Annotated in this window: 107 protein-coding genes, 3 tRNA genes and 1 pseudogene (1 of these 111 only partly in view); 59 read left to right on the top strand and 52 right to left on the bottom strand. The window is 69.1% G+C overall.

Translation table 11 applies throughout. The features are described 5' to 3' along the window. From ACMGFI_RS20370 to ACMGFI_RS20360, 3 genes are all read right to left on the bottom strand, one after another. On the bottom strand, positions 1–74 hold the beginning of the coding sequence (locus ACMGFI_RS20370; RefSeq protein WP_436912129.1) for a GNAT family N-acetyltransferase. It extends 478 nt beyond the left edge of the window; the window shows 74 of its 552 coding nt (coding positions 1–74); its start codon is at positions 72–74; its stop codon lies beyond the left edge, outside the window. Next, the gene (gene glyA, locus ACMGFI_RS20365; protein WP_436912127.1) at positions 71–1,336 is read right to left on the bottom strand and encodes a serine hydroxymethyltransferase; all 1,266 of its coding nucleotides are present in this window, start codon (positions 1,334–1,336) and stop codon (positions 71–73) included. The genes ACMGFI_RS20370 and glyA overlap by 4 nt, the downstream gene beginning before the upstream one ends. A 105-nt stretch (positions 1,337–1,441) precedes the next feature. Next, on the bottom strand, positions 1,442–1,951 hold the full coding sequence (locus tag ACMGFI_RS20360) for a hypothetical protein (RefSeq protein ID WP_436912126.1): 510 nt from the start codon (positions 1,949–1,951) through the stop codon (positions 1,442–1,444). A 224-nt stretch (positions 1,952–2,175) separates the two neighbouring features. On the opposite strand from ACMGFI_RS20360, the gene ACMGFI_RS20355 reads away from it, so the two are divergent. After that, positions 2,176–2,319, top strand: coding sequence for a hypothetical protein (locus ACMGFI_RS20355; protein WP_436912124.1), 144 nt, complete (start codon positions 2,176–2,178; stop codon positions 2,317–2,319). 3 nt (positions 2,320–2,322) lie between these two features. Here the strand turns inward: ACMGFI_RS20355 and ACMGFI_RS20350 are convergent, their stop codons facing one another. Then, positions 2,323–2,484, bottom strand: coding sequence for a hypothetical protein (locus ACMGFI_RS20350; RefSeq protein WP_436912123.1), 162 nt, complete (start codon positions 2,482–2,484; stop codon positions 2,323–2,325). Between the two features lie 122 nt (positions 2,485–2,606). Between ACMGFI_RS20350 and ACMGFI_RS20345 the strand changes: the two genes are divergently transcribed. From ACMGFI_RS20345 to ACMGFI_RS20320, 6 genes are all read left to right on the top strand, one after another. Further along, positions 2,607–3,335, top strand: coding sequence for an HFX_2341 family transcriptional regulator domain-containing protein (locus ACMGFI_RS20345; RefSeq protein ID WP_436912122.1), 729 nt, complete (start codon positions 2,607–2,609; stop codon positions 3,333–3,335). Positions 3,336–3,435: 100 nt separating this feature from the next. After that, a complete protein-coding gene (locus tag ACMGFI_RS20340) occupies positions 3,436–3,987 on the top strand; it encodes a protein-tyrosine phosphatase family protein (RefSeq protein WP_436912121.1) in 552 nt (183 codons plus the stop codon). Positions 3,988–4,109: 122 nt separating this feature from the next. Beyond that, positions 4,110–5,333 (top strand): HD domain-containing protein, encoded by a 1,224-nt coding sequence (locus ACMGFI_RS20335; protein WP_436912119.1) that lies wholly within the window; start codon positions 4,110–4,112, stop codon positions 5,331–5,333. 97 nt (positions 5,334–5,430) lie between these two features. After that, positions 5,431–6,462, top strand: coding sequence for an amidohydrolase family protein (locus ACMGFI_RS20330; protein ID WP_436912118.1), 1,032 nt, complete (start codon positions 5,431–5,433; stop codon positions 6,460–6,462). A 118-nt stretch (positions 6,463–6,580) separates the two neighbouring features. Continuing rightward, positions 6,581–6,937 carry a four-helix bundle copper-binding protein gene (locus tag ACMGFI_RS20325; protein ID WP_436912117.1) on the top strand — a complete coding sequence of 119 codons (357 nt, stop codon included), beginning with the start codon at positions 6,581–6,583 and terminating at the stop codon, positions 6,935–6,937. Between the two features lie 128 nt (positions 6,938–7,065). Next, positions 7,066–7,563, top strand: a complete 498-nt coding sequence (locus tag ACMGFI_RS20320) for a universal stress protein (protein ID WP_436912190.1) — start codon at positions 7,066–7,068, stop codon at positions 7,561–7,563. A gap of 15 nt (positions 7,564–7,578) precedes the next feature. Here ACMGFI_RS20320 and ACMGFI_RS20315 read toward each other — a convergent pair whose 3' ends face one another. The 4 genes from ACMGFI_RS20315 to ACMGFI_RS20300 form a co-directional block, all read right to left on the bottom strand. Next, positions 7,579–8,535 carry a biotin--[acetyl-CoA-carboxylase] ligase gene (locus ACMGFI_RS20315; protein WP_436912116.1) on the bottom strand — a complete coding sequence of 319 codons (957 nt, stop codon included), beginning with the start codon at positions 8,533–8,535 and terminating at the stop codon, positions 7,579–7,581. Between the two features lie 76 nt (positions 8,536–8,611). Beyond that, positions 8,612–9,469: a hypothetical protein gene (locus ACMGFI_RS20310; RefSeq protein ID WP_436912114.1), complete on the bottom strand. Its 858-nt coding sequence runs from the start codon at positions 9,467–9,469 to the stop codon at positions 8,612–8,614. Further along, on the bottom strand, positions 9,466–10,794 hold the full coding sequence (locus tag ACMGFI_RS20305) for an outer membrane protein assembly factor BamB family protein (RefSeq protein WP_436912113.1): 1,329 nt from the start codon (positions 10,792–10,794) through the stop codon (positions 9,466–9,468). Before ACMGFI_RS20305 ends, ACMGFI_RS20310 begins: the two co-directional genes overlap by 4 nt. A 62-nt stretch (positions 10,795–10,856) precedes the next feature. Next, positions 10,857–12,707 (bottom strand): acetyl-CoA carboxylase biotin carboxylase subunit, encoded by a 1,851-nt coding sequence (locus ACMGFI_RS20300; protein ID WP_436912111.1) that lies wholly within the window; start codon positions 12,705–12,707, stop codon positions 10,857–10,859. Between the two features lie 94 nt (positions 12,708–12,801). Here ACMGFI_RS20300 and pdhA point away from each other — a divergent pair, with 94 nt between their 5' ends. The 4 genes from pdhA to ACMGFI_RS20280 all read left to right on the top strand — a co-directional run bounded on the left by pdhA (position 12,802) and on the right by ACMGFI_RS20280 (position 16,011). Continuing rightward, positions 12,802–13,944: a pyruvate dehydrogenase (acetyl-transferring) E1 component subunit alpha gene (gene pdhA / locus ACMGFI_RS20295; protein WP_436912110.1), complete on the top strand. Its 1,143-nt coding sequence runs from the start codon at positions 12,802–12,804 to the stop codon at positions 13,942–13,944. A gap of 112 nt (positions 13,945–14,056) precedes the next feature. Beyond that, positions 14,057–14,215, top strand: coding sequence for a DUF1059 domain-containing protein (locus tag ACMGFI_RS20290; protein WP_436912109.1), 159 nt, complete (start codon positions 14,057–14,059; stop codon positions 14,213–14,215). 120 nt (positions 14,216–14,335) lie between these two features. Next, a complete protein-coding gene (locus ACMGFI_RS20285) occupies positions 14,336–15,007 on the top strand; it encodes a DUF4166 domain-containing protein (protein WP_436912108.1) in 672 nt (223 codons plus the stop codon). Beyond that, positions 15,004–16,011, top strand: a complete 1,008-nt coding sequence (locus ACMGFI_RS20280) for a YndJ family protein (RefSeq protein WP_436912106.1) — start codon at positions 15,004–15,006, stop codon at positions 16,009–16,011. The genes ACMGFI_RS20285 and ACMGFI_RS20280 overlap by 4 nt, the downstream gene beginning before the upstream one ends. Here ACMGFI_RS20280 and ACMGFI_RS20275 read toward each other — a convergent pair. From ACMGFI_RS20275 to ACMGFI_RS20250, 6 genes are all read right to left on the bottom strand, one after another. Then, a complete protein-coding gene (locus tag ACMGFI_RS20275) occupies positions 15,948–16,349 on the bottom strand; it encodes a DUF5615 family PIN-like protein (RefSeq protein WP_436912105.1) in 402 nt (133 codons plus the stop codon). The two genes, ACMGFI_RS20280 and ACMGFI_RS20275, sit on opposite strands and share 64 nt — an antisense overlap. After that, positions 16,346–16,651 (bottom strand): DUF433 domain-containing protein, encoded by a 306-nt coding sequence (locus tag ACMGFI_RS20270; RefSeq protein ID WP_436912104.1) that lies wholly within the window; start codon positions 16,649–16,651, stop codon positions 16,346–16,348. Before ACMGFI_RS20270 ends, ACMGFI_RS20275 begins: the two co-directional genes overlap by 4 nt. 52 nt (positions 16,652–16,703) lie before the next feature. Next, positions 16,704–17,999, bottom strand: a complete 1,296-nt coding sequence (locus ACMGFI_RS20265; protein WP_436912102.1) for a hypothetical protein — start codon at positions 17,997–17,999, stop codon at positions 16,704–16,706. Between the two features lie 119 nt (positions 18,000–18,118). Continuing rightward, positions 18,119–19,669: an acyl-CoA carboxylase subunit beta gene (locus ACMGFI_RS20260; protein ID WP_436912101.1), complete on the bottom strand. Its 1,551-nt coding sequence runs from the start codon at positions 19,667–19,669 to the stop codon at positions 18,119–18,121. A 128-nt stretch (positions 19,670–19,797) separates the two neighbouring features. Next, the gene (locus tag ACMGFI_RS20255) at positions 19,798–20,310 is read right to left on the bottom strand and encodes a PIN domain-containing protein (protein ID WP_436912099.1); all 513 of its coding nucleotides are present in this window, start codon (positions 20,308–20,310) and stop codon (positions 19,798–19,800) included. Next, positions 20,310–20,600 (bottom strand): hypothetical protein, encoded by a 291-nt coding sequence (locus ACMGFI_RS20250; RefSeq protein WP_436912098.1) that lies wholly within the window; start codon positions 20,598–20,600, stop codon positions 20,310–20,312. Before ACMGFI_RS20250 ends, ACMGFI_RS20255 begins: the two co-directional genes overlap by 1 nt. A 166-nt stretch (positions 20,601–20,766) precedes the next feature. Here ACMGFI_RS20250 and ACMGFI_RS20245 point away from each other — a divergent pair, with 166 nt between their 5' ends. Continuing rightward, the gene (locus ACMGFI_RS20245) at positions 20,767–21,393 is read left to right on the top strand and encodes a uracil-DNA glycosylase family protein (protein WP_436912096.1); all 627 of its coding nucleotides are present in this window, start codon (positions 20,767–20,769) and stop codon (positions 21,391–21,393) included. 130 nt (positions 21,394–21,523) lie between these two features. On the opposite strand, the pseudogene ACMGFI_RS20240 reads toward ACMGFI_RS20245, so the two are convergent. Next, a pseudogene (locus tag ACMGFI_RS20240) lies at positions 21,524–21,967 on the bottom strand (sodium-dependent transporter); the annotation flags it as partial. Positions 21,968–22,085: 118 nt separating this feature from the next. Here ACMGFI_RS20240 and ACMGFI_RS20235 point away from each other — a divergent pair. The 7 genes from ACMGFI_RS20235 (at position 22,086) to ACMGFI_RS20205 (ending at position 31,264) form a co-directional block, all read left to right on the top strand. After that, positions 22,086–26,126 (top strand): DNA polymerase domain-containing protein, encoded by a 4,041-nt coding sequence (locus ACMGFI_RS20235; protein ID WP_436912095.1) that lies wholly within the window; start codon positions 22,086–22,088, stop codon positions 26,124–26,126. Positions 26,127–26,271: 145 nt separating this feature from the next. Continuing rightward, a complete protein-coding gene (locus ACMGFI_RS20230; RefSeq protein ID WP_436912093.1) occupies positions 26,272–27,204 on the top strand; it encodes an ABC transporter ATP-binding protein in 933 nt (310 codons plus the stop codon). A gap of 46 nt (positions 27,205–27,250) precedes the next feature. Then, positions 27,251–28,681, top strand: coding sequence for a Fe-S cluster assembly protein SufB (sufB, locus tag ACMGFI_RS20225; RefSeq protein WP_436912091.1), 1,431 nt, complete (start codon positions 27,251–27,253; stop codon positions 28,679–28,681). Between the two features lie 14 nt (positions 28,682–28,695). Then, positions 28,696–29,910, top strand: a complete 1,215-nt coding sequence (gene sufD / locus ACMGFI_RS20220) for a Fe-S cluster assembly protein SufD (RefSeq protein WP_436912089.1) — start codon at positions 28,696–28,698, stop codon at positions 29,908–29,910. 101 nt (positions 29,911–30,011) lie between these two features. Continuing rightward, positions 30,012–30,224, top strand: coding sequence for a hypothetical protein (locus ACMGFI_RS20215; protein WP_436912087.1), 213 nt, complete (start codon positions 30,012–30,014; stop codon positions 30,222–30,224). A 129-nt stretch (positions 30,225–30,353) separates the two neighbouring features. Then, positions 30,354–30,836, top strand: coding sequence for a ferritin-like domain-containing protein (locus ACMGFI_RS20210; RefSeq protein WP_436912085.1), 483 nt, complete (start codon positions 30,354–30,356; stop codon positions 30,834–30,836). Beyond that, a complete protein-coding gene (locus ACMGFI_RS20205; RefSeq protein WP_436912084.1) occupies positions 30,833–31,264 on the top strand; it encodes a metal-dependent transcriptional regulator in 432 nt (143 codons plus the stop codon). The genes ACMGFI_RS20210 and ACMGFI_RS20205 overlap by 4 nt, the downstream gene beginning before the upstream one ends. A 34-nt stretch (positions 31,265–31,298) precedes the next feature. Here the strand turns inward: ACMGFI_RS20205 and ACMGFI_RS20200 are convergent, their stop codons facing one another. Both ACMGFI_RS20200 and ACMGFI_RS20195 read right to left on the bottom strand, forming a co-directional pair. Then, on the bottom strand, positions 31,299–33,233 hold the full coding sequence (locus tag ACMGFI_RS20200) for an ABC transporter ATP-binding protein (protein ID WP_436912082.1): 1,935 nt from the start codon (positions 33,231–33,233) through the stop codon (positions 31,299–31,301). Further along, complete coding sequence (locus tag ACMGFI_RS20195; RefSeq protein ID WP_436912081.1) at positions 33,230–35,110, bottom strand: ABC transporter ATP-binding protein; 1,881 nt, start codon at positions 35,108–35,110, stop codon at positions 33,230–33,232. The genes ACMGFI_RS20200 and ACMGFI_RS20195 overlap by 4 nt, the downstream gene beginning before the upstream one ends. A 256-nt stretch (positions 35,111–35,366) precedes the next feature. Here ACMGFI_RS20195 and ACMGFI_RS20190 point away from each other — a divergent pair, with 256 nt between their 5' ends. The 3 genes from ACMGFI_RS20190 (at position 35,367) to ACMGFI_RS20180 (ending at position 38,600) form a co-directional block, all read left to right on the top strand. Next, a complete protein-coding gene (locus ACMGFI_RS20190; protein ID WP_436912079.1) occupies positions 35,367–35,984 on the top strand; it encodes an HNH endonuclease in 618 nt (205 codons plus the stop codon). A 53-nt stretch (positions 35,985–36,037) separates the two neighbouring features. Then, positions 36,038–36,156 (top strand) — tRNA-Gln (locus tag ACMGFI_RS20185). Between the two features lie 236 nt (positions 36,157–36,392). Further along, entirely contained in the window at positions 36,393–38,600 is a 2,208-nt protein-coding gene (locus ACMGFI_RS20180; protein WP_436912078.1) for a peptidase M6, read from the top strand. A gap of 58 nt (positions 38,601–38,658) precedes the next feature. On the opposite strand, the gene ACMGFI_RS20175 is transcribed toward ACMGFI_RS20180, so the two are convergent. After that, the gene (locus tag ACMGFI_RS20175; protein ID WP_436912076.1) at positions 38,659–39,696 is read right to left on the bottom strand and encodes a DNA-methyltransferase; all 1,038 of its coding nucleotides are present in this window, start codon (positions 39,694–39,696) and stop codon (positions 38,659–38,661) included. A gap of 151 nt (positions 39,697–39,847) precedes the next feature. On the opposite strand from ACMGFI_RS20175, the gene nikR reads away from it, so the two are divergent. The 4 genes from nikR to ACMGFI_RS20155 all read left to right on the top strand — a co-directional run bounded on the left by nikR (position 39,848) and on the right by ACMGFI_RS20155 (position 41,572). After that, entirely contained in the window at positions 39,848–40,267 is a 420-nt protein-coding gene (gene nikR, locus ACMGFI_RS20170) for a nickel-responsive transcriptional regulator NikR (RefSeq protein WP_436912073.1), read from the top strand. A gap of 283 nt (positions 40,268–40,550) precedes the next feature. Continuing rightward, positions 40,551–40,715 carry a hypothetical protein gene (locus ACMGFI_RS20165; protein ID WP_179918330.1) on the top strand — a complete coding sequence of 55 codons (165 nt, stop codon included), beginning with the start codon at positions 40,551–40,553 and terminating at the stop codon, positions 40,713–40,715. Positions 40,716–40,859: 144 nt separating this feature from the next. After that, the gene (locus ACMGFI_RS20160) at positions 40,860–41,453 is read left to right on the top strand and encodes a hypothetical protein (protein WP_436912071.1); all 594 of its coding nucleotides are present in this window, start codon (positions 40,860–40,862) and stop codon (positions 41,451–41,453) included. Further along, the gene (locus tag ACMGFI_RS20155; RefSeq protein ID WP_436912070.1) at positions 41,450–41,572 is read left to right on the top strand and encodes a hypothetical protein; all 123 of its coding nucleotides are present in this window, start codon (positions 41,450–41,452) and stop codon (positions 41,570–41,572) included. Before ACMGFI_RS20160 ends, ACMGFI_RS20155 begins: the two co-directional genes overlap by 4 nt. A gap of 36 nt (positions 41,573–41,608) precedes the next feature. On the opposite strand, the gene carA is transcribed toward ACMGFI_RS20155, so the two are convergent. After that, positions 41,609–42,676, bottom strand: a complete 1,068-nt coding sequence (gene carA / locus ACMGFI_RS20150; protein ID WP_436912068.1) for a glutamine-hydrolyzing carbamoyl-phosphate synthase small subunit — start codon at positions 42,674–42,676, stop codon at positions 41,609–41,611. Positions 42,677–42,779: 103 nt separating this feature from the next. Here carA and ACMGFI_RS20145 point away from each other — a divergent pair, with 103 nt between their 5' ends. After that, complete coding sequence (locus tag ACMGFI_RS20145) at positions 42,780–43,193, top strand: Lrp/AsnC family transcriptional regulator (protein WP_135363625.1); 414 nt, start codon at positions 42,780–42,782, stop codon at positions 43,191–43,193. Between the two features lie 149 nt (positions 43,194–43,342). Continuing rightward, positions 43,343–43,945: an NUDIX hydrolase gene (locus ACMGFI_RS20140; protein WP_436912067.1), complete on the top strand. Its 603-nt coding sequence runs from the start codon at positions 43,343–43,345 to the stop codon at positions 43,943–43,945. Positions 43,946–44,045: 100 nt separating this feature from the next. Here ACMGFI_RS20140 and ACMGFI_RS20135 read toward each other — a convergent pair whose 3' ends face one another. The 3 genes from ACMGFI_RS20135 to ACMGFI_RS20125 all read right to left on the bottom strand — a co-directional run bounded on the left by ACMGFI_RS20135 (position 44,046) and on the right by ACMGFI_RS20125 (position 47,448). After that, on the bottom strand, positions 44,046–45,887 hold the full coding sequence (locus tag ACMGFI_RS20135) for a histidine kinase N-terminal 7TM domain-containing protein (RefSeq protein ID WP_436912064.1): 1,842 nt from the start codon (positions 45,885–45,887) through the stop codon (positions 44,046–44,048). Between the two features lie 123 nt (positions 45,888–46,010). Next, entirely contained in the window at positions 46,011–46,409 is a 399-nt protein-coding gene (locus tag ACMGFI_RS20130; protein WP_436912063.1) for a DUF7977 family protein, read from the bottom strand. Further along, on the bottom strand, positions 46,402–47,448 hold the full coding sequence (locus ACMGFI_RS20125; protein WP_436912062.1) for a zinc-binding dehydrogenase: 1,047 nt from the start codon (positions 47,446–47,448) through the stop codon (positions 46,402–46,404). Before ACMGFI_RS20125 ends, ACMGFI_RS20130 begins: the two co-directional genes overlap by 8 nt. Before the next feature lie 166 nt (positions 47,449–47,614). On the opposite strand from ACMGFI_RS20125, the gene ACMGFI_RS20120 reads away from it, so the two are divergent. From ACMGFI_RS20120 to ACMGFI_RS20105, 4 genes are all read left to right on the top strand, one after another. After that, complete coding sequence (locus ACMGFI_RS20120; RefSeq protein ID WP_436912061.1) at positions 47,615–48,796, top strand: ABC transporter substrate-binding protein; 1,182 nt, start codon at positions 47,615–47,617, stop codon at positions 48,794–48,796. Positions 48,797–48,902: 106 nt separating this feature from the next. Then, a complete protein-coding gene (locus ACMGFI_RS20115; RefSeq protein ID WP_436912058.1) occupies positions 48,903–50,210 on the top strand; it encodes a molybdenum cofactor synthesis domain-containing protein in 1,308 nt (435 codons plus the stop codon). A 313-nt stretch (positions 50,211–50,523) separates the two neighbouring features. Continuing rightward, on the top strand, positions 50,524–51,483 hold the full coding sequence (locus tag ACMGFI_RS20110) for a WD40/YVTN/BNR-like repeat-containing protein (protein ID WP_436912055.1): 960 nt from the start codon (positions 50,524–50,526) through the stop codon (positions 51,481–51,483). Between the two features lie 189 nt (positions 51,484–51,672). Next, positions 51,673–53,868, top strand: a complete 2,196-nt coding sequence (locus tag ACMGFI_RS20105) for a beta-glucosidase (RefSeq protein WP_436912054.1) — start codon at positions 51,673–51,675, stop codon at positions 53,866–53,868. A 22-nt stretch (positions 53,869–53,890) separates the two neighbouring features. On the opposite strand, the gene ACMGFI_RS20100 is transcribed toward ACMGFI_RS20105, so the two are convergent. Continuing rightward, the gene (locus ACMGFI_RS20100; RefSeq protein ID WP_436912052.1) at positions 53,891–54,556 is read right to left on the bottom strand and encodes an HD domain-containing protein; all 666 of its coding nucleotides are present in this window, start codon (positions 54,554–54,556) and stop codon (positions 53,891–53,893) included. Positions 54,557–54,713: 157 nt separating this feature from the next. Between ACMGFI_RS20100 and ACMGFI_RS20095 the strand changes: the two genes are divergently transcribed. Continuing rightward, the gene (locus ACMGFI_RS20095; protein WP_436912050.1) at positions 54,714–55,421 is read left to right on the top strand and encodes an MBL fold metallo-hydrolase; all 708 of its coding nucleotides are present in this window, start codon (positions 54,714–54,716) and stop codon (positions 55,419–55,421) included. A gap of 7 nt (positions 55,422–55,428) precedes the next feature. Here the strand turns inward: ACMGFI_RS20095 and ACMGFI_RS20090 are convergent, their stop codons facing one another. From ACMGFI_RS20090 to ACMGFI_RS20080, 3 genes are all read right to left on the bottom strand, one after another. Next, positions 55,429–56,109: a hypothetical protein gene (locus ACMGFI_RS20090; RefSeq protein ID WP_436912048.1), complete on the bottom strand. Its 681-nt coding sequence runs from the start codon at positions 56,107–56,109 to the stop codon at positions 55,429–55,431. A gap of 81 nt (positions 56,110–56,190) precedes the next feature. Then, the gene (locus ACMGFI_RS20085) at positions 56,191–56,973 is read right to left on the bottom strand and encodes a hypothetical protein (protein ID WP_436912046.1); all 783 of its coding nucleotides are present in this window, start codon (positions 56,971–56,973) and stop codon (positions 56,191–56,193) included. 97 nt (positions 56,974–57,070) lie between these two features. Continuing rightward, the gene (locus ACMGFI_RS20080) at positions 57,071–57,409 is read right to left on the bottom strand and encodes a DUF7126 family protein (RefSeq protein ID WP_436912044.1); all 339 of its coding nucleotides are present in this window, start codon (positions 57,407–57,409) and stop codon (positions 57,071–57,073) included. Between the two features lie 118 nt (positions 57,410–57,527). On the opposite strand from ACMGFI_RS20080, the gene ACMGFI_RS20075 reads away from it, so the two are divergent. After that, on the top strand, positions 57,528–58,862 hold the full coding sequence (locus ACMGFI_RS20075) for a PQQ-binding-like beta-propeller repeat protein (RefSeq protein WP_436912043.1): 1,335 nt from the start codon (positions 57,528–57,530) through the stop codon (positions 58,860–58,862). Positions 58,863–58,898: 36 nt separating this feature from the next. Here ACMGFI_RS20075 and guaA read toward each other — a convergent pair whose 3' ends face one another. The 4 genes from guaA to ACMGFI_RS20055 form a co-directional block, all read right to left on the bottom strand. Continuing rightward, positions 58,899–59,816: a glutamine-hydrolyzing GMP synthase gene (gene guaA / locus ACMGFI_RS20070; protein ID WP_436912041.1), complete on the bottom strand. Its 918-nt coding sequence runs from the start codon at positions 59,814–59,816 to the stop codon at positions 58,899–58,901. Then, complete coding sequence (gene pyrG / locus ACMGFI_RS20065) at positions 59,816–61,513, bottom strand: CTP synthase (protein ID WP_436912039.1); 1,698 nt, start codon at positions 61,511–61,513, stop codon at positions 59,816–59,818. Before pyrG ends, guaA begins: the two co-directional genes overlap by 1 nt. A gap of 124 nt (positions 61,514–61,637) precedes the next feature. Beyond that, positions 61,638–62,300 carry an alpha/beta hydrolase gene (locus tag ACMGFI_RS20060; protein ID WP_436912038.1) on the bottom strand — a complete coding sequence of 221 codons (663 nt, stop codon included), beginning with the start codon at positions 62,298–62,300 and terminating at the stop codon, positions 61,638–61,640. Between the two features lie 114 nt (positions 62,301–62,414). Continuing rightward, positions 62,415–64,508 (bottom strand): sensor histidine kinase, encoded by a 2,094-nt coding sequence (locus ACMGFI_RS20055; protein WP_436912036.1) that lies wholly within the window; start codon positions 64,506–64,508, stop codon positions 62,415–62,417. 226 nt (positions 64,509–64,734) lie between these two features. On the opposite strand from ACMGFI_RS20055, the gene ACMGFI_RS20050 reads away from it, so the two are divergent. Then, complete coding sequence (locus tag ACMGFI_RS20050; RefSeq protein WP_436912035.1) at positions 64,735–65,646, top strand: PspA/IM30 family protein; 912 nt, start codon at positions 64,735–64,737, stop codon at positions 65,644–65,646. A gap of 45 nt (positions 65,647–65,691) precedes the next feature. Here ACMGFI_RS20050 and ACMGFI_RS20045 read toward each other — a convergent pair whose 3' ends face one another. Then, positions 65,692–67,713, bottom strand: coding sequence for an SLC13 family permease (locus tag ACMGFI_RS20045; protein ID WP_436912033.1), 2,022 nt, complete (start codon positions 67,711–67,713; stop codon positions 65,692–65,694). 139 nt (positions 67,714–67,852) lie between these two features. Between ACMGFI_RS20045 and ACMGFI_RS20040 the strand changes: the two genes are divergently transcribed. From ACMGFI_RS20040 to ACMGFI_RS20025, 4 genes are all read left to right on the top strand, one after another. Further along, complete coding sequence (locus ACMGFI_RS20040; RefSeq protein WP_436912031.1) at positions 67,853–69,718, top strand: threonine--tRNA ligase; 1,866 nt, start codon at positions 67,853–67,855, stop codon at positions 69,716–69,718. A gap of 391 nt (positions 69,719–70,109) precedes the next feature. Further along, entirely contained in the window at positions 70,110–71,351 is a 1,242-nt protein-coding gene (locus ACMGFI_RS20035) for an outer membrane protein assembly factor BamB family protein (protein WP_436912030.1), read from the top strand. A gap of 141 nt (positions 71,352–71,492) precedes the next feature. Beyond that, complete coding sequence (locus tag ACMGFI_RS20030) at positions 71,493–71,927, top strand: universal stress protein (RefSeq protein WP_436912029.1); 435 nt, start codon at positions 71,493–71,495, stop codon at positions 71,925–71,927. Between the two features lie 6 nt (positions 71,928–71,933). Further along, a complete protein-coding gene (locus tag ACMGFI_RS20025; protein WP_436912028.1) occupies positions 71,934–72,368 on the top strand; it encodes a CBS domain-containing protein in 435 nt (144 codons plus the stop codon). Positions 72,369–72,407: 39 nt separating this feature from the next. Here ACMGFI_RS20025 and ACMGFI_RS20020 read toward each other — a convergent pair whose 3' ends face one another. Together ACMGFI_RS20020 and aroC are read right to left on the bottom strand one after the other, a co-directional pair. Then, a complete protein-coding gene (locus ACMGFI_RS20020; protein ID WP_436912026.1) occupies positions 72,408–73,067 on the bottom strand; it encodes a uracil-DNA glycosylase in 660 nt (219 codons plus the stop codon). Between the two features lie 31 nt (positions 73,068–73,098). Continuing rightward, the gene (gene aroC, locus ACMGFI_RS20015) at positions 73,099–74,325 is read right to left on the bottom strand and encodes a chorismate synthase (protein WP_436912025.1); all 1,227 of its coding nucleotides are present in this window, start codon (positions 74,323–74,325) and stop codon (positions 73,099–73,101) included. Positions 74,326–74,441: 116 nt separating this feature from the next. Between aroC and msrA the strand changes: the two genes are divergently transcribed. Next, positions 74,442–74,996 (top strand): peptide-methionine (S)-S-oxide reductase MsrA, encoded by a 555-nt coding sequence (gene msrA / locus ACMGFI_RS20010; RefSeq protein WP_436912023.1) that lies wholly within the window; start codon positions 74,442–74,444, stop codon positions 74,994–74,996. Positions 74,997–75,017: 21 nt separating this feature from the next. Here the strand turns inward: msrA and aroA are convergent, their stop codons facing one another. Then, a complete protein-coding gene (gene aroA / locus ACMGFI_RS20005; protein ID WP_436912022.1) occupies positions 75,018–76,307 on the bottom strand; it encodes a 3-phosphoshikimate 1-carboxyvinyltransferase in 1,290 nt (429 codons plus the stop codon). A gap of 111 nt (positions 76,308–76,418) precedes the next feature. Between aroA and ACMGFI_RS20000 the strand changes: the two genes are divergently transcribed. After that, positions 76,419–77,591: a M24 family metallopeptidase gene (locus tag ACMGFI_RS20000; protein ID WP_436912020.1), complete on the top strand. Its 1,173-nt coding sequence runs from the start codon at positions 76,419–76,421 to the stop codon at positions 77,589–77,591. A 25-nt stretch (positions 77,592–77,616) separates the two neighbouring features. On the opposite strand, the gene ACMGFI_RS19995 is transcribed toward ACMGFI_RS20000, so the two are convergent. Further along, positions 77,617–78,042, bottom strand: a complete 426-nt coding sequence (locus tag ACMGFI_RS19995; protein ID WP_436912018.1) for a hypothetical protein — start codon at positions 78,040–78,042, stop codon at positions 77,617–77,619. A gap of 685 nt (positions 78,043–78,727) precedes the next feature. On the opposite strand from ACMGFI_RS19995, the gene ACMGFI_RS19990 reads away from it, so the two are divergent. Beyond that, the gene (locus tag ACMGFI_RS19990) at positions 78,728–78,937 is read left to right on the top strand and encodes a ribbon-helix-helix domain-containing protein (protein WP_179918364.1); all 210 of its coding nucleotides are present in this window, start codon (positions 78,728–78,730) and stop codon (positions 78,935–78,937) included. 30 nt (positions 78,938–78,967) lie between these two features. On the opposite strand, the gene ACMGFI_RS19985 is transcribed toward ACMGFI_RS19990, so the two are convergent. From ACMGFI_RS19985 to ACMGFI_RS19965, 5 genes are all read right to left on the bottom strand, one after another. Next, complete coding sequence (locus ACMGFI_RS19985; protein ID WP_436912015.1) at positions 78,968–79,378, bottom strand: JAB/MPN domain protein-containing protein; 411 nt, start codon at positions 79,376–79,378, stop codon at positions 78,968–78,970. Between the two features lie 92 nt (positions 79,379–79,470). Continuing rightward, positions 79,471–80,148: a hypothetical protein gene (locus ACMGFI_RS19980; RefSeq protein ID WP_436912013.1), complete on the bottom strand. Its 678-nt coding sequence runs from the start codon at positions 80,146–80,148 to the stop codon at positions 79,471–79,473. 84 nt (positions 80,149–80,232) lie between these two features. Next, positions 80,233–80,535: a DUF5779 family protein gene (locus ACMGFI_RS19975; RefSeq protein ID WP_436912010.1), complete on the bottom strand. Its 303-nt coding sequence runs from the start codon at positions 80,533–80,535 to the stop codon at positions 80,233–80,235. Positions 80,536–80,698: 163 nt separating this feature from the next. Further along, positions 80,699–81,184, bottom strand: a complete 486-nt coding sequence (locus ACMGFI_RS19970; RefSeq protein WP_436912009.1) for a PIN domain-containing protein — start codon at positions 81,182–81,184, stop codon at positions 80,699–80,701. Next, positions 81,185–81,487, bottom strand: a complete 303-nt coding sequence (locus tag ACMGFI_RS19965) for a ribbon-helix-helix protein, CopG family (RefSeq protein ID WP_436912007.1) — start codon at positions 81,485–81,487, stop codon at positions 81,185–81,187. It abuts the gene before it with no gap. Positions 81,488–81,620: 133 nt separating this feature from the next. Between ACMGFI_RS19965 and ACMGFI_RS19960 the strand changes: the two genes are divergently transcribed. After that, positions 81,621–82,163: a DUF1684 domain-containing protein gene (locus ACMGFI_RS19960; protein WP_436912005.1), complete on the top strand. Its 543-nt coding sequence runs from the start codon at positions 81,621–81,623 to the stop codon at positions 82,161–82,163. A 72-nt stretch (positions 82,164–82,235) separates the two neighbouring features. Next, positions 82,236–83,204 (top strand): VOC family protein, encoded by a 969-nt coding sequence (locus ACMGFI_RS19955; RefSeq protein WP_436912004.1) that lies wholly within the window; start codon positions 82,236–82,238, stop codon positions 83,202–83,204. Between the two features lie 63 nt (positions 83,205–83,267). Here ACMGFI_RS19955 and ACMGFI_RS19950 read toward each other — a convergent pair whose 3' ends face one another. Next, a complete protein-coding gene (locus ACMGFI_RS19950) occupies positions 83,268–84,209 on the bottom strand; it encodes a VOC family protein (RefSeq protein WP_436912002.1) in 942 nt (313 codons plus the stop codon). Between the two features lie 87 nt (positions 84,210–84,296). Next, positions 84,297–84,962 (bottom strand): alpha/beta hydrolase, encoded by a 666-nt coding sequence (locus ACMGFI_RS19945; protein WP_436912000.1) that lies wholly within the window; start codon positions 84,960–84,962, stop codon positions 84,297–84,299. A gap of 192 nt (positions 84,963–85,154) precedes the next feature. Between ACMGFI_RS19945 and ACMGFI_RS19940 the strand changes: the two genes are divergently transcribed. Continuing rightward, positions 85,155–86,645 carry an aldehyde dehydrogenase family protein gene (locus tag ACMGFI_RS19940; RefSeq protein WP_436911999.1) on the top strand — a complete coding sequence of 497 codons (1,491 nt, stop codon included), beginning with the start codon at positions 85,155–85,157 and terminating at the stop codon, positions 86,643–86,645. Positions 86,646–86,761: 116 nt separating this feature from the next. Next, the gene (locus tag ACMGFI_RS19935; RefSeq protein WP_436911998.1) at positions 86,762–87,697 is read left to right on the top strand and encodes a CPBP family intramembrane glutamic endopeptidase; all 936 of its coding nucleotides are present in this window, start codon (positions 86,762–86,764) and stop codon (positions 87,695–87,697) included. Positions 87,698–87,753: 56 nt separating this feature from the next. Here ACMGFI_RS19935 and ACMGFI_RS19930 read toward each other — a convergent pair whose 3' ends face one another. After that, on the bottom strand, positions 87,754–88,584 hold the full coding sequence (locus ACMGFI_RS19930) for an SDR family NAD(P)-dependent oxidoreductase (RefSeq protein ID WP_436911995.1): 831 nt from the start codon (positions 88,582–88,584) through the stop codon (positions 87,754–87,756). Positions 88,585–88,615: 31 nt separating this feature from the next. On the opposite strand from ACMGFI_RS19930, the gene ACMGFI_RS21220 reads away from it, so the two are divergent. Both ACMGFI_RS21220 and ACMGFI_RS19925 read left to right on the top strand, forming a co-directional pair. Then, positions 88,616–88,885: a PD-(D/E)XK family putative nuclease gene (locus ACMGFI_RS21220; protein ID WP_495849323.1), complete on the top strand. Its 270-nt coding sequence runs from the start codon at positions 88,616–88,618 to the stop codon at positions 88,883–88,885. 68 nt (positions 88,886–88,953) lie between these two features. Beyond that, positions 88,954–89,074: transfer RNA gene (locus ACMGFI_RS19925), tRNA-Ser, on the top strand. Positions 89,075–89,161: 87 nt separating this feature from the next. Here the strand turns inward: ACMGFI_RS19925 and ACMGFI_RS19920 are convergent. Further along, positions 89,162–89,344 carry a helix-hairpin-helix domain-containing protein gene (locus ACMGFI_RS19920; RefSeq protein WP_436911993.1) on the bottom strand — a complete coding sequence of 61 codons (183 nt, stop codon included), beginning with the start codon at positions 89,342–89,344 and terminating at the stop codon, positions 89,162–89,164. Positions 89,345–89,524: 180 nt separating this feature from the next. On the opposite strand from ACMGFI_RS19920, the gene ACMGFI_RS19915 reads away from it, so the two are divergent. From ACMGFI_RS19915 to leuD, 7 genes are all read left to right on the top strand, one after another. Continuing rightward, a complete protein-coding gene (locus ACMGFI_RS19915; protein ID WP_436911992.1) occupies positions 89,525–90,781 on the top strand; it encodes a LeuA family protein in 1,257 nt (418 codons plus the stop codon). Between the two features lie 327 nt (positions 90,782–91,108). Next, positions 91,109–92,941, top strand: coding sequence for a biosynthetic-type acetolactate synthase large subunit (gene ilvB / locus ACMGFI_RS19910; RefSeq protein ID WP_436911989.1), 1,833 nt, complete (start codon positions 91,109–91,111; stop codon positions 92,939–92,941). An 18-nt stretch (positions 92,942–92,959) separates the two neighbouring features. Then, complete coding sequence (ilvN, locus tag ACMGFI_RS19905; protein ID WP_436911988.1) at positions 92,960–93,616, top strand: acetolactate synthase small subunit; 657 nt, start codon at positions 92,960–92,962, stop codon at positions 93,614–93,616. Beyond that, positions 93,609–94,610 carry a ketol-acid reductoisomerase gene (gene ilvC / locus ACMGFI_RS19900; protein ID WP_436911986.1) on the top strand — a complete coding sequence of 334 codons (1,002 nt, stop codon included), beginning with the start codon at positions 93,609–93,611 and terminating at the stop codon, positions 94,608–94,610. Before ilvN ends, ilvC begins: the two co-directional genes overlap by 8 nt. Positions 94,611–94,629: 19 nt before the next feature. Then, on the top strand, positions 94,630–94,935 hold the full coding sequence (locus ACMGFI_RS19895; protein WP_436911984.1) for a DUF7989 family protein: 306 nt from the start codon (positions 94,630–94,632) through the stop codon (positions 94,933–94,935). Beyond that, entirely contained in the window at positions 94,932–96,356 is a 1,425-nt protein-coding gene (leuC, locus tag ACMGFI_RS19890) for a 3-isopropylmalate dehydratase large subunit (RefSeq protein ID WP_436911983.1), read from the top strand. Before ACMGFI_RS19895 ends, leuC begins: the two co-directional genes overlap by 4 nt. After that, positions 96,356–96,976, top strand: coding sequence for a 3-isopropylmalate dehydratase small subunit (gene leuD / locus ACMGFI_RS19885; protein ID WP_436911982.1), 621 nt, complete (start codon positions 96,356–96,358; stop codon positions 96,974–96,976). The genes leuC and leuD overlap by 1 nt, the downstream gene beginning before the upstream one ends. A 71-nt stretch (positions 96,977–97,047) precedes the next feature. On the opposite strand, the gene ACMGFI_RS19880 is transcribed toward leuD, so the two are convergent. Next, positions 97,048–98,445 (bottom strand): MEDS domain-containing protein, encoded by a 1,398-nt coding sequence (locus tag ACMGFI_RS19880; protein ID WP_436911981.1) that lies wholly within the window; start codon positions 98,443–98,445, stop codon positions 97,048–97,050. Positions 98,446–98,522: 77 nt separating this feature from the next. Further along, entirely contained in the window at positions 98,523–101,684 is a 3,162-nt protein-coding gene (locus tag ACMGFI_RS19875) for a methyl-accepting chemotaxis protein (protein WP_436911980.1), read from the bottom strand. Positions 101,685–101,826: 142 nt separating this feature from the next. Here ACMGFI_RS19875 and ACMGFI_RS19870 point away from each other — a divergent pair, with 142 nt between their 5' ends. From ACMGFI_RS19870 to ACMGFI_RS19860, 3 genes are all read left to right on the top strand, one after another. Then, positions 101,827–102,516, top strand: coding sequence for a cyclase family protein (locus tag ACMGFI_RS19870; RefSeq protein ID WP_436911979.1), 690 nt, complete (start codon positions 101,827–101,829; stop codon positions 102,514–102,516). Positions 102,517–102,591: 75 nt separating this feature from the next. Continuing rightward, positions 102,592–103,572, top strand: coding sequence for an isocitrate/isopropylmalate dehydrogenase family protein (locus tag ACMGFI_RS19865; protein ID WP_436911978.1), 981 nt, complete (start codon positions 102,592–102,594; stop codon positions 103,570–103,572). A gap of 101 nt (positions 103,573–103,673) precedes the next feature. Further along, on the top strand, positions 103,674–103,814 hold the full coding sequence (locus tag ACMGFI_RS19860) for a DUF7557 family protein (RefSeq protein WP_167837312.1): 141 nt from the start codon (positions 103,674–103,676) through the stop codon (positions 103,812–103,814). A gap of 51 nt (positions 103,815–103,865) precedes the next feature. On the opposite strand, the gene ACMGFI_RS19855 is transcribed toward ACMGFI_RS19860, so the two are convergent. Next, entirely contained in the window at positions 103,866–104,315 is a 450-nt protein-coding gene (locus ACMGFI_RS19855; protein WP_436911976.1) for a DUF5799 family protein, read from the bottom strand. Positions 104,316–104,383: 68 nt separating this feature from the next. Beyond that, positions 104,384–105,835, bottom strand: a complete 1,452-nt coding sequence (locus tag ACMGFI_RS19850) for a DHH family phosphoesterase (RefSeq protein WP_436911975.1) — start codon at positions 105,833–105,835, stop codon at positions 104,384–104,386. A gap of 102 nt (positions 105,836–105,937) precedes the next feature. On the opposite strand from ACMGFI_RS19850, the gene ACMGFI_RS19845 reads away from it, so the two are divergent. Further along, positions 105,938–106,011 (top strand) — tRNA-Lys (locus ACMGFI_RS19845). Between the two features lie 243 nt (positions 106,012–106,254). Here ACMGFI_RS19845 and ACMGFI_RS19840 read toward each other — a convergent pair. The 4 genes from ACMGFI_RS19840 to ACMGFI_RS19825 form a co-directional block, all read right to left on the bottom strand. Then, a complete protein-coding gene (locus ACMGFI_RS19840; RefSeq protein WP_436911973.1) occupies positions 106,255–106,428 on the bottom strand; it encodes a DUF7556 family protein in 174 nt (57 codons plus the stop codon). Positions 106,429–106,695: 267 nt separating this feature from the next. Then, positions 106,696–107,535, bottom strand: coding sequence for an aldo/keto reductase (locus ACMGFI_RS19835; protein ID WP_436911972.1), 840 nt, complete (start codon positions 107,533–107,535; stop codon positions 106,696–106,698). 459 nt (positions 107,536–107,994) lie between these two features. After that, a complete protein-coding gene (locus ACMGFI_RS19830; RefSeq protein ID WP_436911970.1) occupies positions 107,995–108,597 on the bottom strand; it encodes a hypothetical protein in 603 nt (200 codons plus the stop codon). A gap of 232 nt (positions 108,598–108,829) precedes the next feature. Next, entirely contained in the window at positions 108,830–109,735 is a 906-nt protein-coding gene (locus ACMGFI_RS19825) for a hypothetical protein (RefSeq protein ID WP_436911968.1), read from the bottom strand. Positions 109,736–109,917 lie beyond the last annotated feature (182 nt).

The raw sequence follows: 109,917 nt of genomic DNA, 5'->3' as shown, positions 1-109,917 counted from the left end.
AGCTCGCGGACGCGCTCGCCGTCGCCGGCGCGGTACCGGCGGACCGTCAGGTCGGCGGGCTCGACCATGCTCATGCGGAGGCGACCGCCGCGTCGCCGTAGACGGGGAACCGCTCGCACAGGTCGGCGACCGTCTCGGCGGCGGCGTCGGCGACCGCGTCGTCGTCGGGCGAATCGAGCACGTCGGCGACGGCGTCGGCCAGCCGCTCTGTCGCGGCGGCGTCGAACCCGCGCGTGGTGACCGCCGGCGTGCCGATCCGCAGGCCGCTCCCGACGGTCGCCGGGCGGTCGTCGCCGGGCACGGTCTGTTTGTTCGCGACCAGCCCGACCGATTCGAGCGCTTCTTCGGCGCGCTCGCCGGTCAGGTCGGGGTGGGTCTCCCGCAGGTCGACGAGGACGAAGTGTACGTCGGTCCCGCCGGTGACCAAGTCGAACCCGCGTTCTTGCAGGCGGTCGGCCAGGGCCGCGGCGTTGTCGACCACCTGGCGGGCGTACGCCTCGAACTCGGGGGTCAGCGCCTCGGCGAAGCCCGCGGCCTTGCCGGCGACGTCGTGCATCAGCGGGCCGCCCTGACAGCCGGGCATCACCGCGGTGTCGACCGGACCGGCCAAGTCCTCGCCGCACAGCACCATCCCGCCGCGGCCCGACCGGATCGTCTTGTGGGTCGACCCCGTCACGAGGTCGGCGACGCCCACCGGCGAGGGGTGGACGCCGGCCGCGACGAGGCCCGTGAGGTGTGCGATGTCGGCGACGTGGTAGGAGTCGACGGCCTCGGCGATCCCCTGCATCCGCTCCCAGTCGACCCGCCGCGGGTACGCGGAGAACCCCGAGACGACCAGGTCGGGGTCGACCTCGGCGGCGCGGGCTTCGACGGCGTCGTAGTCCAGCCGACCGGTCGCCTCGTCGACGCCGTAGTGGGCCACCTCGAAGTGCTCGTCGACCATCGTGTACGGCTGGCCGTGACTGAGGTGGCCGCCGTGGCTCATCTCCAGCGAGAGGATCCTGTCGCCGGAGTCCAGCAGCGCCTGGTAGGCGGCGAGGTTGGCCTGCGTGCCCGAGTGGGGCTGTACGTTGGCGTGGTCGGCGCCGAACAGCTTCCGGGCGCGCTCGCGGGCGAGGCGTTCGACTTCGTCGGCGTGCTCGCAACCGGCGTAGTATCGGTCGCCGGGCTCGCCCTCGGCGTACTTGTTCGTCAGGACCGAGCCTTGGGCAGCCAGGACCGCCTCGCTGGCGTAGTTCTCGCTGGCGATCAGCGACAGCGTCTCCCGCTGGCGCGTCCGCTCGGCGGCGAGCGCGTCGGCCAGCCGGTCGTCGACCGGTGAGAGATCCGTCGGCATGGTCGAGTGGTCCACCGGTCCCGGCTTAGCTACTGTGCTGACACGGACCGGTTCGTCGCGACGGCCGACACAGTCGACACAGTCCGGCGGCGGTCGGTCGGCCGCTCACTCCAGGAAGCGCTCGATGTCGTCGACGGCGTCGCCGTGGGCGTGGTAGGCGTCGTCGGGCACCTCGGCGAACCAGTCGAGGTCGAGGTCGGTCCACTCGCCGAACGTCGGGTCGTCGGCGACCGGCTCGCCCGCCACCGGCTCGGTCCCCACGACGGCGTCGTAACTCGTCGCTATCCGCTCGGTGTCGGTCCGCAGTTCGTGCGTGACCGCCGTGACGCGGCGGACTTCGGCCGCGGCGGGGTCGCTCCCTGTCATCGTCGCGGCGATCTCGGCGGCGCGGTCGAGCCAGTCGGCGCCACTCGGCACGTGGCCGTAGGGCAGCCGCCAGCCGTGGGGGCTGTCCATCAGCAACACCGCGCCGACGTCGTTCGTGACGCCGACGGCGACTAACCCCTCTACCTCGGAGAAGTACTCGAAGGCGTCCTCGCCGTCGGTCGTGCTCGTCTCGGAGTACTCGACGGCCGGGTCGTCGCGCAGCGTCGACGGGTCGCGCAGATCGTCCATGCCGCGGCGTTGTCGGCCGGGGTATTTGGGCGTTGGTACCGCCGCCGGACGTCCGAGGGGTGCCCCAGGTTGACCGCGGGCAGGCCCGATCGGTACTGCCGTCCGGATCTAACTGGTAACAACCCACAAGGCCGGCGAGCCCGTACACTCCGACGGACCCAGAAGTATGGCGACACACCGGGAGCCACGAAACGCGAATCGACGCCGAGCTCGGAGCGGTCGCGATGGCTAAGGTGACCGAGCTGACGGGCGAGCGGGGGAAGACCTACGTTTGCCGGACCTGCGAGGTCGAGTTCGTCATCCCGCGGGACGAGACTGCGGTCTGCTGTCCGATCTGCCGGATGAACCGCATCCGGGCGGTCGACTGACCGTTACTCGACTTCGGACAGCGAGTCGAACGCGCTCCAGCACTCGCAGTCGAGGTCCTCGATCGAGTTCACCTCGTCCGGCAGGTCCGAGATCGGCATCCCGTCGTCGAAGCGGTCACAGTCGTCCGTGTGGACAGAGAAGTCGTCGCTCGCCATGACCGGCATACACCGGAGGGAAGCGCCTGCCCGGCAAAAACCCCGTCCAGCATTATCAGCCGGTGTAACCGCCGCCTCTGTGTCAACTGTGTCGGGACAATCGTTTTCAGGGCGGGCCGAGACACCCGGGTATGGAAGTCGCGGAGCGGGTCCACCTCATCCCGGTGGGCTACGAGAACGACCGGATCGTCCTGCCGGCCGTCGAGTTGCGCGCCGACCGCGTCGTCCTCCTGCGCTACGAGGACGAGACCGACCACCCCTCCTACGTCGAGACGGTGCGGGGACGGCTCGACGAGGAGGGTATCGACCACGAGACGGTCCCGTGCAACATCTTCGACTTCTACGACTCCATCGGGACCGTGGCGGAGCTGGCGACCCGCTTTTCCGACCACGAGGTGTACGTCAACCTCGCCTCGGGGTCGAAGGTGACGGCCATCGGCGGGATGATCGCCTGCATGGCCACCGGCGCGACCCCCTACTACGTCCGCGCCCAGCGCTACGCCGCCGAGACCGACGGCGACGTGGCCGAGGGTATCCGCGAGATCACCGAACTCCCGACCTACCCGATGCAGAGCCCCGAGCCCCAGCACGTCGCGGTCATGGACTACCTCGACGCCGAGGGCGGCGCCCGCAAGCGGGACCTCATCGACTTCGGCAAGAGCGAGGGACTTCCGTTCATCGCCGACCGGGACGCCGCCAACCGCAAGAGCGAGTACCGCCTGCTCGACAGCCACGTCCTCGGCCCGCTGGCGGACAACGGCTACGTCGACCTGGAGGAGGTCGGCCGCTCGACCCGCGTCTCGCTGACCGAGAGCGGCCGCAACACGCTCCGGGCGTTCCGGTATCTCGTCGAGGAGTGACGGTGTACGCCCGACCCGTGTCACCGGAGCGCAATTGTCACGGCTGAGAATTGCACCGCGCAACTCAAGAGGGGGCGTCGAGTGGTACGACCACTACCAGATGGCAGACGTTCACGAACGGGAGTCGGGTGCCGACGCCCACCGGCTCGCCCCCGCCGCACCGGACGAGGAGCACGTCTTCGGTGCCTGCAGTCCCGGTTGGCACACCGCGGCCGACCGGAGCGAGGCCCTCGCCGACTGGATCGCCGTCGTGCGCAACAGAGACATCGAACGGGTCTGCTCGCTCCTCCCCGGGGACCAGTCGCCCGCCGACGCCGAGGTCGACGGGTACGTCGACGCGTTCGGCGAGGACAACGTCCTCCACGCGCCGATCCCGGACGGGCACCTCGCCTCTCCCGCCCGCCTGAAACAGGAGGTGTTGCCCTTCCTCGACGAGGCCGTCGAGGCGGACGAGCGGGTCGTCGTCCACTGCCTCGACGGGGTGGGCCGCACCGGCCAGGTGCTGGCCGCCTGGCTCGCCCACGACCGCGGCTACGAGCCCGAGCGGGCCGTCGAGACCGTCGAGGAGATGGGCCGCCAGCCCCGCGAGCCCGTCCGCGAGGGCAACGCCTCCGAACAGGAACTGCGCGACCTGCTGACGGTCGTCCGCTGACCGTCGTCGGCCGGCGGACTGCCGTTGCCGCTGTCGGCCGCGGCGGCGCGCGGACGGACAGTGCCGTGTTCGCTCGGGAACCGTCCGTATCCTTATGTCCGGAGGCACACAACTCCGGAGTGATGACGACGATCAAGGACAGCGTCCACGACCACATCGCGGTCGAGGGCGTCGCGGCGGCGCTGCTGGACACGCCGCCCGTCCAGCGGCTCCGGCGGATCAAGCAACTCGGGACGGTCACCTTCGTCTACCCCTCCGCCAACCACACCCGCTTCGAGCACTCGCTGGGCGTCTACCACCTCGCCAACGAGGCGCTGGCCCACCTCGGCATCGAGGGCCGGCAGGCCGAACGGGTCCGCGCGGCGGCGATGCTCCACGACGTGGGCCACGCCCCCTACAGCCACAACATCGAGGACATCATCCACCGCCGGACCGGCAAGTACCACGACGACGTGCACGACCTCATCGCCGACGGGCCCGTCGCCCGGGTCCTGAGCGACCACGATCTCGACCCCACAGCCGTGGCCGACCTCGTGGCCGGCGACGGCGAACTCGGCCAGATCGTCTCGGGCGAGCTCGACGTCGACCGGATGGACTACCTCGTCCGGGACGCCCACCACACGGGCGTCTCCTACGGGACCATCGACGCCGAGCGGCTGGTGCGGGCGCTGCGGTTCGTCGACGGCGACCTCGTCCTGGACGAGGGCAACGTCCAGGCCGCCGAGAGCCTGCTGCTCTCGCGGGCGCTGATGAACCCGACGGTCTACAGCCACCACGTCTCCCGCATCGCCAAGGCGATGCTCCGGCGGGGCACCCAGCGGCTGCTCGCCCACACCGAGATCGACGCCGCGGAACTGCGGCGGATGGACGACTGCGGGTTGCGCGTCGCCCTGCGCGAGTGCGAGGCGACCGCCGCGCTCGCCCACCGGCTCGACCGCCGGGACCTCTACAAGCGGGGCGTCTGGGCGGAGATGGCGGCGGTCCCCGAGGACCTGCTCGACGCCGACCATGAGGCCATCCGCGACCACGAGCGCGCGGTCGCAGACGAGGCTAACGTCGACCCCGACGCCGTGATCCTCGACGTGCCCGGCCGCCCCTCGATGAAGGAGTCGTCGAGCCGCGTCCTCGTGAACGGCGAGGTGCGCCGGCTGAGCGAGCAGTCGACGCTGGTCAACGCCCTGCGGGCCGCCCAGCGCGACCAGTGGCGGCTGGGCGTCTACGCGCCCGCCGAGACGGCCGAGCGGGTCGGCAACGCCGCCGTCCGGACGCTCGGGCTCGACCTCGACGACACCCGGGTCCGCGACGTGCGCCCCGGCGTCCACGCGACCCTCGACGATTTCAATTGACGGTGTCGCCGTCCGCGGATCCGCCCGCGCCGACCCGCCCCGACCCGCGCCGACCCGCCCCGACGGCTTTAACTGACGCCTCGGGCGACTCCCTGTGATGAGTTCCACCACGTTCGAGGGCACGATCCTCCGCGGGCGCGAGTTCGAGCCCGTCGAGGGCCGGGTCGTCGTCGAGGACGGCACGATCACGGCCGTCGAGGAGGCCCCGACCCACAGCGACGACATCGTCCTCCCGGCGTTCGTCAACGCCCACACCCACATCGGCGACTCCATCGCCAAGGAGGCCGGCGGCGGCCTCTCCCTTGAAGAGCTGGTCGCGCCGCCCGACGGGCTGAAACACCGCCTGCTCCGGCAGGCCGACCGGGACGAGAAGGTCGAGGCGATGCGGCGGTCCCTGGAGTTCATGGTCGACGCCGGGACGGCGGCCTGCATCGAGTTCCGCGAGGGCGGCGTCGCGGGCGTCGAGGCCTTCGATCGGGCGGCCCACGGGCTGCCCATCGATCCGGTGGTCCTCGGCCGGGAGACGGTCGAGGCGATGGAGGCGGCCGACGGGTTCGGCGCCAGCGGCGCCAACGACGCCGACTTCTCCCGCGAGCGGACGGCGACCGCCCGCGCCGGCAAGCCCTTCGGCATCCACGCCGGCGAGGTCGACGCCTCCGACATCAACCCCGCGCTCGACCTCGACCCCGACTTCCTCGTCCACATGGTCCACGCCGAGGAACTGCACATGGACCGCGTGGCCGACAGCGAGACCCCGGTCGTCGTCTGTCCGCGCTCGAACCTCGTCACCGACGTGGGCTTCCCCCCGATCGAGGAGCTCCTCGAACGGACGACCGTCGCGCTCGGGACGGACAACGTCTTCCTGAACAGCCCGTCGATGTTCCGCGAGATGGAGTTCGCCGCGAAGCTCGCGGACGTGAGCGCCCGCGAGGTGCTGCGGATGGCGACGGTCAACGGCGCCGAGATCGCCGACCGCAACTGCGGGCTGGTCGAGCCCGGCCGCGACGCGAAACTGCTCGTCCTCGACGGGGACTCCGACAACCTCGCCGGCGCGCAGGACGCCGTCCGCGCGGTCGTCCGTCGCGCCGGCGTCGCCGACGTGACCGACGTGTACCTGCCCGGACGCTGAACGGTTGCCCCGCTGTCGCTCTGAAGCCGCCGGTATCGGTCGGGCGGTGATCCGGCCGGCACCGCTTGGAGATACAGGCAGTGTGTTGACTGGAATCACACGCCTATTCGCACCCGCAATGTCACTTGCCGACACCGTCTCCAAGATCGACCGCCTGAGCGACGAGCAGCGCGAGTGCATCGAGAACTGCAACGAGGCCGCCGAGGTCTGTGAGTGGTGCGCCGACGAGTGTCTCGGTGACGCCAAGATGGAGGAGTGCGCCCGACTCTGTCGGGACGTAGCCGATCTCGCCTCCCTGCACGCCCGGTTCATGGCGCGGGACTCGCAGTTCAGTAGTACGCTCGCGGAGGCCTGCGCCGACGCCTGCGAGGCCTGCGCCGAGGAGTGTGGCAAGCACGACGCCGACCACTGCCAGGTCTGCGCCGACGTACTGCAGGAGTGCGCGGAGTCCTGCCGGCAGATGGCCGGCGCCTGATCGCCGAATCGCGGTTCGGCCGCTCGCCGTCCGCTCCGTCCTGACCGCTTCCCCCCGTGTTTCGACGCGGGTCAACTCGTTCCTGCCGAAGTGTTATACCGCCGTGCGTGGTATGTACTGGCATGGGGATGTACGACACGATCCTCCTGCCGACGGACGGCTCGGCGGGCATCGAGCGGGTGGTCGACCACGCGGGGGAACTGGCGCGGGTCCACGATGCGACGATTCAGGCGCTGTACGTCGTCGACGCGACGAGTTTCACCGGGCTCCCGATGGAGACCTCCTGGGACGGCGTCCGCCAGGTCCTCGAGTCGGAGGGCGAGACGGCGCTGGAGGGGGTCCAGCGGCTGGCGCCCGACGACGTGGCCGTCGAGGCCGAGACAGTCGAGGGGACGCCGAGCACCGAGATCGTCCGCTACACGCGCGACCAGCCGGTCGACGTGGTGGTGATGGGCACCCACGGCCGCGGCGGGATCGACCGCCTGCTGCTGGGGAGCGTCGCCGAGCGCGTCGTCCGGAAGTCCGCCGTGCCCGTCGTGACGGTGCCGGTCAGCGAGGGCGCCGTCGAGTCCGACGAGGTCGTCGAGGCCGACGCCGACCCCGCGGCCGGCGTCGAGAGCTCCTGACACCACCCGCCGTTCTCACTCGACCGGGCGCAGGTGCTCGCAGTCCCCCGCGGTGACCGACACCCGCTCGTCGCCGGTGTCGACGACGAGCGTCCCGGGGAACGCCACGTCGACGGCCTCGCCGACGACCTCGCCGCCGGGCGTGTCCACCCGCACGCGCTTGCCGAGCGTCGTCGCGTGCTCGCGCCAGGCCGGGACCACCGACTCCAGATCCCCGCGCAGGTCGTCGAACTCCTCCAGCACGCGCTGGGCGAACACCCGCCGGTCGACCTCGCCGACCTCCGCCGACAGCGTCGTCGGTCGCGCGTCGCCCGGCAGGTCCTCCGGGTCGACGTTGGCGTTGATCCCCATCCCCACGACGACCCACGAGACGCGGTCGGCCTCGCCCTCCATCTCCGTGAGGATCCCCGCGAGCTTCCGCTCGATCTCGTCGCCCTCGGCGTCCTCGCCGGGGACGACGATATCGTTGGGCCACTTGATCCGCGCGTCGACGCCGGCCTCGCGTGCGGCCCGCGCGACGGTCACGGCGGCCGCGAGCGTGAACGCGGGCGCGTGGGTGGCCGGCACGTCCGGCCGAATCAGCAGGCTCAACCAGACCCCGCCGCTCGGTGACGACCACTCGCGGTCGAGGCGGCCCCGGCCGCCGGTCTGCTCGTCGGCGAGGACGGCCACATCGGCGGCGCCCTCTCCGGCGAGGTCCCGGGCGCGGGCGTTCGTGCTCGGGATCGACTCGTGGAACTCCACGTCGAAGGGCGCGTCCAGACCGTACTCGACGGCCGTGCCGCCGAACTCGGGGACCGCGACCAGTTCGTAGCCCGCGTCGCTGCTCGCGATATCGAACCCCGCCTCCCGGAGCGCCTCGACGTGCTTCCAGACGGCCGCCCGCGACACGTCCAGCCGCTCGGCCAGTTCCGGCCCGGTGACCGACCCCTCGGACAGCGCGTCGAGGACCCGCTCGCGCGTCTCCTGCATGGCCGTCACTCTCTCGGGCGCGACCGTAAGTGGTCCGGAGGCGGCACGCGACCCGAGGGGCGGCCGCCGTGCTCGGTCACGTCGCGGCCGTCCGGTCGACTCGCCGCGCCCGCCGGACGAACGCGGCGACGGTCCCGACCTGCACCGCCGCGACGGCGCTCGCCAGAACCGGGCCGCCGACAGGCGCGCTCGCCGCGAGATAGGTCGCGAGGCCGAGGACCAGGACGACGCCGGCCAGCGCCCAGCCGTGGCCGGTCGCCAGCCGCCAGCTCCGCCCGACCGCGCCGGGGATCGACACGCCCTCGACGAGCAGCGCCGGGAGCGCGACCAGGTGGGCGACGACGTAGAAGTACAGCGCGACGAACGGGAGCCCGACGAGCAGCGGCACCTCGCCCGCGGGGGCGAACGCCCGGAGGAGCGCGAAGGCGCCGAAGGCGAGGCCGTAGCGGGCCACCGCTGCCCGGTCCGGGTCGGCGTCGAGCAGCGTCACGAAGGCGTAGACACCCGCGGCCGCGAGCGCCGCGGCCCGGAACAGTTCCAGCGCCGCGACCCAGACCAGCCAGCCCGGCTTCAGCCCGGCCAGCGCCGCGGGCGGCGTCGTCACGTCGGCCGGGACGCTCACCATGATCCCGTAGTGGACCGTCACGCGCCCGGCAGTGATACCCTCGAACGCGGCGACCGGGACCGGGTCGACCAGCCGGACCCAGTCGACGACCGCGACGGCCAGCCCCGCCAGGAGCATCGCGAGGAGGACGCTCGGGTGCCTGCGCAGGCGGACGGCTCCCTCGCGGATCAGGCCGGTTCCGGTGAGGGGCGCTCGGTCGTCGCGGTCGACCGCTGGGCCGGTCGGATAACCGCCGTCGGTCTCACCGGACGAAGCCCCGTCGGTCGGCGCTTCGGAACTGCCGGTCGTCGCGTCGCGCTCGTCGCTCATGCTTCCTCCAGCGCGTAGAGGTGCGCGTTCGCGACGACGTACACCGCGTCGCCGGCGAGCGCGGCGGGCGAACACGGCTCCCCGCCGGGGTCGAACCGCCAGCGGACCGAGCCGTCGGCCGCGTCGACCGCCGCCAGTCCGCCCGCGTCGGTGGGAACGTACACCGCGTCGTCGGTCGCCGCCGGCAGATACGCGGCCTCGCTCGGCGCCACGCCCTCACAGACCCAGCGGAGCGAACCGTCATCGGCGTCGAGGGCGCACAGCCGCGTCGCCGTCATGTCCGCGCGCCGGGCGTAGACCGTCCCCTCGGCGACAGCGACCGGCCCGGTCGGCACCGACGCGCCCTCGGGGAACGTGGCCCGCCAGTCGGCCGACCCGTCGAACGAGTGGGCGCGGACCCACCCCTCACCCGCGACGTACAGCCGGGCCGGGGTCGCTGCGAGGTACATCGGCCGGCCCGGCAAGTCGACCGACAGGTCAGTGCTCGCCCCGGTCGCGAGGTCGTAGGCCCGGATGCCGCCCTCCGGCCCGACGACGTAGGCGGCCCCGTCGCGGATCGCCGGCCGGGTGGCGGGCAGCGACTCGTCGCTCGTCCACCGAACGGTGCCGCTGCTCCCGTCGACCGCTGCGAGGGTGCCGCGGAAGTACGTCACCAGCGTGTCGCCGGCCGCGACCGGCGGGGGCGTCGTGGTCCCGCCGAAGTGGACCTGCGAGTAGCTGTCCGACGCCGCGTCGACCGACGCCCTCCACCGGGTCGGGTCGGCGCCGACCCAGGGGTCGGACCCGTCCCCGTCGACCCACCCGCCCGAACCGGCGTCGGCGCCCGGAAGCCCGACCAGCCGGTGGGGGTCGAACGTCGGCGTCTCCAGCGTCGCGACGGTCCGGCGGCGGTAAGCGCGAGCGGGCGCGACGGCCGGCGCGGTCCGGACCGGCTGGCGGACGCGCGCGAGCACGTCCCCGTCGCTCGCCGACGCGGCGAGCAGTTCGGGGCTATGGGGCGCGTTCTCCGACCCGAACGGACCGACCGCGTAGACGACGCCGCCGGCGACGACCGGAGCGGGTCGCTCGTCCGCCCCGGATCCCGCGAGGATCCCCCGCCGCCAGCGTACGTTGACCCCGTCGGTCGGCGGGTCGGCCTCGGGCGCGTAGGCCGTGCCGCCGGGGTCGCGAGCGACCATCGGCCATCCGCTCGCACCGCCGACCGTCGTCGCGCCCGCTACCGTCCGGAGGTATCGCCGCGCGAGGGCGCTACCGCCCAGCAGCGCGCCCGCCGCGCCGCCGCTCGCGAGCACCTGGCGCCTGGAGAGGGAACTGTCGGGGACCATCTACCGGATCGTCCAAACGCACTGTCAAAAGTCTTCCAGTCCGGAAGTCGGCCCGGCCGCGGTCAGTCCAGGACGAACATCGTGTCGCCCATGTCGACCGAGTCGCCCTCGCTGACGGCGACGGCGGTCACGGTACCGGCGCTCTCGGCGACGATGTCGTTCTCCATCTTCATCGCTTCGAGGACGCAGAGCACGTCGCCCGCGGCGACCTCGTCGCCCTCCGCGACGTTGACTTCGAGGATGGTGCCCTGCATCTCGGCGGTGACCTCCTGGCCCTCGGCCGAGACGCCGCTGTCTGAACTGCCGCCGGAACCCCCGCCGGCACCGCCGGGCTGCGGACGCTGGGCCTGCTGGCCGCCGCTCGCGCCGTCCCCGCCGGTCGGGATGGCCGGCGCGCCCCGCTCCTCCAGTTCGACCTCGAAGCGCTTGCCGTTGACCTCGACGGTGAACTCCCGCTCGACGACCTCCTCGTCCTCGTCGTCGCCTCCGGCCGATTCGGTGCCCCACCGCTCCTGGGCCGCCTCGATGCGGTCGTGGTCCAGGTCCTCGTCGAGGTACTTCGTGGTGTGTCTGCCTTCGAGGAACGGCTCGTCGGTGAGCATCATCCGGTGGAAGGGGATGATCGTGGGGAACCCCTCGATGGTGTAGTCGGCCAGCGCGCGCTTGCCGCGGGCGATGCACTCCTCGCGGTCCTCGCCCCACGTGATGAGCTTCGCGATCATCGAGTCGTAGTCGGTGACCAGCTCGTCGCCCTGCCGGTGGGCGTCGTCGACGCGGACGCCGATGCCGCCCGGCGTGTCGTACACCTCCAGTTCGCCGCCGGTGGCGGGGGCGAAGTCGTTTGCGGCGTTCTCGGCGTTGATCCGGAACTCCATCGCGTGGCCCTCCAGCTCCACGTCGTCCTGCGCGAAGGTGATCTCCTCGCCGGCGGCGACCCGGATCTGCCACTTCACGAGGTCGATGTCCGTCAGCTCCTCCGTGACGGTGTGTTCGACCTGGATGCGCGTGTTGACTTCGAGGAAGTAGAAGTCGGTGTCGGCGTCGAGCAACCCCTCGTCGTTGCGCTGTTCGTCTTCCACGAGGAACTCGAAGGTGCCTGCGTTGTAGTAGTCGCCGGCGTCGGCGCCCCGGCGGGCCGCCTCGCGGATCTGCTCGCGCAACTCGTCGGTCAGCGCGGGACTCGGCCCCTCCTCGATGACCTTCTGCTGGCGGCGCTGGAGCGAGCAGTCCCGTTCGCCGACGTGGCGGACGTTGCCGTGTTTGTCCGCGATGATCTGCACCTCGACGTGGCGGGCGCTGTCGAGGAACCGTTCGAGGTAGACCGACGCGTTCGAGAAGTACGCTTCGCCCTCGCGCTGGGCGGTCTCCAGCGCCTCCTCGGCCGCCTCGGGGCTCTCGACGACCTCCTGGCCCATCCCGCCGCCGCCGCCCTCGGCCTTGATGAGGACGGGGAAGCCGTGTTCCTCCCCGAACTCGACCACCTGCTCGGGGTCCTCGACGGACTCGGTGGTGCCGGGGACGATGGGCACGTCGGCCTCCTGCATGACCTGGCGGGCGTGGGTCTTCTCGCCGAGCCGCTCCATCGCCTCGCTGGCGGGGCCGATCCAGGTGATCCCGTCGGTCCCCTCGACGCGGGCAGCGAAGTCGGCGTTCTCGGCCATGAACCCGTAGCCGGGGTGGATGGCGTCGGCGCCGGCCTTCTTCGCAGCCTCGATGACGGCCTCCCCGTCGTTGTAGGAGTCGGCCGCGCGGGCGGGACCGACGTTGTACGCCTCGTCGGCGTAGCGGACGAAGCCGGCGTGCTTGTCGGCCTCGCTGTAGACGGCGACCGTCCCGACCCCCAACTCCTCGCAGGCTCGCATCACGCGAACGGCGATCTCGCCGCGGTTCGCGACGAGGACCTTCTCGAACATACCGTCCTGTACCGCGCGTCGCCCTTTAAATCTAATCGGACATCGGGGTGACTCCCCGGCGGCGAGCCCCTGGCCGCCGCTCGGGAAAACGGTTATGCGGTTGCTGGCCGTCGAGTCACCAGTGAGCGACAGCGAACGCGTCGCGCGGACCGAGGACGGGCTGGCGCAGGTGCTCGACGCCGACGGTCGGGTCCGCGAGGGCGCGACCGTCCCGGACCTGTCCGACGAGACGCTCCTGGGGATCTACCGCGAGATGAAGCTCGCCCGCCACCTCGACGAGCGAGCCGTCTCCCTCCAGCGCCAGGGCCGGATGGGAACCTACCCGCCGCTGGCCGGCCAGGAGGCCGCGCAGGTCGCGTCGACCCACGCGCTCCGTGACGACGACTGGATCGTCGACCAGTACCGCGAGCACGGCGCCGTCGCCGTCCGCGGGCTCGAACCGGAGTACCTGCTGTACTGGATGGGCCACGAGGTCGGCAACGAGTGGCTCGCCTCCAAGCACGTCTTCCCGCTGAACATCTCTATCGCGAGCCACCTCCCCCACGCTACGGGGATGGCGTGGGCCGCCCGTCTGCAGGGGGACGACCGCGTCGTCTGCTGTCACTTCGGCGACGGGGCAACCAGCGAGGGGGACTTCCACGAGGCGCTGAACTTCGCCGGCGTCTTCGACGCGCCGGCGGTCTTCTTCTGCAACAACAACCAGTACGCCATCTCGGTCCCGCGCGACCGGCAGACCGCCAGCGCCACCATCGCGGAGAAGGCCGACGCCTACGGCTTCGCCGGCGTCCGCGTCGACGGGATGGACCCCCTGGCGGTCTACCAGGTGACGAAAGGGGCCGTCGAGAAGGCCCGCGACCCCGCGGAAGGCCAGTTGCGCCCGACGCTGGTCGAGGCCGAGATGTACCGCTTCGGCGCCCACACCACCGCGGACGACCCCTCGCGGTACCGCACCGACGAGGAGGTCGAGCGCTGGCGCGAACGGGATCCGATCCCGCGGATGGAACGGTTCCTCCGCGAGCGCGGCCTGCTCGACGACGAGGCGGTCGAGGCCATCGAACGGCGCAACCGCGAGCGAGTGGCCGAACTGATCGAGGCGGCGGAGGCCTACGAGCCCGTGGTCGAGGAGTGGTTCGAACACGCCTACGAGGAGCCGACGGCGCGCGTGCGGGAAAGCCAGGCGTACCTCCGCGAACTGCGCGAACGCCACGGCGACGACGCGCTCCTGCGCGACGAGTGACCGGGACAGGCCGTCGATACTCTCCGATGCGTCGTGCTACCGTTCGACAGGGGCCGACCTACCGCTCGGAAGTCGCCGCATAGCAATACCGCCGCGGTCCGTCGAGGCCCGTATGGCCTACCAGGTCGAATGCAGCCAGGGAGACGACTTCATGATCAAATCCGAGGACGAACAGGAGGTCATCCAGCACGTCAAGGAACACGCCCGGGAGAAACACGACACGGACCTGAGCGACGACGACGCCCGCGACATGGTTCAGGAAGCGTCCTGAACGCCGGTCTATCGACCCCGCTGTGCCGATTTGCCCGGTTCGACTGCCCAGCGCCGCCAGCAACCGTTTTGTCGCTTGCCCCATCAGTCCCGGTATGGACTCCGTGTCGGCGGTGGTGACGTGACGGGCGTCTACGAGCACGCGCTGGGCGAGGTAGCCGACGACCTGCACCCGGAGGTACGCGAGCGGTACGCGCTCGGTCCCGACGACGCGTTCGCGACGGTCGGTCGCGGGCTGATGGACATCACGCGCAGCGCGGTCGCACTGCCGGTCCTCTACGCGATGCCCGCGCGGAACCTGTTGTTCCCCGAGTCCGGCGAGGACGTGCCGTTCTCGGTGACCACTGTGGGGTGGCGCGACCCCGCGGGCTACGAGGCACTGACCACCCGCCGCGAGTTCGACTTCGACGGCAAAGTGCGACAGTTCGACTCGACGACCGTGTGGGACGCCGACCGGGAACGGCTGTTCGACTTCCTGGGAACCGGCGGCCACGTCGTCTCCGAACTCCACCCGCGCGTCGAGGACGGGGTCCTCGTCGTCGAGGGAGGCAAGCAGTGGACCCGCGTCGGCGGTCGCTATCTCCCGACACCCGGCCCGCTGGCGGTCGACGTGACGGTCCGGGACCGCTACGACGAGGACGACGAGCAGTTCCACGTGACGGCGACCGTCGAGAGCGGCCTCGTCGGGCACATCCTCGGCTACCGGGGGTCGTTCACCCAGGAGCGCCGGGAGATGGACCGGGTGCCCGACGACCTGAAGCCCGTCACCGGGGTCGACCCGCTCCCGCCATGAGCGGCGCGGAGACCGCGGAAGACACGGAGACGGCCGAAGACCCGGGTACCGACCCCGACCCGTTCGCGCGCCTCGTCGCCGGCGTCACGCTGGCCGACCTGAGTGCGGTCGCCGGCGCGGGCCTGTGGGTCGTCCTCGCCGCCGCCGGCGGGCTCTCACAGGTCGAGCGCGCGCTCGCTCTGGCGCCGCTGGTCGTCGTCCCGCTGGGCGTCGGGCTGGCCGCCCGCGGCGAGTTCACCGGGCTGTCGGGTCGACTGCTCGGCGCCGCCGTCGCGCTCCTCCCCGTCGGCGCGGCGCTGGTGGCCCTCTCGCTCGTGGTCGACGCCGGACCGGTCGCCGCGGGGCTGGCCGCGCCGTGGGTGTTCGTGACGAGTCTGCTCGCGCTCGCCGGTGCTTCCCGCGCCGTCGAACGAGGGGCGGTCCGGCCGCCGACCGCCGCGCTCGTCGACGCCGGCCTCGCCTACGCGCCGGTCGCCGCCGTCGCGCTCGTCCTGTCGCATCTCGGGATCACCTTCTGGTTCGACCCGACGATCGTCCTGCTCACTGCGGTCCACTTCCACTTCGCCGGGTTCGCGCTGCCGGTCCTCGCGGGCGTGACGGGCCGACACCTCGGCGGCTTCGAGGGCGCGGCGCGCATCGTCGCGGGCGTGATCCTCGTCGGTCCGGCGATAATCGCCGTCGGGATCTCTTTCTCCCCGCTCGTGGAGGGGGTCGCCGTCGGCGCGTTCACGGTCGCCGTGGCCGGGTTCGGGCTGCTGACCCTCGTCCGCGCCGTCCCGTCGCTGGACCCGCTCCCGGCCGCGCTCGTGGGCGTCTCGGCGCTCGCGCTCCCGACGTCGATGGCGCTGGCGCTCGGCTACGGAATCGCGGCGTTCTCGGGGACGAATCCGCTCGGCCTGAGCATCGGTCGGATGGTGACCCTGCACGGGTCGCTGAACGCCTACGGGTTCGCGCTCTGTGGCGTCGTCGGATGGCGGCTCGTCGACGGCGGAGGCCGCGGATAGCTCCCGCTCACTCCGTGAGAAACGTGGCCCGTCCGAGGGTCGGACGGATCCGGAACCAGGGACGCCAGCTCGTCGACTCTCGCGGCGAGCGCGTGACTGTCCGTCGCGTTGTCGGGATAGTAGAGGACAGGTACGTCCGGGTACGCCGACTCGTCCAAGAAGTCGTCGTCGTTGGTGAGGAGGAGTCGGTTCCGCTCCTGCGCGAACCGGGCCACACGTTCGTCGGCGCTTCCGGCACCCGGTCGGTCCGAGACGTGGACCGCGTCGATCCCGAACCCGTCGAGGTGCTCGACGGCTCTTTCCGGGACGTTCTCGTCGCACAGCACCCGATACGTCATTCCCGGTCGGATCTGAGCTCGTCGAGTGTCTTCGCACCGCGTTCTCGTGCCGACGCCTCGCGTTCGCGGCGTCGTTCGCGAACCCCGGCCATCTCGTCGGGATGGTCGTGGTAGTACGTCAGCGCGCGGTACACGTCGGCGACCGGCAGGTCGTACTCGTCGGCGACCGCTTTCGGATCGCGGTCCGCACCCTCGACCCGTTCGACGACCTGCAACACCGTGATACGACGCCCTTCGATGTGGGGTTCGTCGTGGATCGCCGACTCCTCACCGGGGACGATCCGGCCGGTCGCCTGTGCCATAGTCGACAGTAGCGCGTATTCGTATTTGAATGTACGGCTGCCGGTCCCGGAGCTAGTCCGCGGCAGGTGGGCGCACGCCCTGCGTGGACGCCGTCCCGTTCGCGCTCGGCACCGCGATGTGGACCGACTCGTTGCTGCCGGTCGCAACGGCGCCGTCGACGAACGTCTCGTTGCCGGCGAAGACCGTGAGCGTCTCGGGCGCGACGCGCTCGCTCGCGAACGTCAGCGAGGAGTTCGCGGCGCGGCGGTCGGCGAACCGCTCGAACGCGGCGGCGAACTCGTCGGCCTCGGTGGCGTTCTCGAACCGGAGCGTCCACGCGACGGCCGTCTCGTTGCTCCCGGGGTCGACGAACGCGAGACTGCGGTCGTTGTCCCAGCCGTTCGCCGCGGAGTCGGCGACCGCGCGGTCGAGTTCGAGCCGCAGGAGTTCGCGGACGAACAGCTCGCCCCTGCGGTCCGCGCCGGAGGGGTAGTGGCCGGGCTCGACCGACCAGTTCCCGGGGGCCGTCGAGACGGCCAGGTAGCCGACCGAGACGTTCCGGTCGGGGTGGAGGATCGCCTCGGTGGTCTCGGGCGGGTCCGTCAGGACCGGTTCGAGTTCGCTCGGCGAGTCGGCGCGCGCTTCGACGTACTCGACACCGGCGACGTATCTGCTGACGAAGAGCCGGTAGGCGGGGTTGCCGTCGTCGTACGACCGCCTGAGGGTGCGCGAGCCGAGCCGTGCGTCCTCCGCGTGCGTTCGCAGGTACTCGTCGGTGGTGTAGACGGCCGATCCCTCGATGACGGCCCAGGCCGCTCTCAGTTCGTCGTCCGACACGCTGCGGAGGCCCGTGGGGAGCCACCGCTCCTGGCTATGGACCGTGTGTGCGAACTCGTGTGCGAGCGTCCGCTCCGGGTCCGACACGTTCGCGTCGACGAACACTTCCTCGGGACCGACCAGTTGCCCGGCGGCGTATATCCGCCCCGTGATCCCGACCGCTCGGTAGAACGGCGAGTCGTACGTTCCGGCTTCCCGGGGCTCTCCCGTCCCGACGACGACCGTCGGGGCGTCCGCCTCTACGCCGTGGAGCCGCTCGACCCGCTCGAAGACCCGGGTGGCGTTCACCGAGAGGTTCCCGTCGACGGGCACGATCTCCCCGTCGCCCGCGGTGGGCGTCGCCGTCGCCGTCGGCTCCGGCGATCCCGGCGCCGAGTCGCCCGTTGCCGGCGTCTCGGCGGTGTCGGTCGCATCGACGGCGGGCGACGCTGTCGGCGATTCGGCCCTGCCCCCGGCCAGAAACCCGCAGCCGGCGGTCGCGGCGAGCAGTCCCAGACAGACGACGATCAGCGCGTGTCTCGCGTGGTCCATGTGAGCGCTCCCGCGCCCCACCCGACCGGCGACCGCGTCCCACCACGGAACCGGGGCGCAGTGTCGGATGTGTCAAATAAGAGTACGTAAAGCTTCCGTTCGACCGTCCGCCCTCGCCGCTACAGCGGGATGTTCCCGTGCTTCCGGTCCGGGTGGTCTTTCCGCTTGGAGCGTAGCGTCTCCAGGTCGCCGATCAGCCGCGAGCGCGTCTCGGGCGGTTCGAGCACGTCGTCGACGTACCCGCGCTCGGCGGCGGTGTAGGGGTTGGCGAACTCGTCGCGGTACTCGTCGATGAGCTCCTGACGCTTCTCCTCGACCTGCTCGGCGGCATCGAGTTCGTCGTCGTAGAGGATGTTCACGGCGCCCTCGGGGCCCATGACGGCGATCTCGGCGGTGGGCCAGGCGTAGTTCACGTCGCTGCCGACGTGCTTCGAGGACATCACGTCGTAGGCGCCGCCGTACGCCTTGCGGGTGATGACGGTCATCAGCGGCACCGTGGCCTCCGAGTAGGCGTAGAGTAGCTTCGCGCCGTGTTTGATGATGCCGCCCTTCTCCTGATCCTTGCCGGGCATGAACCCGGGCACGTCGACGAACGTCAGGAGGGGGATGTTGAACGCGTCGCAGAAGCGGACGAACCGCGAGCCCTTCAGCGAGGAGTCGATGTCCAGCGTCCCGGCGTTGACGCGGGGCTGGTTGGCGACCACGCCGACCGTGTGGCCGTCGAGGCGGGCGAAGCCGGTCAGCAGGTTCCGCGCGTAGCGCTCGGCGACCTCGAAGAACGAATCCTCGTCGACGACGCCGTCGATCACGCGGTGCATATCGTAGGGCTTCTGCGGGGCCTGGGGCACCACGTCGCGCAGGCCCTCGTCGGCGCGGTCGGGGTCGTCCCACGGCTCGACGCGCGGCGGGTCCTCGGCGTTGTTCGCGGGGAGATAGGAGAGGAGATACCGGATGTCGTCGAGCGCCTCCTCCTCGGCGGCGGGCGCGAAGTGGGCGACACCGGACTCGCCGGTGTGGGTGGCCGCGCCGCCGAGTTCGTCGAAGGTCACCTCCTCGCCGGTGACCGTCTCGATCACGTCGGGGCCGGTGATGAACATGTGGCTGGTCTCCTCGACCATGAAGATGAAATCGGTGATGGCCGGGGAGTAGACGGCGCCGCCCGCGCAGGGGCCCATGATCGCCGAGATCTGCGGGACGACGCCGGAGGCGAGCTGGTTGCGGTGGAAGATGTCGGCGTAGCCCGCCAGCGCGTCGACGCCCTCCTGGATGCGGGCGCCGGCGGAGTCGTTGAGTCCGACGATGGGCGCGCCGGTCTCCATGGCCTTGTCCATCACCTTGCAGACCTTCTGGGCGAACGCCTCCCCCAGGGAGCCGCCGAGGACGGTGAAGTCGTGGGCGAACACGAAGACCGTGCGGCCGTCGACCTCGCCGTAGCCCGTGACGACGCCGTCGCCGGGGAACTCCTTCTCTTCCATGTCGAACTTCGTCGAGCGGTGCTCGCGGAGCTGGTCGATCTCGACGAAGGTGTCGTCGTCGAGGAAGTAGTCGATCCGCTCGCGGGCGGTCATCTTGCCGCGGTCGTGCTGGGCCTCGATGCGCTCCTCGCCGCCGCCCGTCCGCGCTCGCTCCTTCCGTTCGCGCAGGTCCTCGATGTCCTCGTCGCGGGTCACGCCGAGCCACCTCCGAGGAGGCGGAACGGCCGTCCGACGCGGGTCCGTGCGGTCATTGGTGGGGCATCGGCAGTCCGGGAGAAAAGCGTTTCCCGACGGTCGGACGTCGGTCGCGGACCCCGCGACGGTCAATCGGCCATCGATTCGAGTTTCGAAATGATCTTCGCGTACGTGTCCGTTGAACAGTACCACCCCTCGTCGACCATCGCGTCGATCACCGACCGCGCCTCGTCGGCACTCACCGTCCCGTCCGCGGCCAGTGAGAGGACGAGATAGGCGGTTCCCCGGGTCGGGATCCCCTCGGTCGACGCGACATCGCGGCCGTACGTCTCGTCCATCACGGCGGTCCCGCCGCGCGCGTCGGCGCAGGCCAGCACCGCGGCGTCCGCCTCGCTCAGCTTCGGGTTCTCCCGAAGTCGCGAGCGAAGCGGCGTGTCGGCGACCGGGACGATGTCGACGACCTCGTCCTCGATGCCCGCTTCGATCCGCCGAGCGTCCGGATACCCCGCTTCGATGCCGGTCTCGACCACCTCCGCGTGGACGGGCTCGGGGACGACGGACCGCCCCTCTATTTCGTCCACGAGCCCGAACCGATCCACCTTCGCCAGGTAGATGAGCGGCGTGGCGTCGAACACCCACATCAGAGCGACTCGAGGTCGTCCTCGACGTGGTCGCCGTCGACCCACGTCACGTCGCGTTCCTTCGCGAGTCGCAGGAGGTCCCAGACCGACATCCCCGCGCGCTCGGCGGCGGCGCTGACCGTGATCTCCCCGGCGGCGAGCCGTTCGAGCGCGCGGTCGCGGCGCCACTCCTCCAGCCCGTCCGCGAGGAGTTTGCGGACGGCGGTACTCCGGTCGAGCTGCTCCTCGTCGAGGTACGCTTCGAGCTCCGCCTCCAGCTCGTCCGGCACCCGCGCCGAGATCGTTCCCATGGTGTTTACTATGTACGCGATGTATACAACGTTTCGGTTCGGCGGATCGGTCGGCCGCCGGGTCCGTCGACTCCGGAGCTCGGAAGCGGTCCGAACCGGCGGCGTCGTCGCGGCGGGGACGGCGGAAACCGGCGGAGTTTTGACCGGCCCGCTACTGCGGGCGAACGTGAAGAACGTCACGGCCCGCAAGTCGAACCCCTTCGGCTTCTCGCCGCCGTGCGAGCGGTTCGTGCCGGGATACGGCGACGCGAACGCCGACTTCCACGTCGTCGGCGACCACCCCGGCGTCCACGGCGGCGGGGAGTCGGGCTACCCGTTCACCGAGTTCGACGCCAGCGAGCGCCTCCAGCGCGCCCTCGTCGAGGGCGGCCTGCTCGCCGAAGCCGGGACGCCGCCGGTCGTCGAGAAGACCTTCCTCTCGTATCTGTACCCCTGCGTCCCCGAGGGCGTGCCGAGCGAGCGGGACTACACCGAGCTGGAGGATGTCTTCGACTCCGAAGTCCGGGCGATCACCGCCCACGTCCTCCTCCCCGTCGGCGAGCGCGCGACGCGGCACGTCTTCGCCAACATGACCGCGCGACCGCCGGAGGAGGTCGACCTCGACGAACAGCACGCGACCGAGATCCCGGGGAGCGGCTGGCTCGTCATCCCGGTCAAAGACCCCGCGCAGTGGTCCGACGACGACGAGCGGGCACTGGTCGACGCGCTTGTCGAGCTGCGGAGCCGCGACTACGTCCGCCGGGCGGACCTCGGACGGTTCCTGCCGGGCGGCGATCCGTACATGGTCCGGTAAGCGCGGCGTCCGAGGGGCCCACCGGCGTCGCGGCCCGTTCGACGGTCGCGATTCCCGCTCACAGGGGCGCGAAGAAGGCGGCGTCCTCCGCCAGGAAGAGGCTCTGGAAGCCGAGCGCGAGCGTCATGAGGATCGCGAGGAAGAGAAACTGCGCGGCGACCGCCCCGGGACCGGATGCGACCGCCGAGAGGTACGCGCCGGGGTCGTCGAAGTACGCGCCGGTCGCGCTGCCGAGGACGTACCGGAGGACCCACCCGCCGACGACGTTGTAGTACGAGAGGATCCAGAAGCCCGTGACCATGGCGACGGCGCCGACGACCCGCCAGGGCGGTCCGCCGAGTTCCCCGAAGGCGTCGACGACGTTGCGGTGGGTCCGCCGCCCGACGACGAACTCCGCCAGCAACGCCGGGAAGCCGATGAGCGTCACCGCGACGAGGTAGAAGACGACGAACGCGGCGCCGCCGTTCGCGGCCGTCTTGAACGGGAACTGCCAGAGGTTCCCCAGGCCGACTGCGCTCCCGACCGCCGCGACGAGGAAGCCGACTCTCGTCCCCCACGTCTCGCGTTCGACCATCGTGTCCCGGCCTTCGGCGCTCCGCCGGAAAAGCTATCTGAACCGCGCCGGCCGCGGCGTCGCCGCCGACCCGGGAGACCGCGACTATTTTAGTCGGGCCCCGCCAACCCGGAGTAACATGGAGCAAACGGAGTTCGGGGACTTCGGGGCCGGCGACGAGCGGCCCGCCGACGAGGCCGAGGCCGTCGCCGGCGACGAGGACGGCGGCGGCGCTGCGACGGTGGTCGACGCCGACTCGGTCCGGTTCCCCGACGCGCAGGGAACGGTCACGCTGACGGTCACCCAGGTCGACTACACCGTCGAGTACAGCGGCGACGACGAGTTCCCCGTCGTCCACGTCTTCGGCCGGCGCGAGGCCGAGGGGGCGGACGAGGATCCGACCCTCGAACACGTCGCGGTGTACGACTTCGAGCCGTACTTCTACGCGCCTATCGAGAACGTCGACGACGAGCGCATCGCGGGGTACGACGGGCTCGTCGACTACCGCGAGACCGACGCCGAGGGCGAGCCCTTCGAGTCGATCCGGGGCGAGCGCCTCGCGAAGATCATCGGCCGCACACCCCGGGACGTGGGCCAGGTCCGCGACGACTTCGAGCACTACGAGGCCGACATCCTGTTCCCCAACCGCCTGCTCATCGACAAGGACATCGAGAGCGGCGTCCGCGTGCCCGAGCGGCGCGACGACGACGGAACGATCCGCATCCCCCACCAGGAAATCGAGGCGGTCGACGACAACGCCACGCCGCGAGTGAACACCTTCGACATCGAGGTCGACGACCGCAACGGGTTCCCCGAGGACGGCGACGAGACCATCGTCTGTCTCACCTCCCACGACTCCTACGACGACGAGTACATCAACTGGCTCTACCAGTCGCCCGCGGGCGTCGACGGCCCCGCCGCGCTGGCGGAGTACGACCCCATCGAGGACGACATCGACGCCGACGTGCGCGTGTTCGACTCCGAGCAGGAGATGCTCGACGCCTTTATCGAGTACATCGAGGAAACGGACCCCGACATCCTGACGGGGTGGAACTTCGCGGACTTCGACGCGCCGTACTTCCTCGACCGCGTCGAGGAACTGGCGGGACCGAACCACGACTACGACCTCGACATCGACCGCCTCTCCCGGGTCGACGAGGTGTGGCGCTCGGACTGGAACGGCCCGGACATCAAGGGCCGCGTGGTCTTCGACCTCCTCCGGGCGTACAAGAGCACGCAGTTCACCGAACTGGAGTCCTACCGCCTGGACGCCGTCGGCGAGATGGAACTCGACGCCGGCAAGGAACGCTACACCGGCGACATCGGCGACCTGTGGGAGGACGACCCCGAGCGACTCCTCGAATACAACCTCCGGGACGTGGAACTGTGCGTCGAACTCGACCGCAAGCAGGACATCATCGCCTTCTGGGACGAGGCGCGCAAACTCGTGGGCTGTAAGATCGAGGACGCCCCTACCGCCGGCGACGCCGTCGACATGTACGTCCTCCACAAGGCCTACGGCGAGTTCGCGCTCCCCTCGAAGGGGCAACAGGAGGCCACCGACGAGTTCGAGGGCGGCGCCGTCTTCGACCCGATCACCGGGGTCCGAGAAAATGTCAGCGTTCTAGACCTTAAGAGCCTCTATCCGATGTCGATGACGACCATCAACGCCTCGCCGGAGACGAAGGTCGACCCCGAGAGCTACGACGGCGAGACCTACCGCACGCCCACGGGCGTCCACTTCCGGAAGGAACCCGACGGCATCATCCGGGAGATGGTCGACGAATTACTGTCAGAACGTGAGGAAAAGAAGTCCCGACGAAACGACAACGACCCCGTATCTGAGGCGTACGAGCGCTATGACCGGCAGCAAGCAGCTGTCAAGGTGATTATGAATTCTTTATATGGGGTCTTCGGATGGGATCGTTTCAGGCTCTACGACCGTGAAATGAGCGCCGGCGTCACTTCGACGAACCGCGAGGTCATCAGTTTCACGGCCGAGGCGTCGAGCGAGCTGGGGTACGAGGTGACCTACGGGGACAGTGTCACCGGCGACCGGCCTGTCGTGGTTCGGGACGGATCGGATACCGTCCGGATCCTGCCGATAGAGGGTCTCTTCGAACGAGCGGCTGAAACTGCGAACTCCCGTGTGGTAGTTACCGCAGATGGCGGTGTGATCGCTCAGGACGACGACCCCAAGGACCGCCGCACGCTCGACGGTTGGGAAGCGCTCTCGATTTCGGAGACAGGAGAACCCGAGTGGCAACCGATAGAGCAGGTCATCCGACATCGAACGGGGAAAGACGTAGTCACGCTCCGGCACAAGTTCGGGGAATCCACGACGACGCGCGACCACGCTTACGTCGTGGAGGAGGACGGTGGTTACGGTGAGGCGAGTCCATCGGACGTGGACGAACCGCTTCGAATCCCTGGTGTGCCTGCAGTCGACGAGCGCTCGACTGTCGACGTGTACGAAGTGCTCGACGGGTACACCCGGGAGTACGAAGACGGTCGCAGCGTCGGAAGCGAAGCCGCCGAAACGAAAGTGAAGCGCGTGCACGCGGACGACCAGTGGGTCTGGTTCGGTCACGAGCACCACCGCGACCAATCAAAGACCGTTCGCGTGAAACGCCACATCGACCTCGAGAGCGAGAACGGTCGAGCCCTCGTCCGTTTGCTGGCAGCGTACGTCTCCGAGGGGAGTTCGTCGACAGCCGAGACAACTCGTTCTCGATTCGGAGCAAGTATCTCCGAGGAACGGACCGAGTGGCTCGAACAGTTGCAGGCCGACTACTATCGGTTGTTCGACAGCACGACTGCAAGTATCGTTCCGAGCGACAGCGGTGACGAACGGACCGTCGAGTACGAACTCGGAAGCGGATCCGAAAGCGTGACGTACGATGACGGAACGCAGAAACTCCAGATGATGAACGAACTGGCCGCGGTGTTCTTCCGTGAGTTCGCCGGGCAAACCTCCCGGGGCAAGCGGATCCCTTCGTTCGTCTTCCACCTGCCCGACGAGTTGCAGGACCTGTTCCTCGAAGTTCTCGTTGAGGGCGACGGGTCTAGAGAGTTCCCCCGATACACCGAAGAGTACGCGGAACGAAACTTCGACTTCGAGACGACAAGTCGAGAACTCGCCGGTGGACTCTCCATGCTCCTGACCCAGCGCGGGCAGAAACACTCGCTCAAATACAGAGACGAGAAAGACTCCTACACCATCAGGACGTGTACGTACTACCGTAGCGGTCGTGACCCCCAGGTGACTGATGTCAGCCACGACGGCTACGTGTACGACCTCAGCGTCGCAGAGAACGGGAATTTCGTCGACGCCGTCGGCGGACTCGTTCTCCATAACACCGACTCCGTCATGCTCGAACTGGGCGATCTTGACACCGAGGACGCCATCGAGCAGTCCTTCGAGATCGAGGAGCACATCAACGACCGCTACGACGAGTTCGCCCGCGAGGAGCTCAACGCCGACTCGCACCGCTTCCAGATCGAGTTCGAGAAGCTCTACCGGCGGTTCTTCCAGGCGGGCAAGAAGAAGCGCTACGCGGGCCACATCGTCTGGAAGGAGGGCAAGGAGGTCGACGACATCGACATCACGGGCTTCGAGTACCAGCGGTCGGACATCGCGCCGATCACGAAGGAGGTCCAGCTGCAGGTCATCGAGATGATCGTCCACGGCGAGGACATCGAGGACGTGAAAGACTACGTTCACGACGTTATCGAGGACTTCCAGAACGGGAACGTCAGTCTCGACGACGTGGGTATTCCCGGCGGTATCGGGAAGAAACTCGACAACTACGACACCGACACCGCGCAGGTCCGCGGGGCGAAGTACGCCAACCTCCTGTTGGACACCAACTTCGCCAGCGGGTCGAAACCCAAGCGGGTCTATCTGGAGAAGGTCCACCCCGAGTTCTTCCGGGAGGTCGAAGAGAAACTGGACCTGGATCCCGCCGAGGACCCGCTGTACGGCGAGTTCAAGCGCGACCCCGACGTGATCTGCTTCGAGTACGCCGACCAGGTCCCCGACGCCTTCGAGGTCGACTGGGACAAGATGCTCGACAAGACGCTCAAGGGTCCTATCGCGCGCATCCTCGAAGCGCTCGACGTGTCCTGGGAGGAGGTCAAGAGCGGCCAGGAGCAGACCGGATTAGAGAGCTTCATGTAGGGGTGGTCCCGGTCGGGTCCGGTCCCCGACCCGGTCGACGGCGGTTGTCTATCCCACAAATTGACTTTCCGATTCGGAAAAGTCGGTCGTGGAAACTCGAAACTATTATCAGCGTCAGTACCGTGATTTAGGACGACCGAAACACATGGCTGTACTCGAAATAGACAACTTGCAGGCGAAAGTCGCAGAGGAGGGCGGCGAGCAGATCCTTCGGGGCGTGGATCTGGAAGTCCAGTCGGGCGAGATCCACGCGCTGATGGGTCCCAACGGCTCCGGGAAGTCCACACTGGCGAAGATCATCGCGGGTCACCCGGCCTACGAGGTCACGGGCGGCGACGTGCAACTCCACATCGAGGCCGACGAGTTCGAGGACATCGAGGTCCCCGAGGACATGCGGACGTGGGACCTGCTCGACCTCGAACCGAACGAGCGCGCGGCGCTGGGCATCTTCCTCGCCTTCCAGTACCCCGCCGAGATCGAGGGCGTCACGATGGTGAACTTCCTCCGGACGGCGCTGAACGCCAAGCTCGAGGAGCGCGAGGAGCTCTTCGAGGACGAAGAGGAGGAGGAAACCGAGGCCGACGACGGCGGTGACACCAAGGAGGACGCCGCGGGCTACGACACCTCCCCGATGGAGGGGCCCGCCGACGAGGGCGAGGTCGGCGTCGCGGAGTTCCAGGAGATCCTCCAGGAGAAGATGGAGCAGCTCGACATGGACGAGAAGTTCGCGAACCGCTATCTCAACGCGGGCTTCTCCGGCGGGGAGAAGAAGCAGAACGAGGTGCTCCAGGCCGCGATCCTCGAGCCGAGCATCGCCGTGCTCGACGAGATCGACTCCGGGCTGGACATCGACCGCCTGCAGGACGTCTCGACGGGCATCAACGCCCTGCGCGACGAGCAGGGCGCGGGCATCCTGCAGATCACTCACTACCAGCGGATCCTCGACTACGTCGAGCCGGACCACGTCCACGTGATGCTCGACGGCGAGATCGCCAAATCCGGCGGCGCCGAACTGGCCGAGACCCTCGAAGACGAGGGGTACGACTGGGTCCGCGAGGAAGTCTACGAGGCGGCGTGACCGTGCACAACGTCTTCCGTCTGCACACCAAACACACGACACAACAATGAGCTCAGACCAAGACCATCTCAAGGAGACCGACACCGAGGCCCGCTTCGAGTTCAAGAAGGAGGAGAAGTCCGCCTTCGAGGCCGAGAAGGGTCTCACGGAGGAGACCATCAGGGTCATCTCCGAGGACAAGGACGAACCGGAGTGGATGCTCGAGCGGCGCCTGCGCGCGCTGGAGCAGTTCCACGAGATGCCGATGCCGACCGACTGGCCGGGCGCGCCGGACATCTCGGAGGTCGACGTCGACGAGATCGTCCCGTACATCCGGCCGGACATCGACACCCGCGGCGGGGTCGACGACTGGGAGGACCTGCCCGAGGAGATCCAGGACACCTTCGACAAGCTCGGCATCCCCGAGGCGGAGAAGAACGCCCTCTCCGGCGTCGGCGCCCAGTACGAGTCGGAGATCGTCTACCAGAACATGCAGGAGCGCTGGGAGGAGAAGGGCGTCATCTTCTGCGACATGGACAAGGCCGTCCAGGAGCACGAGGAGCTCGTCCGCGAGCACTTCATGACGAAGGCCGTGCCGCCGAGCGACAACAAGTTCGCGGCGCTGCACGGCGCTATCTGGTCCGGCGGGTCGTTCGTCTACGTCCCCGAGGACACGACGGTCGACATGCCGGTCCAGGCGTACTTCCGGATGAACTCCGACGGCATGGGCCAGTTCGAGCACACGCTCATCATCGCCGAGGAGGGTTCGGAAGTGCACTACATCGAGGGCTGTTCCGCCCCGAAGTACTCCGAGTTCAACCTCCACAGCGGCGGCGTCGAGGTGTTCGTGGGCGAGGGCGCCCACGTCCAGTACTCGACGGTGCAGAACTGGTCGAAGAACACCTACAACCTCAACACCAAGCGCGCCATCGCCGAGGCCGACGCCACGATGGAGTGGGTCTCCGGCTCGATGGGCTCGAAGGCGACGATGCTCTACCCGAGCACCATCCTCAAGGGCCCCGGCGCGACCGACAACCACATCACCATCGCGATGGCCGGCGAGGGTCAGGACATCGACACCGGCGCGAAGGTCTACCACAACGCGCCCGACACCAGCTCCACCATCGAGTCCAAGTCCATCGCCAAGGACGGCGGCCGCACCAACTACCGCGGCCTCGTCCACATGGCCAACGGCGCCGAGGGCTCGAAGACCAACGTCGAGTGTGACGCGCTGATGTTCGACAACGACTCCACGTCGGACACCATGCCGTACATGGAGATCCAGGAGAACGACGTCGACGTGGCCCACGAGGCGACCGTCGGCAAGATCGGCGACGAGGACGTCTTCTACCTCCAGTCTCGTGGCCTGGACGACGACGACGCCAAGCAGATGATCGTCGCCGGCTTCATCGAGCCGATCACCGAGGAACTGCCCATCGAGTACGCGGTCGAGCTCAACCGCCTCATCGAGCTGGAGATGGAGGGCTCGCTCGGGTAACCCCGGTGATTTCCATGAGCACGCAGCTACACGCGAACCTCACAGAGGAGCAGGTAGAGCAGATCAGCGACGAGCTCGACGAGCCCGAGTGGCTCCTCGAGACCCGCCTGGACGCGCTGGCGGCGCTGGACGACCTGGACATGCCGGACGTGATCACCACGCCCGGGCCGCGCCACTGGACGAACCTCACCGACCTCGACTACGAGTCGCTGGTCGACCCCCTCGAGTGGGAACAGGAGAAAGACCGCGTCGAGGCCGAGGGCGCGGACGTGCTCTCGTGGTCCGAGGCGCTGGCCGAACACGGCGACCTCGTCGAGGAGCAGTTCGGCAGCGTCGTCGACCCCCAGCGCGACTTCCTGACGGCGCTGTCGACGGCGCTGTTCAGCGCCGGGACCGTCGTCTACGTCCCCGAAGGCGTGGCCGCCGAGGACGTGAAGATCCGCACCCGGATGAACAGCCGCTCGCTGTTCAACTACACGCTCGTCGTCGCCGAGGAGTCGGCCTCCGCGACGATCCTCGAACGGCAGAGCACCGGGACGAACGTCGACGGCGACCAGTACTACTCGGGCGTCGTCGAGGTCGTCGCCGGCGAGAACGCCAGCGTCCAGTACGGGACGCTCCAGAACCTCGCAGAGGACACCTACAACTTCCAGGTCAAGCGCGGCCACACCGCCGACCACGCCTCGGTCGACTGGATCGAGGGCAACATCGGCTCCCGGCTGACGAAGTCCAGCGTCGAGACGCGCCTGCTCGGCGAGGGCTCGGAGAGCCAGATCGTCGGCGCCTTCTTCGGCCACGACGACCAGCACTTCGACATCAACAGCCGCGTCTGGCACGAGGACGAGCACACCACGGCCGACCTCGTCACTCGCGGCGTCCTCGACGACGAGGCCCGCTCGGTCTACGAGGGCGTCCAGGACGTGGGCCGCGAGGCGTGGGACACCAACTCCTACCAGCGCGAGAACACGCTGATGCTCAGCGACGACAGCGAGGCCGACGCCTCGCCGAAGCTGATCATCAACAACCACGACACCGAGGCCAGCCACTCCGCGACGGTCGGCCAGGTCGACGCCGAGGACCTGTTCTACATGACCTCCCGCGGCGTCGGCGAGGAGCGCGCGAAGAACATGCTCGTCGAGGGCTTCTTCGTGCCCGTCCTCGAGGAGGTCGCGGTCGACGAACTCCGCGAGGACCTCGACGAGCTGATCGTCGAGCGCCTCCGGTCGTAGGCCCCGTTTTCCGTCCGCCTCGGCCACGTTCGCTCGCGTTCCCAGGTTGCGAAAACGCGCCCGTCGTTTAAGTACCGCGGTGGAGTGGTAGCCATCAGAGTATGCGTCCGCTGTACCTCCTCGCGCTCGCGGTGGCGTCCGCCGTCCCACTGCATACGGGCCACCCCCATCTCGTGACCGACTCGGCCATCGGCGTGGCGGTCGGGGTCGCCGTCGTCGGGCTGTACGTGCTGGCGCTGCGCTGGACCGGAGACGGAGAGAGCGACCGCCAGGGCGACGGGCCCCGGAACCGCGAACGACGGTCCAATCGGTGACGCAGCTGTGGCGCGAGCGCGACGCGAGCGGCCCGCGCTGGCGCCGCCGAGGGAAGGACTTACGTCCCCGCCTACCCGAGAACCGCGCATGAATCGTGTGACGGACGAGGACTGCCGGGGGGTGCGGCGGTGAGTCTCACCGTCCCCGTCGGGTCCGACCACCAGCTGGCGCGCCTGCTCCAGATCGGGATCGTTCTGGAGGAGGTCGTCGAGGCGCGGGCGTCGAAACACGCCCGCGACGCCCAGGCGGACCTGACCGACGACGTGCGGGCGATGCTCGAGGACGCCGCCGAGGAGTCCGCCGACCACCGCGACCGCCTGGAGGACCTCGTCGAGGAACTCGACGCCGACACGGTCGCCTACGAGGAGATCGAGGCGCTGGTCGAGGCCCAGTACGAGGCCGACGAGGACTTCGACGGCGTCCTCTACGACCAGCTCTGCAACGAGGAGACCGCCTACAAGTTCTACGACGACCTCATCGAGGCCGTCGAGGCCTCGGACGTGCGCTTTGGCATCGACCGCGACCGACTGCTCGACACGCTCGCGGCCATCCGCGAGGAGGAGGCCGAGGGCGTCGAGGAAGTGACCGAGCTCATGGAGGAGCGACGATGAACACGGCCGACCAGTACCTGAAAGCCATCTACCTGATCCAGCAGATCGAGGACGGCCCCGCGTCGACCGGCGACCTGGCCGACCGGCTCGACGTGAGCCCCGCCAGCGCCAACGAGATGATCGGCAAGCTCGAGGACAACGGCCTGGCCGAACACGAGAAGTACAAGGGCGTCTCGCTGTCCGACGAGGGCATCGTCCGCGCCCGCGACGCGCTCCAGAACTACTGCATCATCGAGCGATTCCTCGTCGAGGTCCTCGAAGTCGAGGAGTTCCGCGGCGAGGCCCGCCAGCTGGAGAGCGTCATCGACGAGACCGTCGCCGAGCGGCTGGACACCATCATCGACCGCGACCCGGCCTGTCCCGACTGCTTCGACCCCGAGGAGGACGTGTGCGGCCTGCTCGAAGTCCCCGCGGCCGCCGACGACTGACGGCCGTCCCAGCCAGTCCGCACCCCCGGACGGCTCAGTCGTCGACCGTCACCCGGTCGACGAACGCCGCAGGGAGTTCGTCTATCTCTCCGACCTGGACGTGCCAGAGGTTCGCGTACGTCCCGCCGCGAGCCAGCAGCTCCTCGTGGGTGCCCCGCTCGACGAGTTCGCCGTCGTCCAGGACGAGTATCTCGTCGGCGTTTCGCACCGTCGACAGCCGGTGGGCGATGACGAACGTCGTCCGGTCGGCGGTCAGCTCGTCGAGAGTGCGCTGGATCAGCACCTCCGTCTCGTTGTCGACGTGGCTGGTCGCCTCGTCGAAGACCATCACGTCGGGGTCACCGACCAGCGCCCGTGCGATGGCGATCCGCTGGCGCTGGCCGCCCGACAGCTTCACGCCGCGCTCGCCGACCTGCGTGTCGTAGCCCTCCGGCAACTCGGAGACGAACCGATAGGCGGCCGCCGACCGGGCGGCCGCCTCGATGTCGGCGTCGACACCGGAACTCGCGGGTCGCTCCGCCTCGCACGTCCCGTTCGCGGTCTCCCGCAGGCCGGATTCGTCGGCCCCGTAGGCGATGTTCTCTGCGACGGTGCCGTCGAAGAGGAACGGCTCCTGGTCGACGTAGCCGACGGCCTCGCGGAGGCTGCGACGGGTGACCGTCGACGTGTCGCGGCCGTCGACGCGGACGGCCCCCGAATCGGGCTCGTAGAAGCGCAACAGTAGCTTCACGAGCGTCGACTTGCCCGCGCCGGTCGAGCCGACGATGCCGACGGTCGCGCCGGGCTCGACGGTGAAATCGACGCCGTCGAGGACGCGCTCGTCGGTGCCCGGGTAGCTAAAGGAGACGCTCTCGAAGGCGACTTCCCCCTCGACCTCGCCCAGCGGCTCGCCGTCGGCGTCGTCAGCGACCCGCTCGTCGGCGTTGCGGACGCCGACGACGCGCCTGGCGGAGGCCTGTGCGATCTTGTAGCTGCCGACGATCGCGGTGGTGAACTCGACCGGCCCCTCCAGGTCGCGCATGTAGAACAGGAACGGCACGAGCTGGCCGGCGGTGAGCGCGCCCGTGAAGAACAGGGGCGGTCCGTCGATCACCCAGATCCCGCCGATCACCATCGCGGCGCCCATCGTCACGCCGGTCACCGACTGGACGGCCGGGTTCTGACGGATCCGCCAGCGGGTCCCCTCCCACTGGGCGTCCCACAGGTTTCGGGAGGCGTCGCCGAACCGGTCGCGCTCGAAGGGCCCGGCGACGTTGGCCTTCACGACGGCCAGCCCGCCGAGGCTCGTCTCCATCCGGGCGTTGAGCGCGCCGGCAGCCTGGCGGACCTCGTCGTATCGCTCTTCGAGGATTCCGGCGAACCAGTAGTTGACGCCGGCCAACACCGGGAGGAGGGCGAGGACCGCGGCGGTGAGCTGCCAGTTGATGTAGGCCATGAACAGCATGGCGCTGGCGATGGTGACGACGGTGTCGACCGTCCAGCGGGCGTTTTTCGTCAGCGACTGTTCGAGCCGGTTGACGTCGTCGTTCAGGGCGTTCATCACGTCGCCGGTCTGGTGACGGTCGAAGAAGGCCAGCTCCTGGCGCTGGGCGGAGTCGAACGTCTCGACGCGGGCGTCGTCCAGCAGGCGGTGACCGAACACCTCCCACAGCCAGTTTTTCCCGATCGTCAGCGTGACCACGACGACGCCGAGGGCGAACATCAGCCCGCCGGTGAACCAGACCTGGCCGACCGTCGTCTCGGGGAGCCACGGCTCGGGGACCAGCGGAAGCGCGAAGGGTCGGCCGCCGAAGACGGTGTCGAACGCGAACCCGATCAACAGCGCGTTGACATTTCCGAGCGTCGCGGCGACGGCAGACACCAGCGTCGCGCCGACGAACCACGGGAGGTGCGGTCGGCCGACCCGCCGTATCAGGTACCACAGCGGGTACTCGATGTCGGTCTCCTCGGCGAGGGTTCGGTCGCTCATTCATCTCCCTCCTGGCCGGCGACGAATCCCTCGGAGACGGCGCCGTAGTTGCCCACCTGTACGCGCCAGAGGTCGGCGTAGATGCCGTCGCGCTCCAGCAGTTCGGCGTGGGTCCCCTCGGCGACGAGCCGACCGTCGTCCACCACGAGGATGCGGTCGGCGTCGCGGACGGTGGACAGGCGGTGGGCGATGGCGAAGGTGGTGCGGTCGGCCGCCAGCGCGTCGAGGCTCTGCTGGATGCGGAGTTCCGTCTCGTTGTCGACGTGGCTAGTCGCCTCGTCGAAGACCAGCACCGGCGGGTCGCGGACCAGCGCGCGGGCGATGGCGACCCGCTGGCGCTGGCCGCCCGACAGCTTCACGCCGCGCTCGCCGACCTCCGTGTCGTAGCCCTCGGGCAGGTCCGTGACGAACTCGTGGGCCCCGGCCAGTTTCGCCGCCTCGACGACCTCCTCCCGGGCCGTCTCCGGGCTGGCGTACGCGACGTTCTCGCGGACGGTCCCGTCGAAGAGGAAGGGGTCCTGGCTGACGTAGCCCAGCCGGCTGCGGAGGCTGTCGAGCCGGACCTCGCCGATGTCCTGCCCGTCGATCCGGATCGTCCCCGCGTCGAGCTCGTAGAACCGGAAGAGCAGCTTGACGAGCGTCGACTTGCCCGCGCCGGTCGAGCCGACGATGCCGACCAGTTCGCCCGGCTCGACGGTGAAGTCGACGTCTTCGACGGTCGTCTCGTCGTCGTAGCCAAAGGAGACGGCGTCGTAGTCGACGGCGCCCTCGGTGACGGTCAACTCGGGCGCGTCGTCGTCGGCCTCGCGGCGGTCGTCGCTCGACAGCAACCCGTCGACGCGCTTGCTGGACGCCAGCGCGTCCTCGTAGCTGTCGACGACGTCGACGGCCAGGTCGCGGACCGGCGACATGAACCCGTTGGCGTACATGAGAAAGGTCAGGAGCGAGCCGGCGGTAAAGGAGCCGCCGAGAAAGGCCGGCGGCCCGGCGGCCACCCAGTAGCCGCCCACCAGGAAGATGGTCACGGTCATAAACGTGCTCGTCGTCCAGGTCCCGAAGTCGAAGCGCAGCCGCATCCGGATCGTCTCCCAGTTGCGCCGCCGGTAGGTCGCGGAGGCGTCGGCGACCCGGTCGCGCTCGTGGTCCTCGCGGGAGAACGCCTTGACGGTGCTGATACCGTCGAGCGTGTCCTCCAGCCGGGCGTTGAGATCGCCCACGCTCTCCCGGACGGCCTCGTGTCGCGGCTCCAGCACACGCGCGTAGAACCGGCTTGCCACCGCGACGACGGCCGGAAAGACGACCAGCAGCGCCGCCAGTTGCCAGTTCAGCAGCGCCATGAACCCGAAGGCGACGACCACCTGTGCCGAGTACGACACCGCGCTGTAGAACGCGCCGACGACGCCGACGAGGTTGTCGACGTCGTTGTGGACGACGCTCATCACCTCGCCGGTCTGTTCGTCGTCGTGATACCCCATCCGCAGTTCGGTCGCCGCGTCGAAGGCGTCGGTCCGGATGTCGTGCAACATCGCCAGGCTACCGCGGTTGTTGAACCACGACCCGAGCCAGTCCAGCGCGTTCCGCGCTGCGACCGCGGCGACGAGAATCCCGACGGTGAGCCACAGCTGGGCCACCCGCTCCTCGGGGATCCACGCGCCGGGAACCCCCGGCAGCGCGTAGGCCCTGTCCCCGAGCAGCACCGAGTCGAACGCCTGCCCGATGACGAACGCCGGCGCGTGCTGGGGGATACGCGCCAGCAGGACTGCCACCAGCCCGAGTCCGAACTGTCCGGCGTACGGGCGTGCGTACCGTTTCATCAACCCCGCCAGGGGGTTGTCCGCCGTCCCGTCCGTCCCGTTCCGTGCAGTCGTCTCAGACATCACTAACTCCCACCCGCTCGCGCATCGGTACCTCAGCGTCGATCCCATCAAAGAAAAAACTATTCCTGGATGATGGTATGGTATCATGCCACAAAAGCGGTCCGAGAGGGCGTATCCTTTTCACCGAAGTCGCAACCACTTCACTTCGTGCTGGGGTGTCCGACCTGTGGTAGATCGCTGTCGACCGAGGCCGGCGAGCGCCAGCACCACGCGAAGGTCCACGGCGAGTCGCTCCCGGATCGGACGTGCGACGGGTGTGGTAGCGAGTTCTACGCCCGAAGGCACGGCTGTCCTACTGCGACGACTGCGAGCCGAACGCGGGCGAGAACAACGGCAACTGGAAGGACGCGAGAGACGGGCCGACTGCGAGCGGTGCGGCGGCGAGTTCGAGTACTACCCCTCGGACAAGAACGGTATCTACTGCCCCGACTGCGTCCGCGAAGCAGACGAGTTCCTCGGCGACAACTACGCCGAGGCCCACGACATCGAGCAGATCGAGCGGGAGTGTGAGCACTGCGGCGAGGAGTTCTCGGTTCTCCCTTGTACTCTGCGAGATGGTGGCGTGCGCTTCTGCAGCAGGGAGTGTGTAAGCGATGCATTATACGGCGGTCGGAGCAATCGCGGAGTCTACACCGGCGACTGGTATCAAGTGAGGCGAAGAGCGTTCGACCGAGACGACCACCGGTGCCAGAACTGTGGGAAAAGACGCGAGGAGATCGGTCGCGAACCGGACGTTCATCACATTACACCGATCCGGGAGTTCGACGACCCTCAGGAAGCGCATTCACTCGACAACGTCGTGACGCTCTGTCGGAACTGTCACCGGCTCGCCGAATCCGGTGAGATACCACCCGAGAAACTTCGACCGAACTGACCGTCGAGCGATGCCGGAACGAATAAAATGACTCGGTGGTAATGGCCACTCGAAGTCCCGTGGTGTAGTGGCCAATCATCTAGGCCTTTGGAGCGGCACGGTGTGCGCGACCCATTCATCCGCCGTGTCGCGGAGCAAGCCTAGGACGGCGGTTCGAATCCGCCCGGGACTATGGCAAATATTTTATACTTATACGATATCGGTGAGACGACCGTCGCCCGGTGAGCGGCCGCGGATCTCGACACCGCTTTCGACGGAGTGGCGGATTCGGTGACCGATCTATCGGCCCGATCCACGGTTCCCGGTAGCCGATAGCGGCTATGGGGTCATCCGTTCGTGACGCTCAGTATTGATTATACGGCAACTATTTATTATCACTCCGTCTGTATCACAGGCTGGATCGTACCCATGCGATCAGTACTCATGGCGCTCGTCGTCGCGCTCGCGGCGGTCACCGCGGGCGTCGGCGGCGCGACGGGGGAACCGACGGACGGCCCGACGCGGGCTGAACTGACCAAGCCCGTGCCCGAGGGGGAGCCGGGCAACGCCTCCGACGGCTACACGGGGGTCGAACCGACGCGTAACTGGACCGACAAGCCGGTCGACGTGGACACGGCGCCGGCGGGGCTCGCCACGGGGGACGCGGCGAGCGAGTCGGGGGACGGATCGCCCTCTGACTCCATCGTGCTGGACCCGGACGACGAGGACCACCCGCTGGTCGGCACGTCGAAACAGTACCTCGGCTCCGACCGGGGCAGCTACTACTTCAAGGAGTACACGCTGCTGGCGGTCGGCGACGAGATCGAGGTGTGGGTCGCGAACAAGCTCTCGTGGCCGAGCGACGACCCGCGCGAGGACCCGACGATCTCCGAGGCGCAGGCCGAGTCGATGGCCGAACAGTTCGACGAGAACATGTACCCGGTCGAGACGGAGACGTTCGGCCGGCCCGACGCCCGCAACGGCACCGAGTCGCTGCTCGAACAGATCGGCGCGGTGCCGGAGGACTACTACGAGACGGGGGACAACTCCACCAGGACCGTGTTGCTCGTGGACAACGTCCGCGACCGGAACTACTACAATCCGGAGTACCCGCTGTACATCGCCGGCTTCTACTCGCCGACGATCCAGACCTACACCGACCGCAACACCATCACGGTCGATGCCTACGACTGGAACGCCGTCAACGAAACTAACCGGCGGACGGGCTACGAGGGCACGCTGGCCCACGAGTACCAGCACCTCGTCCACGCCGACCTGGACGGCGACGAGACCACCTGGGTCAACGAGGGGATGTCGGACTACGCCGAGTACATCACCGGCTACGGCGTCCCGGAGGGCCACCTCGGGGCCTACGAACAGCTGCCCTCGAACTCGCTGACTAACTGGGAGGACCAGGGAGCGCGCAACGTCCTCGCGGACTACGGGATCGCCTACACGTGGACGATGTACCTGGCCGACCAGTACGGCCGGGAGTTCATCTCCAACCTCGCACGGGATACGGACAACGGCATCACCTCCGTCGAGAACACCCTGGACGAGGTCGGAGCGGAGCGTGACTTCGCCGACCTCTACCAGGACTTCTCGACCGCCGTGGCGACCGACGACATCCGGACGCCGCCGAAAGACGAGTTCCACATCGACGGCGTCGAGGTGGAGCTGAACACTTCGGGATCGGTCGGTACCGCCGGCGCCTGGGGGACCAACTACCGGACGATCGATACGAGCGAGCGGGGTCCGATCAGGGACGTGACCGTCTCGGGGACCGACTTCACGGACACGGAGTGGTCGACGGCGACCGACCCCGTGACCGGCGAGGGCGAGGTCCTCTACAGCGGGTCCGGGAACCTGCTCGACCGCCACGCCATCGTCGAGCGGGACCTCTCGAACGTCGAGGACCCGACGCTGACCTTCGAGAGCTTCCAGCGTATCGAGGAAAACTGGGACTACGGCTTCGTGCAGGTGTCGACCGACGGCGGCGAGACCTGGCACAGCCTCTCGAACGAGAACACCGACGCATCGCCGGACCCCGAGGCCCACCCGACGGTGAAGGCGAACGTGCCGGGGCTGACCGGCGACACGGACGGCTGGGAGTCCCAGACGTTCGACCTCTCGGCCTACGAGGGCAACGAGAGCGTCCTGATCTCCTTCCGGTACGTCACCGACTGGGCGTTCGTCAAGGACGGCTGGTACGTCAGGAACGTCAGCGTCGCCGGCGAGTCCGTCCCGACGAACTCGACGGCGCCGTACCTGAGCGAGCGCGAGGCCACCGGCGACAACGTCGAGTACCAGTTCTCGTTCATCGGGATCAAGCACAACGGCAACTACCAGGTCAAGCAGGTCGACACGACGACCTTCGACGAGGCCGGCGAGCGTGACCTGCAGAAGTTCCTCCACAACGGCAACTTCGAGACGGTGGTCGTCGCGAGCACCTGGGCCGCCGAGGCGGGCGAGAGCGGTCGCGTCCCCGTCGGCGTCGAGTTCACCTTCGCCGGTGACCAGGCTCCCGGGAACGGTAACGGTCCCGGAAACGGCAATGGTCCCGGAAACGGCAACGGAAACAACGGCAACGGTTCCGGTAACGGGAACAGCGGGAACGGCAACGGCCCGCCGAAGTAGCGGGACAGTCGGACGGGACCGCTCTCGCGGGACCGTCACCGTCCTGCCTCTCGCGTTTTCACACTGGCTCGTGGACAGCACGGTAGCCGTCGGCCGTCGACTCGACAGACGTGACTTCGTAGAAGCGGATCTCCCGCTCCTGTTTCGTGCGGACGGGGAAGTCGTAGTGGACGGCGTCGTAGCCCAGTTCGTCGCCGTCCTCGCGCACGTCGGCGACGAACTCGCGGTGGCGGTCGAGCCGTTCCTCGACGACCGACCGGGAGAGCGCGGGAGCCTCGTTCACTGCGTCGTCGAAGACCTCGGCGAAGGCGGGTTCGCGCTCGTAGCCGACGGAGTCGCGGCCGGCGACCAGCGCCGCGAGCGAGGTGGTGCCGGTGCCCCAGAAGGGGTCCAGCACCGTGTCGCCGTAGGCCGAGTACATGTTGACGAGGCGGTAGGGGATCTCGAAGGGGAACGCGGCGGAGCGCTCGCGCAGGTCGTCGTGGTCGAGTTCCTGGAGGTCGCCGGTCACGTCGGTCCACACGTCGGAGAACCAGCGGTTGCGCTCCTCCCAGAAGTAGGCGGCCTCGTAGCGCCGGTCCGCGCCGGGCTCGAACGACCGGGAGTCGCCCCCGTTGCGGAAGACGAGGACGTACTCGTGTTCGAGGGTGACGTAGGCGTTGGGCGGGACCATCCCCGAGCCCATGAACTTCGCGGCGCTGTTGGTCGGTTTGCGCCAGAGCACGTCCGGCAGCGGGTCGAACCCGAGCGACCGGAACGCCTCCAGCACGCGGGCGTGGTTGGGGTAGACGCGGAAGCTCCCGTCGACGGTGCGGGTCGCGTCGCCGACGTTGACGCAGGCGATCCCGCCGTCGACGAGCACCCGCTCCAGCTCGGCCCACACCTCGTCGAGGACGCCGTGCATCGCCTCGAAGGCGCGCTGGCCGTCGTCGGCCGCCAGCGCGTCCGCGACGGCGGGATCGAGCGCGCCGAACGTCTCGTCCCACATCTCGATCATCGGGTACGGCGGCGACGTGACGACCAGGTCGACGCTGTCGTCGGCGAGCGCCGACAGGTCCCGCGCGTCGCCGAGGACGACCCGATGGCTCGTCTCCATGGTCTCCCATCTCCCGCCCGCGGTCCTTGAGTCTCCCGGCATGGATCGCCTCCACGGTGTTCCCGGAGGAGTCGACCGGACTCGCCCACCGCCCGGCGGCCGACCGCCCGTGATATCAATCCTTAATAGCTCGCTACGATTCTGTTAACATATGACCGTCGTCAGCGTCTCGATGCCGGACGAGTTGCTCGAACGGATCGACTCGTTCGCCGAGGAGCACGGCTACACCGGCCGCAGCGAGGTGGTCCGGGAGGCCGCGCGCAACCTCCTCGGGGAGTTCGAGGACAAGCAACTGGAGGAGCGGGAACTGATGGGCGTGGTCACCGTCCTGTTCGACTACTCGTCGTCGGGCGTCGAACACCGGATGATGAACCTCCGCCACGAGTACGAGAACCTCGTCGCCTCGAACGTCCACAGCCACATCGGCGACCACTACTGCCTCGAACTGTTCATCCTCGAGGGCGACCTGGAGGACATCTCTACCTTCGTCGGCAAGATCCGCGCCACCCAGGACACCCTCTCCATCGACTACTCCGTCATGCCCGTCGACCGCATCGACACGATCAGCTGATCCCGCGTCCGTCGGTTTCGGTGATTCGTTCCGTGGGGTGAACGCACCAGTACGGACGACCGCACTCGACAGCGAGCACTGAAGGGGCGAGGCGCGCTCGCGGCCGGTGACTATCAGCACGAGCGCGCCTCGCTCGTTCAGTCCGCGGGGAGAGCAAGCTCTCCCGAGCCCGCGCTCACGCGTTCGCGCGGACGCCGGGACCGCGACCGCACCGCACCGCTCACTGTACTGACCGTCCCCGACACCGGTGAACTTCTTTGAGTCGGGGCGCCGTATCGCCGGCATGGCCTTTCCCAGCTACTCGGAGTACTGGAACGAGATAGAGCCGAGCCTCCTGATCCTAGTCGGGTTCGTGCTGTTCGTCTTCCCCGAGCCGGCGACGTCAGTCCTCGGAGCGGGACTCCTGCTGCTCGGCGCGTCGTGGTGGTTCTACGAGTGGGAGCGCTAACTTCGACCGCCGGACCGTCGACATCCGAGCGTATTAGGACGTATCCCGACCACAAGGAATCGTAGGCGTATTCTGATATGAACCCGGCGAAAACGCCCGGGTGATGACCGACGAGACGCTCGGGACGCTGTCCGGAGGGAGTCGATGACGGTGGGTAGTGCGCTCGACAGAGCGATGACGCTCGCGGAGATGGCACCCCACCCGTCCGTGACGGTCGGCGTGCTCGCGGGACGCGAAGAGCGCTTCCCGGACGGCCGGTTGCACGACCCGCCCGTGACCCACCTCGACGGGACGGAAGCGCCCGCCTACGTCCTGACGAACGAGAAGCGCGGGGTCGGACTGGGGACCAAGCGCAACACGACGAAACCGGCCGGCGACCGCGGGACTGCGGTCGTGGTCACCGACCGACGAACGCTCTGCCTGGTCGGCGGGGAGAGCGAGGACACCGCCGTCGAAGTCCCCCACGAGTCCGTCGTCGCGGCCTCGTACCACACGGGCCTGCTCGCGACCCGGTTCGTCCTCCGGACGCCGCGAAAGCAGTACCACTGCTGGGCGAAGCGGTCGACGAGCGAGTCGCTACTCGCCGAGGCGGCGGAGTACGTCGAGGACCGCACCGCGGAGTCGCCCGCGGAGATCGAGGCCGACGACGGCGCGAACCAGCTGACCTACCGCGGCCAGCCGATCAGCCGCGAGAACCACCCCGGCGTCTCCGACGAGCCGCCGTCGGACGCCAGGTGAGCGGAAAAGCGGAACCCGCCGGCGACGGGAGCAGTGACAGCGGCGAACGCCGGGACGAGGAGAACACCGACTCGCCGAACCAGCAGTGCGAGAAACCGACCGACTCGCCCGGCGAGTGACACGGCGGGCGGAAGCGGTGTCGTAGAAAGCCGCTCTCAGTTCGTCGTCGCGACGGTCTCGTCGTCGGCCATCGCGAGGACCTCGTCGAAGAAGCCCTTCGAGTCGTTGGGGCCGGGGTTGGCCTCGGGGTGGTACTGGCGGGTGAGGATGTCGAGTTCGTCGTTCTCCAGGCCCTCGGGGGTCTCGTCGTTGACGTTGATCTGCGTGACTTCGAGGTTGTCGCCGGGGTCTGCGACGGTGTAGCCGTGGTTCTGGGTGGTCATGACGACGCGGTCGGTCCGCAGGTCGCGGACGGGCTGGTTGACGCCGCGGTGGCCGAACTCCATCTTCTCGGTCTCGCCGCCCAGCGCGTTGGCGACGACCTGCTGGCCGAGGCAGATGCCCGCGATGGGCTTCTCGCCGACGTAGCTGTCGACGAGTTCGTTGGCCTGGTCGAAGTTCTCCGGGTCGCCCGGGCCGTTGGAGATGAACAGGACATCGGGGTCGAGCTCGGCGACCTCGTCCTCGGTGGTGTCGTGGGGCATCAGGTGGACTGTCGCGTCGCGCTCGACGAGCGACTCGATGATGGAACCCTTGGCGCCGCAGTCGATGAGCGCCACGTCGGGACCCGCACCCTCGTCGTTGTAGACGACGGTCTCGGGCGTGGTGACCTGGTCGCCGATGTCGGTGTGGTCGCTCATGTGCTTGCACTGGTCGAGTTCGTCCAGCGCGTCCTGCTCCGTGACGTCCTCGCCGGCGGCGATGCCGCACTTCATCGCGCCGGAGTCCCGAATCTCGGTGACGATGTCGCGGGTGTCGAGCTTGTCGACGGCGGGGACGCCCTCCTCGCGGAGCCACTCGACCACGTCGTCGGTCAGGTCGCGGGCGACGACGCCGCGGGGGTGGACCCGATCCGACTCGAAGCGCTCCTCTCGGACGCCGTAGTTGCCGATCAGCGGGTAGGAGAAGGTGAGGATCTGCTCCTCGTAGGAGGGGTCGGTGAGGCTCTCCTCGTAGCCGGTGTAGGCAGTTGTAAAGACCAGTTCCCCGCGAGTCGTGCCCGGCGAGCGCGCGCGCGCCTCGACGACGCGTCCGCCCTCCAGTGCCACGTAGGCGTCCGTCATTACGAGATGCGTATACCACCTCCGGTGATAAGCCTTGCTTTCGAAGTCAGGTTACGAAATTCGTAACGGTGAAGTGGGGTGGCTCGGAACTGTGGCGTATTCGATGGACGACCTCGACCGGGAGATCCTGAACATCCTCCGCAGGGACGCGCGGACGCCGTACACGGAGATCGCCGACGACGTGGGGACCTCCGAGGGGACGGTCCGCAACCGCGTGGAGTCGCTGGTCGAGGAGGGCGTCATCGAGCGCTTTACCGTGGCGACGCGGACGGGGAACGTCAAGGCGATGATCGAGGTCGGCGTCGACGTGAGCGTCGACACCCACGACATCAGCGACCGCGTCGCCGAGTGGACGGAGGTCGACTTCGTCTGGCAGGTCTCCGGCGAGGAGGACATCGTCTTCGTCGTCGACGCCCAGGACACCGAGCGGGTCAACGAGATCATCACCCAGACCCGCGAACTCGACGAGGTCGTGAGCACGAAGACGAGACTGATCCTCGACGAACGCGTCGGGTGAGCGCCTCCGCGGCGCGAACCGACGTGTGACGAGGATCCGTCGATGAGATTGATTCTGGACGAACGCGTCGGGTGAGCGGCGCGGGCCGGTCGGAGCGAGGACCGCGGCGAGTCGAAGACTGTTTGAACCCGCTCTCCCACGTGACTCCCATGAGTACGGACGACGAGGGGGTCCCCGGAGACGACGGCGCGCCGTCGGCCGAGGGGGCCGACGACTACCACGAGAACGCCGAGCAGGCGGTGATCGCCGTCGACGAGAACGACGAGGAGCAGGGGCTGATCAACCGCCTCGACGCCCACACCGGCGACGGCACGCGTCACCGGGCGTTCACCTCGCTGCTGTTCGACGAGGATGGCCGCATCCTGCTCGCCCAGCGCAGCCCGAAGAAACGACTGTGGGACACCTACTGGGACGGCACTGTCGCCTCCCACCCGCGACAGGGACAGACGCAGGTCGAGGCGACCCGCCAGCGCCTCGAAGAGGAGCTCGGGGTCACACCGGACCAGTACGACAACCTCCGGGTGACCGACCGCTTCGAGTACAAGCGCTACTACATGGACGAGGGCGTCGAACACGAGGTCTGCGCGGTGCTGAAGGCCACGCTGCTCGACACGACCCTCGACCCCGACCCCGAGGAGGTCGGCGGCCTGATGTGGGTGCCCTACGAGCGCCTGCACGAACACCCGCGGTGGTACCGACAGCTCCGCCTCTGCCCCTGGTTCGAGATCGCGATGCGCCGCGACTTTGAGTAGTCCGACCGTCCTCGGAGACCTCCGTCCTTCTCCTTTGACGCCAGCGTCGGCGGCCAGTGAATCCCGGACTCGCGGGACCGTCGACGTGGTCCGTTCCCGGTCAGTCGTCCGCCTCGACGCCGCCCGGCCTGGAGTCCCGCTCGTCGGCGGCGTCCCCCCGCCCCGAGTCAGCGCGGTCTTCGGATCCGGCGTCGGGGGAGTCGTCCGGTCCCGCGTCGTCGTCCCCTCCCCGGCCCGAAGCGCGGTCGCCGCTCGCGTCGGGCTCGTCGTCGGCCAGCGGGAGGGTGAGCGCGACGGTACAGCCCCCGCCGTCGTCGACGAACTCGACGGAGCCGCCGCACTCGCGGACGACCCAGGTGACGAGCCAGAGGCCGACCCCGCTGCCGTGTTCGAGCGCCGTCTCCCGGCCCGTCTCGATGACGCTCCGCTCGTGGTCCTCGATCCCGGGACCGTCGTCGGCGACACGGACCTCGACGAACTCGTCGCCGTGGCGGGCCGCCCGTACTTCGACAGACGGCTCGTCGCCGGCGTGTTCGGCGGCGTTCTCCAGCAGTTCCTCGAAGGCCCGCTCCAGACAGGGACCGCCGACGACGGCCAGCCCCTCCGGCAGGTCGACGCTGACGGTCGCCCCGTCGTGGGCCGACTCGACGCTGTCTGCGAGCCCTTCGACCCGCTCGGTGACGGCGAATGCGCGGTCGCGCTCGTCGTCGACCATCCGGGCGACGTGGCCGACCTTTTCGCTGCGGGCGACGACGCCGTCGACCGTCTCCTCGATGCGGTCGAGCCGGCGCTCGACCTCGTCGGTCGTCTCCACGTCCCGCCGGAGCAGTTCGGCGTTGCCGGCCACGACGTTCAGCTCGTTGCGGAGGTTGTGCCGGAGGACGCGGTTGAGCACGTCGAGGCGTTGCTCGTGCTGGCGGCGGTCGGTCACGTCGCGGAAGCTGACGGCGCGGCCGGCGACGCCGCCGTAGCTGCGGTAGAGCCGCGAGACGCGCACGTCGTAGTAGTGGCGGCCGTCGGGCCCGTCGAGTTCGAGCTCGGCCTGGCCGGCTGAGACGGACTCGACCGCCGACGCGAGGTCCGGGGCGACGGCCTCGATGGACCGCCCGACGACCGCCTCGGAGTCGACTCCGAGGAGGTCCGCGGCGGCGGGGTTGACGTCGACGACCCGGTCGTCGTCGTCGAGGATGACGATGCGGTCGTCCATCTCGTCGATGACGGCCTCGCGGCCGAGCTGGCGGGTGGCCGGCGTGACCGACACCAGCCGGCCGCGGAACAGCGTCGCGGTCGTGGCGAGGCCGGCGACGACGAAGCCGACGCCCCCGAGCGCGTATCGCCCGGGGACGACGCCGAACAGGGAGGCGGTCCAGGCGGTCGCGGCGACGACCATCGCGCCCAGCAGCACCGTCGCCTGCCCCCGGAAGAAGTCCGTCGTCCGGAAGTTCAGGCGCACGAGTTCGAGCCCGCCGGCGGCGAACAGGAGCAGGGAGTACCCGACGTGCGCCCACGTCGCGAGGCCGAACTCCCGGGCGAGGTACGCGGACCCGGCGGCCGTCTCGACCCACCGGTCGGCCCAGACGAGGCCGTGAGCGTCGTTCGTCCAGACCAGCGCGACGAAGACGGCGGGTTCGACGAGCAACAGCGCCAGCCGGCGACCCCCGAGCGCGCGGTCGCTCTCGGTGTACGCCAGGACCGTCACCAGCCAGGCGGCCGGGAGGACCACGGAGACGGTCGCCGCGACGCTCGACCACCGGATCTTCCCGGACAGCCCCGGCGTCGCCAGCCCGAGCCCCTGGGCGAGCGCGTACAGGCCGGCCCCCGCGACGAAGACGGACAGCGGTTTCGCGGCCGGCGTGTCGCGGAACGTCCACACGAACGCCGCGACGCCGCTCGCGGCGATGGCGGCCAGCAACGCGACAGCGGTGAACCCCGGGGTCGTCATCGGTTGCCGGAGGGTTCCGCCCTCCCCGAAATAAGTGTACGTGACCCGCTATCAATATTGGATACGGACGGGACCGGGTGACAGTCAGAGCGGGTCGCCTCGACGGGCCGTCGGTCGGACAGGTCAGGGACGACGGTTCGCGACGGCGGTCCAGACGCCGAGCAGGCCGAGGAAGACCGCGGGGACGAACGGGAGCACGAGGTACGCGTCGCGGTACCCCAGCGGGAGCGCTTCGAGCAGGCCCCGGGCCTGCGGAATCGCGATGATCGTCCAGGGGATCACGACGAGCGCGACCACGAGCGCGGCGACGAGCGCCCACCCGCGGCGGCCGAACTCCCGCGACTCGGGGTCGGGCACGTCGTAGCCGCCGGGGTCCGCCGACGGGATGTCGTCGTCCGCGCCCGTGCCGCGGACGTGCCCCTCAGTGTCGCCGGGGTGGTCGCGGCTGTCGGCCCTCTCGTCGCCGTCGCGCCGTCCGGTTCCCTCGGGCGCGTCGCCGTCGGATGCGGGGGTCTCAGCCATCGAACTCGCTGTCGGGGACGACCACGACCTTCCCGAAGCCCTCGCGGTCCTCCAGGAGTTCGTGGGCGCTGGCCGTCTCGCTCATCGGCAGGCGGTCGCGCACGCGCACCTCGAAGGTGCCGTCCCACACCTTCGCGAGGACGTCGTCGACCTCGCCGGGCGTGGCCATCGTCGAGCCGACGATCGACAGCTGGTTCCAGAACACCCGGTTGACGTTGGTCTGGGGCCGACCGCCGGCCGTCGCGCCGCAGGTGACCAGCCGGCCGCCCTTCGCGAGGCTCTTCAGCGAGTCGTCCCACGTCTCGCCGGCGACGTGGTCGACCACCACGTCGACGCCGCGGCCGTCGGTCAGCTCCCTGATCTGTGCGGCGAAGTCCTCCTCGGTGTAGTCGATGGCGTGGTCGGCGCCGACCTCGCGGGCGTAGTCGAGCTTCTCGTCCGTGCTCGCGGTCGCGAACACCTCGGCGCCGGCGAAGTCGGCGATCTGGACGGCCGCGTGACCGACGCCGCCCGAGGCGCCGAGCACGAGGACGGACTCACCGGGGTCGATGTCGGCGCGAGTCACGAGCATCCGCCAGGCGGTCTGGAAGACCAGCGGCGCCGCAGCGGCGGTCGCCCAGTCGACGCCCTCGGGGACGGCGACGAGGTTGTCCTCGGGGACGGCGGCGAGTTCGCCGTGGACGCCGGGGACGTGCTCGCCGATGATGTGGAAGTCGACGCACATCGAGGCCTCGCCGTCGCGGCAGAACTCGCACTCCCCGCAGCTGACGCCCGCGGTGACGGCCACGCGGTCGCCGGGCTCGAAGCGGGTCACGTCCTCGCCGACCGACTCGACGACGCCCGCAGCGTCGCAGCCGGGGACGTGGGGCATCTCCAGGTCGATCCCCGGCAGGCCCTTGCGGGTCCACACGTCGAGGTGGTTCAGCGCGCCCGCCTTCACGTCGACGAGCACGTCGTCCCGGCCCACCTCGGGGTCGGGCCGCTCGGCGTACTCGACCACGTCCCGGTCGCCGTGGTCCGCGTACTGGACTGCGTACATGGTCGGACCGACGCGCGCGGTGTGCAAAACAGTGACGAACGCGCCCGGTCCGGCCGAAGCTTGGGGCCGTCACCGTGGCGGCCCGCCCGGCCGACCGTCCCGACCGATTCTCAGTTCGGATAACTCGGGGGCAAGGTCATTATGGGGGTCGCACGGACGGTAACGTATGTCAACGGCCGTGGGCGGACAGCGCGAGATAGAGATCCACCACCACTTCGTGTGGGGGAGCGAGGAGGAGGCGATGGACGCCGTGCTGGCGGAGTACGCGGACCGCAACCCGGACGTGTCGATCGCCGAGGAGCAGACGGTCATCAACGCGCTCCGCCTGATGATCAAAAGCCGGATCCTCCGGGAGGACCCGCCGGACGTGTGGGACGAGTGGCCGGGCGCGAACCTCCGGCCGACCGTCGAGGCCGGCGCGACCGCCGACATCACCGACCTCTGGGAGCGGACGGGCATGGAGCGGGCGTACTTCGACGGGATGGTCGACGTGGCCCGCTTCGACGGCGAGTTCCACGCGGTCCCGCTGGACATGCACCGGATCAGCAACCTCTACTACAACGTCGAGCTGTTCGAGGCCGCCGGGGTCGACCCCGCGCGGCTCTCCGGGCCGGACGAGCTCGTCGAGGCGCTCCCGGCGCTGGCCGAGGAGAGCGACCACCCGATCGCCGTCTTCGGCCGGAATCCCTTCGGACTGCTCCAGCTGTGGGAGACGCTCTTGCTCGCCCACGGGGGAGAGAGCGGCTACGAGGAGGCGGCCGACGGACGGCCGTCCACCCACCGGGCGGCCGTCCGCGCCGCCTTCGCCACCCTCGGGGAGTTCCTCGCTGCGGGGCCGGACAACCCGGAGTTCATGGACTCCAGCGACCTGGAGTTCGCCTTCTCCGACGGGGAGGCGGCCTGCATCAACAACGGGTCGTGGTCGACGGGCCACATGGCCGGGACCGACATGGAGTTCGGCCGCGACTGGGACTGCGTCCCGTTCCCCGGCACCGACGGCGCCCACATCGTCAACACGAACGCCATCGTCCCGGCAGCCCACGCCGAGGGCGACGACGCCGTGACGGAGTTCGTCGAGTACCTCGGCTCCGCCGAGACGATCGAGCGGTTCAACACGATCAGCGGGTCGGTCCCGCCGCGGGGCGACGTGTCGGTGGCGGACCTGCACCCGATGAGCCGCGAACTCCACGAGGCGTTCGGCGGCCGCGCGACCCAGTTGCCGTCGATGTGTCACGGGCTGGCCGTCCAGCCCGAGCAGGTGGTCCAGCTCAAAGACGCCGTCGCCACGTTCCTCCAGGACCGCGACGCCGACGCCGCCGCCGACGCCGTGGTCGAAGCCCTGTCCTGACCGCCGCTCCGCTTCTGACCGCCGTCGACCGCTCCCGGCCCGGCTGCTCGCGACCGGGCTTCGGTCGGATGCTGGCCTTTTTGGTTCGCTATCGGGTAGCGATCCCATGGTCGATTTCCAGTCCCGGGACACCAGTCGCGGGTACGGCGACGACGAGGACGAGGAGGGGGACGACGCCGAGGCGGACGCCGGCGACGGTGACGCCGGCGAGGAGGAGACCGAGGCGGAACCCGTCGAGGAGTCGGCCGAGCGGACAGAGGGGGCGGAAACCGAGACTTCGGGGGACGACACCGCGGAATCCGAAGGGGGAACCGCCGGCGCGAGCGCGGACGAGGCGACCGACGAGGGGGCGGGATCCGGGGCGGACGACGACCCGCTCGCACCGTCGTCCGGGGACGCGACCGACGACCCGCTGGCGCCGGACGCGTCCGGGTCGGACACGGATTCGGGTGCCGGCGACGATACCGGCTCACGGACCGGCGACGAGCCCGATCCACGGACCGACGACGGCTCGTCGGCCGGTGACACCGGTGACGAGGCTCCCGGAGGGGACGGCGGCGCCGACTCGCCGGCGGACGACCCGCTGGCGTCGTCGGGCGAGTCGGAGCAGGGCGACGGGACGGTCGACAGCACGGACGACCACCCGTTCGCCGACGCGGACGGCGCGGACGGCACGGACGGCGCGGACGGCGTCCCGAGCACCGACGCCGGCGGAGCGGACGACCGCTCGTCGAGCGAACCCGCCAGCGAGGGAGCCGACCACGCCGAGGCCGGCGCGCGTTCGACGGGCTCCGGCAGTCACTCAGGGGACACGGCCGACCACTCGGACGGCGCTGCGGAGCACGCACACGGATCGAGTGAGCAGTCACACGATTCGGGAGCCCATTCGCACGATTCCGGTGGTCACTCCCACGACCACGCTCACGGGGCCGACGTCGGGCTGCTCGGTGTCGCGGTCGTGACCGTCTCGTCCACGCGCACACGCGAGGACGACGCGAGCGGGGACGTGATCGAGGCGGCCGTCGAGGCCGCCGACCACGAGGTCGTCACCCGGGAGATCCTCCGGGACGACCTCGACGGCGTCCAGACCGCGCTGCTGAACCTCACCGGCCGCGACGACGTGGACGTGGTCGTCACGACCGGCGGCACGGGCGTCACGCCCGACGACGTGACCGTCGAGGCCGCGCGCCCCCTCTTCGACCGCGAGCTCCCGGGGTTCGGCGAGCTGTTCCGCATCCTCTCCTACGAGGAGATCGGCACCCGGGCGATGGTCTCCCGGGCCACCGCCGGGATGGTCGACGGCGTCCCGGTCTTCTGTCTCCCCGGCAGCGAGGCTGCGGCCCGCCTGGGGACCGAGGAGCTCGTCGTCGAGGAGATGGCCCACCTCGTCTCGCTCGCTCGCCGAGACGATTGAACGCCGGACCCCCCCGCTGGCCCCTCGCCGCGCCCGCGCCGTACCACAGTATTCGGGTGTGCGTACGCTGCGACGAGGCGAACGTATTCGGGCCTCACCGGCCCGCTCGCGGGCGTTCCGTTTTATCACTTCAATCTTTCGTCGTTTTATGTCGATTAAGTCGGTCTAGCGGCGGAGGATGCGCGGACCCCGGAATCCGTCCGTTCGGACGAGTGAACGGATCCAAAATGGCGGATTCAGGGCCTAAAACGCCCTAAATCGGCGCCAAGGGCGACCCCCCATTAAGTGCAACCCGTCGCACGTCCCGGATGCAATGTCCGAACGCACCTCCACTCGACGCACCGTGCTGAAGGCAGCCGGCGCAGCGATCGGCGCGGCGGCGGTCCCGACGGCCGCGGCCGCGTCCGGGAACGACTCCGAATGGACGGCCATGAAGTCCCCGGTCGGCGGAACCCTCTACGACGTCGAGGAGACGAGCGAAGGCGCGTACGCGGTCGGCGACGCAGGGGTCGTCCTCGAGCGCACCGGGAAGGGCTGGAAGAAAATCCTCGACGGCGGCCCGACCGGCAACGGGAACAACCTCTACGGCGCGGACGTGACCGACGACGGCAAGCGCCTGTGGTTCGTCGGCTCGTCGGGCGCCATCGGCGAGTACGACGTGACGACCGGCAACCTCAACGACCACTCGGCGCCGATGGACGTGACCAACAACTTCAACGACGTGTCGGTCACGGGCGCGGCCGGCGAGGCCAACGTCTACGTCGCCGGCGACTCCGGGAAGATGTACTACAGCTTCGAGAACGGCGCCGTCCAGACCTGGGACTACGTCACGCCGGGCTCGGGCTCGGCCATCAACGCCGTCGACTTCTACGACGACCGCAAGGGTCACATCGTCGACGGCAACAAGTCCGTCTTCTACACTCAGGACGGCGCGACCTGGGACAAGATCGGGCTGGCCGACGCCAACGTCAACTTCTACGGCGTCGACTCCGACGGCGCCGACGACGTGTGGGTCTCCGGCGGCGGCGGGATGGTCTTCCACTGGACCGGCTCCCGCTGGGTCCCCGCCGACACCGGTGACGCGGGCCTGCGCGACATCGAGGTCGAGGACGGCGAGGGCTACGCGGTCGGCGGCGGCGGCAAGGTCTACGACCGCGAGAACGAGGAGTGGAAGCCCGACGCCACCCCGACCGGGCAGAACCTGAAGGCCGTCTGCCGGAGGAGCGAGGTCGAGATCGCCGTCGGCGCCGGCGGCACCATCCTCGAACACTGACGACCCCGGTGGTCTCTCTGCCCTCCCTGACCCCTCCACCCCACGACCTCTTTCGCCCCCTCCCCCCTCTTGCCCGCTCTCCCCGCTTCCGTACCGCCCTCCGTCTGTCAGGCATCCGGTCCCCGTTTTTGGCGCTTCGCGTCCGCTGAGGGGAAACCGTTAAGCCGGTCCTGACTGAACGTCCAGTCAATGAGTTCGGAAACGGTGGACGGGCTCCTCGCGGAGCTCCGGCTGGCGGAGAAGGTACGGCTCACCCACGGCGCGACCGACACGGAGGGGACGGCGACCGGCTTCGTTCCCGGGGTCGAACGGTTGGATATCCCGCCGGTCAGGTTCTCGGACGGGCCCCTGGGCGTCCGCACCGACGAACCGGCGACGGCGTTCCCGGCGTCGTCGGCCCTCGCGGCGTCCTTCGACCCGGAACTCGCTCGCGAGTTCGGCCGGGCGCTCGGCCGGGAGGCGCTGGCCCGGGATCAGGACGTGCTGCTCGGGCCCGGGCTGAACCTCGTCCGGGTGCCCCACTGCGGCCGCAACTTCGAGTACTACTCGGAGGACCCGGTCGTGACCGGCCGCTTCGCCGCGGGCGTCGTCGACGGCATCGAGTCGACGGGGGTCGTCGCGACGCCGAAACACTTCGTCGCGAACAACCAGGAGACGGCCCGCGCGTCGGTCAGCGCCGAGGTCGACGAGCGCGTCCTCCGGGAGATCTACCTGCCGGGCTTCCGCGACGCCGTCGACGCCGGCGCCGGCGCGGTGATGTCCTCGTACAACCGCGTCAACGGGACGTACATGAGCGAGCACGAGCGCCTGCTGACGGACGTGCTCAAAGCGGAGTGGGGCTTCGACGGCGTGGTCATGTCCGACTGGTTCGGCACCGAGAGCGTCGTCGGGACGGCGACGGCGGGACTGGACCTGCAGATGCCCGGCATCTCCGCCGAGGAGCTGTTCGAGTCGATGGGCGCGCCCGGGGGTGAGGGCGACGGTGCGGACCGTGGGGACAGCGGCGACGCGGACCGCGACGCGGACGGTCCCGACGGCGACGCGCCGCCCGCGGACCCGACCGAGGGGTTCGACTACGCCGACGGGATGCCCGACCCGACGACGGGCGGGCTCTACCGCGAGGAGCTGGCCGACGCCGTCGAAGCCGGTGAAGTGCCGGAGTCGCGGCTCGACGACATGGTCCGGCGGCTGCTCACCCAGCTGGACCGCCACGGCCTGCTGGACGGCGGCCGAGACGCAGCCGACCCCGGCGGGGCCGTCGACACGCCGGAACACCGCGGGCTGGCCGAGCGTGTCGCGGTCCGCGGGACCGTCCTGCTGGACAACGACGGCGTCCTGCCGCTGGCCGACGACGCCGACGTGGCGGTGGTCGGCCCGAACGTCGACGAGGCGATCCTCGGCGGGGGCGGCTCCTCGGAGGTGACCCCGGCCACCGAGACGAGCCCGGTCGAGGGGATCGAGGCTCGCGCCGAGGGATCAGTCTCCGTCGCCCGCGGCCACCCGCGGGTCGAGGACATCTCGTTGTTCGACGCGTTCGAACCGGACGACGGCAACGAGGGCGAGGCGGGGCCCGACCCCTCGGTCGACGACGCGGTCGCGGCCGCAGCCGATGCCGACGTGGCCCTCGTGTTCGTCCGCGACCAGGCCACCGAGGCCGCCGACCGCGAGTCGCTCGCGTTGCCCGGCGAGCAGGACGAACTGATCGAGGCGGTCGCCGCCGAGAACGACCGGACGGTCGTGGTCGCGAACACGAGCGGCCCGTTCGAGGCGCCCTGGCGCGAGGACGCGGCGGCCGTCGTCGCGGGCTGGTACCCCGGCCAGGCCCACGGGTCGGCCGCGGCGGCCGTCCTCTACGGCGACAGCGACCCCGGCGGGCGGCTCCCGGTGACGTTCGCACCGGCCGAGGCGTATCCCACCGCCGACGAGCGCCGGTACCCCGGTGTCGACGGCCAGGCCCACTACGACGAGGGACTGCTCGTCGGCTACCGGCACTTCGACGCGACCGGCGCCGAACCCACGTACCCGTTCGGCCACGGCCACTCCTACGCGAACTTCGCGTACCGCGACGCGAGGGCCGTCGACGACGCCACCGTCGAACTCACCGTCGAGAACACCGGCGACCGGCCCGGCCGGGAGGTCGTCCAGGCGTACGTCGACTCGCCGGCGACGCCCGACGACCTGGAGCGGCCGCCGCGGGAACTCGGCGGGTTCGCCTCGCTGGCGCTCGACGCCGGCGAGTCCCGCCGCGTCGCGGTCGCGCTCGACGAGCGGGCGTTCGCCCGCTACGACGCCGACGAGGGCTGGACGGTCGATCCGGGGGAGCACGCCGTCTCGCTCGGCCGGTCGTCGCGGGATCTGCGACTCGACGTGACTATCGAGCGGTAGCGCTCACCGACCCCACCGACGGTCACAGGTCGCCGCGCCACTCGCCCTCGAAGCGCTCGACGAACTCCCGGACGAACGCGGCCCGCTCGGCGACGAGTTCGCGGCCGGGTTCGGTCTCCATCGCCTCGGGCAGCCGCAGCAGTTTCTCGCGGGCGTGCTGGATCACGGTGTTGTCCCGGTCGTTCCGGTCGTAGCTGTCCCTCGCTTTCCGGTCGGGGTCGTACATCCCCTGGCCGTGGTGGGCGCCGAAGGTGAACGCCCGGCCGATCCCGACCGCGCCGAGCGCGTCGAGGTTGTCGGCGTCCCGCAGGACCCGCTCCTCCGCCGTCGGCTCGTGGTTCAGGTCCGTCCGCTCGGCGAAGTCGTACTCCTCGTGGTGGGCCACGCAGTGACAGACCGCCTCGCGACGGTGTTCGGGGAATTCCGCGTCCGCGAGAATCGCCCGGACCTCCGGGAGCGTCTCCTTCGGGTGGGTGAACCCCTCGCCGCGCAGGCGGTGGAGGTCGTGGACCAGCGCCGCCGCACCGACGACGGTGAAATCTGCGTCCGTCGCCGCCGCGAGGCGCCGGCCCAGCCGGTAGACCCGCCAGGCGTGGGCCATGTCGTGACCCGTGTCGTCGCCCGCGAAGTGCTCGCGGGCCTCGTCGGCCACCCGCTCGTGGACCGCCGGCACGTCGTCCGCTCGCATGCCCGTGGGCGGGCGGCCCTAGACGAAAAACATCCCGATAGGCGCCCGGCCCTCGAGTCCCGTCGGTCGTCCGGTCCGGTCGGCCCCGAACTCGCCCGGCTCGACAGCCCGACCCGCTCGGCCGCCGGTTTATCCCGCCGACGGCCCTACGAGTGGTATGGTCACGCGACTCTCCGACGACGCCTGGTGGATCGACCTCGGCGGCGTCAACGCCTACCTCGTCGACGACGGGGGCGCGCTGACGCTCGTCGACGCGGGGACGCCCTGGCGCGGCGGCGCACTCGCGAACGCCGTCGTCGAGGCGGGGTTCGCCCTCGGCGACCTCGACCGGGTGCTCGTCACCCACTACGACCTCGACCACGTCGGTGGCCTCCCGCGCCTCGACGGCCTCGACCTCACGATCTACGCCGGCCGACGGGACGCCCCGCTGGTGACTGGCCGGGAGAAGCCGCCGTTGTCCGTCCCGAAAGGGGTCTTCCAGCGGCTGGTCGGCCCCCTACTCGCGCCGCCGGACAACGAGGTCGTCCCACTGACCGGGGGCGACACCGTCGGCTCGTTCACCGTCCACGAGACGCCCGGCCACACCCCCGGGCACGTCGCCTACGTCAGCGATGACCTGGGGTTCGCGGCGCTGGGCGATCTGGTTCGCGAGTCCGGCGGCGACCTGCACACGACGCCGTGGTTCATCACCGACGACACCGCAGTCGCCCGCGAGAGCGTCGGTCGGCTGGCCGCCGAGACGCCGGCGTTCGAGGTCGCGGCGACGGGTCACGGTGTCCCCTTCGAGCGCGACGGGGACGACCGGCTCGCAGACTTCGCCGAACGGCTCGGTCACGCCGCCGAACCCGCGCGACTCCGGCGGTGATCGGTCCTCACCACCCGCTGCCGTCCATGTCGGTGGCCTCGTCGCTACCGACGTGGGCTTCCGAGCCGCGCTCGTTCGAGGCGTGGCCCGGGGAGTGGCGAGCCGACCCGCCGGTGAAGTCGGTGTCGCCGCCGCCACCGCCGCCGGGGAACCGCCCGTTCTCGAAGTCGGCCGCGGTGACGCCGGAGGGACGGGCGTCCTCGGCGCGCGTGACCTCGGGGCGCTCGGGGCGGTTAGAGGCGGTGTACGCCGCCACCAGATCGGGGTCCGCCACGACCGCCGACCGGGGGACCGGCTCGTCGTCCGGCCAGCGACGCCAGGCGACGCGGCCCTGTTGGAGCGCCGCGCGGGTCTCCGCTTCACTGCCGGCCTCGACCCGGTCGCGGGGCGCCGGCACGCGGGCGTCGAGCGCGCGCTCGACCTCGTCGGTGTCCGCGACGTGGTGGAGCCTGACCGTCGACTTCCCGGAGCGGACCAGGTCGTAACTCCCGGCGCCGAGTAGCCGGTCGAACCGGCCGTCGCGGCGGAGGACGAGGTCGATATCCTCCCACGGGACGGTCTCCGTCCCGCCGAGGAGACCGCCGAGCCCGCCGGGGTCGTACTCCAGGCGGTCGCGGAAGACCCGCAGCTCGGACCGAACTCCGGGGACGGCCCCGGCGAACCGTTCGCTCGGGATCGGATCGGTCATCGTCGCAACTCGTCGGTGGCCGGGTAAAAGCTTCGTGGGGAGTGGACGGTCGGCGGCGGCCCCCCTTCGGTGTCCCGGGCGCTACTCGGCAACTCCCTCGCCCCCGCTTCCCCCGGTGAACTCCTCGGCCGCGTCCCCGCTCCCGTTGCGCGTGATCCCTTCGATCGTGGCCGGTCGGTCCGGGCCGGGCGAGGAGCGACGCGGCCGCTCGTCGTCGTCCCCGCGGGCGGGAGTCACGTCCCCCTCCCCGTCGAGCTTCTCGACGAGCGTCCCGTCGGTCACGACCGCCGAGCGCGGGAGCGGCTCGTCGCTCGGCCAGGTGCGCCAGAACACGCGGCTCCGCTGGAGCGCCTCGCGGACCGTCGCCTCGTCGACGGCGTCGACCCGCTCGCGCGGGGTCGGCACGCGGGCGTCGAGCGCGCGCTCGAACGCCTCGGGGTCGCGCAGGTGGCCGATGAAGAGGTCTGCCCCTCCCGACCGGACCAGTTCGTAGCTCGCTGTCCCCAGCCGCCGGTCGCCCGCCGTCTCGCGGCGGAGCGCCAGGTCGATGTCGTCGTACGCGACGGTCGTCGCGCCCGGCGAGAGCCCGCCCTCGACGGCGAGGGCGTCGCGGCCGAACCGGACGGTCCGGCGGGCCGCGCCGGCCGCGACGACGCCGAGGACGCAGACGAGCGCGGCGACCGCCCCGCCGCCGACGAACGCGGCCGCTGACGGCGCCGCGACGCCGTTGATCGCCAGTAGCGACCGGGCGAGGGCCCCCAGGAGCGCGCCGCCGGCCAGCGCGCCGACGCCCTCGCGCCAGGCCGAAAGCACCGCCGCGATCGGCGACGCGCTCGCCACGGGACCGGTCGACACTTCGGTCATACTACGGGAATTTCGCCCGCGGCAACAATAATGTTGCCCCGGAGACGACGCGGTCGGGGCGGGCCCGGTGGAGCGGCCGCGGGAATCGCCGCGGGCGTCAGCCGTCCGCGTCGGCGGCGTCGGTCAGTTCCTCGGCGACGGTGTCGGCGTCGAACAGCGCGGGGTCCATCCCGAGGACCTGCTGGCCGCTGACGAACTCCGGGAGCGAGTCAGCCGTGTAGGCGACCACCCGGATGTCGGGGTTGAGGTCCCGCGCGACGACGATGGAGGTCGCCTGGCCGGCGTCGGTCAGGACGAACACGTCGGCGTCGTGGACGCCGGCCTCTTCGAGCGCCGGGCGGTTGGCGATCCCGTCGACGACCGATACGGTCGCGCCCCGCTCGCGCAACTCGTCGGCCAGTCCTTCGGTGTCAGTCCCCGCGAAAACTGCGTTCATACCCAGTGATCGGGGCCGGGGGGTTTGTGCTTCACGTTTCGCGCGGCCGCGGTCGCGCCCCGACAGCGAGTTATACGTTCATGAAAAAGCACTTACCACCCCATTCGGAACGCCCGCCATGGACACGTCCCTCCGGCGGCGGTCTCTGCTCCGCGCGCTCGGCGCGACAGGTGCTGCGGCCCTCGCCGGCTGTCCCGCCGGCATCGGCGGATCGTCCGGATTCGAGCCCGGCGAGACGGACTGGCCGAGCTACCGGTTCGACGCGCGCAACACCGCCGTCCACCCCTCCGCCCCCGGCCCGGGCGGCGACCTCTCGGTCGCGTGGACGGCCAGCTACACCGACGGCTCGGAGAGGGCGGCCGGAGTGAGCGTCCTCTCCGCTCCCGTCGTCCTCGACGGGACCGTCTTCGCCGCGGCCGACATCAGCGACGACTCGGGCTGGCAGACGGTCGTCGCGGCGTTCGACCTCGCCACGGGCGAGCGGCAGTGGGAGCGGTCGTTGCCAGTGGCCGAGATGGACGGCGAGGGGAACACGTCCCCGGCGCGGACGCTCGGGTCGGACGGCGAGCGTCTCGTCGTCGGGACCGTCTCGGACGGCCCGGGGCTCGCCGCGCTCTCGCCGTCGTCCGGCGAGACGGAGTGGGAGCAGTCGCTCGACACGCCGTTCGAGTCGGCGGTGACCGCCGACGGCGGGTCGCTGTTCGTCGGAGACAGACTCTACGTCGCCTTCGACGCGGGCGACGGGAGCCGGGAGTCCCGATACGCCCCGGGCGAGGACCCGCTGTGGCGCAACCGATACCCGCCGACGGTGACCGACGATACCATCTACGCCACGGACCACGACGAGATCCACGCCGTCGACCGCGAGAGCGGCGAACGCCGCTGGACGGCGAGCAACGACTTCTACACGATCCTCTACCAGGAGGAGGGCGCCCCGTTCAACTCGCCGGTCGTCGTCGACGGCGTCGCGTACGCAGTCTGTGGCCGAATCACCAACCGGGACACGGGCGGGATGGTCGCGATCGACATCGAAGACGGGTCGGAGCTGTGGACGGCGATACCGGAGGGCGACGACCCCCAGAGCTACGAGGGAGACCCCACCGAGGCCGAACAGGCCGCCTTCTACGGGATGCCCCTCGTCGTCGACGACACCGTCTACGTCCAGGGCATGGGGCGCGACGAATGGGGCTTCTTCGCCGTCGACGCCGCCGACGGGTCGGTCGAGCGGATGGACACCGACGGCGGTCTGGTCGCGGCCGACGGCCTCCTCTACGGCGTCACCGCCGAGGAGGGGGCGCTGACGGCCAGCGCGGTCGACCCGGCGGCCGACGAGCGGGTCGGCTCCGCGGCGGTCGAACAGTGGGAGAATCCGCGGGTCGGCCCCCAGGCCGTCGCCGGCGAGTACTACGTCGCCGCGACGAACGAGGGGCTGGCGGCGTTTGGCCCGAACTGAGGGGAGAAAAGCTATCTGCGGAGTGCCAGCCCGCCGCTATTCGTACTCGATGGTCGCCGGCGGCTTGTGGGTCACGTCGTAGAGGACGCGGGCAACGTTGTCGTTCTCGCCGGTGATCCGCGACTGGATCCGCTGGAGGGTGTCCCAGTCCACGTCCTGCGCGCGGGCAGTCATGCCGTCGCGGCTCTCCACGGAGCGGACGGCGACGACCCAGCCGTGGACGCGGTTGTCGCCTTTGACGCCGGTGGCCTTCCCGAGGACGGCGGCGAGGGCCTGCCACGGGTCGTGGTCTTCGAGTTCCTCCTCGACGACGTGGTTGGCCTCGCGGGCGACCTCCAGTTTCTCCTCGGTGACCTCGCCGATGATCCGCACCGCGAGGCCGGGGCCGGGGAACGGCATCCGTTCGGAGATGATCTCCTCCAGGTCGAGCTCGCGGGCGACCTCGCGGACCTCGTCCTTGTAGAGGTCGCGCATCGGCTCGACGATGCCGTCGAAGTCGATGCGCTCGGGGAGCCCGCCGACGTTGTGGTGGGACTTGATGGTCCCCTCGCTCTCGATGCGGTCGGGGTAGATGGTCCCCTGGACGAGGTAGTCGGCGTCGACCTCGCGCGCGACCTCCTCGAACTCGCGGATGAACTGCTCGCCGATGATGTGACGCTTCTCCTCGGGGTCAGTGACGCCCGAGAGGGCGTCGACGAATCGGTCCTGGGCCTCGATGACCCGCAGCGAGTCCATGTAGTCGAAGGTCTCGCGGATCTGGTCGGTCTCGCCCTTGCGCATGAGGCCGGTGTCGACGTAGACGGCGGTGAGCTGGTCGCCGATGGCCTCGTAGGCCAGCGCGGCCGCCGTCGAGGAGTCGACGCCGCCCGAGAGGCCGATGACGGCGTTGGCGTCGCCGACCTCGTCGGCGATCTCCTCGACCTTCTCGTCGATAAAGGAGTCGACGTCGACCATCAGACCTCCACCTCCTCGGTGTCGCGGTCGCCGCCACCGCGGGCGGACTCGCCCGCGCCGCCGTCGCCGTTCCCGGTTTCCTGAAGGTCCAGCGCGGCGTCGAGTAGCCCGACGAACGGCGGACTGGCGCGGCCAGGTCGCGAGCGGAACTCGGGGTGGAACTGCGTCCCGAGGAAGTACGGGTGGTCGGGCAGTTCGAGGATCTCCATCCGGCGGCCGGACTCGCCCGAAAAGCGCAGGCCCGCCGCCTCCAGGTCGTCGATGTACTCGGGGTTGACCTCGTAGCGGTGGCGGTGTCGCTCCGTGCAGGAGTCGTCGCCGTAGATCTCCGCGGCGAGGGTGCCCTCCTCGATCTCGGTGACGTGGGCGCCCAGCCGCATCGTCCCGCCCATGTCGTCGACGCCCTCCTGCTCGGGCAGGATGTCGATGACGGGGTACGGCGTCTCCTCGTCGAGTTCGGCGGAGTGAGCCCCCTCCAGGCCGAGGACGTTGCGTGCGTACTCGACGACCGCGAGCTGGAAGCCGAGACAGAGACCGAGGTAGGGGACGCCGTTCTCGCGGGCGTAGCGGATGGCCTCCATCTTGCCCTCGGTGCCCCGCGAGCCGAAGCCGCCGGGGACGACGACGGCGTCCATGCCGTCGAGTTCGCCCCCGTGGCCGTCCGCGAGTTCCTCGGCGTGGATCCACTCGGTCTCGACGTTGACGTTGTGGGCGAGGCCGGCGTGTTTCAGCGACTCGTAGATGGAGAGGTAGGCGTCCTCGAGGCCGTACTTGCCGACCAGGGCGACGTTCACGGTGCCGGTCTGGTCCTGGGTGACGAGTTCGCGCCACTCGTTGTGGCGCTCGTCCTCGGGCAGGGCGTCGCCGGCCAGGTCGAGCCGCTCCATGACGTACTCGTCGAGGCCCTCGTCCTCGACCATCAGCGGCACCTGGTAGATGTCCGGCACGTCGGGGTTCGAGAAAACGGCGTCCGTGGGAACGTCGCAGAAGAGGGCAATCTTCTCCTTGGTCTGGTCCTCCAGCGGGTCGTCGCAGCGGCCGACCAGGATGTCGGGCTGGAGGCCGATCGAGCGCAGTTCCTTGACGCTGTGCTGGGTCGGCTTGGTCTTCTGCTCGCCGTTCTTCGAGTAGGGGACGAGCGTGACGTGAATGAACTGGATGTCCTCCTCGTCTTCCTCGTGGGCGAACTGCCGGAGGGCTTCGAGGTAGGGCATCCCCTCGATGTCACCGACGGTGCCCCCGACCTCGATGATGCAGACGTCGCTGCCCTCGGCGACCTCGCGGATGCGCCGTTTGATGTCGTTGGTGATGTGGGGGATCACCTGGACGGTCTTGCCCAGGTAGTCGCCGGCCCGCTCCTTCTCGATGACCGAGCGGTAGACCTTGCCCGTCGTCACGTTGTGCTTCGAGGTCATGTCGATGTCGAGGAACCGCTCGTAGTTCCCCAGGTCCAGGTCGACCTCGCCGCCGTCCTTGAGGACGTACACCTCCCCGTGCTGGAAGGGGTTCATCGTGCCCGCGTCGACGTTGAGATAGGGGTCGACCTTCACCGCGGTCACGTCGAACCCGGCGTTCGAGAGCAGTCGGCCGGTGCTGGCGGCCGTGATACCCTTCCCCAGCCCGGACATGACGCCCCCGGTGACGAAAACGAACTTGTTCCCCAGAGTTTCGTCGTACTCTGTCTCCGGTTCCGGCATACCGACCGTGCGCGGTGGGACCTGAAAACCGTTTCGGGAGCCGCCGGGAATCCCCGTGTTTGTCAACGTGTGACGGCCGCGGGCCGCCGATCCCGTCGGTTCGCGAACGCGTCGTAACGGCCGGTCAGACGCGCGGTTCGAGAAAGTCCGCGACGACTTCCGCGACCTCGTCCGCCCGGCCGACGAAGTGGTGGTCTGCGGCCAGTTCGGTCACCGCGAACTCCCGCTCGCGCGCCCGTTCGACGACCGCCGCGGCGTCGACCGTGTCGTCGCGGCTCCCGTAGACGACCTGGCCGGGGCAGTCGATCCGCTCGATAGCCGCGACCGCATCGACCGCGTCCGGGCCGTCGCCGACGCGCGGCGCAGGCGCGAGCGCCGACACGGCCGCGGGGCCCTCTCCACCGTCACTTCGGTCGATCCCCGCGTCGGCCCGGTCGGTCTCCGCGTCCGCTCGGTCCGCCGCCGCGACCAGCGCGAGCGTCCCGCCGAAGCTGTATCCGAACAGGGCCACGGCGTCGTAGCGCTCGGCGGCCCAGTCGAGCGCCGCGCCGGCATCGCGAAGTTCCCCCCGGCCCCCGTCCCACTCGCCGTAGTCGAACCGCAGGCAGGCGACCCCCCGGCCGGTCAGCGCGTCGGCGACAGCGGTCAGCCGCCGGTCCGACCGGCTCCCGCCCATCTCCGGGTGGGGCGGACAGGCGACCACGCAGGCCCTCGGATCCCCGCTATCGGGTTCGTCCAGCGACCCGCGCACGTCGCGGGGCCCCGGGACGATCACTGGCTCGCTCACGGGTACTGCGTGGTCGTCCAGCGACTCGAAGCTATCGGCGGCCGCTCGGACGCTCCCGTTCGACGGACCGCACCCGCCCGACTCGACGGTCGTTCCGCCCGGCTCGGCGGCCCGTCACTCGGCCGTCTCCACGCCGGTGATCTCGAAGCGTGCGCCGCCGTCCTCGCTCTCGGTCGCCGCGACGGTCCAGCCGTGGGCTTCGGCGATCCGGTCGACGATGGCCAGCCCGAACCCGGTGTTGTCGGCCCGCGTCGAGAACCCCGAATCGAACACGTTCTCGCGAACGTCCTCCGGGATCCCGGACCCGTTATCGGCGACGGAGAACCCGCCGTCGACGTCGCCCACGCGGACGACCAGTCCGTCTCCGCTGGCGGCGTCCCCGTCCGCGCGGTCCGCGGAGGCGTGCTCGACGGCGTCCTCGGGAGTCTGCGACCGAGGGCTCGTGGAACCGTGTTCCACGGCGTCCTGCTGAGCCTGCGAAGCAGGGCCTGTCGAGCCGTGCTCGACGGCGTCCTCAGGAGCTTGCGACTGAGGGCTCGTGGAACCGTGTTCCACGGCGTTCCTGAACAGGTTCTCCAGCAGTCGCGCGAGCCGTTCGGGGTCGGCGCGGACCGTCCGGTCAGTCTCGACCGCGAGGCGCTCGGCGTCGGTCTCGACGGCCCCCCACGCCCGGGCGGCCGCCTCCGCGAGGTCGACCGGTTCGGGGTCGGAGATCGACTCGCCCTGCCGGGACAGCGCCAGGAGGTTCTCGATCATCGCGTCCATCCGGTCGACGGCGTCTCGACAGCGGTCGAACTGCTCTGGGTCGCAGGTCTCCTCGGCCGCCTCGATCGCGCCGTTCAGCACCGTCAGGGGGTTCCGGAGGTCGTGGCTGACGACGCTGGTGAACTCCTCTAGCCGCTCGTTCTTCCGTTCGAGCTCGTCCCGGCGGCGGCGCAGTTCCGCCCGGCGATCGGTGCGGTCGAGGGCGGCCTCGAGCGTCGTCGCGAGAATCTCGACGAGCACCTCGTCGGTCCCCGAGAAGGCGTGAGTTCGCTCGGCCGAGACGACGAACATCCCGTGGCCGCCCATCGGGTAGAGGATCACGCTCCGGGAAGGGGTCGGCTCGTCGACGCGGTCGTCGTCGGGAACGTCGTCGATCCGGACCGGTTCGCCCGACTCGAAGGCGTCCCAGACCAGGGCCGCCCGCGACCCCTCGGGGGCGTCCCGCGGATACTCGGGGACGCCGTCGAACGCCTCCCGGACCGCGTCGACGGCGGCGGCCGGTTCGAGCCGATCGCCGGCGTCGTCGAGCAGGAACACGCCGCTCAGCCGCGCTTCGAGGACGGCGTCGGCGGCCTCGGTCGCCACCCGCGCGGTCTCCTCGGCCGTCTCGGTGTGCATCAGCGCGCGGGTCCGGCGCTGCAGCCGTTCGAGCTTCCGTTCGCGGTCCGCCCGGTCGGTCACGTCGCGGGTCACGCCCAGCACCGCGCGGTCCTCGCCGTCCCGGATGTCGTAGGGAAGGATCTTCGGCTCGAAGACGTGGGTCTGACCCTCGGCGTCGACCACCTCGATCCCCGAGAGGCGCTTGGGATCGCCGGTCTCGACGACCGACCGGAAGTCCTGGCGGAACTGCGCGGCCGCGCGGTCGTCCAGTACCTCGTCGATAGTCGAACCCTCGATCTCGTCGACAGTGGTTCCGTGGAACTCGGCCAGCGCCTCGTTGACCAGCCGGTAGGTCCCCGACTCGTCGATCACGTAGACCAGGTGGGGCAGCGAGTCGACGATCTTCCGGAGGCGGCGCTCGCTGCGCTCGACCCGCCGGCGCGAGCGGGCGTGCTCGACGGCGTTGGCGACCCGGTTGGCCAGCACCGTGTACTGGTCGGTTCCGGTCTCCTTCTGGAGGTAGTCGGTCACGCCCGCGGAGATGGCCTCGCTCGCCACCGCCTCCGACCCCTTCCCGGTGAAGAGGACGAAGGGGAGTTCCGGATAGCGCTTCCTCACCCGTTCGAGGAACTCGATCCCGTCGAGCCCGGGCATCTCGTAGTCCGAGACGACGCAGTCGAACGCGCGGTCGTCGAGGCGGTCCAGCCCCTCGGCGGCGTCGGCGGCCGTCTCGACGGCGAACCGCTCGTCGGCCTCTTCCAGGAACGTGGCGGTCAGGTCTGCCACGTCCCGGTCGTCGTCGACGTGGAGGACCCGAATTCCGGCCCCCGACACCGCGCTCATAGGTCCTGTCACCCGGCAGCGGGCAATAACTGTTGTGACCGAATATCGCGTCTGAGAGCGCCCGTTTCGGCCCGGGTAACACCGCTCTCCGACCGACGGTCGTCCCGAGGGGACAGTCGCCGCGGCGGACCCGGCGGGGATGACAGTCCGCGATCCGGTCACCGAACCCGGAATCGGCCGGAATGTGGCTGAAAAACAATTAAAGGCTCGGGCACAAAGCGGGGGTATGGGAATCATCTCGCGCGCCTCGTACGTCGTCCGGTCGAAGATCAACGCGGTGCTCAACCGGGCGGAGGACCCCTCCGAGACGCTCGACTACTCCTACGAGCAGTTGCGCGACCAGCTCCAGGACGTGAAACAGGGGATCGCCGACCTGACCACCCAGAAGAAACGGCTGGAGATCCAGAAGCGCCGGCTGGAGGAGAACGTCGAGAAGCACAACGAGCAGGCCCGCGAGGCCGTCCGGCAGGACCGCGACGACCTGGCCCGGAAGGCCCTGGAGAAGAAGAAACAGAAGATGAACCAGATCGAGGGCCTGGAGAGTCAGATCGCCCAGCTCCAGGACCAACAGGACCGGCTGGTCGAGCAGAAGAACACCCTCCAGAGCCGCATCGAGGAGTTCCGCACCAAGAAGGAGACGATGAAGGCCCGCTACGAGGCCGCCGAGGCCAGCACCAAGGTCTCGGAGGCGATGACGGGTGCCGGCGACGAGTTCGAGGACGTGGGACGCGCCATCGAGCGCGCCGAGGAGCGCACCGAGGACATGGAGGCCCGCTCGCAGGCGATGGACGAGCTCCAGGAGACCGGCGCGTTCGACGACGTGCTCTCCGACAAGGACGACATCGACCGCGAGCTCGAACAGCTCAGCACCGACAGCTCCGTCGACGCCGAGCTGAACACGCTCAAAGGCGAGATGGGCAAGGGGTCGAGCGAGAGCGAAAGCGAGTCCGAGTCCGAAAGCGCGAGCGGGAACGGAAACGGCTCCGGCGGGTCCGCCGACGTCGAGGACGCGGACGTGGACATGGACGTCGACACCGACGTGGACACCTCCGACGTGGAGGCCGACGCCGAGGACGCGTCGGTCGACGACTCGGCGGTCGAGGCGGAACTGGAAGAGCTCAAGGAAGACGAGAAGTAGCGCGGCCGGTCCCCGCGCCGGGCCCCGTATCGTCCGCGACCGTTCTCAGGGCGGCCACATCGCCGCTATCGCGAGCGTCGTGACGACCGTGAGCAGCAACTGGAGGGGCGCGCCGACGCGCGCGAAGTCGGTGAACCGGTAGCCGCCGGGGCCGTACACCATCAGGTTCGTCTGGTAGCCGATGGGCGTGATGAAGGCGTTCGCCGCGGCGAACGTGACCACCAGCAGGAAGGGGAACCCGTCGAGACCGAGCCGTTCGGCGGTCGTGACCGCGACGGGGATCAGGAGGACGACGGTGGCGACCGGGGTGATGACGGCGGCGACGACGGCGGTGAGCAGGTACAGGACGGCGAGCAGCGCGAGCGGCGGGACGGCCTCGCCGACGGTCACGAGTCCCGCGGCCAGCGCCCCGGCGCCGCCGGTGGCCTGCATGGCGACGCCCAGCGGCAGGAGGCCCGCGAGCAGGAAGACGACGCTCCAGTTGACGGCGTCGTAGGCCTCGTTCGCGGTGAGCGTCCCGGTGGCGACGAGGGCGACGACCCCGCCCAGCGCGCCGATGGTGACCGGGACGACCCCGGTCGCGGCCAGCGTGATGACCGTCGCGAGGATGCCGATGGCGACCGCCGCGTCCGCCCCGAGTCCCGGTCCCGACGGCACGGCGGTGGCCGTCTCCCCGGCCGCCGACTCCGCGGTCGCCGACACGCCGGTCGTCTCGGCGTCGACCGGCTCCGGGCTCGGCTCGTCTCCCTCGTCGGCGAGGGCGCGCTCGGTGACGACGAGGTAGCCGGCCTCCTCGAAGTAGTCGGCGGTGGCGGCGTCGGTCTGGAGGAGGAGCGCGTCGCCGCGCTGGAGCTCCGTCCCGTCGAGGTCCTCGCGGACGAGTTCGCCGCCGCGGCGGACCGCGAGGACGGTCGTGTCGAAGCGCTCGCGCAGCCGGAGGTCGCCGACGGTCCGGCCGGCGACCCGCGACTCGGGGTGGACGACGGCCTCGACGAGCGTCGCGTCGTGGGGGGCGGCCACGAGCCGGTCCTCGGTGACGGCCTCGCGGGAGCGCTGGGTCAGCCCGTGGCGCGCCGCGAACCCGTTGACCGCCCGGAGGCTCCCGCGGACGGTGAGGCGGTCGCCCGCCCGCAGCTCGCGGTCGGTCGCGCTCGCGACGAACGCGTCGCCGTCGCGCTCGACCTGCAGCACGTCCACGTCGGGGTCGGCCGGCTCGGGACCCCCGTCGCCGGCGGTGGGCGGTTCCGACGGTTCGTCCCCGGCGCGCGGGACCTCGACGGCTGTCCCCTCCGCGAGGTCGTCTTCGGGTAGTTCGCCGTCGTCGAGGGCCTCGGCGACGGTCCGGCCGACCAGCGGGGAGTCCTCCCGGACGACGAGGACGCCCAGGTGGCGGTCGAGGTCGAACTCGTCGGTGAAGTCGGCGGCCGCGGGGATCCGCTCGGGGACGAGCCACCGGCCGACCGTCAGCAGGTACGCGAGGCCGACCGCGAGGACGACGACCCCGACGGGCGTGATCTCGAACATCGAGAGGGGGTGGCCGAGCAGGTCCCGCGAGAAGTCGCTGGCCAGCAGCGTCGTGGAGGTGCCGACCAGCGTGAGCGTCCCGCCGAGCATCGCGGCGAACGACAGCGGCATCAGCAGCTTCGACGGCGAGATACCCGCCTCCTCCGAGAGGCCGGTGATCATCGGGATGAACACGGCGACGACGGGCGTGTTGTTGACGAACCCCGCCGAGAAGCCGGTGACGCCGACGGTCGCGCCGAGCAGCCGCCCCTCGTCGCCGCCGGTCACCTCCGCGAGGACGGCGCCGAGGTAGTCGACCACGCCGGTCTCCTCGATGCCCGCGCTGAGGACGTACATCGCGATGATCGTCACCACGGCGCGGCTGGCGAACCCCTGGAGGGCGTCGGTCGCCGTGACGCCGGTGTACGGTTCGAGGACGGCCAGCGCGACGAGCACGCCGATGGCCGTGATGTCCGGCGGCAACCACTCGGAGACGAACAGGACGAGCGCGACCGCGACCAGCGCGAAGACGACCAGCGTACCCGTCGAGAGCCCGAGGACCATGCTCCCGGACTCTCGCCCGCGACTATAAAACGGGGTGACCGTCCGCCGTACCGGCCGGAGCGAGCCGACCGCAGACTGAGCGAGCGGCCCGACGTGACCCCGCCAGCACACTTTTTGCGCCGCCGCGCCACCGTTGGGTATGCGACTCCTGTTCGTCCACTCGGACCACCTGGAGTTCGAGGCCCGCGAGGAGGCCGGGCCCGACGACCTCGCCGAGACGGAGGGCGTCCCGATGGAGGGGCGCATGGAGGAGTGCGTGACAGCCTTCATCAGCGTCGAGTCCGACGACGAGGCCGACCTCGACGGGGTCGTCGCGAACGCGACCGACGAGCTCCGGGACGTGACGGGGCAACTCAACACCAACCGGGTGGTGCTGTACCCCTACGCTCACCTCAGCGACGACCTGGCGAGTCCCGACGCCGCCAAGTCGGTCATGCGGGACCTGGAGTCCGAACTCGAAGGCGAGGGCTACGAGGTGTTGCGGGCCCCGTTCGGCTGGTACAAGGCCTTCGAGGTCGCCTGCAAGGGCCACCCGCTCTCGGAGCTGTCGCGCCACGTCTCCGCCCACCGCGACGAGGCCGGGGCCGGAACCGGGGAGGACGAGGGGGAGGAATCCGACCGGGAGCCGAGTGAGTGGCAGATCATGTGGCCCGACGGGTCGACCGACGACGCGGTCGCGGCCAAGTCCGAGGTGAGCGAGGATATGCGGGCGTTCGTCGAGGACGAGGTCGAGGACGTGACGGCCTCGCCCGGCGAGGAGCCGCCCCACGTCGAACTCATGCGGGAGAAGTCGCTGGCGGGCTACGACGAACTGTCGGACGCGGGCAACCTGCGGTGGTACCCCCGGGGGAAACTGGTCCGGGACTCGCTCATCGAGTACGTGAACGACCTCGTGGTCGACTACGGCGGGATGCCCGTCGAGACGCCGGTCATGTACGACCTCGGCGCCCGACCCATCGACGAACACGCCGGCAAGTTCGGGGAGCGGCAGTACCGCTTCGAGTCGGGCGACCGCCGGATGATGCTCCGGTTCGCCGCCTGCTTCGGGCAGTTCTCGATCATGCGGGACATGCACATCGCCGCGAGCGACCTGCCGCTGCGGATCTACGAGATGTCGACCTACTCCTTTCGGCGCGAGCAGAAGGGCGAGGTGACGGGGCTCAAGCGCCTGCGCTCGTTCACGATGCCGGACATGCACACCGCGACGGCCGACATGGCGGGCGCCCGCGAGGAGCTACTGCGGCAGGCGAAGCTCTCGCTGCGGACGGGCGACGACCTCGGGCTGGAGTACCAGCCCGCGCTGCGGGTGACCCGCGAGTTCTACGAGGCCAACGAGGCGTGGGTCGCGGAGGTGGTCGCGGAACTGGGAAAGCCCGCCCTCCTGGAGGTCATCCCCGAGCGCCACCACTACTGGTCGGCGAAGATCGACTTCGCGGCCATCGACGGGCTGGGCCGGCCCATCGAGAACCCGACGGTCCAGATCGACGTCGAGAGCGCCGAGCGGTTCGACATCACCTACACCGACGCCGAGGGGAGCCACCACCCGCCGATCCTGCACTACTCGCCGTCGGGCGGGATCGAGCGGGTCGTCGCCGCGCTGCTGGAGGAGACGGCGACGATGGACACGCCGCGGTTGCCGACGTGGCTGTCGCCGACGCAGGTCCGGTTCGTCCCGGTGGGCGAGGAACACGTCGCCTACTGCGACGAACTGGTCGAGGAGCTGGCGGCGGCGGAGATCCGGGCGGACGTGGACGACCGCTCGGAGTCGGTCGGCAAGCGCATCGCCCGCGCGGAGACCGACTGGGTGCCCTACTACGCCGTCGTCGGCGACCGCGAGGTCGACAGCGGGCGGCTCGACGTGAACGTCCGCGCCGACGACACCGAGGTCGAGCTGACCCCCCGGGAGCTGCGCGAGCGGGTCCGCGACGAGACCGCGGGCCTGCCCCGAAAGAAGCGCTATCTCCCGAAACACGTCAGCGACCACCCGAGTTTCACCGGGCGGTGACGCGCCGTGTTCGGTCCGCGAACCCGTCCCTTGAGGACCGGGGATCGGTCAGGCATTCCTCGACTCCGCGCGGCCGAAACGGGTAGTTTCGCGGACCCCCTTCGGCTATTTTTGCCGTCTCACTGTAGATTATGTTCCGACGCTATCAGGTCCGGGCGTGGTTGACAGACCCGACAGACGCGCGTTTCTGCGTGCCTTCGCTGCTGCCAGCGTGACAACTACCGCCGGGTGTTCGGACGGTTCCGAGTCGGACGGGGCCAGCGACCCGCCGCCGGACTCCGAGACGGGCGCCACCGAAGCGGCGACCCAGGGGACAGCGCGGATGTCCGATACCGGGACGAGACCGAGCGGGGCCAGTGAGCGACGCCCGTCGGGAGCGCGGACCTGGCCGATGTACCAGTACGGGCCGACCCATCGCGGCGTCCATCCGACGGCAAGGGGGTCACCGACGGAGTTCGACCGGCGGTGGAGGCTGGAGCCCGCCGACCTTGTCCCGGCGTTCGACGGCGAGGAGAACCCGCCGAGGATCTCCGACCCGGTCGTCGAGGACGGGACGGTCTACGTCACCGTCTCGGGATTGGTTCGACAGTATCACATCGTTGCCGTAGACGGTGAAACCGGGTCCGTTCGCTGGGCGAAACAGGTCCTCGACAACGGGAACCATTCGGAGTTCGTGGCTCATCCGACGGTCACCGACGGCGTCGTGTACGTTCCGCTTCCCGAGATATCCGATGGATCGATTACCCAGACCGTCCGCGCGTTCGACGCGGCGACCGGGCGACAGCTCTGGCAGGCAGGCGACGGGCCAGCGCTGAACGGACGGGTCGTCGCCGCTGACGGCGATCTGTATCTGGGGAGAGAACCGTTGGTCGCGTTGCGCTCCGACGGGTCGGTGAACTGGGAGCTCGCCGATGGCGACCGACGCGAGAGCGACGTTTCGATATCCACCGCCCGGTGGAATTGGCCGGTAACCGTCACGGAACAGCGGGTGTACGTTCCGACTGGCAGTGGCGTCTGCTGTATCGGGCGGGACGGCACCTACCAGTGGTCGAGGGATCTCGTCTACAGGGACGAAATATTTAGCGACGGAGCACAACCATACACGCCCACGGTCGGTCGGAACGTCTACATCACGACCGGAGGCTTCGGAAGGCTGTCCAACGGGCGCCTACTTGCGCTCGACCCGAGTGATGGGTCGACCGTTTGGGACTTTCAGCCGCCGCTCGACTCCGACCGCAGGGCCGAGCTAGTTCGGGAAGATAAGGCGGCGTTCGCCGGGGTCTACAGTACACCGGCTCTCGTCGACGAGACACTGTACGTCGTTGGCGCCCATGTACCGGAGGGGAGTGACAGCGCGACAAGCTATCTCTACGCAGTCGACGCCGAGTCCGGTGAACTCCGGTGGACCTCCGACGCGTTCGCGAACTTCACGCAGCGTCCACCGGTCGTCGCTAACGGGACAGCTTACGTCGCACACGGTGAACGGATCAGCGCGTTCGACGCGCAGACGGGAACGGAACTCACGTATTGGGAGACGGACGGAGTCGTTCGGTTGCTCGCGATCACGGACAGTATCCTCTACGGAAGTACTCGCTCGTATCTGTACGCGTTCGGAGAGGCGCCGTCGGGATGAATGCACGGCTACGGACCTGGTTCCGGTTCGGTTTCCCCCGATCGGATGCGAGCGAGCGGTGCCAGGAGCGGTCGAAAGACCTCGATAGCCGCCCGCTGACACGACCGTACCACTATTTACCCGGGCATCAAACGTCGGGATATGTACGACGACATCCTGTTGCCGACGGACGGGAGCAAGGGGACGACCGAGACGGTCGAACACGCGGCCGCCATCGCGCGGGACAACGACGCGACGGTCCACGCGCTGTACGTCGTCGACAGCCGCCGCTACCGCGCGGCCGACGCGGACACGAAAGACGAGATCGTCCGCTCGCTGGAGGTCGAGGGCGAGCGCGCCGTCGAGGACCTGGAGATCGCCCTCGAAGACGAGGGCCTGGCCGTCGAGACGCAGCTGCGCGATGGCATCCCCCACCGCGAGATCGTCGACTACGTCGAGGAGGCGGGCATCGACCTCGTGGTGATGGGGACCCACGGCCGCACCGGCCGCGACCGCGTTCAGAATCTCGGCAGCGTCACCGACCGCGTCGTCGAGGACGTACACGCACCGGTCCTCGTCGTCGACATCGGCGACTGACCGACGATGCTCGTCCGCGAACTGATGACGGTCGAGGTGGTGACCGTCGGCGTCGACGCGACGCTCGACGACGCCGTCGGGAAGCTCCTCGCGGAGGGCGTCGGCAGCGTCGTGGTCGTCGACGGCGAGACGCCCACCGGGATCGTCACCGAGACCGACGCGTTGCGGGCCGCCCACGAGCGTGGCCAGTCCCTCGATGAGATCCCCGTCCGCGACCTGGCCCATCCGCCGCTCGTGACGACCGACCCCGACCGGACCGTCCAGCGCGTCGCGCGGACGATGGCCGAGGAGGGCGTCAAGAAAGTGGTCGTGACCGAGGGGCTGTCGGTGCTGGGTATCGTCACGCTCACCGACGTGGTGTATCACGTGGCCGACCTCCGGAAGGAGGCCGCCGCGGCCGCGGAGGACCTGGCCGAGCGGGACTGGCGACGCGGTGGCTGACGCCGATCCGGGTGGCGGAAGGGCGAGGCGTGGTGGCCCCTACCCGTCGGTGTCGGGTCCGCGGCCGGTCTCCAGGCTGCCCTGGCGGCCCTTCGTCTGTCGGTAATCCGTCCCCAGGAGGTCTGCGAAGTGCTCGACGAACGCCTCGGTCTGCTCGGGCGTCTGGTCGGCGGGGTCGACCATGGGGACGAGTTCGAACCCGCGGCCGCGCATCGTCGTCGCGTGCAGTTCTTCGACGTCGAGTTCGTCCTCGCTCTTCGTCGTGTACTGGAAGGCGAGCGCCTCGATCGCGCGCTGGCCGACGGGGACGATGATCTCGGGGTTTATCATCCGGAGTTCGCTGGAGCGGTACCCCTCGCAGGCCCGGACCTCCTCGTCGGTCGCGCCGCGGTCGGGGTGGCGACAGCGGGTGACGTAGGTCAGGTACACCTCGTCGGGGACGGGTTCCTCCGCACCGGGGTCGCCCTCCACCAGACCCACGCGGTCGAGGATCTCCCAGACGAGCGACTGGTCGCCGGCGAAGGGGACGCCGGTCTCGTCGGCTCCCTCGCTGGGCTGGTCGCCGATGACGACGAAGTCGGCGCCCACGTCGCCGTAGCCGTGGACGACCCGCTCGCGCGTCTCGACCAGTTCCGGGCAGTTCGTGCACTCGGTGTCCATCCCGAACGGGTTGGACAGTTCGTCCTGGCGTGCGTCCATCAGGCTACCCTCCGTTGGTGCTCCACGCCCATCAGTCCTCGTCGACCGTCTCGGTCATCGTGTCGGCGTCGTCGGGGTCGTTCTGCGGGCTCTCGGGGTGGTACGCGGTGTCGTACTCGCCCGGACGGTCGTCGATGCGGTCGGGGTTGATCCGCCCACCGAGGAGCATGAAGTCGAGGATAGTCACGCGCAGCATCGCCTCGACCACGGGGACCGCGCGGGGCGGCAGGCTCGGGTCGTGGCGGCCGACGACTTTGGCCTCTTTCTTCTCGCCGGTCTCCCAGTCGACGGTCTGCTGGGTCTTCGGGATGGAGACGGGCGCGTGCCAGGTCACCTCGCCGTAGACGGGTTCGCCGGTGGTGATCCCGCCCTGGAGGCCGCCGTGGTCGTTGCCGACGGGGACGGGGTCGCCCTCCTCGCTGACCACGTCGTCGCGCGTGCCGTCGTCGAACTCCCAGTCCTCGTTGCGCTCGATGCCGCGGGTCTCGCGGGCCTCCCGGCCCTGGCCGTACTCGACGGCCGTCGTCGCCGGGATGGAGAACATGGCCTGGCCGAGGCGGGCGGGGAACGAGTCGAAGCGGGGCGCGCCCAGGCCGCGGGGCACGCCGCGACACTCGAAGTAGACCGAGCCGCCGATGGAGTCGCCCTCCTGCTGATACTGGTCGATGGCGTCGCGCATCTCCTCGGCTTTCTCGGGGTCGGCACACCGCACCTCGTTGTCCTCGGTGTGTTCGAGCATGTCCTCCCAGGTCACGTCGTTCGCTTCGATGTCGCCGATCTGGTTGACGTGGGCCTTGACCTGCACGTCGTGGTCGGACTGCGCTAAGACCTGTTTCGCGACGGCGCCGGCGGCGACCCAGTTGACGGTTTCGCGGGCCGACGAGCGGCCGCCGCCGCCCCAGTTGCGCGTGCCGAACTTCGCGGAGTAGGTGTAGTCGCCGTGGGAGGGCCGCGGCGCCGTGATGAACGGCTCGTACTTCCCCGAGCGGGCGTCCTTGTTCTGGATGACCATGCCGATGGGGGTTCCCGTCGTGTAACCGTCCTGGGTGCCCGACTTGATCGACACCTCGTCGGGTTCCCCGCGGGAGGTAGTGATCATCGACTGGCCGGGTTTCCGCCGGTCGAGTTCCTCCTGTACCTCGTCCTCGGAGATCTCGACCCCCGCCGGACAGCCCGACACCGTACAGCCCATCGCCTCCCCGTGGCTCTCGCCGAACGTCGCGAACCGGAAGAGCCGGCCGAACTCGTTGCCGTTCATTACCTCTGGGTGGGTGACCCTGGCATATAGTTCTGAAGATGTGGGCGGGCGCGCGACTGACCGACAGGCGTTCGTCCGTCGCTGGGTTCAAACGGTTCCGCCCCCAAGCGCGGGTAATGACTGATACGGAGACCGCGACGCTCGCGGGCGGGTGCTTCTGGTGTATCGAGGCGGCGTTCGAGGAACTGGACGGCGTCGAGGACGTGACCTCCGGCTACGCCGGGGGCGACACGGAGAACCCGACCTACAGGCAGGTCTGCTCGGGATCGACCGGCCACGCCGAGGTCGTGCAGGTCGAGTACGACCCCAACGTAATCGCCTACGAGGACCTGCTGGAGGTGTTCTTCCGCATCCACGACCCGACGACGGAGGACCGGCAGGGTCCCGACGTTGGCTCGCAGTACCGCTCGGCGGTCTACTACCACGACGACGAGCAGAAGGAGACCGTCGAGCGGTTCGTTCATAATCTCCAGCAGGGCGGCGGCTTCGACAGCTACGAGAACGACGAGATAGTCACCGAGATCGCGCCGCTCGATACCTTCTGGAAGGCCGAGGAGAAACACCAGAACTACTACGACAAGAACCCGAACGACCGCTACTGCCAGTTCCACGCCGAACCGAAGGTCAAGAAGGTCCGCGAACAGTTCAGCGACCGGGCCGCTACGCAGTGACCACCGGAAGCGAGCGCGTTCTCACTTCGAGACGGTCGCGCCCAGATCCGCGAGCGTGTCGAAGAAGCCGGGGAACGACACGTCCACGTCCTCGGCCTCGGTGACGGTCGTCTCGCCGTCGGCGACGAGGCCGGCGACGGCCAGCGACATGATGATGCGGTGGTCGTCGCGCCCGGGCAGGGTCGCGCCGCGGAGGTCGGTCTCGGCGCCGCGGATGGAGAGTCGGTCCCGCTCCTCGACGACGGCGGCGCCCATCTCCGTCAGCGAGTCGGCCATGACGCTGACGCGGTCGGTCTCCTTGTAGCGGACGTGCTCGCAGTCGACGATGGAGGTGGTGCCGTCCGCCGCGGCGCCGAGGACGGCGACAGTCGGGAGGAGGTCGGGCGTGTCCGCGACGCTCACCTCGACGCCCGTCAGGTCCGACTGCCTGACGGTGATCTCGCCGGCCTCGCGGTCCCACTCGATGTCGGCGCCCATCCGTTCGAGCACGTCGACGATGGCGGAGTCGCCCTGCGCGCTGGGGTAGGCGCCCTCGACGACGAGGCCGTCCGGTGCGGCCAGCGCGCCCGCCGCGAGCAGGTACGACATCGAGGAGAAGTCGCCGGGGACGCGATACTCGCCGCCCTCGGGGGCGTAGGCCTGGCCCCCCTCGACGCGGTAGCCGCCGTCGGTCTCCCGGGCTTCGACGCCGAACGCCTCCAGCACCTCGATCGTGATGTCGACGTACGGCGCGGACTTGAGTTCCGTTTCGAGGTCGACCGTGATCCCGTCGTCGGAGACGGCGCCGGCCATCAGGAGGGCGGTGACGAACTGCGAGGACACGTCGCCGGGGATCGAGGCGGTGCCGCCGGCGACGGGGCCGCCGACCACGAGCGGCGCCTGGCCGTTGCCGCGGGTGCTCTCCGCTCGGCCGCCGAGTTGCTCGATGGCGTCCAGCAGGGGGCCCTGGGGGCGCGAGCGCAGCGACCCGTCGCCGGTGAGGACGGTCGTGCCGTCCGCGAGCGCGGCCGTCGCGGTGGTGAGCCGCATCGTCGTCCCGCTGTTGGCGCAGTCGATCACGTCGGGGGGCACGTCCGGGCGGCCGTCGAAGCCCGACACCCGGAGGGTCGACCGGTCCTCGGAGAGGTCGGTCTCGCCGCCGTAGGCCTCGACGGCGCGGCGAGTGGCCTGCGTGTCGGCGCTGACCAGCGGGTCGCGGACGGTCGCCTCGGTCCCGTAACCCGCTGCGAGGATCGCCCGGTGCGTGTAGCTCTTCGAGGGCGGGGCGCGCGCCCGGCCACCGACAGTCGACCGCTCGATAGTCGCGTCCATGTGCCCCGGGTCGTTCGCTTGGTGTATGAGGCTACCGGAGGCGGCGACGCTGGTGTCGACTCGTTTGCCCGCGCCCCACGGTATTTACCCCGGGCGGTGCTTCCTGGGGGTATGGACCCGGATCTGTCCGCGCTCGACGAGTCCCTCGACGAACAGGGCGTCGACGGCTACCTCGTCCACGCCGACTCGACGGACTCGACGCAGTACTACCTCTCGGGGTTCGACGCGCCGGACCCGTTCGTCACGCTCTACGACGGCGACGTACGGCTCTTCTTCGGGCGGAGCCTGGAGTTCGGCCGCGCGAAACGGGAGGCCCGCGCCGCCACGGTCGAGCGCGCCATCGACTACAACTACGGCGAGTACAGCGATGAGTACGGCCCTCGCGAGGCCATCCACCGTTCGCTCGCGGACTTCCTCGACGCTCACGGCGTCGACAGCGTGGCTGCGCCGCCGCGGTTCCCGCTGCACGTCGCCGACGGCCTGCGCGAGTTGGGCGTCTCCGTGAGCGTCGACGGCGAGGACACCGTCTCGGACATCCGCGCGGTCAAGACCGACGAGGAGATCGAGCACGTCCGCGAGGCCCAGAAAGCCAACGAGGCGGCCATGCACGCCGCCGAGGACCTCATCGCCGGAGCCGACGTGGAAGACGGCACCCTCTACCGCGATGGCGAGGTGCTGACAAGCGAGGCGGTCAAGACGGAGATCGAGGTGACGCTGCTCCGCCACGGCTGCGCGCTCGACGAGACGATCGTCGCCTGCGGCGCCGACGCCGCCGACCCCCACGACCGCGGGAGCGGCCCGCTGGCAGCCGGCGAGCCGATCATCGTCGACATCTTCCCCCAGAACAAGGCGACGAAGTACCACGCCGACATGACCCGCACCTTCTGCAGGGGCGAGCCCTCGGAGACCCTGCGGGAGTGGTACGACCTGACCGAGGAGGCCTACCGCGCCGCGCTGGACGCGGTTGAGCCGGGCGCGACGGGCGCGGACGTACACGCCGCCGCCTGCGACGTGTACGAGGAAGCCGGCGAACCCACTCTGCGGAGCGACGAGGGGACCGAGACGGGGTTCATCCACTCGACCGGCCACGGCGTCGGTCTCGACGTACACGAGGGCCCGAGTCTCGCCCCGAGCGGGGAGGAGCTGGAACCGGGCCACGTCATCACGATCGAACCGGGCCTGTACGACCCCGAAGTCGGCGGCGTCCGCATCGAGGACCTCGTGGTCGTCACCGAGGACGGCTACGAGAACCTGACCGACTACCGCGTCGAGCTGACGGTGTAGCGGGCCAGCGGCCGCGAGCGGATGGTCACGCCGTCTCGCCGGCCAGCCGGTGGAAGGCGTAGCGGCTGGCGAGCCCGCCGAACAGCAGGCCGACGACGGCGCCCGCGACGACGGCCGCACCCTGGGTTCCGCCGAGCGCGAGCGCCAGTGCGACGATTCCCGTTGTGACGGCGGCGATCACCGCCGCCATCGCGAGGCCGACCTTCACAGCGGTGCCCATCGGCACTTCGATCCGGATGCCGCGCCAGTAGCCGAGGCTCGGCCCGGCGGCGGTCGACACCCAGACCGGATACAGCGCGGCCGGGTCGACGACGGCCGCGGCGGCGAGGCCGGCGGGGATCGCCACCGCGACGGCGACCGCCGCGACCACGGTGTCGGCCGAGAACAGTTCCTCCTTCCAGCGCCGGACGATGTCGGACCGGAGTGACTGCGGTTCGTCGTTGGAGGGCATCGCTCCCCGGATTCGAACGCGTCGTGTGTAGTTCTTGTGACGCGACTCCGAGGATAGCCGTTACGTGTTGCGAGTGTCCCGGTTGTCTGGTAGATCCGTTGTGGAAGAAACAGAGACGACCGCGACCGCACTCGACGGTGAGCACTGAAAGCCCTCGGCGCGCTCGCGGTCGCTGTCTCCGAAAATCGGAGATTCGCTCAGTGACGAGAGAGCTTCGCTCTCTCGAACCAAGGCGGGATATCCGCGCTCTCGGCACCGCCCGCTCACGGCACAGCCGTTCGCTTCGAGGCGCACGGCGCCTCGCACCGCGCGGATAGTCGCCCGCTCAGGCGACTATCGGCGCGAGCGCGCCTCGCCCTTTCAGTCCGCCAGGACCGCACCGCAGGTCGCCCCGCACAGCACCGCAGACAGCCACGACCCTCCCCATCCGATTCGCTCCTATCGTCGCTCATCCCCCGTCAGAGGCAAGCTCTGACGAGTTCGAGAAGACCTCGCGCGACTGTTTCGAGCGGCCCGCCAAGCGGCGGGCACGCTCGACAGCGCACGCCGACCGCACCGCAACCGCTCACCGAAACAGCTACTGCCTCCACTGAGCATTCGAACGTTCGGTATCGTCGACGGGCAGCGGGTACGTCGTTCAGGGCCAGCCACAACGACTAACCCCGCCCCTCCCCATCCGCACGGTATGACCGACTACACCACCGTGTCGATCCCGAAGGACCTGGCCGACCGCGTCGACGAGACCATCGAGGGGACGAGCTTCTCGTCGACGAGCGACCTCGTCCGCTTTCTCTTGCGGAGCATCGTCATCCAGAACCAGCAGAAAGGCGAGCTGACGGAGGCGGAGTTCTCCGAGATCGCCGACCAGCTCGAAGATCTGGGCTACCTGGACTGACTGCGAGCGCCGGGCAGTCCCGGCGGGACGCTACTCCGGGAACTCCTCGGGCGGTTCCACGTCGAGCAGTTCCAGGGGCTGCTCCTCGCCGCGGCGGTCGAAGACGGCCACCGACCCCTCGTCCCACGGCGGGACGGCGACGAAGATGCGCTCGTGGAAGTCGTCGCGCTGGCGGACGCGCAACTCGCCGTTGGGGTGGGAGACGAACCGCGCCTGGGTCTGGCCGACCGGCGTCCCCATGTCGACGCCGAAGACGAAGTTGACCGAGCCGGCCGAGTCCGGGTAGTAGAAGTGCGTGAACACCGGCGTCTCCGGCGGCAGGTCCGCGCCCGGCAAGTCCCCGGCGGGCGTCACGGACAGCGAGATGGTCACCGGGTCGGGGTCGGACTCCCTGGCGAACCTGAGACACGACTCGACCAGCCCCCGCGTCGCGTAGACCACGGTGGGTTATTCGCCGCCCGCGGCAAAACTCCGTCGCTCGCAACCCTCGGCGCGTCCCTCCCCGTATCGCCGAGTCTCGACACGGAGTCGGCTCAAAACAGGAACTCCCGGGCGGTCTGGGCGTAGAGCCGCGGCGTCCGCTTGCGCGACCCGTCGAGCGCGTCGGTCAGCGCCTCGGCCGCGCCCTCCATGACGCCCTCGCCGTGACCCACCAGGATCCGCTCGGGCGAGTAGCGGCCGAGTGCTTTCGGCGGTTTCAGCCGGAGCGCGGGGTGGACGCCGAGCCGCTCGTCGCTCGTCCGCATGAACGCCGACGTGCCGACCGCCTCGGCGACGACCAGCGTCTTCGAGTCCTCGTCGTAGAGGAAGCCCTCCTTCCAGACCGGGTTGTCGACGAGTTTGTGGAGGTCGTACCCGCTGTCGGGGAGGCTCCGCCGGATCAGGTCGACGGGCGCCGAGAGCTCCGAGCGCACGCCGCTCATCCACTCGGGGACGTACACCGGTACCTCGTGGCGGCGCGCGAGCGCGTCGGCGTCGCGCTTGTGCCGGTCAAGCAGGAGGACGACGCCCCGGACGGTGCCGTACTCGGCGAGGGTCTCGTCCAGCCCGTCGCAGTCGACGGGGTCGACGAGCCACACGTCGCCGTCGGAGACCAGCGCGTGGCTCGCCCGCTGCATCTCCTCGTCGGGGTAGGCGATCCAGCCGGTGCCGCCCTCCCACTGGTCGATCTCCCGCCACGACGCCGCCTGCCCGGAGCCTTTCATCGGCATACCCCACTGTTGGCCCGCCGGCCACATAAGCGACGACACCGACGAGTTGGGCGCGTCGCGGTCGAGCGGACCGCGAGGGACCGCTCAGTCCAGCCGGCTCGTGTCGATGCCGACGCCGGGCGGCGTCACGACGAGGAAGCCGCGGAACTGCATGAGGTCGCCGTCGATCTCCCGCACGTCGCGGGCGAACCCCGCCGCGAGTTCGTTCACGTCCCCCTCGATTGAGAGCACGAGCGTCCCGCCGTCCTCGACGATCTCGGCCCACTCCTCGTCGGGGGTCGTCCCGTCGAGCACGCCGAGGACGACCCGACCGCCCCCGTCGTCGCCCTCCTCCTCGTCGGTCAGTTCCTCCTCGACCGTCTGGAGGTCGAGGTCGATCTCGCTCATACCCGCCCCCTCGCGGTCGACCGAGAAAAAGGTGTGTCCGACGGTGGGATCTCAGCCCCGGCGAACGGAACTATGCCAGGGAGGCGCCGACGGTTCCGACCCGCAGTCGTCCCGAACAGACGGTGGACCGGAACGCCCTATCGGGGCTTCCCACGGGAGCGAGCTACTCGAACAGGTCCGTGGCCCGCCTGTAGATGGGCTGTCCGAGCCAGGACCGCCGTTCCGCGAGTCTGTCGACCTTCTCCCGTGCTCGCTCCCGTTCCATCACCTCTCGCTTCACGAGCGCCTTCAGAACGACGGGCGAGATCACGACCTCGGCGTCGCTGGCGGTCTGGAGTTCGGGGAGCGCCCGGAGGTCGTCGGTTATCAGGAACTCGGCGTCCAGTCGCCTCGTCAGGAGCGCGCAACTGCCCTCGCCGCGGTCGATCCTGGACGATTCGAGCGTCTCCGCCACTTCGTGCGTCTCGAAATCGTCCCGGTTGTCGAGGACCGCCTGGGCGGCGTCCCCGTGCCTGTCGTCGTACTCGCTGGTGTCTTCGAGTTCACCGACAACCGTCTCCGTGGTGTGTACGTCGAACTCCGTCGAGACGGTGTCGAACGCGTCGACGGCGGCCAGCGAGACGAGCGCGGACGTGTCCGCGACGATCATCTACAGGTCCGCCAGGTCGTCGGCCAGTTCGTCGCCGCGACGCAGCAGAGCTTTCGACGCGCGCACCGACTCGGCGTCCTGGCGCCCGACGAACCCCTTCAGCGCCTCGAACCCGATCTCGTCGTCGAGGTAGAGTTCGACCACGGCCTCCCTGAACCGCTCCTGGTCCTCGATGTCGTCCAGGTAGTCCTGCAACGCCTCGACGACGATCTCCGTCCGGTTCTTGTGCGAGACCTCGGCGGCGACGTCCGCCTTCTCGATCAGCTTCTCGGGGAGCCGGAAGTTGACGCGAGTCGTTCCCATCGTCCACTCACTGTACGTACGTCGTACCCACACACTCATAAGACTTGGCGGAACAAACACTGTCGAATCCCGATCCGAGCGAGGGGTGTCGAGGACCGCCGGACTCAAACCGCCGGGGCGGCAATCTCGGGCTATGAGCGAGACAGACGAGTGGGCCGAGCAGTTGCGGGCGAACCGCGCCGAGAAGGACGAGTTCCTGGCCGAGCACCCCCAGTCGCCGATCCCCCCGGAGGACCGCGAGGACTTCGACGGGCTGGACTACTTCGAGCCCGACCCCGACTACCGCGTCGACGCGACGGTGACCGTCCACGACCAGCCCGACCCCGTCGAGATGGAGACCTCCGACGGCCGGACCGTCCGCTACGAGCGCGTGGTCACCTTCGCGTTCGAACTCGACGGGGAGAGTCGCGAACTCCACGGCTACAGACAACAGCCCGATGACGACTCCATCTTCGTCCCCTTCCGCGACAAGACGACCGGCCAGGAGACCTACGACGGCGGTCGCTACATGGAACTCGAACCGGACCGGGAACTCGAAGACGGCGACGAGGTGACGATCGACTTCAACCTCGCGTACTCCCCGTTCTGCGCGTTCAGCGACACCTTCTCCTGCCCGTACCCGCCCGAGGAGAACTGGCTGGAGACGACGGTCGAGGCGGGCGAGCGCCACGAGTGACCGGCGGGCTCGGCCCTCGTCCGGTCGCCCGTCGCTGACAGGCTTATCCCGGCGGGGTCCCTACTGCCGGCAGTGCTCTCGGACACGCTCGGCGTCCATCACGTGTCGGTCGTCGCGGGCGACCCGACCGGGAACCGCCGGTTCTACGCGGAGACGCTGGGACTGCGATTTCTCCTGCGGACCGTCAACTTCGAGGAACCGTTCGTCTACCACCTCTACTACGGCGACGACCGCGGGACCCCGGGATCGGTGCTCACCTTCTTCACCTACCCGCGGGAGGAGCCGGGCCGGATCGGCAAACCCGACATCACGACGGCCGCGCTACGGATCCCCGCGGACGCCGTCGACTACTGGGCCGACCGGCTGGCCGACCGCGGCGTGGCCGTCGACCGGGGCGAACGGTTCGGCGAGCCAATCCTGGCCTTCGAAGACCCCGACGGCACCTCGCTGGAACTCGTCGGCGTCCCGGACGGCGATGCCGCGCCGACCGACCTCGACGCGGAGGCCGACCACCCCTGGACCGGCGGTCAGCCGGACGGTGCGATCCCCGCCGAACGCGCGATCCGCGGCGTCCGCGGCGTCTCGGTCCGGTCGGCGGACCCGTACGTCACGGCGAGCCTGCTCGACACGTTCGGGTTCGAGATCGTCGCCGAGCGCGACGATGTCGTCCGTTATCGACTGCCCGGAGGCCGCGAGTCGACGGTCGACCTGCTGACCGACGACGCGGAGTACGGCAAGGAGGGACGGGGGTCGATCCACCACGTCGCGCTGACCGTCGAGAGCGGCGAGCAGTTGCGGGAGTGGCGGGAACTGCTCGACGAGCGGGGCTTCGACGTGTCGCGGGTGAAAGACCGCCACTTCTTCGAGTCGCTGTACGTCCGCGACGGCGGCGGGATCCTGTTCGAGCTGGCGACCGAGCGGCCGGGGCTCGGCGTGGTCGAGCGGGAGTCCGACCCCGGCGGCGACCTCGTCCTCCCGCCGTGGCTGGAGGAGGACCGCGAGATGATCGAGGGGCAACTGCCGCCGTTCGACGGGGGATGAGCCCGCCGCGGGAGCGGCGACCGGCCGCCGGCGACGCCGGCGGACCGGCGGGTCGCGTCGCCGTCAGGCCTCCCGGGGCGCGACCGGCAGCGGGGGGAGATTCGATTCGATCTCCTCGCGGCGGTCCTCGAGCCACTCGGGGAGCACCAGCGTCTCCCCGAGTTCGTCGACGTCCTCGTCGACGGTGTAGCCGGGCGACTTGGTGGCGAACTCGAAGAGGACGCCGCCCTCGGTGCGGGCGTAGATCGACCGGAACCACTTGCGGTCGATGATCTGCGTCGGGCGGAGCCCGCGGTCGACGAGCGCGTCGTGCCACTGGGCCTGTTCGGAGTCGGAGACGCGGAACGCGACGTGGTGGACGGTGCCGGCGCCGGCCTCGCCCCGGGGGGCCTCGGGGTCTTCGAGCACGTCGACGACGGCGCCGAGGTCGCCGGCCGCGCGGAACCGCTGGCGGTGGTGTTCGCTCCGGGTCGGCTGGTACCCCATCGTCTTGAGCAGGCTGCCGGTGCCGCTGGCGGTCGCCAGCGAGAGCGTCACGCCGAAGAAACCCCGTATCGCGTGCTCGGCCGGGACGGGTCCGTCCGGCGGGTCGCCATCCGGCGCGTCCGCCCGTGCGACCAGTTCCAGCGGGAGGCCGTCGGGGTCCTCGAAGGCGATCACGGTGTCGCCGAACCGCTCGTACGGCCCCTCGTGGGCGACGCCCTCCGACCCGAGGCGGTCGGTCCAGTACTCGACGGACTCGTCGGGGATCACGAACTGGACGGTCGTCGCCTGGCCGGTGCCGACCCGGCCCGGCCGGGCGTCGGGGTAGGGGAAGAAGGTCATGCTCGTGCCCGGCGTCCCGCTGCGGTCGCCGTAGAAGAGGTGGTACACCGACACGTCGTCCTGGTTGACGCTGCGCTTGACGAGTCGTAACCCGAGGGTCTCCGTGTAGAACTCGTAGTTTCGTCCGGGGTCGCTCGCGATGGCCGTCACGTGGTGGATCCCGGGGATGTCCGCTGGCATTGCCCGCGGTTCGGCGCCGACCACGATACCCCCTCTGCCGGCACACTCAACCCGCCCCCTCCCCCGACGTTCGACCGTGACTGACCGTTACCGCCGTGAACTATCGTCCGCGGCGTCATCGCCGGCCAGCAGGTCCTCGACCAGTTCACCCACCGCCGCGAGTTCGGCGTCGGTGATCCCGTGGTCGTCGCCCGGTTCGATTCGGGTCCGCACGTCGCCGTCGAGCGACTCGAAGACAGTCGCGGTCTCGCGGACTCGTTCGACCGGGACTGCCGGGTCACCCTCGTGGCCGCCGACGAGCACCGGCGTGCCGTCGAAACTGCCCTCGTACTCCGCGATTTCGGGGCCCATCAGTCCGCCGCTGGCGAGGACGACGCCGCCGTACCGAGAGGGGTTCCCGGCAGCGAACTCGGCGGCGACGCAGGCGCCCTGGGAGATCCCGAGGAGGACCGTTCGCTCGGGCGGGATGCCCGCCTCGCGGACCGTCTCGACGGCGTCCCCGACCGTAGCGAGGGCCGAGGAGAGGTCGGGTTCGTTGGCCTCCCGGGGCGCGAGAAACGAGTTCGGGTACCAGCGGTTGCGCCGGGCGGCGGGCGCGACCAGCGCGAGGCCGTGGCGGTAGAACTCGTCGGCGAGTCGGACCATCCCGTCGGCGGTCCCGCCGCGGCCGTGGACGAGGACTGCGGCCGCGTCGGCGACCGAGAGGGGCGCCCCGGCGGTGACGAGCGGCCGGTCCTGGTGCGGTCCGGTCATCTCACCGCGCCCCCGTCGGCGGTCGGACCCCGGCTATCGGTGCCGTCCGTGCGTCGTACATCCGCGATACGCTACGGGTTGCGTCGACTTGTACCCCGCTCTTCGGCCGGTCGCCTGCGTTTGCGACGGGAACCGGCAGTACCACCCGGGGTCTCGCCCCTTTTCGGTCCGAGTGCCCTAGCCGAGACACTCGTGCCCGACAGCTACGCGATCGACGACGACTGGAACGCACTGTACGTCGACGGCGAGTGGACGGCCGCCGAGAGCGACGAGACGATGGCGGTCGAGGACCCCTCGACCCGCGAGCAAGTGGCGACGGTCCCCGCCGCCCGCGAGGCCGACGTCGACGCCGCCTACGAGGCCGCCGCCGAGGCGGCCTCGGAGTGGGCCGACGCGCCGCCCGGACGCCGGGAGACACTCGTACAGGACGCCCTGGAGGCGATGCAGGCACACAGCGAGGAGATCACGGAACTGCTCGCCGCCGAGGTGGGCGGGTCGCAGATCATGGGCGAGACGTCGCTGCGGATCGCCGCGGACCAGATGGGCGAGGCGGCGACGATGCCCCGGCGGATGAAAGGCGAGCTCGCGGACTCGAACGTCCCCGGGAAGGACAACCGCGTCGAGCGCGTCCCCCGCGGGGTCGTGACGGTGATCTCGCCGTGGAACTTCCCGCTCAACCTCTCCATGCGCGCGGTCGCGCCCGCCCTCGCAGCGGGCAACGCGGTCGTGCTCAAACCGTCGTCGAACGCGCCGATCACGGGCGGGCTGCTGTTCGCGAAGATCTTCGAGGACGCGGGCCTGCCCGACGGACTGCTGAACGTCGTCACGGGCAGCGGCTCGGACATCGGGGACCGCGTCGCCGGCCACCCCGAGAGCGACATGGTCGCGTTCACGGGCTCGACGCCGGTCGGCCGGCAGGTCGCCGCGACCGCCGCCGAGAACCTCTCCGCCCAGGCGATGGAGCTGGGCGGGAACAACGCCCACATCGTGACTGCGGACGCCGACCTGGAGCAGGCCATCGACAGCGCCACCTTCGGCTCGTTCGTCCACCAGGGCCAGGTCTGCATCTCGATCAACCGCCACGTCGTCCACGAGGATATCTACGACGACTACGTGGACGCGCTCGTCGACCGCGCCGAGTCGCTCCCGGTCGGGAGCGCTCACGACGAGGACACCGTCGTCGGCCCGATCATCGACGAGTCCCAGCGCGACGAGATGCTGGCGTACGTCGAGGAGACGGTCGACGCCGGCGCGACCCTGGAGACGGGCGGCGAGACGGCCGAGCTAGAGGGCGTCGACGACTCGCTGGTCGTCCGCCCGACCGTGCTCTCGGGGGTGACCAACGACATGGCCGCCGCCTGCAACGAGCACTTCGGCCCCATCGCGCCGGTCATCCCCTTCTCCGACATCGACGAGGCGGTCGAAATCGCGAACGACACCGAGTACGGCCTCGCCGGGTCGGTCCACGCCGGCGACCTCGGGACCGGGATGGACATCGCAGACCGCATGAAGACGGGCCAGGTCCACGTCAACGACCAGCCGATCAACGACGAGGCCCACGTCACCTTCAGCGGGACCCGCGCCTCCGGCATGGGCGGGTACAACGATGGGACCATCCTCGAACAGGTGACCGAGACGAAGTGGATCTCGCTGCAGCGCGAGCCCCGCGAGTACCCGTTCTGACGGCGGCGGGGACGCCCCTCGATACCGGTCCTCCGCTCGAAAGATCTTGAGTAAGTCGACGGGTAATATGTCATTCCGGAAATAAACTATTTCCCGCGGGTGGGTACAGTACGGGTATGGACGCTCCCAGCGGGACGGCCACCGGACCGGTTCACCGATCGAGAGCCCGCGCGTGGGTCGACAGTCATCGCCTCGCGTCGTTTCTCGCGATCACCTACGCCTTCACCTGGCTGATACAGGGGGTGGTCGTCGCGGCCGGGCTGGAAGCGTCGTGGACCCAGTCGATCCTCATCGGGTTTGGAGGGTTCGGGCCGCCGGTCGGAGCGGCCGCGGTCATCTGGGCGAGCGGGGGCGACCTCCGGAAGTGGGTCGGACAGTTCTTCCGCTGGCGGATCGGGCTCAGGTGGTGGGCGGTCGCGCTCGGGCTCCCCTTCCTGATCCTGATCACGGGGAGCGCGCTGTTCGTCCTCCTCGGCGGACCGGTCGACCTGAGCACGTTCCCGTTCCCGGGGATCTACCTCTTCGTGCTGGCCTGGGGGACGGTCTGGGGCGGGGGGCAAGAGGACCTTGGGTGGCGCGGGTTCATGCTGCCGCTCCTGCAGGAGCGCTACAGCGCGCTCGCGTCGAGCCTGCTGGTCGGCGTCGCGTGGGCCGGCTGGCACCTCCCCCTGTTCCTGAACGCGGCGACGACCCACGGCGCGTGGCCGCTCTCCCAGCAGCTACTCTGGATCGTCTCGATCCTGTCCGGCTCGGTCCTCTGGGCCTGGATGTACAACAGCACGGGCGGGAGCGTGCTCGCCGTCGCGGTGTTCCACGCCGGCGTCAACGGCATGGGCGTCTTCCACCCGGCGGACACCGGAGCGATGGCCCCCGGCGGCGTGCCCGACCCGGCACTGAACCTCCTCGCCGAAGTGACCGGCGCCCTCCCGCTGGTCGCGCTCGCCGTCCTCGTCGTGGCCGTCTACGGCGGCGACAGGCTGTCGAACCGCGAGACGCCGGGACTGGAGCAGGTCGGACTCGACGGCTCCCGGGACTCGACCGAGAGTGGGTGACGCCGACGGGCGACCCGCTTTCGGGAGCGGCCGTACGTCCCGCTGTCGTCCGTCGATCAGTCGGCCGCCTGGCCGCCGTCGACGGGGATGGTGACGCCGGTGATGTAGGAGGCGTCGTCAGAGCAGAGGAAGGCGACCGCGCCGGCCATCTCCTCCGGTTCGGCGATCCGGCCCATCGGCACGTCCCGCATCGCGGACGTATCGAAGTCGGCGCGGAAGCTCCAGAGCGCCATCTTGACCATCTGAACGATCGAACGGATCCGGCCGAGTATCGACGACCCGCCGGCGTCGCCGACGATTCCGGACTGGATGTTCGTCTTCGTCGGCCCGGGCGCGATGGCGTTGACGCGGACCCCGCGCTCGGCGTACTCCAGCGCGACGGACTTCGTCAGGCCGACCACGCCGTGTTTGCTGGCCGAGTAACTGGAGAGCCCGCCCATCCCGACGAGCCCGGCCTCCGAAGCGGTGTTGACGATGGCGCCGCCGCCCTGGCGTTCCATGACCGGGAGTTCGGCCTTCATGCAGGCCCAGATCCCCTTGAGATTGATGTCGACGATCCGGTCCCAGTTGGCCTCGCTGATGCCCGTCGTCTCCACGAAGTCGGTGAGGATACCGGCGTTGTTGTGCGCGAAGTCGAGCCCGCCGTAGGTCTCGACGGCGGCGTCGACCATCCGCTCGACCGACTCGGTGTCGGACACGTCGACTTCCACGAAAACAGCGTCGCCGCCGGCGTCCTCGATCAGGTCGACGGTCTCCCGTCCGCCATCGGTGTCGATATCCGCGACGACGACGTTCGCACCCTCCTCGGCGAATCGCAGTGCCGACGCGCGTCCGATACCTGACCCTGCTCCGGTGACGAGCGCCGTCTTTCCGGCTAAACCGTTCATTCTCCGGTGATTTCGTCGACCAGCTACTCAAGTGTATGCCTTGATAATCGCTTGGATTCACGAAACGCTCGCGAGCGGCGCCGCAGGCCGGTTCAGGCTGTGGGGGGACCAACACCGCTCGCTGACGGCGGCGGAAGGCGCAGAGGGGCAAACCGCCTGGTACGCGTTCGTGCTATTCGACGAGAGCGACGACGTGGTCCGGCGGAAGTCGTCGACCGTCACCGAGATCGTCAGTGGCGAGTGGAACGACGCCGGGCGGAACGGGCGGCAGCACAAGGTCCCGTGGGATCAGGTATTCTGATCCTGTCCATTTCCATAGAGAATCTACCAAAGAGTTTATTCCGTATGGTAATCATATGAGTGATGCGAGCCGGCATAAGCCTCAGCTCGGATAGAGCGGGGCCCTGCTAAGGCCCGTGCCCGGGTTCAAATCCCGGTGCCGGGGGCCGCTTGGTGCAGGAAAGTTCGAATCTTTCCCGGCCCGCCACTCTGGGCCTTAGTTTCTGGTTGACGACTCTCCGACAGTCTCCTATCCGGTTCTACCCACAGAGTCGGATCTCCCCGCCTACACGGTAGACTATCGTTCTTTTTCGAAGTGATGTACAATTCTTTCAGCAATAGCCTCATCCAGACCATCTACTGATGCAACTTCCTGTTTTGTGGCTTGACTCAGTTCCTCTAAAGAGGTGTATCCCGCTTGAGATAACACATCCGCTCGGTGTTCTCCAACATACTTTATCTCGGTAAACTGATCGCTCATGGGACATTCGTATATATTCAACTCACAAATCTCTTTCGTCGGAATCACCGTCTCTCTCGGCCATACAGTGGGTTGTAAGTACAGAAGATGTCCGGTTCTATCCCCAAAACCGGGTCATTACTAGTCAAGAACAACATCGTGCCACGCGCTAGCGCGCCACCGAGCCGAGCGGAGCCTTTATTGCCCCCGAGAGAACAGATAGGGGTACAATGTCCAATACAGAGGGCACGTCGGCTTCGCCGGCGGATCGAGTTCTTCCAGGGTACTCTGAATAGTACCTCGGAAGTCCACGAGGCACGCATTTTCGACACCACGCTCCGCGACGGGGAGCAGTCGCCGCGCACGTCGTTCTCCTACGAAGACAAACGGGAGATAGCGGCGGTGCTGGACGACATGGGAACGCACGTCATCGAGGCGGGCTTCCCGGTCAACTCCGACGCGGAATTCGAGGCCGTCCGCGACATCGCGGAAGCGACCTCGACGACGACCTGCGGGCTGGCCCGGGTCGTCGAGAAAGACGTCGAAGCGGCACTGGACTCGGGCGTCGAGCTGGTCCACGTGTTCGTCTCGACGAGCGACGTACAGCTGGAGGACTCCATGCACGCCACGCGCGAGCAGGCCGTCGAGCGCGCCGTCCAGTCGGTCGAGCGCGTCAAGGAGGCCGGCGTGGAGTGCATGTTCTCCCCGATGGACGCCACCCGGACCGACGAGGCGTTCCTGATGGAGGTCGTCGACGCCGTCTCCGAGGCGGGCACCGACTGGATCAACATCCCGGACACCTGCGGGGTGGCGACGCCCGGCCGGTTCCGCGACATGATCGCCAAGGTCGTCGACCGCACGGACGCCCGCATCGACGTGCACACGCACGACGACTTCGGGCTGGCGGCCGCGAACGCGCTGTCGGGCTTCGAGGCGGGCGCCTCGCAGGCGCAGGTCTCGGTCAACGGCATCGGCGAGCGCGCGGGCAACGCGGCCTACGAGGAGGTCGTGATGGCCCTGGAGTCGCTGTACGACGTGGACACGGGGATCGACACGACGCGGATCACCGAGATCTCGCGGGTCATCGAGGGCAAGAGCGACATCCCGGTGCCGGCGAACAAGCCGGTAGTCGGCCGCAACGCCTTCTCCCACGAGAGCGGGATCCACGCGGCCGGCGTCATCGAGAACTCCGACACGTTCGAGCCGGGGGTCATGACCCCGGAGATGGTCGGGGCCGAGCGCGAACTCGTCCTGGGCAAACACACCGGCCAGCACTCGGTGCGCGAGCGGCTGGTCGAGGCGGGCTACGAGCCCACCGACGAGGAGGTGCGCGAGATCACCCGGCGCGTCAAGGAGTTCGGCGCGGACGACAACCGCGTCACCATGGAGGTCCTGGAGGAGTTCGCCCAGGACGCGGGCGTCGACCGCGAGGTCTCCGAAGAGGAGGTCCGGGCGTAGGACGATGCCCGCCTCCCCGGCCGCCGAGCGCACACGGAGAGAGCCGACGCTCCACCGGGGAGCCGCGCGAGCGGCGGAAGCCGCGCGAACGCCGAGAGCTACACGAGCGGCGTCAGCGGCCGCGCGGCGGACACGGAAAATTTATTGCCGCCGGTGTGCAGATACCCGTAGTGATGAGACCGATCGCTGGCGGCGAGCCGACCGAACTCGCGTCCAGCGGCGCGCTTCGCGTGATCGTAGGGGCTCCCTAGCCCCACATCTCACAGCTGTTCATTCTCGGCGGACGCATCGGACCGACGCGGAGCTGACTCGACGACACCACCACACATGAGCGAGCAAACACCAGTGTCGCCACCGGAGGGCGACGGGACGGACGCGGACGAACAGGCGGCGGAGACAACACCGGCGGAGGCCGACGACGGCTCGACGACCCGGGACACCGTGTCGACGGGCGCGGAGTCGGTCGTCGCGGCGCTCGAACAGGCCGGCGCGGAGACGCTGTTCGGCGTGCAGGGCGGGGCGATCATGCCCGTCTACGACGCGCTGTACGACTCCGAGGAGCTGACCCACATCACGATGGCCCACGAGCAGGGAGCCTCCCACGCGGCGGACGCCTACGGCATCGTCTCGGGCAAGCCGGGCGTCTGCCTGGCGACCTCGGGGCCCGGCGCGACCAATCTCGTGACCGGCCTCGCGGACGCGTCGATGGACTCGGACCCGGTCATCGCACTGACCGGGCAGGTCTCGACCGAGATGGTCGGCAACGACGCGTTCCAGGAGACCGACACCGTGGGCGTGACCCAGCCGGTCACCAAGCACAGCTACTTCGCCGGGGACTCGGACACGGTCGGCACCGAGGTCGGCGAGGCGTTCGCGCTGGCCGACGAGGGGCGCCAGGGCCCGACGCTGGTCGACCTGCCGAAGGACGTGACCCAGGGCGAGACCGACGCGTTCCCGGGCGAACCGGAGACGCCGGACACGTACAACCCGCCGACCGAGGCCGACGCCGAGGCCGTCGACGCGGCGGCCGCGGCGCTGGCCGAGGCCGAGCGCCCGGTCGTGCTCGCGGGCGGCGGCGTCATCAAGGCCGAGGCCAGCGACGAGCTACGGCAGTTCGCCACCGACTACGAGATTCCGGTCATCACGACGATGCCGGGCATCGGATCTTTCCCGGAGGACCACGAGCTCTCGCTGGAGTGGGCCGGGATGCACGGCACCGGCTACGCCAACATGGCGATCACCAATACAGACTGCATGCTGGCCATCGGGACGCGCTTCGACGACCGCCTGACCGGCGACGTCGAGACGTTCGCGCCCGACGCCGAACTGATCCACGTCGACATCGACCCCGCCGAGATCAGCAAGAACATCGAGGCGGACTACCCGCTCGTCGGCGACGCGAAGCAGGTCCTGCGCCAGCTGGACGACGCGATGCCCGTCGCCTACGAGGCGCTGGACACCTCGCCCGACGAGTACGCCGAGTGGCGCGAGCAGTGCCAGGCGTGGAAAGACGAGTACGCGATGACCTACGACACGCCGGACGACGAGCCGCTCAAGCCCCAGTACGTGGTCGAGCGGTTCTCCGAGCTGGCCGACGACGACGCCATCGTCACGACCGGCGTCGGGCAACACCAGATGTGGGCCAGCCAGTTCTGGACGTTCACCGAGCCCCGCACCTGGGTCTCCAGCCACGGCCTGGGCACGATGGGGTACGGCGTCCCCTCGGCCATCGGCGCGAAGATCGCCGCGCCCGACCAGGAGGTCGTCTGCTTCGACGGCGACGGCTCCTTCCTGATGACCGTCCAGGAACTCTCCGTCGCGGTTCGCGAGGATCTCGATATCACGTACGTCGTCCTGAACAACGAGGCGGTCGGGATGGTCCGCCAGTGGCAGGACGGCTTCTACGAGGGCCGGCGGATGGCCTCGGAGTACCCGTGGATCCCGCAGTTCGATATGCTCGCGGAAGCCTTCGGCGCCCGCGGGTTCCGCCTGGAGGACCCCGAGGAGGTCGACGAGATAATCGAGAAGGCGCGCAACTACGACGGGCCCGCGGTCATCGACGCGATCATCGACCCGGCGGAGAACGTCTACCCGATGGTCCCCAGCGGCGGGGACAACGGCCTGTTCGCACTGAACGGCGACCAGCTGGACGATATCTAACAACGAGGAGACACAACCATGACACAGGGAATGGACGGCCCGCACCCGGACGAGCGGATGCGACCGGAGGGCCGTCGGAACTCGCAGGGCATTCGCATCGACCCCGAGGCCGAGGCGACACACCAGCCGCGCAAGGCGGTGCTGTCGACGCTGGTGAACCACGAGCCGGGCGTCCTCGCGGAGGTCTCCGGCCTGTTCAGCCGCCGGCAGTTCAACATCGAGAGCCTCACCGTGGGCGCCACAGACGACCCCGAGGTCGCCCGGATGACGATCGTCATCGAGGAGCCCGAGCCGGGGGTCGAGCAGGCCAAGAAACAGCTGGAGAAGCTCGTGCCGGTCATCTCCGTCGAGGAGCTGGAGCCGGAGGCGGTCCAGCGCGAGCTGATCCTCGTGAAGGTCAGCGGCGAGAAGCCCGACGACGTGAACGCGGTCGCGGACATGTACGACGGCAACGTCGTCGACGCCTCGCCGGAGGCCATCACCGTGGAGATCACCGGCAGCCAGCAGAAGATCGAGGCCGCGATCGAGGCGTTCGACCAGTTCGACGTGCAGGAGGTCGTCCGCACGGGCGCGGCGGCGGTCGAGCGCGGCGACACCACGCTCGAAGACACGCGGCGGAAAGCGGAGACAATATCAGAGGCGGGCGAGACCCCTCAGACAGCTACAGATGACTGACGACTTCACCGTACCCGTCTACGACGACGGCGACGCCGACGCATCGTACATCGAGGACGAGACCGTGGCCATCCTGGGCTACGGCAGCCAGGGCCACGCGCAGGCGCAGAACCTCGCCGACAGCGGGGTCGACGTGGTCGTCGGCCTCCGTGAGGGGTCGAGCTCCCGGCAGGAGGCGGAGGCCGACGGCCTCCGCGTCGAGACGCCTGACGACGCCGCCGCCGAGGCGGACATCGTCGTCATGCTCGTCCCGGACACCGTCCAGCCGGCCGTCTACGAGGCCATCTCCGACGGCATCGAGGAGGGCGACACGCTGCAGTTCGCCCACGGCTTCAACGTCCACTACGGCCAGATCGAGCCGCCGGAGGGCGTCGACGTGACGATGGTCGCCCCCAAGAGCCCCGGCCACCTCGTCCGCCGCACGTACAAGCGCGGCGAGGGCACCCCGGGTCTCATCGCCATCGAGCAGGACGCCACCGGCTCCGCGAAGGAGCAGGCGCTGGCCTACGCGCAGGCCATCGGTTGCGCCCGCGCGGGCGTCATCGAGACGACCTTCCAGGAGGAGGTCGAGACCGACCTGTTCGGCGAACAGGCCGTCCTCTGTGGCGGCGTCACCGAGATGGTCAAGGCCGGCTTCGAGACGCTGGTCGACGCGGGCTACGCCCCCGAGATGGCCTACTTCGAGTGTCTCAACGAGCTGAAGCTGATTGTCGACCTCATGTACGAGGGCGGCCACATGGGCATGTGGAACTCCGTTTCCGATACTGCGGAGTACGGCGGGCTCACCCGCGGCGAGGAGGTCATCGACCGCGAGGGTATGGACGAGCTCCTCGAGGAGGTCCAGAACGGGGAGTTCGCCCGCGAGTGGATCAACGAGAACCAGGCCAGCCGGCCGGCCTACAAGCAGTACCGCGACGCCGAACAGAACCACCAGATCGAGGACGTCGGCGGGCGCCTGCGCGAGCTGTTCGCGTGGGAGGAAGCCGACGAGTGACCGACCACGACACAGACAGATGACAGACGAACCGACCGCGACACCGACGACCGAAACGACGACCGACACCGTCGGCGACGCGGCCCCGAAGGCGACGATGGCCGAGTTCAGCCACACCAACCCCCACACCGGGAAGGCGTTCGGCGACGACTTCGCCTTCCAGCGCGGGCCGGCGGTGGCCGCCGACGGCGGTCGAGCAGAGGCGGAAGACGGGACGGACGAGCAGACGATGGAAGACGTCGACCACGAGCACCCCGACGACGACGCGGCGGACGCCAACCGCGTCTTCCAGCGGGGTGAAGAGGGACGAGACGGATCAGTATGAGTCAGGGAACACTGTACGACAAGGTCTGGGACCGGCACAAGGTGACGACCCTGCCCAACGGGCAGGACCAGCTGTTCGTGGGGCTCCACCTCATCCACGAGGTCACGAGCCCGCAGGCGTTCGGGATGCTCCGCGAACGGGACATCGAGGTCGCGCGACCGGACCTGACGCTGGCCACGGTCGACCACATCGTCCCGACGGCCGACCAGTCGCGGCCCTACGGCGACGACGCGGCCGAGAACATGATGTCCGAGCTGGAGGAGAACGTCCGCGAGGCGGGCATCGACTTTCTCGACCCGTCCAGCGGCGAGCAGGGCATCGTCCACGTCGTCGGCCCGGAGCAGGGGCTCACTCAGCCCGGCAAGACCATCGTCTGCGGCGATTCGCACACCTCCACGCACGGCGCGTTCGGCGCGCTCGCGTTCGGCATCGGGACCTCCCAGATCCGCGACGTGCTGGCCACCCAGACCATCGCGATGGAGAAGCAGAAGGTGCGGAAGATCCAGGTCGACGGCGAACTCGGCGAGGGCGTCGAGGCCAAGGACGTCATCCTGGAGATCATCCGCCGCCTGGGTACCGAGGGCGGCGTCGGCTACGTCTACGAGTACGCCGGCGAGGCCATCGAGGACCTCGACATGGAGGGGCGGATGTCCATCTGCAACATGTCCATCGAGGGCGGCGCCCGCGCGGGCTACGTCAACCCCGACGAGACCACCTTCGAGTGGCTGGCCGAGACCGACTACTTCCGGGAGCACCCCGAGAAGTTCGACGAGCTGAAGCCCTACTGGGAGTCCATCCGCTCCGACGAGGACGCCGGGTACGACGACGTGGTCCGCATCGACGCGAGCGAGCTGGACCCCGTCGTCACCTGGGGCACCACGCCAGGCCAGGGGATCGGCATCCACGACCCGATCCCGGCCCCCGAGGACCTGGCCGACGACAAGGTCGACACGGCCAAGCGCGCCCAGGAGCACATGCGCGTCGAGCCCGGCGAGACGATGGCGGGCTACGACATCGACGTGGCCTTCCTCGGCTCGTGTACCAACGCGCGCCTGCCGGACCTGCGTCGGGCGGCCCGCGTCGTGAAGGGCCGCGAGGTCGCCGACGACGTGCGCGCGATGGTCGTCCCCGGCAGCCAGCGCGTCCAGCAGCAGGCCGAGGAGGAGGGCCTGAAGGACGTCTTCGAGGAAGCCGGCTTCGACTGGCGCAACGCCGGCTGTTCGATGTGCCTCGGCATGAACGAGGACCAGCTGGAGGGCGACGAGGCCTGTGCGTCTTCGTCGAACCGCAACTTCGTCGGCCGCCAGGGCTCCAAGGACGGCCGCACCGTCCTGATGAACCCGCGGATGGTCGCCGCAGCGGCGATCACCGGCGAGGTCTCTGACGTGCGCGAGCTGTCGGAAGCGGAGGTGTCCGCCTGATGGTCGACGCCGACGACATCCCCTCCGTCGACTACGTCGAGGGGTCGGGCATCCCGATCCGCGGCAACGACATCGACACCGACCAGATCATCCCGGCGCGGTTCATGAAGGTCGTCACCTTCGACGGGCTGGGCGAGTTCGCCTTCTTCGACCAGCGGTTCGACGACGAGGACAACGAGAAGGACCACCCGTTCAACGAGGAGCGGTTCCAGGACGCGAACGTCATGGTGGTCAACGCCAACTTCGGCTGTGGTTCCTCGCGCGAACACGCCCCGCAGGCGCTCATGCGCTGGGGCATCGACGCCATCATCGGCGAATCGTTCGCCGAGATCTTCGCGGGCAACTGCCTCGCGCTCGGCATCCCCACCGTGACCGCCGACCACGAGACGATCAACGCCCTCCAGCAGTGGGTCGACGACAACCCCGACGGCGAGATCGAGGTCGACGTGCGCGCCGAGACGGTCACGTACGGCGACAACGAGATCAGCGTCAGCGTCGACCGCGCCCAGCGCGAAGCCCTAGTCGAGGGCAACTGGGACACCACCGCGCTGATGAAGGCGAACCAGAACGCCATCGAGGAGACGGCCGCGTCGTTGCCGTACCTCGAATCAGCGGACTGACTCGCGTCGGTCGCCTCCCGGACGCTGTCGCTTTCTGACGCCGCATTCGACCGCTGTCCTCGCCGACGGCTCTAGACGGATTCGTCGGCCGGGTCGACGCTCGGCACGGTCGGCACGGTGAACTCGATCCGGTCGACCGGGCCGTCCGAGGGCATACGGAGGGACCCGTTCATCGACTCGACGACCCACTTGACGACCCACATACTGAGGCCGTCGGCGTGCTGGAGCGACTCCTCGGAGCCCGAACGCAAGGCGTCGCGGGTCGCCCGGGAGACGAACGGGTCGGTCGCGCCGATGTCGACGGTCGCCACGCCGCCGGGGCCGTCGGTTCGCACCGAGACGGAGACCGACGAGTCGTCCAGTCGGTCCGCGGCGACCGAGAGGGTCTCGCGGATCGCCAGTCGGACGACGCCGTCGGCGGCGGCCGCGTCGGACGGCGCGCGTTCGAGGGCGACCCGGAAGTCCGGATACTCGGCTTCGAGGTCGCCGACGGTCTCCTCGATACAGTCGACGAGGTCGACCTGTCCGTGGTCGACCGATTCGAGCGTCCGGTCGACGTATCGAGCCTTCTCGGAGAGCGCGACGAGGCGCTCGGCCGCGTCGCGGACGGCCCGGAGATGTTCGTCCGCCCCGTGGTCCGTACCGGAGCGCTCGAACCACTCCAGGCGGCCGAGGATCACGTTGAGGTCGTTTCGGAGGTTGTGTCTGAGGACGCGGTTGACGACCGAGAGGCGCTGTTCGCGCCGTTCGATGTCGCGCTCGAACCGGTCGACGTCACGGGTCTGTTCGAGCAACAGCGCGCCGTTCGAGAGCGGCGCGCCGGCTTCCAGGGCCTCCGCCGGCGGCACGTAGTAGGGGTTCTCGCAGAGCCGTCCGCGGTAGACGACCTGTTCGTGGGTCTGGAGCGCCTTGCCGACCGCGGCGTCGTCGAACCGGTCGAGGCTGTACTGGCAGAGCGCAGTCACGTCGAACTCCGGACACCGGCGGTCGAAGTCGCGCTCGAACTCGACCACGCTGTCGAACTCGCAGTCGAACCCGAACGACCAGGTGTTCTCGCCGGCGAGTCTGAGTCCCGCGTACCCGCCCTCGACGGCCTCGCGTGCGAGCGTCTCGACGCCGTCGACCGTCCGGGCCGGGTCGAACGTGTCCTCGCCGTAGACCGTCCGGGCGTCGTCGACGCGGAGCCGCCCGCGGTCGCGGTGAGACGCCACGTCGATCCCCGTCGCTTCGAGCGCCTCGACCACCGTCTCGACGTCGTTGTCGTCGGCGAGATAGACGACCCGCTCGCCGAGGGCGAGCCCTCGCTCGACGAACGCCGAGACCGCCGCGAGCTGCTCCGCGCGGGTGCGGTAGAACAGCGCGAGATGTCGCGGGAGGTCGGCCGTCGCGAACTGCGCCCGGAGCGACGGTCCATCGGGCAGCTCCCGATCCGCCCGCGCTCCGGGAGCCAGCCCTGCGGAGTCAGACATCGATCGTTCCTACCGTTCCCAGGGCTTTCAATGTTCGACCGTGGCTTGTGGGTGGGCGCGACCGCGAGCGGCCGGGGTCACTCTTTCCCACCGTCGGTCGCCGCACGGTCGTCGCCGGCGGACGCGGACGGGTCCGCGGTCCCGGCTCCGTCCGCGGTCCCGGCTCCGTCCGGGGTCCCGGCTCCGTCCGCGGTCCCGTCATCGACCGTGAACTCGTCGAGTCGCTCGCGCAGTTGCGCCGCCAGGTCGTCCAGCTCGTCGGCGGTGCCGGCCATCTGCGAGGCGGTCGTGGTCCCCTGTTCGGCGGCGGAGGCGGCCTCCTGAGCCTCCGCGCGGGTCTCGCGGCTCGCGTCGGCCACGTCGTCGGCCATCGCGACGACCTCCTGGGCGGAGGCGGCCTGCTCGTCCGTGGCGTCGTTGATCGACTGGACGCCGGTGTTGGCCTCCTCGACGTGGTCGGCTATCTCCTCCAGCGTCCGCAGGCTCTCGTCGATGGTCTCGCGGCCGTCCGCGACGGTCTCGTGCATCTCGCGCATGTCCGCGACCGTCTCGGCGGTCGACGACTCCACGCCGTCGATGAGGGCGGCGATCTCGTCGGTCGCCTCGCTCGTCTCCTCGGCGAGCTGTTTGACCTCCTCGGCCACGACCGCGAAGCCCTCGCCGGCCTCGCCGGCGCGGGCGGCCTCGATGGAGGCGTTCAGCGCGAGGACGTTCGTCTGCTCGGCGATGTCGTCGATGAGCGCGACGATCTCGTCGATCTCCGAGACCTCCGCCTCCAGCCGCTCCATCTCGTCGACGGTCGCGTCGGCCCGGTCCTCGATGGTCTCCATCACGTCGATGGACTCCTCGGCCAGGTCGGTCCCCTCGCGGGCGTCCGCGGCGGCCGCCGCCGAGAGCTCGGCCACCTCGTCCGACGAGGAGGCGATCTCCTCGACGGTCGCCGAGAGGTCGTTCATCTCACCGGAGACCTCCTCTAAGCTCCCGGTCTGCTCGGCCGCGCGGTCGGCGATATCCTCGATGGACTCGGCGACCTCCCGGCTTGCGGAGGCGACCTCGCTCGACCCGCGGGAGACCTGCTCGCTGGCGCCCGCCACCTCGTCGCTGAACCGCTTGATCTCGACGACGGTCGACTCCAGGTCGGCCAGCATCGCGTTGAACTCGGTGGCGATGGTCCGCATGGCCTCGCTGTCGCGGTCGGCGTCCATCCGCGCGGTCAGGTCGCCGTCGGCGGCCCGTTCGAGCACCTCCGCGGCCTCCTGAGCCTGCCGTTGCAGGTCTTCGGCCAGCTGTTCGGCCTCCTCGCGGGCAGCCTCGGCCTCGCTGCGGGCCTCGTCCAGATCCGCGACGAACGCCTCGGTGTTCTCGTGCATCGTCGACAGCGCGGCGCCCAGCCGGCCGGGCACCTCCTCGTCGAGGACCGGGGCGTCGAACTCCTGGTCGGCCAGCGCGTCGGCCTGGGCGGCGGCCACCGAGAGGTTGCCGTGCATCTCCTCGAAGGCGGTGACCATCTCGCCGATCTCGTCGTTGCCCGCGTCCACGTCTAACTCCTCGTCGAACTCGCCGCGAGCGAGGCGCTGGGCGTGGTCGCGGACCTGTTCGATCGGCCTGGCGAAGTAGCGGGCGAGCCCGTAGCCGGTCGCGACGACGCCGACGAGGACCGCGCCGAGGATGAGCAGGATCGTCTGCCGGGTCGCGTCGGCCTCCGCGCGCAGTTGCGCACCCAGGGCCGCCGCCGGGTCGGTCACGTCGGACTCGGGGACGGTCGCGACCATGGTGAAGGTCCGCTCGCCCACGTCGATCGGCCGGAAGCCGACGTAGCGTTTGGCCGCGTCGCTGTCGTTGCCGAGGCTGTAGGTCGCGAGTCCGGCCTCGCCCCGGAGCATCCGCTCGTTGACGATCGTCGCCAGGGAGTCGCCCAGCGCCCCCTGAGCGAGGTTGGCCTGATCGCGCAGTAGCGCCTCGCGGGGGTAGCTGACGAGTTCGCCCCGGTCGTTGACGACGTAGAGGTAGCCCGAGTCGGCGACCGTGACGCTGTTGGTGATGTTGGTGACGTGGTGGTAGTTGAACTCCGCCGCCAGCACGCCGGCCAGCCGGCCGTCGTGGTACACCGGGGTCGCGAGCATCGCTCGCTGTTCGCCGCCGCGCATCCCGACGTCGCCGACGACGACTCGGCCGGGACGGGCGCCTTCCGCCCGGGAGAACCACTCGGCGTCCGCGTAGGCGGTCCCGTCCGTCGAGACGTTCACCGATCCGGTGTCGGTGCGCGTGACGCCGACGATCTCCCGGCCCTCGGCGTCGGTCAGCCGGAGGCTCCGGTAGGCCTGGACGTTCCCGCCGTCGACCGTCATCGTCTGGGTCCACAGCGCGCTCTCGAAGGACGACGCGACGGTCGACCGCGCGTCGGCGACGCCGCGCTGGCGGAACTCCGCGGCGGAGACGCTCGGCGCGATCACCCAGTCGAAGCGGTCGTAGTAGGTGTAGGAGACGACCCGCGTCGCCTCGTCGCCCTCCGCGGTGTCGGCGGTGTAGGCTTCTGTCGCCCAGTCGCTGCCGTTGCGGACGCTCGCGTCGGAGCGGACCGTCCGGTTGACCGCGTCGTAGACCATCGACAGCTCGCCGACGCCGTCGGCGAGTCGCTGGCCGTCGCCGACCTCGTGGTGGACGACGACCCGGCTCTCGCGGTCGGTGACCGTCGCGTGGCCCGTCTCGCCGACGTAGCCGGGGCGGAAGGTGTCGGCCAGCGCCCCCTCGTCGGTCGTCCCGTTGCCGGCCGTGCCGGCGATCCGCCGCTCGACGGCCGCCTCGACGGCCCGTTGCTCCTCGGCGCTCAGGTCCGCCCAGTCGCGCCCGTCGTAGCGCTCGGCGAGCACCGTCTCGGCGGTGCTCTCGACGGCGTCGCGGACGTGTAGCGCGACGTAGCCGGCCTGCTGCGCGCTCCGCTCGCGCGCTGCGGCCGACTCGCCGCTGGCCGCCGCGTAGTAGTCGGCGACCGCCGCGGTCCCCGCCAGCGACTTCACGTCGGCGCGGCGCTCGTTGAGCAGGTTCCCGATCTCCTCGCTGCGCGCCTCGACGCTGTTGTTCAGCTCGTCGGTCACCTGCGCCTCCAGCGACGCCGCGCTCGCGCGCTGGGACTGCTCGCTCAGGTCCGTCATCGCCCCGTTCGCCGTCACCCCGACCACCGCCGTCGGTATCAGCGAAACTACCAGAAAGACGAGGATGAGTTTCGCACTCAGTCTCATTATCACCTCAGCTATCGCCGGTTCTCTTATGCTTGATTCATCAGTTATCAGCGGTGATATCGATTCGGACGGCCCGCGCGGGTGAGGGGCCGCTCGTGATTACGGCGCCGCCCATTTCACCCCGGCGGGCGTAGGCCCGCGGGTGCCCACGCTGGACCTCACGCACCCGCTGGCGACAGGGATGCCGGTGTACCCCGGGACGGAGCCCGTGGGGGTCGAGCCCGACGCGACGCTCGACGCGGACGGCTACCGGACGACCCGGCTGGACCTGGACTCCCACGCCGGAACGCACGTCGACGCGCCCGCGCATCTCACGGACGGGCCGGCGCTCGACGAGTTCCCCGTCGAGCGGTTCCGGTTCGACGCCGCCGCGGCGGACCCGCGCCCGCTCGACGCGCGCGAACGGGTCGACCTCGACGCGGTCCGGGCCGCGCTGACCGTCGACCCCGCCGAGGTCGACGTGGTCGTCGTCGTCACCGGCTGGGACCGCCACTGGGGCGACGAGCGGTACTTCGACCACCCGTATCTCGCCGCCGAGGCCGCCGCGTGGCTGGCCGACCACGGATGCGACCTGGGCGTCGACACGGTCAACCCGGACCCGACGCCGACCGAGCGCGCGGGCGAGGGCGAGCCCGACGGCTTCCCCGTCCACGAGCGGCTGTTCGACGCGGACCGGCTGGTCGTCGAGAACCTCCGGGGACTCGACCGGGTCCCGGACCGGTTCGAACTACACGCCCACCCGCTCCGGTTCGCGGGCGCCGACGCCTCGCCGGTGCGGGCGCTGGCGGACACCGGCGACGCCGACTCCGACGGGAACGACCACGGCGACTGAGGAACGGTGCCAGTCGGAGAGCGGTCGCTAGCGCACATCGACACCCTCTTTTCGGCACCCCCTGGAGTTACTCGCATGACTCACGAGATCGCCGTGATCCCCGGCGACGGCATCGGGCAGGAAGTCACACCGGCGGCAGTCGGCGTGCTGGAGGCGGTCGACGCGGACTTCGACTTCGTCGAGGGCGAGGCCGGCGACGCCGTGAAGGAATCGACCGGCGAGGCGCTACCGGCGGAGACTCGCGAGCTGGCCGCCGACGCCGACGCGACGCTGTTCGGCGCCGCCGGCGAGACGGCCGCCGACGTGATCCTCCCGCTGCGCGACGTGGTCGGCTCGTTCGCCAACGTCCGCCCCGCACGCTCCTACCCCGGGCTCGACGCCGTCCAGCCGGACACGGATCTCGTCTTCATCCGCGAGAACACCGAGGGCGTCTACTCCGGCATCGAGGCCGAGGTCGACGACGGCGTCCGCACGCTGACGCGCGTGGTCACCGAGGACGCCTCCCGCGAGATCGCCGAGTTCGGCTTCCGGTACGCGAAACAGAACGGCTTCGAGAACGTCACCGTCGCCCACAAGGCCAACGTCATGCGCGAGACGGACGGCCTGTTCCTGGAGACCGCTCAGGAGGTGGGCGATTCGTTCGACGTCGACTACGACACGGCGCTGATGGACGCGCTGGCGATGCACCTCGTCATGCACCCCGAGGACTACGGCGTCGTCATCTGTCCCAATCTCGCGGGCGACATGCTCTCGGACCTGGCGGCGGGGCTCGTCGGCGGCCTGGGTCTGCTCCCGAGCGCGAACGTCGGCGAGGACAACGCGCTGTTCGAGCCGGTCCACGGGAGCGCCCCGGACATCGCCGGCGAGGGGATCGCCAACCCCTCCGCGATGATCCTCTCGGCCGCGATGTTGCTCGACCACCTCGACTACGGCGACGAGGCGGCCGCCGTCCGCGAGGCCGTCGAGGGCGTCCTCGCCGACGGCCCGCGCACTCCCGACCTGGGCGGCGACGCCTCGACCGACGAGGTGACCGCGGCCGTCGTCGACCGGCTCTGAGACCGCGGGCCGTTCCCGAAGCCCACCCCGCGGGCGGACCGTCCGCGACTCGGCTGTCGTCCCCGAGATTTTTGTACTCCAGCGGACGTAGTTTCCCGTGTATGCCGACGGTCGAACTCGACGAGGAGACGATCGAGCGGCTGGACGCACTGCGCGAGGACGGCGAGTCCTACGACGAGATCGTCGCCGAACTCATCAACATCTACGAGGCCGAGGGGCTGACCCTGTTCACCAGCGAGTAGCGGGTCGAAACCGGCGGGCGGTGCCGGGTCGCGGCGACCGGCGAAAGCCGATCACTCCCGGGCGAGGACGCAGACCTCCTCCCACTTCCCGTTCGCTTCGAGCTTCTCCTGGAGGTCGCCGGCGTACATCTGGGCCATCTCCTCGGCGGCGGCCAGCTGTTCGCGGTCGAGGCCGTCGTCTCCGCCGCCGAGCCCGAGCGCGTCCTTCACGCCGTCGAGGATGCCCCCGGAGTCGTCGTCGGGTCGGCCGCCGCCCGCGGCCATCCCCGCCGCCCGGTCGACCTTCTCCAGTTCCGGGAGGACGCTCTCGATCTTGCTCGTGTCCGCCACCAGCCGGGCCGAGTCGGGCTCGCCGGGGTTCTCGATCTCGAACTCGACGGCGGTCATGATGAGTCCCCACTGCTGGCGCGAGAAGTTCGAGGCGGCGACCTTCTCGGCGAACTCCCGGTCGGTCTGCATCCGCTCGCCGACGATCCGGTCGCTCCACGCTGAGTCGCTCATGGCTTCGCGTAGCACGCTCTCCGGTATGTATCTCCCGCTCGCGCGAGGCCCGTCGAAAAGCGCCGTCGTCAGCTCCCGTTGCTCTCGCCGGCGGAGTCGACGCCCATCGCGTCGAACAGCTTCTTCCGCACCGCCTCCTCGGTCAACTGCAGTAGCGTCTCGCGGTTGTCCTCGCTGGTCTCGATGCCGGTGAAGATGCCCAGCGGGATCTCGACGGCGGCGTCGGTCGAGTGGCCCTTCGCCTCGCCCATCTCGCCGAAGGCGTCGTCGAGCACCTTCCCGATGTTCATGCGGATGTCCTTCGAGCGGGCGGCGAGGTAGATGGTGTCGTCGGCGATGGCGAAGACGGCGGTCGTGGTGATCCCCTCCAGGTTGAGGAGGTGCTGGGCGGCCTGGGCCAGGGCGTCGCGGTCGCGGATGAAGCCGGCGTTGGAGACGAGGTGGCTCCCGCTGACCTCCCGGTTGCGGATCGCCTCGGCGAGCACGTCGAGCGTCTCGGGCGACATCGACGGCGACTCGACCTGTTCGAGCGTGTCGTGGTCGGCGAACGGGTAGAGGTAGGCCGCTGCGGTCAGGTCGGCGGGCGTCGTGTCGCGCTTGAAGTCCAGCGTCTCCGCGCGGATGCCATAGAGTAGGGCTGTGGCGACCTCCTGACTGAGATTCAGATCGAGTTCCTGGATGTACTTGGTGAGGATGGTCGAGGTCGCGGAGACGTTCGAGCGCACGTCCTCGAAGCCGGTGTCCAGATCCTCGTTCTCGTACTCGTAGTGGTCGAGGAGGATGTCGATCTCGCCGGCGGCGGGCTCGCCGCCCTTGGCGTAGTCGACCAGGGCGACGGTGTCGTAGTCGTCCATGTCGACCTCGTCGCGGGAGACCAGGTCGATGCCGAGCAGGTTGACGAACGCGCGGTTCTCCTGGTGGCCGATCTCGCCCTCGTAGATGATGTCGGCCTCCACGTCGCGGCTGGCGGCGATGTCCCGCAGCGCGGCGGCGGAGGCGATCGAGTCGGGGTCCGGGCTGCGGTGGACGAGGATGGCCATGCGCTCCTCGGTGTCGTCGATGACCTCGGCGAGGTTGCGGGCCTTGTACTCCAGCTCGCCGGTCTCGAGGGCGCGCAGCGCGGAGTCGGCGATGACGGCGGAGGGGTTGATCACCACGTCCGCGCCGAGGTCTTTGAGCTCGTCGGCGGAGACGGGGTCCGAGGCCCGGGCGACGATGAAGTGGTCGTCGCCGCGGGCGCGGAGGTTCTCGACGGCGGCGGAGTTGGCCTCCACGTCGGAGGACATGATGAGGACCACGTCGCAGTCGGCGACCTCGTCGACGACGGACTCGTCGCGGATGTCCGCGACGTTGGCGTCCAGGTCCTGGTCGCGCAGCGCCTCGACGCGGCCCTCGTCGCGGTCGATGATCTCGACCTCCTTGCCCTCGCTCACGAGTTCCTCGGCGACGGCGTGCCCCACGCTTCCACACCCGAGGATGGCGTATCGAGACATCGACGCCATCGTGATGCCGGCGCTCATGGTGTCACCTCAAAGGCCACGACGCATATAATTCCCCCTTGTTCCGACCGCCCGGGACCGAACAGTAACGTATTTCAGTCAACCTCCGTAACTCGAATCCGAGGGCCGGTAGCTCAGTCCGGCAGAGCGTCTGACTCTTAATCAGACGGTCAGGGGTTCAAATCCCTTCCGGCCCGCTCACTCTGTCGCTCGAATCCGCGAGCGCCTGCTGTGCGTCACGGAAGGGATTTGAACCCTGGCAGTCGCAGCCCGCGCAACGCAGTGAGCGGGAACGTCTGCATCCGATTCAAATCCCTTCCGGCCCGCTTTCTGCCGCGAACTAACTCGCGAATAGCGCCTCGTGTGTCCTGTTCGTCGGCATCGCTACCGGAGCGGTGTTACCGTCGAAAACGAGTCGTTCCGCTGCACCGACTGCCGGTCTAGCGCCACTCGTCGAGCGAACAGGCGTCGGCCTCGGGAACGGAGGCCCACGCCTCGTCGCGGGCGATGTCGGCGACGACGAACCGGGCGTCCCCGTCGGCCTCGTCGACCGTCGCGACGATCTCCGGCTCGTCCACCGATCGTCCGTCGACCGACCGCATATCGGTGCTCATATTCGGATATTCGCAGAATTGTGTGATGAATGTTTTGGTTTAGTCGCCATCGGCGCCCATATACAAAGAAGAATTCGGCATAGATGAATCATCGTCCCGATTTCCCCGTGAGATGTGTACGATAGCGATCTCTCGACTCGCGGAGAGCCGACCGACCCTCGCAGGGGTCGCCAGGGTCGTTCGTGCAACGGCGGACGATATACGGCGAACGACGGGAATCAGGTCCGAAGAAACGTGAAAGGCGGCCGCGCGGCGCTCCGGACTGCGCTACTGGTTGATGCCGTACACGTCGCTCGACCAGTCGCGGGCCGGGTGGTCGTACACCGGCTCGTCGCGGTCGCGGCCGTCCAGCGTCTCCAGGTCCTCGTCGGCCATCGACCAGTCGAACAACTCGAGGTTCGACTCGACGTGGTCCGGCGAGGAGGACTTGGGCAGGACGACGATGTCGCGCTCGACCGCCCACTTGAGGACGATCTGGGCGGGGTGCCTGCCGTACTCGTCGGCCAGCTGCTGGACGGCCTCGTCCTCGAAGACCTCGGTGCGGGCCAGCGGCGCCGCGGCCTCGACCACGGTGTCGGTCTCGCGGCAGTACTCGACGAGGTCGGGCCGCTGGAGCCACGGGTGGAACTCGATCTGGTTGACGGCGATCGGCACGTCCGAGATGTGCTGGGCGCAGGACAGCTGGTAGGCGCTGAAGTTCGAGACGCCGACGTTCCGGACGAGCCCCTCGTCGTGCAACGTCGCCATCGCGTCGAGCGTCTCCCGCAGCGAGATCGCGGGGTTGGGCCAGTGGATCAGGTACAGGTCGAGGTAGTCGGTGCCCAGTCGGTCCAGCGAGTCCCGGCAGGACTCGATCACCGAGTCGTAGTTGAGGTTCTTCGCGAGCACCTTCGACGTGAGGAACACGTCCTCGCGGTCGTAGTCGGCCAGCGCCTCGCCGATCTCCGCCTCGTTCTTGTACCCCTCGGCGGTGTCGACGTGCCCGTAGCCGGCGTCGAGGGCGGCGCGGACGCCCTCCGTGACCGTCTCGCCGCCGATGTTCCACGTGCCGTACCCGACCTGCGGGAGTTCGTCGCCGCTCGGTAGCGTCTGCGTCGGAACCGTCATAGAAGTCTCACCGGTCGTCCGTTGGTCCGGCCAGCGGTTGAAATTACTGATATCGGTCGTTCGTGCCCGGTCATAGGCGATGGAAGGCGAGTCCGGTCAGCGCTGCGAGTAGGCCACAGCCTAGCGCGAGCGCGAACCGATGGAGGCCCCACCCGTCGACCGGCGAGATGGCGAGCGGCGCGAGCGTGAGTTCCGGAAGCGGAGGGGCTGATTCGCGACCGATGTATGAGACTCCACTATACTGGATTCATAGAGCCGTTCCACGGCGAGATGTACGATATCACTATCGAGGGTCAACTGAATCTCGACGGCGAGATCGACGCCCGCCACCAGCCGTTCCCAAAGGCGAGCGCTGTCTTTCAGCGGTGGGACTTCCCTCCGGGCTGGACTGCGGGGCCCGTTACGTTCCGAATTTAGCCTGCCTCGGCTATGAACTCACTCAGTGATGTTATTGGAATGCTACTTGAGCAATCTATCTCGAAGCACATTATTCGGAGTACCATCATCTACCATCTGATCGATATCATCCTCCCAAAACCCACGTAGTGGAGGGTCCTCACAGCTTTTCATATATGCTAATGCACCGATCCGCTTTCGTTGTCCCGTGCTGAACCCGCTCATACTCGCAAAATATGCGGTATGGCACCCAGATAGATCACAGGCTTTGGCATGAAACTTAGATATTTCCGGTTTCTGGATTGGATCTTTTTCCCATTTATTTTCAATTAAAGTATGTCGACCTAATAATCGATAGACCTGATCTGGCGCATCAACGCCAATAAGATGTACATCAACTTCACCCACGTCGCCGGCTTGCTGCGTTCTAACCTCTACTCCGGGCAGCTGTTGGAATAACAAACCCATAAAATAGTCAAATTTCCGTCCACGCTGCTGAGGGTTTTCCATATCCTTGAGATTTTGAAACTCGGATTTAAAGAATTCTGGCGGCAAATCATGAGCGCTATCGATAAATCTCTCTACCTTAGACGGGCCGTCTCGAAAAAAATCCCCGGGGTCATCGGATATTCGATAGATCACCTCCCAATTACTCCGGCGGTCCATCTCAAATTCGTTCTCGCAATTAAAGCAATACTTTGTCTCGCTTGGGACTTCACTCCGTCTTTCAAATTTTCCATGTTGAGTAGTACAGTACGGACAACGAATTTGGAGGTATGCCTGAAGAATATCCTCTGAACAGAGTTCGGAGAAGATCGTTTGAATAGTAGCTGGGTCAAGCTCTGTTTCAGCAGCCGCTTTCCGACAGCGGACATGACTGATGTCGTTCGAGTATGCCCTACTCAGGTACGTCTTCAATTCCTGAGATTTGTGACTGGGTATACTCTCCAGTTTCTCTGAGTACATTGTGGATGATCTCGGTTACCTGATTGATTTTTTCTTCCTGTTCCGCTTTAGTAAATGAGAGCTTTCCCTTTTCTCTGTTAATATTGAATCTAAAGCCTTCAGTCAGCTCTACGTATCCCATCGTGATTTCTGCACCCCGCTCGCTGAGTTCTTCTTCAACTCTGTCGTCTTCACGAGCGTCGCGGCGATTACCCTCTTCATCTTCTGTGGACGTAAATGAAATAGAATCGAGAGTGCTATCCTCTTGATCGTCTACTCTGACTTTCAAGTTGAAATATGTTTCAACTAGTGAGTTGAATTCCTTTTGGAACTGTGGACCAAAGTCTGGTCGTTGTTTTACACTGGGCTTGTATTTGCCGAGGGCTTTACATATCTCGTCCCTCACATTTTCTACCATTCCCTCGTCTGAACCTCTGATCTCAACGAGGTCCATGTCTTCCTCAATCACGACTACAATTCGTTGGGTGATTGGGACTCCTGTGGAAGCCCCAGTTATCGGGTCTTCACTCCCTGCGTAAATGTAGTAGCCTATAGCCAGATAGAGACGTGATCCAAACTGTTCATATTCCGCCAAAAACGGCTCTTTTACGACTTCATGAGCCTCCTCGTGGGTTGGGAGGCGATGAGAGACTTCCTCGGCTATCTCGGATAGATCGAAATCACTGATTCCAGTAATAATGAAGTAGTTGAGTGTCTCTCGACCCGCATATTTGTACTGACGAACTAACTCCGAGAACTCCCGTTGATCCAGCTGCTCAGCTACTTTGATCTCGAAATTATCATCTTTCCGTGGGGCCCTCAGATCTCGGCTTTTTAGAAATCTCTCTACAGCAGACATATCGAGATCCATTTCCTCTAACTTTTCAACTCGACTATCGTAGGAGCCGAAATCTGAGCTATCGCTATAGAATCCGGTAGAATTTTTTACTCAGAGTGTGTTGCAGCTACTAGTGGATCATCTCGACGAGATCTCCGTCGAGGAACTGCAAGACACCCTCGACAATGTGGACGGAAAGAAAC

It is taken from the genome of Halosimplex marinum, assembly GCF_051414075.1.
GTDB classification, from domain to species: domain Archaea; phylum Halobacteriota; class Halobacteria; order Halobacteriales; family Haloarculaceae; genus Halosimplex; species Halosimplex marinum.
This window is presented reverse-complemented; position numbering and strand designations above follow the sequence as displayed.

Excerpts from the sequence above, each read along its gene's own strand:
- ACMGFI_RS20055 (WP_436912036.1), bottom strand. The coding sequence starts at position 64,508 with ATGAGCGCGGTGTCGGGGGCCGGAATTCGGGTCCTCCACGTCGACGAC.
- ACMGFI_RS19855 (WP_436911976.1), bottom strand. The coding sequence starts at position 104,315 with ATGAGCGACTCAGCGTGGAGCGACCGGATCGTCGGCGAGCGGATGCAG.
- ACMGFI_RS20320 (WP_436912190.1), top strand. The coding sequence starts at position 7,066 with ATGTACGACACGATCCTCCTGCCGACGGACGGCTCGGCGGGCATCGAG.
- ACMGFI_RS19875 (WP_436911980.1), bottom strand. The coding sequence starts at position 101,684 with ATGAGACTGAGTGCGAAACTCATCCTCGTCTTTCTGGTAGTTTCGCTG.
- ACMGFI_RS20230 (WP_436912093.1), top strand. The coding sequence starts at position 26,272 with ATGGCTGTACTCGAAATAGACAACTTGCAGGCGAAAGTCGCAGAGGAG.
- ACMGFI_RS20050 (WP_436912035.1), top strand. The coding sequence starts at position 64,735 with ATGGGAATCATCTCGCGCGCCTCGTACGTCGTCCGGTCGAAGATCAAC.
- ACMGFI_RS20125 (WP_436912062.1), bottom strand. The coding sequence starts at position 47,448 with ATGTACGCAGTCCAGTACGCGGACCACGGCGACCGGGACGTGGTCGAG.
- ACMGFI_RS19830 (WP_436911970.1), bottom strand. The coding sequence starts at position 108,597 with ATGGACCGCCGGAGTAATTGGGAGGTGATCTATCGAATATCCGATGAC.
- ACMGFI_RS19990 (WP_179918364.1), top strand. The coding sequence starts at position 78,728 with ATGACCGACTACACCACCGTGTCGATCCCGAAGGACCTGGCCGACCGC.
- ACMGFI_RS20355 (WP_436912124.1), top strand. The coding sequence starts at position 2,176 with ATGGCTAAGGTGACCGAGCTGACGGGCGAGCGGGGGAAGACCTACGTT.
- ACMGFI_RS20265 (WP_436912102.1), bottom strand. The coding sequence starts at position 17,999 with ATGGACCACGCGAGACACGCGCTGATCGTCGTCTGTCTGGGACTGCTC.
- ilvC (WP_436911986.1), top strand. The coding sequence starts at position 93,609 with ATGACTGACGACTTCACCGTACCCGTCTACGACGACGGCGACGCCGAC.
- ACMGFI_RS19860 (WP_167837312.1), top strand. The coding sequence starts at position 103,674 with ATGCCGACGGTCGAACTCGACGAGGAGACGATCGAGCGGCTGGACGCA.
- ACMGFI_RS19840 (WP_436911973.1), bottom strand. The coding sequence starts at position 106,428 with ATGAGCACCGATATGCGGTCGGTCGACGGACGATCGGTGGACGAGCCG.
- ACMGFI_RS20275 (WP_436912105.1), bottom strand. The coding sequence starts at position 16,349 with ATGACGTATCGGGTGCTGTGCGACGAGAACGTCCCGGAAAGAGCCGTC.
- ACMGFI_RS20360 (WP_436912126.1), bottom strand. The coding sequence starts at position 1,951 with ATGGACGATCTGCGCGACCCGTCGACGCTGCGCGACGACCCGGCCGTC.
- ACMGFI_RS19850 (WP_436911975.1), bottom strand. The coding sequence starts at position 105,835 with ATGAGCGCCGGCATCACGATGGCGTCGATGTCTCGATACGCCATCCTC.
- guaA (WP_436912041.1), bottom strand. The coding sequence starts at position 59,816 with ATGGTCGACGTCGACTCCTTTATCGACGAGAAGGTCGAGGAGATCGCC.
- ilvB (WP_436911989.1), top strand. The coding sequence starts at position 91,109 with ATGAGCGAGCAAACACCAGTGTCGCCACCGGAGGGCGACGGGACGGAC.
- ACMGFI_RS20310 (WP_436912114.1), bottom strand. The coding sequence starts at position 9,469 with ATGAGCGACGAGCGCGACGCGACGACCGGCAGTTCCGAAGCGCCGACC.
- ACMGFI_RS20235 (WP_436912095.1), top strand. The coding sequence starts at position 22,086 with ATGGAGCAAACGGAGTTCGGGGACTTCGGGGCCGGCGACGAGCGGCCC.
- ACMGFI_RS20350 (WP_436912123.1), bottom strand. The coding sequence starts at position 2,484 with ATGCCGGTCATGGCGAGCGACGACTTCTCTGTCCACACGGACGACTGT.
- ACMGFI_RS20100 (WP_436912052.1), bottom strand. The coding sequence starts at position 54,556 with ATGCGAGCGGACGACGTGCCGGCGGTCCACGAGCGGGTGGCCGACGAG.
- ACMGFI_RS20215 (WP_436912087.1), top strand. The coding sequence starts at position 30,012 with ATGCGTCCGCTGTACCTCCTCGCGCTCGCGGTGGCGTCCGCCGTCCCA.
- ACMGFI_RS20105 (WP_436912054.1), top strand. The coding sequence starts at position 51,673 with ATGAGTTCGGAAACGGTGGACGGGCTCCTCGCGGAGCTCCGGCTGGCG.
- ACMGFI_RS20135 (WP_436912064.1), bottom strand. The coding sequence starts at position 45,887 with ATGACGACCCCGGGGTTCACCGCTGTCGCGTTGCTGGCCGCCATCGCC.
- ACMGFI_RS20165 (WP_179918330.1), top strand. The coding sequence starts at position 40,551 with ATGGCCTTTCCCAGCTACTCGGAGTACTGGAACGAGATAGAGCCGAGC.
- ACMGFI_RS20200 (WP_436912082.1), bottom strand. The coding sequence starts at position 33,233 with ATGAGCGACCGAACCCTCGCCGAGGAGACCGACATCGAGTACCCGCTG.
- ACMGFI_RS20345 (WP_436912122.1), top strand. The coding sequence starts at position 2,607 with ATGGAAGTCGCGGAGCGGGTCCACCTCATCCCGGTGGGCTACGAGAAC.
- ilvN (WP_436911988.1), top strand. The coding sequence starts at position 92,960 with ATGACACAGGGAATGGACGGCCCGCACCCGGACGAGCGGATGCGACCG.
- ACMGFI_RS20120 (WP_436912061.1), top strand. The coding sequence starts at position 47,615 with ATGTCAACGGCCGTGGGCGGACAGCGCGAGATAGAGATCCACCACCAC.
- ACMGFI_RS19980 (WP_436912013.1), bottom strand. The coding sequence starts at position 80,148 with ATGCCGATGAAAGGCTCCGGGCAGGCGGCGTCGTGGCGGGAGATCGAC.
- ACMGFI_RS20095 (WP_436912050.1), top strand. The coding sequence starts at position 54,714 with ATGGTCACGCGACTCTCCGACGACGCCTGGTGGATCGACCTCGGCGGC.
- ACMGFI_RS20045 (WP_436912033.1), bottom strand. The coding sequence starts at position 67,713 with ATGGTCCTCGGGCTCTCGACGGGTACGCTGGTCGTCTTCGCGCTGGTC.
- ACMGFI_RS19935 (WP_436911998.1), top strand. The coding sequence starts at position 86,762 with ATGGACGCTCCCAGCGGGACGGCCACCGGACCGGTTCACCGATCGAGA.
- glyA (WP_436912127.1), bottom strand. The coding sequence starts at position 1,336 with ATGCCGACGGATCTCTCACCGGTCGACGACCGGCTGGCCGACGCGCTC.
- ACMGFI_RS20175 (WP_436912076.1), bottom strand. The coding sequence starts at position 39,696 with ATGGAGACGAGCCATCGGGTCGTCCTCGGCGACGCGCGGGACCTGTCG.
- ACMGFI_RS19950 (WP_436912002.1), bottom strand. The coding sequence starts at position 84,209 with ATGCCAGCGGACATCCCCGGGATCCACCACGTGACGGCCATCGCGAGC.
- ACMGFI_RS20140 (WP_436912067.1), top strand. The coding sequence starts at position 43,343 with ATGAGTACGGACGACGAGGGGGTCCCCGGAGACGACGGCGCGCCGTCG.
- pyrG (WP_436912039.1), bottom strand. The coding sequence starts at position 61,513 with ATGCCGGAACCGGAGACAGAGTACGACGAAACTCTGGGGAACAAGTTC.
- ACMGFI_RS20115 (WP_436912058.1), top strand. The coding sequence starts at position 48,903 with ATGGTCGATTTCCAGTCCCGGGACACCAGTCGCGGGTACGGCGACGAC.
- ACMGFI_RS19945 (WP_436912000.1), bottom strand. The coding sequence starts at position 84,962 with ATGACCGGACCGCACCAGGACCGGCCGCTCGTCACCGCCGGGGCGCCC.
- ACMGFI_RS19960 (WP_436912005.1), top strand. The coding sequence starts at position 81,621 with ATGAGCGAGACAGACGAGTGGGCCGAGCAGTTGCGGGCGAACCGCGCC.
- ACMGFI_RS20110 (WP_436912055.1), top strand. The coding sequence starts at position 50,524 with ATGTCCGAACGCACCTCCACTCGACGCACCGTGCTGAAGGCAGCCGGC.
- ACMGFI_RS19970 (WP_436912009.1), bottom strand. The coding sequence starts at position 81,184 with ATGATCGTCGCGGACACGTCCGCGCTCGTCTCGCTGGCCGCCGTCGAC.
- nikR (WP_436912073.1), top strand. The coding sequence starts at position 39,848 with ATGACCGTCGTCAGCGTCTCGATGCCGGACGAGTTGCTCGAACGGATC.
- ACMGFI_RS20330 (WP_436912118.1), top strand. The coding sequence starts at position 5,431 with ATGAGTTCCACCACGTTCGAGGGCACGATCCTCCGCGGGCGCGAGTTC.
- ACMGFI_RS20035 (WP_436912030.1), top strand. The coding sequence starts at position 70,110 with ATGTACCAGTACGGGCCGACCCATCGCGGCGTCCATCCGACGGCAAGG.
- ACMGFI_RS19995 (WP_436912018.1), bottom strand. The coding sequence starts at position 78,042 with ATGCCCTCCAACGACGAACCGCAGTCACTCCGGTCCGACATCGTCCGG.
- leuD (WP_436911982.1), top strand. The coding sequence starts at position 96,356 with ATGGTCGACGCCGACGACATCCCCTCCGTCGACTACGTCGAGGGGTCG.
- ACMGFI_RS20290 (WP_436912109.1), top strand. The coding sequence starts at position 14,057 with ATGGCCTACCAGGTCGAATGCAGCCAGGGAGACGACTTCATGATCAAA.
- ACMGFI_RS20000 (WP_436912020.1), top strand. The coding sequence starts at position 76,419 with ATGGACCCGGATCTGTCCGCGCTCGACGAGTCCCTCGACGAACAGGGC.
- ACMGFI_RS19835 (WP_436911972.1), bottom strand. The coding sequence starts at position 107,535 with ATGACGGTTCCGACGCAGACGCTACCGAGCGGCGACGAACTCCCGCAG.
- ACMGFI_RS19825 (WP_436911968.1), bottom strand. The coding sequence starts at position 109,735 with ATGTCTGCTGTAGAGAGATTTCTAAAAAGCCGAGATCTGAGGGCCCCA.
- carA (WP_436912068.1), bottom strand. The coding sequence starts at position 42,676 with ATGACGGACGCCTACGTGGCACTGGAGGGCGGACGCGTCGTCGAGGCG.
- ACMGFI_RS20335 (WP_436912119.1), top strand. The coding sequence starts at position 4,110 with ATGACGACGATCAAGGACAGCGTCCACGACCACATCGCGGTCGAGGGC.
- ACMGFI_RS20090 (WP_436912048.1), bottom strand. The coding sequence starts at position 56,109 with ATGACCGATCCGATCCCGAGCGAACGGTTCGCCGGGGCCGTCCCCGGA.
- ACMGFI_RS20205 (WP_436912084.1), top strand. The coding sequence starts at position 30,833 with ATGAACACGGCCGACCAGTACCTGAAAGCCATCTACCTGATCCAGCAG.
- aroA (WP_436912022.1), bottom strand. The coding sequence starts at position 76,307 with ATGGACGCGACTATCGAGCGGTCGACTGTCGGTGGCCGGGCGCGCGCC.
- ACMGFI_RS19880 (WP_436911981.1), bottom strand. The coding sequence starts at position 98,445 with ATGTCTGACTCCGCAGGGCTGGCTCCCGGAGCGCGGGCGGATCGGGAG.
- ACMGFI_RS20020 (WP_436912026.1), bottom strand. The coding sequence starts at position 73,067 with ATGGACGCACGCCAGGACGAACTGTCCAACCCGTTCGGGATGGACACC.
- ACMGFI_RS19895 (WP_436911984.1), top strand. The coding sequence starts at position 94,630 with ATGACAGACGAACCGACCGCGACACCGACGACCGAAACGACGACCGAC.
- ACMGFI_RS20270 (WP_436912104.1), bottom strand. The coding sequence starts at position 16,651 with ATGGCACAGGCGACCGGCCGGATCGTCCCCGGTGAGGAGTCGGCGATC.
- msrA (WP_436912023.1), top strand. The coding sequence starts at position 74,442 with ATGACTGATACGGAGACCGCGACGCTCGCGGGCGGGTGCTTCTGGTGT.
- sufB (WP_436912091.1), top strand. The coding sequence starts at position 27,251 with ATGAGCTCAGACCAAGACCATCTCAAGGAGACCGACACCGAGGCCCGC.
- leuC (WP_436911983.1), top strand. The coding sequence starts at position 94,932 with ATGAGTCAGGGAACACTGTACGACAAGGTCTGGGACCGGCACAAGGTG.
- pdhA (WP_436912110.1), top strand. The coding sequence starts at position 12,802 with ATGCGGTTGCTGGCCGTCGAGTCACCAGTGAGCGACAGCGAACGCGTC.
- ACMGFI_RS20130 (WP_436912063.1), bottom strand. The coding sequence starts at position 46,409 with ATGGCTGAGACCCCCGCATCCGACGGCGACGCGCCCGAGGGAACCGGA.
- ACMGFI_RS20305 (WP_436912113.1), bottom strand. The coding sequence starts at position 10,794 with ATGGTCCCCGACAGTTCCCTCTCCAGGCGCCAGGTGCTCGCGAGCGGC.
- ACMGFI_RS20080 (WP_436912044.1), bottom strand. The coding sequence starts at position 57,409 with ATGAACGCAGTTTTCGCGGGGACTGACACCGAAGGACTGGCCGACGAG.
- ACMGFI_RS20280 (WP_436912106.1), top strand. The coding sequence starts at position 15,004 with ATGAGCGGCGCGGAGACCGCGGAAGACACGGAGACGGCCGAAGACCCG.
- ACMGFI_RS19930 (WP_436911995.1), bottom strand. The coding sequence starts at position 88,584 with ATGAACGGTTTAGCCGGAAAGACGGCGCTCGTCACCGGAGCAGGGTCA.
- ACMGFI_RS20250 (WP_436912098.1), bottom strand. The coding sequence starts at position 20,600 with ATGGGAACGATCTCGGCGCGGGTGCCGGACGAGCTGGAGGCGGAGCTC.
- sufD (WP_436912089.1), top strand. The coding sequence starts at position 28,696 with ATGAGCACGCAGCTACACGCGAACCTCACAGAGGAGCAGGTAGAGCAG.
- ACMGFI_RS20040 (WP_436912031.1), top strand. The coding sequence starts at position 67,853 with ATGCGACTCCTGTTCGTCCACTCGGACCACCTGGAGTTCGAGGCCCGC.
- ACMGFI_RS19920 (WP_436911993.1), bottom strand. The coding sequence starts at position 89,344 with ATGAGCGATCAGTTTACCGAGATAAAGTATGTTGGAGAACACCGAGCG.
- ACMGFI_RS20300 (WP_436912111.1), bottom strand. The coding sequence starts at position 12,707 with ATGTTCGAGAAGGTCCTCGTCGCGAACCGCGGCGAGATCGCCGTTCGC.
- ACMGFI_RS20195 (WP_436912081.1), bottom strand. The coding sequence starts at position 35,110 with ATGTCTGAGACGACTGCACGGAACGGGACGGACGGGACGGCGGACAAC.
- ACMGFI_RS20340 (WP_436912121.1), top strand. The coding sequence starts at position 3,436 with ATGGCAGACGTTCACGAACGGGAGTCGGGTGCCGACGCCCACCGGCTC.
- ACMGFI_RS19965 (WP_436912007.1), bottom strand. The coding sequence starts at position 81,487 with ATGGGAACGACTCGCGTCAACTTCCGGCTCCCCGAGAAGCTGATCGAG.
- ACMGFI_RS20325 (WP_436912117.1), top strand. The coding sequence starts at position 6,581 with ATGTCACTTGCCGACACCGTCTCCAAGATCGACCGCCTGAGCGACGAG.
- ACMGFI_RS19865 (WP_436911978.1), top strand. The coding sequence starts at position 102,592 with ATGACTCACGAGATCGCCGTGATCCCCGGCGACGGCATCGGGCAGGAA.
- ACMGFI_RS20180 (WP_436912078.1), top strand. The coding sequence starts at position 36,393 with ATGCGATCAGTACTCATGGCGCTCGTCGTCGCGCTCGCGGCGGTCACC.
- ACMGFI_RS20075 (WP_436912043.1), top strand. The coding sequence starts at position 57,528 with ATGGACACGTCCCTCCGGCGGCGGTCTCTGCTCCGCGCGCTCGGCGCG.
- ACMGFI_RS20025 (WP_436912028.1), top strand. The coding sequence starts at position 71,934 with ATGCTCGTCCGCGAACTGATGACGGTCGAGGTGGTGACCGTCGGCGTC.
- ACMGFI_RS20160 (WP_436912071.1), top strand. The coding sequence starts at position 40,860 with ATGACGGTGGGTAGTGCGCTCGACAGAGCGATGACGCTCGCGGAGATG.
- aroC (WP_436912025.1), bottom strand. The coding sequence starts at position 74,325 with ATGAACGGCAACGAGTTCGGCCGGCTCTTCCGGTTCGCGACGTTCGGC.
- ACMGFI_RS20030 (WP_436912029.1), top strand. The coding sequence starts at position 71,493 with ATGTACGACGACATCCTGTTGCCGACGGACGGGAGCAAGGGGACGACC.
- ACMGFI_RS20085 (WP_436912046.1), bottom strand. The coding sequence starts at position 56,973 with ATGACCGAAGTGTCGACCGGTCCCGTGGCGAGCGCGTCGCCGATCGCG.
- ACMGFI_RS19975 (WP_436912010.1), bottom strand. The coding sequence starts at position 80,535 with ATGAGCGAGATCGACCTCGACCTCCAGACGGTCGAGGAGGAACTGACC.
- ACMGFI_RS20255 (WP_436912099.1), bottom strand. The coding sequence starts at position 20,310 with ATGTGGGTGTTCGACGCCACGCCGCTCATCTACCTGGCGAAGGTGGAT.
- ACMGFI_RS20145 (WP_135363625.1), top strand. The coding sequence starts at position 42,780 with ATGGACGACCTCGACCGGGAGATCCTGAACATCCTCCGCAGGGACGCG.
- ACMGFI_RS20315 (WP_436912116.1), bottom strand. The coding sequence starts at position 8,535 with ATGCAGGAGACGCGCGAGCGGGTCCTCGACGCGCTGTCCGAGGGGTCG.